Here is a 115,343-nt window from a genome sequence, read left to right as displayed (position 1 = left end):
CGTAACGGTCCAGGATGGGGTTGCCGTTACGGTCGCGTGCGAAATCATCACCCGTAGTCATGCTCAATAGCGTAATCGTTTGGGGGGATTGCTTGCGAGGTGAGGCCCGCTACTTCAGCTGCAACCTTGCGCATTGAGCCATGCGAAAGCGGCTGCTTCAGCATCTGTTGCGGTCTCATCTGGCTGGATGGAATCCTCGTGATATTCGGCTCCGGTGCGGTCGCGGTCTTTGGCTGTGGTGATCATCAGGCCGGCGCCATCGGGCAGGTTAATCATCATATTCGCGGAGGCGTATCCGGCGGTGGGGGCACCGAAGCTGCGCGAGTTATTCAGTCCCCGGAAGGCGAGCATTGTTGCTTCTGCGGAGGATGCGGTGTCGCCGTCGACAAGCACTGCGACGGGTACTGCGAGCTTGCCGCCTCTGGTGGTGAGCGCTGTGCCACCGCCTTTGACTGCGTTTCCGTTGACGGTAACCGCGGTGGTGGTCATCGGGGAGACGAACTCCAGTGCGGTGCCGTCGGGTAGTAGCGGGGACAGTCCGGCGAGCATCGGCCCCATGTCGCCGCCGTCGTTGCCACGCAGATCCACTATCGCGCCGCACTTAGCGTGCTGCAACAACCCGTCCGTGATCGTGTCGGCGTATTGCTGCCCGATGGGGCCCTGGGCAACGCTCGGCAGTTTCGCCAGTGCTACGCCGCCGCGCTTTTCGACGGCCGGCAGCTCGGAGTTTTCCGCCGTGCCCGGCACATTGTTTTCCGGTGAGACGAGGTTGGAGTGTTTTCCGCCGGCGACTTTAATGGCGCTGCGCAGCGCTTCATGAGTGTCGGCGTAGGATTCCGCATGCTTGACCTGCTGCAGGGCGTCCTGTTTGGCGTGCTGGAATTGTTCGGAGGAGCCATTAATGGCCAATCCTTCGATGATGCGCAAAGCGTCTTTAGCGTACTTCTGTGGAGACGGCTTCACGATGTAGACGGGCTTGCCGAGGAAAAGTGCAGTGGTGGCTGGGCCGTAGATATAGCCAGCTGCTGCAGTTCCAATTAGGAGGACAGCGAGGACTGGGAGGATGATTTTAGGAAACACTGAAAAGATCTCCTGGTTGGCAGTCGAGCGCTTCGCAGAGTCCGAGGAGGGTGGAAAACCGAACGGCTTTGGCGCGGTTGTTTTTGAGTACTGAGAGGTTGACGGCGGTGACGTCGACAAGCTTGGCGAGGTCCGCCAGCGTCATGTCCTTTTCTTCCAGGATGCGGTCGAGGTGGCAGCGCACTTCCATCTAGATCAAACCCTCCTGGTCTTCCTGCAGCTTGACGGCGCGGGACAGTGCGATCGTCATCATGGACAGCACCATCATGAGGATGTACATCGGAATGAAGCCAGGGTCATCCGCGCCATTGGGCAGTGCATTGTTGCTGATGCCCTCGGTGGTGGAGATCCAGTTATTGGCCATGCCTTCAAAGAACTGGCCGCCGATGTAGAAAAGGGCGCTCCAGCTGGCGATTTTGAACATCTTCACGTTTGTGGTGGTGAAGAAGTCATTGTGGAGGAAGTTGCGTATTGCCAGCAGGAGGGTGACGCAGATGGTGGTAGCACAGATCGCTTTGACGATGAACGAGACGAGCATGATGCTGATTTGGCCGCTATTTAGGGAATTCATCGGCACGTGGATGCTGTTGACTTCGCGCATGAGCAGGCCGATAGGGGAGGTGAATTCCTGATTTATGAGGAGTCGGCCGACGGTAATGGCCGTCAGTAAAAGGATGAAGCTGAATCCAAAGTATCCGGCGTAGATGTCGCGGCGGTAGTTCTTGGACATTGGTGGCCCCTTTCGGGCATATCGTTTCTCGATGTATCGACTTTCATTGTATCGAAAAACGATACACTGTCAAGAAGGGTGGCGATCTCTACTTGCTTTCCGGCGATACTCGCCTCTATCCGCATAGCGGAAAGCCCGCTAAAATCGTTGCGCACCAGGTCATAAGAACTAATATCGCCAAAATCGGTCGGGGCTTGCGTCAACTCCAACTCGGGTAGAAACACAGTTTGCGAGCAGATTGTTCTCCCATGTGGTGTGCGCGGCATCCATCAGCTCGAGGTTGAACCACACGTCATCAATGTCAACAAATTCGAAACCCAGCGCCATGTTTGCTGTTTGGCGGATGCCCCCCCCCGTGAGTGATTGCGAAGGTCGTGTCGAACTCGCGGCCCCAATCCGGTACAAAGCCTGTCGACGGCTGTAGCTGCACCTCTGGTACCTGCTAGAAACCTGTGAGTACCGCCCGCGCGCAAATCCTGTTCCCGGGCGCATAGCGGCCGTGCCCACTGGGTGCGACTGCAATAAACTCACGGTCCGCCAGTTGTAGTCGTAACTCCCGGAAACCGTGCTGGAATCGGGGGTTGGCCGTCCCGTTTTTAGATGAGGGAGAATCTGATGCGCTAGAACGGGCCGATGAACGTGTAGCCAACAAAAGCGATGGCATCGATGAGGAAGTGGCCGATTACTAGTGGCCAGACCTTAGCGAAGCGCTGGAAGTAGTAGCCGTACACCACTCCCATAATGATATTGCCGATCCCGCCGGATATGCCCTGGTAGAGGTGGTAACTGCCGCGCAATACCGCGGACAGGGCCAGAATCGCCCAGGCTGGCAGCCCAAAGCTTTTCAAGCGGGTCATGAACCAGCCGACCACTACCACCTCCTCGCCGAAGGCATTAGCAAAGGACCAAATCAGTACCACGGGAATGCCCCACAGCGAAGGAAAATCGGAGGGAATCACTTCTTTTGTGAGCCCGAGCTGCAGGGCTCCAAAATAGAAGGCCAAGCCAGGAACTCCGATGATGGCTGCGAGAGCCATGCCGTGCCAGATATCGGGGCGTCGAAAAGCGGGCAGCTTAATGCCATCACCCGCGAGCAAATAGAGAGCGAGCAAACCCCAGCTGATCAGCGCAGTGGCAGAGCACAACTGCAGGCCATAATCCAGCCAGAGTGAGGCAGACTGCGGGGAATAGAGAGTGACTTGTTGCTCGTTGAGGGCTTCGGGCTTGAGGAGGGCATCAATGAGCCGCAGGATCGACTTCATCCCGCTCAAGCCAAAGGTAACGGTCAGTACGATGCCGATTTCCCATTTCAGACGCTTAAGATCCATGGAGCTCCGTAGCAATTCCTAGTAACTCTGGCACGCTGGCGCGGATAGCGCCGAGGTGGATCGAACGGCCACCGAAAGGAATCGAAATGCCCGCCCAGCCCGTGATGTTAAACAGGGTGCACCACGGTGTCCAGCGGGTTTGCTCCTCAAAGTCTTCTTCCGGTGGGAGCGATGAGAAATGCCCGATGATGGGCGGATCGAAGGCCAGGGTGGGGGTGAGCAACACATCGAACGGCCAAGCAGCACGCACAACTGCGGGCAGGGAAGTACATGCGGCAGTAGCGGAGGCACGCTCCGCGTCGCTCAGCGATTGGCCGAAGTCGCGGAGAAAAGAAACGATTGGGCTGGCCTCGCCTTCGATAGTGCGGCACATTCCCGCTAGCTGATGCTTGAAAGCCTGAAAGAAGGAAGCGTCGTAGGCTGGGGCAACCTCAGTCACACGGTGGCCGGCATCGCTCAGCGCCACAGCTGCAGTGAGCGCCGCTGAACGCCATGCAGGCGAAACCGTACCCGAACCATGCAAGGGCTTTAGCAAGACACCGATGCGCAGTGGCCGGGAAACCCGCTCCACTTCGTGCATAAACGCCTGGTCAGTAACAGTGCGTGTGATGAAACCTTGGGCGGTGAGTTTGCCGCCTGTGGCATCGTGAGGCGGCTTGAAGCCGACCACCCCGCACGCGGCGGCAGGCACACGAATAGAACCGCCCCCGTCGGAGGCGTGCGCAACCTGCACCAAGCCGCGCGCCACGGTTGCGGCCGCGCCACCAGAAGAGCCCCCCGGTGTGTGGCCAGGAAGCAGCGGGTTGTCTACTGCAGGCATCCCCACTGGCTCGGTATACGCTGTCATGCCGAGTTCACTGGACTGCGTTTTGCCAGGGATGATGATGCCCTGGCGTAGCAGTGACGCTGCGAAAGGATCCGAGGCTTCGAAAACCCGCCGGTGAACTGAGCCATAAGCAGTGGGTAAGCCAGCGACGGGCATGAGATCCTTGATCGGAAGTAGCAGTCCGGCAAGACGTCCTGACAGGGAGCCCTGAGCTGTACCTACGTGTGCGAATCCGGATTCGGCGGCGTTAACCTGGCCCACCTCATACTCGAAGCGCGCCAACTCATCGCGCGGATCCAACCGGCCAGCACGGAGCTCCGCAACATAGGACTCAAGAGACATATGTCCAGACTAGGGTAGTAAGGCATGAGCACTGTCGTTGCCTACCTCGGACCACAAGGCACCTTTACGGAAGCCGCCCTCCTCGCTTTCCAACGCCAGGGTTGCTTCTCTGGTGACGTCGATGCGCTGCCGGTCAGCAGTCCTGCGGAGGCAATCAGCGCCTTGAGCGGCGCGGCCGATTTTGCGGTGGTTGCCATCGAGAATTCGGTAGACGGGCCAGTGACTCCAACCTTCGATGCCCTCGCCTCGGACGCCAATACGCAGATTTATCGGGAGACCGATCTGGAGGTTGCGTTCTCCATCATGCGTCGCAGCGATTCGGGTGCCGTGACTCTGGCAACCCACCCGGTGGCATGGCAGCAGGTTAAGGGTTGGGTGGCGGAGCAGCTGCCGGGGGTGCGGTTCGTCCCGGCGTCGTCAAACGCCGATGCTGCGCGGATGGTGTCCGAAGGACAAGCCGATTATGCCGCTGCCCCCGCCCGCGCTGCCGAACTCTATGGACTCGAGGAGGTTGCCACCGGCGTGGCCGATATGAAGGGGGCACGCACTCGATTTGTGCTCGTCGGGAAGCGTGGCCTGCCCACGAAACGTACCGGCAATGACCGCACCTCGGTAGCTTTTACCCTGCCGAACGTGCCAGGCTCGTTGGTGCGTGCACTCAACGAATTTGCTGTTCGGGGGGTGGATCTTTCGCGAATCGAATCGCGCCCCACCCGCACCGACTTCGGCACTTACCGCTTCTACGCTGACCTCGCTGGGCATATCGACGACATCCCCGTCGGCGAAGCCCTGCGTGCACTCTATCTCGGCGTCGAAGACATTCATTTCCTTGGCTCATGGCCTGCGTGCACAGATAAACCGGGCAATACTGGGAGCGACGACATGCTCGCCCGCATCCACGCCGCCGACATCTTCATCCAACAACTGCGAACAGGAGAACACTAAATGGGACGCTTGATCCTGCTGCGCCACGGGCAGACCTTCTCAAATCTGAACCGCATCCTTGACACGCGCCCACCGGGAGCCGAACTCACCGAGCTCGGCAAAGAACAGGCCAGCACCGTTGGTCTCGAACTCGCAGAATACTGCGGCGTGGGGCGCGGAAACTTCGGTCGCATCACCACGGTTGCGTCCTCCATCGCGATCCGCGCGCAGCAAACTGCGGTGCGTGTTGCTGCCTCCCTCGAGAAGACGGCAGGTGTCGCGCCGGGCACCCTGCCTATCGACGTCCGCATGGGCATCCACGAGATCTCTGCGGGCAGCTGCCAAGGAGCCCAAGGTGAAGAGGCCGCCGCAATCTACACCGATGCTTTCCGCGGCTGGCTCGAGGGAGATAACGATGCCTGCCTCCCGGAAGGTGAAACGTATCGCGACGTGCTGAATCGCTACCAGCCCGTGCTGGAGTCCTTTGCGGAAGCGCTCGGAGAGGACGAGGATGTCATCATCGTCTCTCACGGGGCCGCTATCCGTGTGGTATCCACTCACGCCTGTGGTGTTGATGCTGACTTCGCATTCGGTGCCTACCTACCCAACTGTCGCTTCGTTGTTCTCGAGCCACAAGGCAAGCCGTTCGGGCAATGGCGAGTAGAGCGCTGGGCGGATGCTGCGGTGCAGCTTTAGTCGCTCTAGCCCCAACCGAGTCGGTGCAACTCTTCGTCGTCAAGCCCGAAGTAGTGCCCGATCTCATGGATGACGGTGGTTTTCACCTGTTCGACGAGTTCTTCCTCGGTGCGGCAGTAGTCCTGGAGGGCCTGCCGATAGATCGTGATCGCGTCGGGGAGGAACCCGGAATACTCTGCAGTGCGCTCGGGCAGGGCAACACCTTCGTAGAGGCCAAGAATGTGTGGCCCCTCGGGGTGGTAGTCCTCGATCAAGATGACGGCATTTTCCAGGCGATTGAGGAGCTCGTGGGGGACTAGCTCGAGCCCCATGTCCACGAGCTCCTCAAAGCGTTCCTGGCTGACCGAAATCACGGTGCTGGAGCTGGCGTGCGCAGCGGGTTGCGCGTCGGCTGTGGTGGCGGTGCGGCGCCGTCGATGGTGAATTGCCCCTTGGCGCTACCTGCAAGCGCGGAGAAAGTCTTTTCCTGGTTGGGCTTGAAGAGGGCACAGTTCACAGTGTGGGAACCGCCGATCCAAGAGTTGGTGTTGATGGTGGTCCAGAATGGCTGCAGGGTCGAGTTGTACAGGGCGTCGTCGCCGCCGAGGTAGTCTTGCGCCGCGGTGACGCAGCGTTTGGCTAGGTACTTGTCTTGTTCCTCAGTGCTTGGCGTCTTGTCTGGGAAAGTGTCTTTCAGATTGACTTCAGCGGTGACTTCGAAGGAGTGCTCCTGACCGCAATCGACGGTGCGGGTAGAGCCAGCTTCGTCTACTGCTACACAGGCGCCAGTTTCGTTGACTCGTGCCTGGTCTTGTTCGGTCGCGCGACCGGTGGTTTTCTTGGGCACTCCGTTTTCTCCAGCAACCTGGACGCCACACAGCATCGTCCGGTCTCCCGCATCCCAGGCATCAGCCGGGGGGAGAATCGGGGCGATGGAATAGCGGCCGAGCGCATCGAATTGCCCGCTGAGGTATTCGATGGTGGGCCCCTTACAGAGCTCTTCGCGCAATTGTGCCTGGCGAGTCAGATCCGGGGCTGGGGCCTTGGGGCCAAACTCGGAGGCTGGGTAAGCGGCGAGGTTTTCGCGGGAGGCCACCTCGTAGCGGTGCTCACCAGCACAATCAGTCTGTCCAAAGTTTATGAAGCTTCCGTCAGGACCGACATCCCAGGTTAGGCAGCTTCCGGTATCTGCAGTGGTGAAAGGAGCTGCGGTTGCGCCAGACTTGGGCTGGTTTGCTTCGCTTGTCGACGCCCCAGAGTTTCCTCCAGCGGCCTGCTGGGCCACCTGGTAGTCGTAGCCAGCAATGCCAGTGGCAGCAACCAGGGCCGACACCAGTGCGATGCGCACGGCGGCGGTACTGCGCCAGGATGGTTTCTTAGTCATTGGGTTCAATTCTGCCTAAGAAAGCTCACAAAATCACAATTTAAGCCCGCGTAACGTGAGTTTTCAGAGTGTAGCGGTCAGTTTGGTAGAGCGAGCTGCACCATTCTACGGGAAGGCCATTGGACTGTGACTGTCGCACAATCTTCAGCAGTGCTGCACCCGGTTCGACGTCGAGAAGCTCCGCCTGCTCTGCGGTGGCGTTGACGGCGGTGGCGGTCTGAATGGCATCGGTAATAGGGACGTTGTATTCGGTGCCGAGGATGGCGTAGACGGAGTTGTATACGTCGTTTTCGAGCAAATCTGGGACGTAGGCCGAGTTGTACCAGGCATCGTCGATTGCATAGGGCACTCCGTTGCCTAGGCGGAGACGACAAAGATGAGTCTGTGCAGTGGTGGTTGTGGCTCCGAAAAACTCGGCGATCTCACTCGGGGCCGCCGCGCGGGCGGATAAGAGAATCTTGCTGGAGGAGCGCAACTGCTGGGCTTCCATCTCTTGGGAAAAGGATGCGAGATGCAGTCGGGAGACCAGCGGGCTGGGTGCCACGAAGGTGCCTTTTCCACGGGCGCGCTTGAGAACTCCGGAAGCAACGAGGTCTCCGATCGCACGTCGCACCGTGATTCTGGACACGCTATAAGTATCCTCGAGCACCCGCTCGCCCGGTAGCATGTCCCCGGGGGCGAGCCTGGTGGTACATAGTTCTTCGAGTAGCTCTCGAAGCTGGGCATGCTTGGGCTTCGAGGGGTCATTGAGTGCCTTGACAGGGAGTTCAATCGCGCCGGGTGAGCCAGTCATACTTCTCACCTTACGCGTTACTGGTTATTACCAGATTCTAAAGTGGAGAGTTGCTGGTCACATTCGAGGAAGTTTCGGCAGGCATCGACACGCTTCAGGTGCTGTGCAAGAGTGTCTCATGGCTGGCTACGGGCGCGCGGGAGTGGCGTGGGATGCGCTAGGGTTGACTTTGTGATTGATCTCAAACTTCTTCGTGAAAATCCTGATGTTGTGCGCGCTTCTCAGATCACCCGTGGGGAGGATCCGGAGCTCGTCGATAAGCTCATTGCGGCTGACGAGCGGCGCCGGCAGGCCATCCTCGCGGCCGATCAGCTGCGCGCCGAGCAGAAAGCGTTTGGCAAGCAAATCGGCCAAGCAAGCCCTGAGGAACGCCCAGCGCTGCTCGAGGGCTCCGAGCACCTCAAGGCGAAGGTCAAGGACGCCGAAGCGGAACAATCGGCTGCGGAAGCCGCAGTTAACGAGCTGCAGATGCAGCTATCGAATGTTGTCGTTGGCGCCCCTCCGGGAGGCGAAGATGATTTCATCGTGCTCGAGCATGTTGGCGAACCAACCGCCTTTGACTTTGAGCCCAAAGACCATCTGGAGCTCGGCGAATCCCTCGGCCTGATCGACATGGAACGTGGCGCAAAGATTTCGGGCGCGCGTTTCTACTTCCTCACCGGTTTTGGTGCCATGCTGCAGCTGGGAATGCTGAACCTGGCAGCGCAGAAGGCCATGTCCAACGGCTTCCAGCTCATGATCCCACCAGTGCTGGTGCGACCTGAGGTTATGCAGGGCACCGGCTTCCTCGGCCAGCATTCGGACGAGGTCTATTACTTGGAGAAGGACGAGATGTACCTCGTCGGTACCTCCGAGGTAGCGTTGGCTGGCTACCACCAGGGCGAGATCCTCGATCTATCCCAGGGACCCAAGCGCTATGCCGGTTGGTCCAGCTGCTTCCGCCGTGAAGCCGGATCGCATGGCAAGGACACCCGTGGCATCCTGCGCGTACACCAGTTTGACAAGCTTGAGATGTTCTCTTACTGCAAGCCGGAAGAAGCCGAAGCTGAGCACCAAAAGCTGCTGAATATGGAGCGAGAGATGCTCGCTGCTGTTGAGGTTCCTTACCGCATCATCGATGTTGCCGGCGGAGACCTAGGTTCTTCTGCTGCCCGCAAGTTTGACACGGAGGCGTGGGTGCCAACCCAGCACACGTTCCGTGAGCTTACTTCCACCTCCAACTGCACCACTTTCCAGGCTCGTCGCCTGCAGGTTCGCTACCGCGATGAGCAGGGTAAATCGCAGATCGCCGCTACCTTGAATGGCACCCTGGCCACCACTCGCTGGCTGGTAGCCATCCTGGAAAACCACCAGCAGGCCGATGGATCTGTTGTGATCCCAGAGGCGCTGCGACCTTACGTTGGCAAGGATGTCCTCGAGCCAGTTAAATAGCATCTATGAATAGCACTGTCTTCCATCGTCGCGGATCAATCCACGTACCTAAGGGCTTTGGTCCTGCCGCTAAGAACGCAGAAGCTCGTGAGCCGTTTTATAGCAACATCATCAAGCTAGTCTTGGTGGCGTTAAGAGCCCAGGGCATCAACATTTACGTCGAAGGAGCAGAGAAGATTCCGGAGACGGGTGGTGCTCTGCTCACGGTCAATCACACTGGATACTACGACTTCATCCTTTCCGGAGCCGTCGCCCACGTCAACGGTGGGCGTTTGGTGCGTTTCATGACCAAGCGCGAGATCTTTGACAAGCCTGTCATCGGCTGGTTGATGCGCAAGATGCAGCATATTCGCGTGGATCGCTCTGCTGGCGCAGCCTCCATGACGGATGCAGTTCAGGCGCTTAAGGATGGCAAACTCGTGGGAATTTTCCCGGAGGGGACGATTTCTCGTAGCTTCGAGGTGCAGGCCTTGAAGACCGGTGCGGTGCGGATCGCTCAGGAAGCTGGGACACAGATCATTCCGGTTACTGTGTGGGGCTCGCAGCGGATCTGGACGAAAGATCTGCCAAAGAACCTGGGACGTTCTCACACTCCGGTTTGGGTTCGCGTTGGAGATCCGCTCAAGCTCGTTGGGGACGTAGAAGCGGATACGCAGCGACTGCACGACATTATGCAGGCGCAGGTATCGCAGCTGCAGCGGGACTACGACGAGAAATTCGGTCCCTTTCCTGCCGGTGAGCCATGGATGACTCATGAAATGGGTGGCGGAGCTCCGACCTTGGAACGCGCAGATCTCCTCGCTTTGGAGGAGAAGGAGCGTCGGCAAGCGGCACGCGAGCGCAAGCGGGCAAGCAAGCTGCGCCGACTCGACCTGCGCGCCGACCGGAAGGCTGCTGACGTTTTGGCCTCCCGGGGACTTCTCTCCCGCACCAAGGCCCGCATTGCTGGGGCTATCGAAGCACGCCGTGAGCGCTGAGCAACCGCTGCTCATCTGCAGCGACGTTGATGGCACGCTTATCGACGACCGTGAGCGCATCCCCATGGACGTTCGGCATGCCATCCGAAGCGCCGTGAGCGCGGGAACAGTTTTCGCGCTGGCAACGGGACGTCCGCCCCGATGGATCCACCCCGTTTTAAAACAGCTGGAACTGGCTCCAGTGTGCGTGTGTGCGAACGGTGCGATCGTTTATGACGCCGCCAGTGACACCATGCTCGATGTGTGTAACCTCGACCCCGCAGCGCTGCGAGTCATCGCAGCCATTGCCAAGGATGTGTTGGCCCCCTTTGGCGGTGCCGGTTTCGCGGTGGAGCGTTCCGGTAGTTCAGCGTGGGCTCCAGAAAAGGAACTCTTCCTCGTATCACCCAACTATGTTCCGGCCTGGTTTTCCGAGGAAAATGGGATGGTTCCCGAGGCTGAACTCCTTGGGGAGCCTGCGATCAAGCTGCTCATCCGAAACGAACACCTCACCTCCGCGCGGATTTATGAACTGATCGCTCCACGCGTATCGCCGGACATCGCGCACCTGACCTTTTCTGTGCCTGACGGGCTGATTGAGGTAGCCGCCCCAGGCGTGACTAAGGCGCGCGGAACCAGTTATTTGGCTGCAGCGATCGGGGCGGAAGCCAAAGACGTAGTTGCCTTTGGAGACATGCCCAATGATATTGAGATGCTCCAATGGGCCGGGCTCGGAGTTGCGATGGGCAATGCCCGCCCCGAGGTAAAAGCTGTGGCGGACATGGTGACCGAATCAAATAATGAGGGCGGGATCGCCCGAGTATTGGGGCAGTGGTTTTAGGGTTGCGCTGCACAGGAAAGCACCCCCGGTCTGCGCTACAGGGTTAGCGCGTACCGAGGGTGCTTTTGTTAAATGGCGTTAGTTCGTGTGAACCTGCGTCTGGTTCGTGGCCGGATCATAAGTGATGTAGCCGTGCTGGAAGTCCATCCGAGTCAGGGTGCCTTCCGTGTACTCGTCGCTCGTCGGCAGGCCGAGTGGGCCAGCGTCTAGGCCTTGCTGCGCCCAGGCGTCGCCAATTGCGCCCCACACGCCGTGCGTACCCGTGGCAGGGGACTTGAAGATGGCGCCCTTGTCATAAGCCTCAAAGGTCACTGGATTCTCAGCGTCCGCCGCGTACTGGACCGGCCCCTTGGACTCGCCCAACACAGCGCCGTAGTTTTCCTTGACCAGGGTGGCTACCTTGGAGATATCTGGATCGGAAGACAGCGTCTGTGCCTGCTCGATCTTGCCAGGCAGATCTGCGATGCTGATGCCACCGATCTTTGGCACGCCGCCGTCCATGCTGATGCCTTCCGGCATCTTGCCCTGAGATACCAGGTAGCTGATAACTAGCGGTGCGATAACGCCTGCGAGATTCAAGGCTGCGCCTTGATCGCCCTTGGAAGCAGAGCTCAACAGGCCGAGCAAGTCCTTGACCTTCGGGGTGCTGGCCGGGGCAGGCGCTGGTGCTGCCGGTGCTGTCGGATCCAAGGTGACAGGAGCAGGCTGGTTCCCAGTGGTGTCTGGCTTGGTCGTGTCCGGTTTGGTGGTGTCTGGCTTGGTGGTGCCGCCGGTGTTGGCGTACTTCTGTGCGGCAATATCCCGGATAGTGCCCATCTGTGCATAGCCTGCGTCACCTGGGCAAGTAGTGGTGCCCACATCGCGGTGCGCAAAAATGTTAGGCAAAGTTACCTCGGCGCCATAGGCGTACTTAGAGTATTCGGTGCCCTCCGAAATGTGGGTGTCAGAACCCTTAGGGTTGAAGCCTGCAACCTTCGCGCGCCATCCAGCGAGCTCACCGACGGACTGGATCTGGGCTGCGGAAGGCTGCTGGCTGGAGTAGTCGCCCATCATGGAAATTGCCCAGGTGTTTTCATTGAATCCACCGGCATGGGCGCCCATGACTGGCTTGTTGATGCCACCGAAGCGACCTTCAAAAATGTTGCCGTACTTGTCAACCAGGGACTGGTATCCGACGTCGCACCAGCCGAGGTTCACACCGTGGTACTGGTAGATTCCGCGGACGATGCCTGCGGACTGTTCCTCGGTGTAATTGTTCGAACCGGCGGTGTGGTGGATGGTGATTGCGCTGACCTGATCGGAATAGTCCGGCGTCGGCTGGCAGCCCTGACGGATCGACTCGTCGGCTCCCCAACCGGAACGGGAAATGATCTTCGGCATGCCGTCGGAATCGGCGGCGAGATCGATGCCGGAGACTGGGGCACTGCTGCCGCCGTCGATGAACACGGCCTCTAGGCCAGCATCAGCAACATCGGCAACCGGCTTGATGTCTCCGTAGTTGGTAGGTAGCGGTGCGATGCCCTGTGCTGGACGTTCAGCAGGCTTTTCGACGGCTGCTGGTGTAGCTGGTGCTTCTTCGGCAGGTGCCTCCGGTGCGACTGCCGGGGCAGCTTCTGCTGGCGGAGCTGCTACAGGGGCAGCAGCGGCAGGATCGACGTTTTCCCCGGTTGGGGCTGCGGCGGCTTCAGCTGGCGCAGCGCCCGCGTTCGCTGTCATGTCGGTGCCGACCATCGAAACCTGAACGCGGTTTGTTGGTTCGATGTAGATGAGCTCGGTGCCGTTCTTGCCACCGGTTTGTACTTCACTTGCCGGATCGGCTTGGAACCACTCGGTCCAGGTGCCGTCAGCGCGCTGACCGCGGAAGTGTGCTGCTACGTCTTGTTTGCCGTTCCAGGTGAGCGCGAACATCGAAAACTGGTTGTCGCGGGTGAATTCCTTGACGGCGCGAGGGCCTTCAGATTCGCCTTGGCCGGTGACGGCAGGGTCGTCTACGACGATGGTTGCTCCGTCGCCGAATGCCGCAGTTTCCATCGATGCGGAAACGGGATCGATGCCTGCGGCTTGGGTCTTTAGAATGTCATTTTGGATGCCGATTGCTGCCGAGGCAACAAGAGCCGTAGACAGCAAAATAGCCCACACGGGGCGTGAGGTTGAAGTGGCAAGTTTTCGTCTTTGCAGCACTATGTTCTCCCTGATTGTGCACACTGGTGCAGCTGTGACAGTAGTTATCAATTGAATATGTTAGTGCATAACTGGGGTCAATGATAGTTCTGTTAATAACAGTTTCCTGAGTGTCGCGATAGGGAGGTGTGACGCTTGGGGTTGTGGTGGTGCGTTTTTGGCTCGGTCAAGTCTTCAAAGTCGGATCATGGAAGTCGGATTTCGGGCGGAAATCGCGCTGGTAGCGGATGTGCGACAGGGTTCTATTCCGAAATCCGACTTCCATGATCCGACTATCGCGCAGCTTCCAAGCCGTTAACACCCGAGGCAAGCTGCAGCGGTTAACGGCTCCTGCAATTCAATTTCACGAAACACCGGCTATGACATCTGCGTTAGCAAGCGTTGACCGCTACGCTCTTTAGGCATGACTTATGATCTCATTGTTGTGGGCTCCGGCCTGTTTGGACTGACCGTCGCTGAGCGTGCCGCTAGCCAATTGGGTAAGAAGGTGCTGATCGTCGAGAAGCGCGCGCACCTGGGCGGTAATGCCTATTCCGAAGCTGAGCCCGAGACTGGGATTGAAATCCATAAGTATGGTGCGCACTTGTTCCACACGTCCAACAAGCGCGTGTGGGACTATGTCAATCAGTTCACCAGCTTCACGGACTATCAGCACCGTGTCTTCGCGATGCATAACGGCACCGCGTACCAGTTCCCAATGGGGCTGGGCCTGATCAATCAGTTCTTTGGCAAGTACTACTCGCCGGAGGAAGCGAAGGCTCTTATTAAGGAACAGGCCGCCGAAATCAATTCCGAGGATGCCACGAACCTCGAGGAAAAGGCGATCTCCCTCATTGGTCGTCCGCTTTACGAGGCCTTCATCCGCGACTACACCGCTAAGCAGTGGCAGACGGATCCAAAGGAACTGCCCGCGGGCAACATCACCCGCCTTCCGGTGCGCTATACCTTTAATAACCGCTACTTCAATGACACCTACGAGGGTTTGCCTGTTGATGGGTACGCTGCGTGGCTCGAGAAGATGGCGGCGCATGAGCTTATCGACGTCCAGCTGAACACCGACTGGTTTGAGGTGCGGGACGCGGTACGTGCGGAATCTCCGGCGGCTCCGGTGGTTTACACCGGCCCGCTCGATCGCTACTTTGATTACTCCGAAGGCAAGCTGGGCTGGCGCACGCTTGATTTCGAAACCTCGGTTGAGGCGGTTGGGGACTTCCAGGGCACTCCAGTGATGAACTACAACGATGCGGAGTACCCATTTACCCGCATTCACGAGTTCCGCCACTTCCATCCAGAGCGTGCGGACAAGTATCCGAGCGATAAGACGGTCATCATGAAGGAGTTCTCTCGCTTTGCGGATGAGAATGATGAGCCGTACTACCCAATCAACACGCCTGATGATCGCGAGATGTTGCTTAAGTATCGCGAACGGGCCGAAGCGGAAACCGCGGATAACAAGGTCTACTTTGGCGGCCGGCTGGGTACCTACCAGTACCTAGACATGCATATGGCCATTGCTTCTGCGCTGAACATGTTTGATAACAAGCTCGCGGACGAGCTGAAGTAGTAGCCGAAGCGGGCCCTGCTAGTTGGTATCGCTTGTGGCTCGCTCCGTTTGATTGTGTAAACGGACACAACAGTTGGTTTTGACTCGACCGGCCCTTTTTTAAAGGGTAAAGTTAACTTCAGGTTAACAATAAGGTGTCTTTGAGTTAATTGTGTGGACACCTTCCGGAGAGGAAAATATGTCCAATCGCGATTTTGAAATCGTTCGCGAAGATCTGCACCGGCGCTATGACCACCTCGTCGCCGCTGAGCGCATTGATGAAGTAGTCAATGAGACCATCGTTGAGCAGAACGCGACCGCTAAACTGACAGCCTTTCTGCCAATTTTCGTCGAGCGCTCCGCTGCGGAAAAGCTGGAAATGCTTGCGGAAGGGCAAGAATTTTCCCCGCGTAAAGAAATCCTTTTTGCGTGTGAGCGCAACGCGGGCCGTTCGCAGCTGGCATCAGCTATCACTCGTCATCTTGTAGGGGACGCGGTGTTCGTCCGGTCGGTCGGCCTGAACTCTCGGGGCGGGATCAATCCGACAGTGCTGAAGGTGCTCGAGGAGCGGGGAATCAAGACCAACGACCTCTATCAGAAGGAAATCACGCCGCGAGTGGCGCATCGTGCAGATGTTGTCGTGCTGTTGGGAATCAACGAGATCCCCGGCGTTCCGGGTGATCGCTACATCCGCTGGGATATTTCAGATCCAGAGGGTGCAAGCATTGAGGACGTGCGCATCATTGCAGATCAGATTGAGGATCGAATCCGGGCTTTGCTGCCAAAGCTGGCCGTCGCGGTGCCTGCATAAATTAAAGTGCCGGGAGTAATGAACTTCTGCCACCAACCCTAGCTTCGTGAGAACAGCCAGGGGAGGGCACCGCTGAACCTCGCGCCACCATCGCTCTCGTTGGCCCGTCAGAGCAGCCGGCGAACTTTGAGCCCAAATGCGCCGGGCTTGCCGACGGCGGCAGCATCACCACCCCATAGACGGCCGGTTAACCGACAAACTTGACGTCACCTGGCATTTCAATATCGGATAACCTCCCATGCTTCGGCTGCGGCCTTGCATGGGCGTCTTTCCCTGCAATCGGCCGGGCGTGGAAATACCTGCGTTCGCTAGCCAACCAACTACGCTGGGAAACATCCGAAACTAAGAAAGGCTGGAGATGAGCGAGAGCAAAGCAGTGGAGCAGTTGCAGCGGGTATTGATGCCCAAGCGCGGCGAACCACACGATGTGCGCACCCTTTACCTGCTGGAAGCCGAGCAGAACAAGGAGCGTGCCACCTGGTCAGACCGGTTCTCACTGAACATTCCGGCTGGTGCTGAAATCTCCTTCCAAACCTATTTCAATGCCTTTGCCGCCAGCTACTGGCGCCGCTGGTCGCAGCTCGACTCCGTGGTGCTGCGAGTGGAGCTCGAAGGCGAGGCACGGGTTGATATCTATCGTTCCAAGATCGATGGCTCCCGCATTGCGGTCGAGGGAGACCTAGTTAGTGGCGTCGGCGAGTTCGAAGTTTCCTTGGCACCGTTTGAAGATGGTGGCTGGATCTGGTTTGATATCACCGCCGAAACTGACACGAAGATCAAACAGGCAGGTTGGTGGGCTCCGGTTGCTCCCGGACCGCAGACGCTGCCGAACGGTGACCAGGTTGGTCCGTTTGAAAAGCGCGTCACCGTGGGAATCCCCACTTTCAATCGCCCAGCCGATGCCGTAGCGGCGCTCGAGGCGCTCGCTAGTGACCCAGCCGTTGACGCAGTCATCGATACGGTGATCATGCCTGACCAGGGCAACAAGCACCCAGCGGACGAGCCGGGCTACCAGGCCGTCACCGAGCACTTCGGCGAGCGCTTCTTCGAGTTCCGTCAGGGAAACCTGGGTGGCTCCGGCGGTTACTCCCGCATTATGTTTGAGGCACTTGGCGGCGTGGACGGCACCAAACCAGCCGGTGCAAAACAGTCTCCCTACATCCTGTACATGGACGATGACATCGCGATTGAGCCAGACTCGGTGCTTCGTGCCCTGCAGGTGGCTCGCTACTCAAAGTCGCCTATTCTCGTTGGCGGACAGATGCTGAACCTGCAGGAACGCAGCCACCTGCACTCCATGGGTGAAGTTGTCGGACGTCACGACTTTATGTGGACTTCCGCGCCATATGTGCACTACGACCATGACTTCTCTAAGCACCCGCTCTCCGATCGCGGCCAATTCGGCGATAAGCCAGATGCCCCGAATTCTCGCGACCTGCACCGCCGCATTGATGTTGACTACAACGGTTGGTGGATGACGCTGATCCCACGCGTGGTAGCTGAGGAGATTGGTCAGCCACTGCCGCTCTTCATTAAGTGGGACGACGCCGAGTTTGGTTTGCGCGCCGGGGACCACGGATACCCTACGGCCACCTGGCCTGGCATTGCCATTTGGCATATGGCCTGGTCGGATAAGGATGATGCCATCGATTGGCAGGCGTACTTCCACCTGCGCAACCGTTTGATCGTCGCGGCCTTGCAGCACACCGGGCCTGTCGACGGCATCGTCAAGTCAATGCAGAAAGCCACCATCAAGCACCTGGTGTGCATGGAATACTCCACTGTCGCGATTCAAAACGAGGCGATGAAGGACTTCCTGGCGGGCCCAGAGCAGCTCTTTGACATCCTCGAAACCTCGCTTCCGCGCATCAATGCGATCCGTAAGACTTACCCAGATGCCGTTGTTCTGCCGACCGCGGCGGAACTCCCCAAGCCTTCTGGAGCTCCTGGAGTGCCGATCACGGACATCGGTGGCCGGCTGGCTCCAGTGAAGAAGTCGATCTGGGCGCTGAAGGGCCTGATGCACTCGCTGCAGAAAGAAGACCCGCAGCACCACGAGGTGCCACAGGCGAACCTCGCTCCGATCAATGCGCGCTGGTTCTCACTGTCCCGCCTAGACGGCGCGACCGTCACCACTGCAGATGGGCGCGGCGTGGTTTACCGTAAGCGCGATCGCGCAAAAGCAGAGGAACTGCTCAAGGAATCTCGTCGGCTGCAGCAGGAAGTAGCGGAGCGTTTCGAAGCGATGCAGGCCGAGTACCGTGCTGCGCACCAACGGTTGACTAGCCGCGAAGCTTGGGGAGAAATCTTTAATGACTAAAAAGGAATCGGACTTACTGGTTGCCATTCAGGAGTTCGCGTTGGCGCGACCCGGAGTGCTCCAGGTAGCCCGCGGCATGAGCTTGTTCGGAGAGCATGCCGCAGGTTGGCTGGCGTTGGGGACGGTTGGGATGGCCGTCGATAAGCAGCGGCGTCGCAAGTGGGCCGCGCTGACTGCTTCAGCGTTTACTAGCCATGCAGCTTCGGTGGTCATTAAGCGAATTGTGCGCCGGCCACGTCCGACAGATCCGCGCATTGAAATTGGCGTTGGCACGCCAAGCAAGCTCAGTTTTCCGTCTTCTCACGCCACGTCGACCACGGCGGCACTCACTTCCTTGGCATTGTTGACTCGGTCACCGTTGCCGCTTGTGGGTGTGCCAGCCATGATGGCATCGCGTATGGTTCTTGGGGTTCACTATCCCACTGATGTGGCCGCTGGAGCGCTGCTGGGCGCGACGACGGCACTGGCCACGGACGCAATTGAGAAGAGGAACGCATGAGCATAGAGCAGCGCTTCGGCGACTCGGAGCCGCATACCGAGGGCATCGATACGATGCGCAAGCGCCGGCCGCCGAAGAATCTCGCCGACGGCATGATCAAGGCGCTGCGCCCAAAACAATGGGTGAAGAACGTCCTCGTGTTGGCTGCCCCAGCTGCTGCCGGCACCGAAGCATTGTTGAACAAACAGACGCTTCTCGACGTCTTGTGTGCCTTCGTCGCATTCTGCATGGCGGCCTCCGCGATCTACCTCATCAACGACGCGCGAGACGTTGAAGCTGACCGCGCGCACCCCACCAAACGCTTCCGTCCCATCGCTGCCGGAGTGCTTCCAGTAGGTGTGGCATATGTCATGGCCGTTGTGCTCATGGCTGCCGCTATTGGGGTGTCTTTCCTGGCTACTGCAGGCCAGCCCCTCGCCATCGTTGTAGCTGTCTACCTGGTGCTTCAGCTCGGATACTGTTTCGGGTGGAAGCATCAGCCTGTGATTGATGTCGCATTGGTGTCTTCGGGATTCATGCTCCGCACCATGGCGGGTGGCGTGGCTGCAGGCATCGTCCTCTCACAGTGGTTCCTGCTGGTAGCGGCCTTTGGTTCGCTGTTCATGGCCTCTGGCAAGCGCTACGCGGAGATCTTGCTGGCGGAACGTACCGGCGCAAAGATTCGTAAGTCCCTGGAGGGATATACCCCAACCTATCTGCGGTTTGTGTGGACTCTTTCCGCCACCGCAGTGGTCATGTCCTATGCGTTGTGGGGCTTTGACATGGGTACGCACGGGGATTCCGCAGCGGCAGTGTGGTACCAGATCTCGATGGTACCTTTTACCATTGCTATCCTGCGTTTTGCTGCTGATGTAGACCGCGGCGACGGTGGCGCGCCAGATGAACTTGCGCTGTCGGACCGTACGCTACAAACCCTCGCTGTGCTGTGGATTCTCTGTATTGTAATGGCGGTCTATATTTCTCCGATGTATTAACTGCTTGCCTAGCGAAATATATCGTGTAGGTTAAGTAACGGTCACATTACGAACACCGAGGAGAAATATGTCTTTCGCAACGCGTCTGCGCAATGCAGGACGGAAAATAACGTCGGTTGCGCTTGCTGCCATTACCGCGACCGGCCTTGCCGTCGCAGGTTCTGGAGTAGCCCACGCTGATAACCGCGACTGGCTGCGCCCAGACGCCACTGGCACTTGCGATTGGGATCCGGCGATGTACTGGGTCCAGCGTTGCGACGTGTGGTCCCCAGCGATGGAACGCACCATCCCAGTTCTCATCCAGGCTTCACAGCGCGGCGGCGATGCAGGTTTCTACCTTCTCGACGGCATGCGTGCAGACGACAACCAGACCGGTTGGACGATGTACGCAAACGCCCCACAGGCATATGAAAACTCCAACCTCACCCTAGTCATGCCAGTCGGCGGTGCAGGTTCTTTCTACTCGGACTGGGATAGCCCAGCCCTCGTCTCCTCCGGTTCCTCGGGCCAGGCAGTGACCTACAAGTGGGAGACCTTCCTCACCAGTGAACTGCCAGGCTACCTGCAGCAGAACTTCGGTGTGAACCCTGGCCACAACTCCATCGCCGGCCTGTCCATGGGCGGTACTGCCGCATTGAACCTGGCTGCACGCCACCCAGGCCAGTTCCAGCAGGCAATGTCCTGGTCCGGATACCTGTACACCACCGCACCAGGCATGCAGACCTTGCTCCGTATGGCTCTGATCGATACCGGCGGATTCAACCTCAACGCAATGTACGGTTCCACCCTGAGCCCACGCCGTTTCGAGAACGATCCGTTCTTGAACATGGAGGGCCTGCGCGGCAAGGATGTTTACATCTCTGCTTCCACCGGTAACTGGACCGAAGCTGATATGGCACTGCCATTGAACGACCGTGTCATGGGTTGGGGCTTGGAGCAGCTCTCCAGCGTTTCCACCCATGCCTGGGAGCGTAAGGCTCGCGGCATCGGCCTGAACGTCACCGCTGACTACATGCCAGCAGGCGTACACAACTGGGGTATCTGGAATGAGCAGATGTGGAAGACCCGTGACCGCGTTCTCGACGTAATGGGTGCTTGGTAAAAAGCAGTACTCTCGGTTAGCTTGATGGCCGTCGCCCTTCGGGGCGGCGGCTTTTGCTGTTGGCTGGGTGGTTGGGTGTTGGCTTTGGGGTGGCTGGGCGTTGGTGGGGCGTTGGCGGGGTTTCTCCTCGATCCGAATTCCGACTTTCGTGAAAATCGATAACCAGTGACCAGGGGTTTTGTCGGCAAGCCTAGGTGAGAGTCGGAACATGAAAGTCGGATTTCGGGCCACTCAAGACGCGAATCGGAGCGTCGTTGCCCACTAGCAGCTCACAAGAATGAAACAACAGTCACACCAACAACAAAACTTTCCAGCAATCCCTGGTGTGTCACTGGCTAGAAAGTCTAAAGTTGAACTTAAACTTGACTTCAACCTATCGGCTAGCCGCAGTCTGCACCCACATGCACCTGAGGTAAAGCCACAGGCGGCGAATATCTAGGCGTCACAACTTTCCGGAGGCGGGGAACCTTCGGATGGCCGTGGCCCGCAGGCTAACCGTGCCTTTCAACTGGCGCGGTATGTTCCAGCTGAAACTTAACTACACAAAGGACTTTTCATGCGCGAAACTCGCTCTGCTCGGCGACGTTCTTTCCGTGTTGCCCTTGCTGCAGTACCAGTAGCCCTGGCACTCGGCTCCGGCGTCATCGCATCCCCAGCACTGGCCCAGGTGGGCTCTTCCGGCTCTACCGGCGGAGGTGGTGGCGGCGTCTCCGGCTACCTCGACCCAGGTGAAGTGCCACAGCGCACCCCGATCCGCACGGACCATCCAAAGATTGAAGGCTTGCCACAAGGCGTGTCCATCGACCGTGTCGAATGGATCACTGACCGGCGGGTTGCCGTATTCATCAAGTCGGCAGCTATGCCGGAGCACCCAATTCAGGTGCAGATCCTGTTGGCTAGGGATTGGCATTCCAACCCGACCGCAAAGTTCCCTGAAGTATGGGCCTTGGACGGCCTGCGAGCCGTTGATACTGAAAACGGCTGGACCATCCACACCAATATTGAACAGTTCTACGCTGACAAGAACGTCAACGTGATTCTCCCGGTCGGTGGGGAGTCTTCTTTCTACACTGACTGGGAAGGTCCTGCGAAGGGCAAGAACTACAAGTGGGAGTCTTTCCTGCTTAATGAGCTTCCCGCAGTCCTGCAAAACGGTTATCGTTCCAATGGGCAGCGTGCCATCACCGGCCTGTCGATGGGTGGTACGGCTGCGATGAATCTGGCGCAGCACCGCCCAGACATGTTCAACTTCGTTGGTTCTTTCTCGGGATACCTGGACACCACCTCCGTGGGAATGCCAGAAATGCTCAAGGGCGCGCTCGTAGAGGGCGGTGGCTATGACATCAACAACATGTGGGGCCCTGCTTATAGTCAACGGTGGGTCGACAATGATCCGAAGCTCGGAATTGAAGCTCTCAAGGGCAAGACCGTCTATGTGTCCGCTGGTAGCGGACGCGACGATTTCGGCGAGCCAGGATCTGTTGCTACCGGACCATCGAATGAGGCCGGTAAGGGGCTCGAGGTAGTCTCGCGAATGACCACCCAGACCTTCGTAGAGCGTGCCAAGCAGGCTAACGTGCCCGTGGTTGCGCAGTTCCGACCATCCGGAATCCATAACTGGCCATACTGGCAGTTTGAAATGGCGCAATCCTGGCCATACATCGCTGACTCGCTGGGTATGAAGAAAGAAGACCGTGGCGCAGATTGCACCACCAGTGGTGCTATTGGCGATGCGACGGCCAATAATGCCTTCGGCCCATGCGTGAATAACGAATATGATGTCGAAGGTGGTCGCGCGCAGGACTTCCGTTCCGGCCGAGCTTATTGGACTAACGAGACCGGTGCGCATGTATTGGCCGGACGCATCGGTGCGCGTTACACCGAGATGGGTGCTACTACCTCATGGCTCGGATTCCCAATCACCGGTGAAACGGCAACTCCAGATGGTGTTGGTCGCTTTGTCCACTTCCAGCACGGCTCCATCTACTGGACCCCAACCACTGATGCAGTAGAAGTTCCGCGCGATATGGTCGATGCTTGGGGTACTGAAGGATATGAAGGCGGTCTAATGGGTTACCCAGTAGACGTGCCAAAGCAGGTGGACTCTGCACTGGTGCAGCAGTTCCAGGGTGGATACGTGGTCCGCAACAAGGATAAGCATAGCTTCCCAGTTCGCGGTGAAATCGCTAAGAAGTATGGCCAGCTAAAGACGGCGTCCTCTAAGCTGGGTGCTCCAACTTCGAATGAGTTCCAGATTCCAGGTGGCGCATTGCAGAACTTTGAAAATGGCACCATGTACTGGTCGCCAAGCACTGGCGCGAATTTCGTCCTTAACGGTGAGATTCGTGACGCATGGGGCAAGGCTGGTTTCGAGAACGGCCCATTCGGCTGGCCGGTAGCGGACCAGGAGTCGATCGCCGCAGGTGGCGAGCAGATGAAGTTCCAGCACGGCACTATCAAGCAAGTGAATGGTCGAATTGTGGAGGAGCGTCACTAAAATGCGAAAGACCGTATGCGTCATTGCGCTAGCAACCGTAGCGATTTCCTTGGGGGCCTGTGGCGGTGGCGCGACGGTGGACAACCAGAACGGGCCGCAGGAGACTGTGCCGCCGCTAGCTAAGTCCTCGAAGTCGGTAAGTGCGGAAGCCACACCGACGTCGACAAGCACTGGCACCCCGTCCCCAAAGGCTGGTGGTGGAGCAGCAGCACCAGCCCCTAAGGATGAGGCCGCCCAGGAAGTGTCGGCGGTGCCGACAGCGGCTCCACGTCCGGATAATGAGAAGCGCTACCTGGAAGAGCTAGACAAACAGGGCGTGAAGGTAGCGGGTGTGGAGGACCAGATGGTGAGCATTGCCGACGGCATTTGCACCGGGAAGGGTGAAGAGCAATACACCCTTGGCGCAGTCTCCGGCCAGTTGGTTGAGCAGAAGCGCACTGAAAAGAAACCAGAGGAAGTTTCGCAACTCCTCGTGAAAACGGCAAAGGATGCGTACTGCTAAGCGATGCGTAAAATTCTCACAATCATTGCGACCCTAGTGGTGTTGGTCGTGATTGGCGCAGGTGTGGTCAATTGGATGAACGCCTCAAAGATTGAGCCACCTACAACCCCGGGAATACACTCAAGCACCCCGGAGCAGCCAGACTGGTGCCCGAAGGTTGAAGTCTTGGCGGCCCCAGGAACCTGGGAGTCCTCGCCGACGGATGATCCGATCAACCCGACCGCAAACCCGTACTCCTTCATGTTGACCGTGACCAAGCCGCTCCAAGAGCGCTACAGTGCGGACGAGGTCAAGGTGTGGACGTTGCCGTACACTGCGCAGTTCAAGAACGTAAACGCGATGCATGAGATGAGCTACGACGAGTCTCGTAATGAGGGCACCTCTAAGCTCGAGGCGGAGATGCGCATGATGCATAAGGATTGTCCGGCTACGGATTACGTCCTAGTTGGCTTCTCTCAAGGTGCAGTGATCGTGGGAGACATTGCGAACCAGATCGGTGCTGGCCATGGCGTAGTCCCGGCTGAGCGTGTGCGTGGTGTGTCCGTCGTTGCCGATGGGCGCCGTGAGCCTGGTGTGGGACAGGCGCAAGGTAACCCAGTGGGAGGCGTAGGGGCAGAAGTTTCTCTCGAACTGCTCAATCCACTAACGCAGGCGATCATGCCGGGTGCCACGATGCGAGGGCCGCGCGCAGGCGGATACGGCAGCCTCAATGATCGAGTCATGGACATCTGTGCGCCGGACGATCATATCTGTGATGCCCCGCTAGGAGTAGGTAATGCTGTGCAACGTGCGCAGGCGCTCATCGCCGCGAACGCCGTGCATGCACAGTATGCGACGAACCCCAACGTTTTCCCCGGTTCGACGACCACGCAGTGGCTCATCGATTGGGCAGTCGGGCTTATCGACGCCAAATAGTGATCCGGCCTATGCCTGATGTGAAACGCGACCCTGGACTTATCCGGGGTCGTTGTCATTTTTTGATGTAAAACGCGCTCATTTGTTTTGTAGAACTAACTAATGTCGGTACAGTATTTACAACACTTGTTAGGCTGGTCCGGATAGCTGCCGCACAGCCTGAATCACGAAACGAAGGAATCAAATGGATCTCAATGCCGCCATGGGTCGGTTCTTCAATGACAAGGGCGACATCGTGCTGCCCAACGAGTTCACTCTCGCCGCAATGTGCGAACTTATGTACCAAGCCGACGCGGCTGCTGGCGGCGGTGACCGAGAGGTGATCCGCTTCTGGGACTACTCCGAGTCTCGCGAAGGAAAAGTAGTTCGCTTCACACGCTCCCAGGTAAACACCCGCATCAAGGCTGTTGCTGCTCGCTTGCAGCAGACTGGCCCCATGGGGTCTCGAGTTGCCATCCTTGCGGGCAACTCTGCTGAGTACATTTTCGCCTTCCTTGGCGCCCTGTATGCAGGCATGATCCCAGTTCCGCTCTACGATCCAAACGAGCCGGGCCACACCGACCACCTCACTGCGGTATTGGCCGACGCCAAGCCGAACTTCGCACTTACCAACTCTGTGAGTGCAGGTGCCGTCCGACGTCAGTTCGCCGCACTGCCTGCCGCGGAACGTCCACGCATCCTTTCCGTGGATTCCCTGCCGGATTCCCTGGCCGAGTCCTTTGTAAATCCGATGACGAACCCAGAGGTGCTGGCCAAGCTCAAGGAATCTAAGACTGCCCCGGCCGATTCCATCGCTTTCCTCCAGTACACCTCCGGATCCACCCGCACCCCAGCGGGCGTGGTGCTGAGTAACCGCAACATCATGGTCAACGTGTTGCAGATCTTCCGGGCGGCTCAGCTGAAGCACCCAATGCGGCTTTCCTTGTGGATTCCACTGCACCACGACATGGGCATGATCCTCGCAGCGTTTGTCACGATCCTCGGTGTGGAACTGGATCTCATGCGCCCCAAGGATTTCCTGCAGCAGCCAACCCGCTGGCTCGAGCAGCTGAATCGACGGGAAAACGATCACAACGTCTACACTGTGGTGCCTAACTTCGCCTTGGACCTGGCATGTCGCTATGGCAAGCCAGAGGGCGCCGCGCTGGATCTTAGCGCAGTAGACGGCATCATCAATGGCTCTGAGCCGGTAACCCAAAAGAGCGTGGAGGCCTTCTTCGCGGAATTTGGTCAGCATGGACTCAAGCGCGAGGCGATGCGCCCGACCTATGGCCTTGCTGAAGCAACCTTGCTGGTGTCTACCCCAAGCACTCCCAACCGCCCACTATTCAAGAGCTTTGATCGTGAGGAGTTGGCGCAGGGGCGCGTCACCGTGGTTGAAGATGGTAGCGAGAACGCCTCAGTGTTCGCCTCGGTCGGTGAACCAATTGCGCCAATGTGCATGGCCCTTGTTGATCCTGAAACCCGCGAGGAGCTGCCCGAAGGCCAGATTGGTGAATTCTGGGTATACGGCGAGAACAATGCAATCGGATACCTGGATCGCGATGAGGAGACCGTCGCTACCTTCCGCAACACGTTGGTAGGCCGACTCGCAGAAAACTCCCGTGCTGAAGGTGTGCCGGCGGATGCTTACTGGATGGCTACGGGCGACTTGGGCACCTTCATTGACGGCCAGATCTATCTGACCAGCCGTTTGAAAGACCTCATCGTTATCGCTGGTCGCAACCACTATCCACAGGATATTGAGCACACCGTCCAGGTGGCGAGCGATCACATTCGTCCCGGTGCGGTTGCCGCGTTCGCGATCGAAGGTGAAGACGTCGAGAAGCTCGTTATTATTGCCGAGCGTGACCTCAACGCTGAGGAATCCGGGGACGCTGCTGCTATCGCAGCCATCAAGAACGCGGTCACAGAGAACCACGGCATCAACCCGCACGACGTTCGCATCGTGGCACCCGAAGACATCAAGCGCTCTTCCAGCGGTAAGATTGCTCGCAGGGTAGTGCGCAAGTTTTACCTTGAAGGAAACTGATCTGAGTTATCAGATGTAACAATCAGGTACTATAACGCGAATGTCTCTAAGAGAGAGCCCTTCCTAGCCTGGCTAACCCCCAGCTAAAGTGGAGGGCTCAATCTGTTGTTGTCCGTAAACGAACCAAGAGGGTGAGAAACCGGCATGGATTCCAGCCAGGCGTGCACCGCGATGACCATTTCTGAGCTTAAGGAGTGGCTGCGAAACTGGGTTGCCAACGCAACCGGACTGCCTGCGGAAGAGATCTCGGACGATAAACCTCTCACCGCATTCGGACTGACCTCTCGAGACGTGGTGTTGCTGTCCGGCGAGCTGGAAAACAAGCTTGGACTGGAGCTCGACGCCACCATCGCGTATGAGTATCCCACCATCGGTGCGCTAGCAAAGCGCATTATCGACGGCCCTAGTGACGCCACCCTAAAATCGGCGCGCCGATCCTACGGCGATCAGACTTCTGGCTCCCACGACATCGCAGTAGTGGGCATGGCGGCGCGGTTCCCAGGGGCGGACAACCTCGAAGAAATGTGGGAGATGCTGGTCTCCGGCACGGATGCCACTTCAGAATTGCCGCTTGGACGTTGGTCCGAGTACTCCGCCGACGAGGTAATGACGGAGAAGATCGCAGAGAACAACGTGCGAGGCGGCTACATCAAGGACATCGCCAACTTCGACGCCGAGTTTTTCGGAATCTCGCCGGTTGAGGCCGCAAACATGGATCCGCAACAGCGATTTGCCCTGGAGCTGACCTGGGAGGCGTTGGAGAACGCACATATCCCAGCGAGCGCCCTGCGCGGTGAACCGGTAGGTGTCTTCATCGGATCTTCCAACGTGGACTACGGGATGATCATTACCGCTGACCCCGCTGAGGCGCATCCTTATGCGCTGACCGGCACGGCTAGCTCCATCATCCCGAATCGCGTCTCCTACGCCTTTGACTTCCGTGGGCCCTCCGTAAGCGTGGACACCGCCTGTTCTTCCTCACTGGTCGCCGTGCATGACGCGGTGCGCGCCCTGCGCGCCGGCGACGCGGACCTAGCAATTGCGGGCGGCGTCAATATTCTGGCGTCTCCGTTTGTATCCACTGCTTTTGGTGAACTTGGCGTTATCAGCCCGACGGGAAAGATTCACGCGTTTTCGGATGACGCGGATGGTTTCGTGCGTGCCGATGGCATCGGCTTGGTGGTGCTCAAACGAGTGGAAGAGGCGGTCGCCGATGGTGACAACATCATCGCCGTGATCAAGGGCTCGGCCGTAAATTCGGACGGGCACTCCAACGGCCTGACGGCGCCTAATCCCGAAGCTCAGGTGGATGTGCTGGAGCGCGCTTACTCTGACGCGGGAGTTTCGCCCAACAAGGTCGATTACGTGGAAGCACATGGCACCGGAACCATCCTCGGCGATCCGATCGAAGCAGCAGCCTTGGGCGCGGTGCTTGGAGCTGGCCGCGACTTTGCGGAACCTACCCTGTTGGGCTCGGCGAAGACGAACATTGGCCATTCGGAATCTGCGTCTGGTTCCGCAGGACTGATCAAGGTGCTGCTCGGTATGCAGCGCGGCGTAATCCCGCCGAGCATCAATTTTGCCGGCCCAAATCGCTATATCGACTTTGACGCCGAGCACCTCGAGATCGTCGAGGACCCCCGGGAATGGCCGGAGTACTCCGGTAAGAAGGTTGCCGGTGTTTCTGGGTTCGGCTTCGGCGGCACGAACGCACACGTCGTGGTGCAAGAGTTCGACCCGGCAGATTATGAGCCACGAGATAGTGCCCCAGCAGAACTCGACGGAGTGATTCTGCCAGTGAGCGGGTTGTTGCCTTCTCGACGTCGACAAGCGGCGGCGGATCTGGCTGATTTTCTCGAGGGGCGCAGCGACGAAGACCTCATTAAGGTCGGACGCTCCCTAGCACGCCGCAATCATGGCCGCTCCCGCGCGACGGTTGATGTCGCCACCGTGGAAGACGCAGTGAAACGGCTGCGACAAGTCGCCGAGGGCAAGAAGAGCATTGGCATCAATGTCGCAGATGCGCCAGCAGCCAATGGTCCGGTGTTCGTATACTCGGGCTTCGGTTCCCAACATCGCAAGATGGCCAAGGACATGCTGGAGCTATCGCCATACTTTGCGCAGCGCTTGGCGGAACTCAATGAAATGATCGAGTTCGAGTCAGGATGGTCATTGCTGGAGATCATCGCTGATGACGAGCAAACCTACAACACAGAGACCGCCCAGGTTGCCATTACCGCAATCCAGATCGCACTCACCGATCTCTTGGCCACCTACGGGGCAAAGCCCGCCGCCGTCATGGGTATGTCCATGGGTGAAATCGCTGCGGCCTATGCCGCCGGCGGTCTGTGTGACAAGGACGCGATGCGCATCGCGTCTCACCGCTCCCGACTCATGGGCGAAGGCGAGCAGTCGCTACCGGAGGATCAACTCGGCGCCATGGCTTTGGTGGAGTTTTCTGCGGAGGACCTCGCAGCTTTCATCGCTGAGCACCCCGATTACGCTGGCATCGAGCCAGCCGTCTACGCGGGACCAGGCATGACTACAGTCGGCGGGCCTCGCGAGGCAGTGCTGAAGCTCGTGGAACGCCTCGAATCGGAGGGTAAGTTCGCGCGTGCACTCAACGTCAAGGGCGCAGGTCACACATCCGCGGTTGAACCACTGCTTGGTGAGTTGGCCGCCGAAACCGCCGACATTGTCGCCATGCCGACGAAACTCCCGCTGTTTAGCTCGGTGGATAAGGGCATGGTGTACCCGGCTGGATCTGTTATCCATGACTCCGACTACTGGATTCGCTGTACCCGCGGTTCTGTGTGGTTCCTCGAAGCTACCCAGCAAGCCTTGGCCGCTGGACACACCATGCTCATCGAGGTTTCGCCGAACCCAGTCGCGCTGATGGGCATGATGAACACCGCTTTCTCCGTCGGTGCCGGCGATACGCAGCTGCTGTACGTACTGAAGCGCAAGGTGGCGGCAGCCGATTCGATTCGAGATCTGTTGGCAAAGCTCTATGTTGCAGGCCAAGACATTGACTTTGGCGTGATGTACGGCGACGGTGAACGCATCGATGCGCCGTCTATCACCTGGAAACACCAGCGCTACTGGACCGCCGCCCGTCCGTCCTCCAGCGGTAATATCGGCATGCCTGGCCACAAGGTCAGCCTCCCGGATGGCACCGTTGCCTTCTCCTCCCTCGCGGAACTAGTCCCGAGTGCTGAAGCTCTCATGGATTCTGCAGTATCTGTGTTGGATTCTGGCGCCAGCTTGGTCATTAGCGAGGAACGTGCGCCGCTGCCGGCCACCGGTGAGGTCACCACGATCGCAACGCGGCATGTGGGAGGCCTCAACCTTGCGGTCTATCGCAAGCTTGGTGAGGAAATGAGCTTGGTCGCGGAAGGCTTCGCCACCTCCCAGGGATTCACGCCACCAACCCCAGATGAGGAACCACGTCGCGTCGTCGCCCCACGCATTGCCGACGAAGTTGTCATTGAGTCCATGCACTGGGATCCCAACTCAGGCGAAACAGTGGAACAACGTATGCGCACCATCGTCTCCGAAGCCATGGGCTATGACGTAGAAGACTTGCCACGCGAACTTCCACTCATTGATTTAGGCCTGGATTCTTTGATGGGTATGCGCATCAAGAACCGAATCGAGCACGATTTCCAGATCCCAGAGCTGCAGGTGCAAGCGCTCCGCGATGCTTCCGTCGCGGACGTCGTCCGGCTCGTTGAGGAGATGGTCGGAAGCAAAACCGAGCATCCTGAAGCAAACGGGGCCGCAGTCGCTGAGGAGCTAGCTGCGGACGTCGACAAGCCTGCTAAGTCAGCGCACGGTGTTGGTGTAGCACCTCGTGATGCCTCCGAGCGACTCGTCTTTGCTACCTGGGCCACCATCACCGGCGCTGCTGCCGCTGGCGTGACCTCCGCATTGCCGCAGCTTAAGGAGACTCAGGCTGCTGATATTGCCGCGCGCTTGAGCGAACGCTCGGGAACCACAGTCACGGTGGATGATGTGCTCGCTGCCGAGACACTCGAGCCGCTGGCAAACATCGTGCGTGAGGGGCTCGAAACCGAGGTAGAAGGCAACATTCGCGTGCTACGCGCACGTCCAGAAGGGTCGGCCAAGCCCGCTGTATTCATGTTCCACCCGGCAGGCGGATCCTCCGTGGTGTACCAACCGTTGATGCGTCGCCTGCCAGATGACGTGCCCGTGTATGGCGTTGAACGCCGCGAGGGGCCACTCGCGGAACGCGCAGCTGCCTACCTCGATGAGATCAAGCAATACTCCGACGGCCTCCCCGTTGTCTTGGGCGGATGGAGCTTTGGTGGCGCCCTGGCATATGAGGTGGCCTACCAGCTGCGCGATACCGAGGTAGAAGTGGCTACGGTCGCGTTGCTGGATACCGTCCAACCTGCAGAGACGGTTCCAGATAGTATCGAAGAAACGAAGGCTCGCTGGCAGCGTTATTCTTCCTTCGCCAAGAAGACCTACGGCCTCGACTTCCCGGTTCCTTTTGAGCTTTTGGAGACCGCAGGCGAGGACGCGCTGCTCGCCATGATGGCGGAGTTCCTTTCCACCACTGATGCGTCTGAACATGGCTTGTCCGCCGGAGTCCTCGAGCACCAGCGAGCATCCTTCGTGGACAATCGCATCCTGGATAAAATCAATTTCCAGGACTGGGCGGATGTCCAGGTTCCGGTGGTGCTGTTCCGCGCAGAGCGCATGCACGATGGTGCAATTGAATTAGAGCCACGCTATGCCACGATTAAGGAAGACGGTGGTTGGTCGGCTATCGTGGAAGATCTAGAGATTGTACATTTGCATGGCGACCACCTCGCGGTGGTGGATGAGCCCGAGATTGCGACCGTTGGGGCACACCTGACGCGCAGGATTGCAGAGCTCAGCCAGCAGTAGACTAAAGACGGAAACGAGTAGCAGGGTAGTGACTGGACTTACGACGGCAGACAAACTCGCCGATCTTCGTGCACGCCTGGAAAAAGCGAAAGACCCAGGCAGTGAACGTGCTCGCGCAAAGCGCGATGAGGCTGGGCTGACCACGCCTCGTCAGCGCATTGATCGACTGCTAGACGCCGGCTCCTTTGTGGAGGTCGGCGCCTTGGGCCGCACACCTGATGACCCCGAGGCCCCATACTCCGACGGCGTAGTCACCGGCTATGGACGCATTGAAGGTCGGCCCGTAGCTATCTATGCCCACGATAAGACCGTGTATGGCGGGTCGGTAGGCGAAACTTTCGGCCGGAAGGTTTGCGAGGTCATGGATATGGCCATCCGCATCGGCTGTCCGGTGATCGGTATTCAAGATTCCGGTGGTGCTCGAATCCAAGATGCCGTCACCTCGCTCGCAATGTACTCCGAGATTGCGCGCCGTCAGTTGCCGCTTTCTGGGCGTAGCCCGCAGATCTCCATCATGATGGGTAAGTCCGCCGGCGGCGCCGTGTATGCGCCAGTGACCACTGACTTTGTTATCGCCGTCGATGAGCGTGCAGAAATGTACGTCACTGGCCCAGCCGTGATCAAGGAAGTCACCGGCGAGTCCATTACTTCCGCAGAGCTTGGCGGTGCCCGCCAGCAGGAACTCAACGGCAATGTTTCTTATGTTGCTTCGGACGAAGCTGATGCTTTCAACTACGTCAAGGACCTGCTCGATCATTTGCCGTTGACCTGTTCAGAACCCGGTCCGGAGTTCTGGGCACCATCCGATGAGGCTGTCGCAGGGGCTGGCGAGCTGGATACGTTCATGCCGAACGATACAAATGCCGGCTATGACATGCACGACTTGCTCAAGCACCTGTTCGATTCCGACGACCTGTTGGAGATCCAGCCGAGCTTTGCCCCTAACCTCATCACCGCATTCGCGCGTGTCGACGGCAAGTCGGTCGGAGTCGTAGCCAACCAGCCACTTGAATTCGCTGGCTGTATCGACGCCGATGCCGCAGACAAGGGTGCTCGTTTTATTCGCATCTGCGATGCCTACAACATCCCTCTGATCTATATTGTGGATACACCGGGCTACCTGCCGGGTGTAGCACAGGAGAAGGCCGGGCTGATTCACCGCGGTGCAAAGTTTGCCTTCGCACTGGTAGAAGCCACGGTCCCGAAGATCTCCCTGATCGTCCGCAAGGCTTATGGCGGCGCGTACGCAGTGATGGGCTCCAAGAATCTCTCCGGTGACATCAACTTGGCGTGGCCGACCGCTCAAATCGCGGTGATGGGCTCTGCAGCAGCTGTCGTGATGATCCAAGGCAAGCAGCTGGCCAAGATTGAGGATGAGAATCAGCGGGCGTACATGAAGAAGGTCTTCATGGACTTTTATGACGAGAACATGACCTCGCCTTATGTTGCTGCCGAGCGCGGCTACATCGACGCCATGATTGAGCCGAATCAGACTCGCCTCGCGTTGCGGCAAGCACTCCGTCAGCTGGAAACCAAGACTGCTTCTGACCTGCCTAAAAAGCACACGATCATGCCCATGTAACGCTCTCGTTATAATTCACGACATGTGAATTAGAGTTTTGAACCACCAATTGAAAGGGCATTACCAACATGCTGAGCACCGTAGTAGACCTTGCCGGAGATGTGGTCGGCCTCCTCTTCATGGCATTTGATCAGATCCAGCGTTTCTTCGCTGGTGCCACCGGACGCTAATTAGCGCTTCGCTGGATAAAAAAGCTCCCTTTTCACCCTGCCTACCGGCCGAGTGAAAAGGGAGCTTTTTGTTTCTTGTTGGTTAGCGGCGGATCCGCCCGGCGAGAAGGCGCCAGCCCAACAGCAGCAGTCCCGACATGACCGTCGCAACGATGATGAATGAGATGTGCGGTACATGGCCATTACGAATGCCCCAGATGGACAACCCGCCTACAGCCGATAAAACCCACACGAAACTGCCGGCCAGCAGTGACGTGGCACGAAGTTTGAGAGCTGCAATAATCGTCCATGCGAGCGTGACTCCGACCAAGAACGGCCACCAGGTGTCCAGGATATTGGCCACGGTGAACGGCTCGGACTTGTGCGCCAATCGGGCGAAGATCGCAAACGCCAGGATGGCAATGACATCGTAGAAAAAGTACTTCACGGTTTCTCCTTAAGTCCAACTAAATACACTACCCAGCCGATTGCCGTGGCGAGGATGAATGACACCATGCGGTAAACCAGCACCGCGGCCAGTGCGGTTGCCGCCTGCATCCCCACTGCGATGAGAGTAGCGGTCAGCGCTGCCTCTAGCGGGCCGAGTCCGCCCGGGGTCACCCCCGTGGCCCCAATGATCTTGGCAGTGAGGAACGCGAGCGTAATCCCGGCGATATTCGTTCCATTGGGCACTAAAGCCATTGCCGGGATAACGCCAGTGACTGCGACGACCGCAGCCCAGAGGGTGAGAAGATCAAAGACTCGGTTCAGCAGCGAGAGTAGGGTAACCGAAACTAGCTTGCTGAGGGGCAATGTGACTGACTGCAGCTGCCTGATCTGCGCCACCACACCTTCCATTCCTACCTCCGGCGCACGACGAAGCATCCGGTTCACCAGCGGCAGGGTAGCGGTGGCTACACGCTCCAGAAACCACGGGTTGTTTGCAACCCAATACACTCCAAAGGCGAGGGCCGTCATTCCGATTCCTACTGCCACTAGCGAGGCCACGGAAAAGGAAGCCCCGAAAAGGACTACGGCGCCTAACCCGAGAATGACTAACCACAGCGTGGAGAGCGCCCCTGAGAGCACGATGAACCAGCCGATGACCATGACACTGGCACCCCAGGCGCGCTGAACCTTGTATTGCAGCACAGTGGAAAGCGCTGGGCCGCCTGGCAGGCTGCTGGAAACAGCGTTGGCTGCCAACACCAACGCTAGGGCTTGTCCGCGCCCTACTTTGACGCCACCGGCCGCCATAAGGACGGCCATGACTTCGCCCATCGCTAGGAATGATAATGCGCATACCAGCACGGAAATCCCAACCCAGAGCGGCGAAGCGGTGCGTACCGCACCCACGCCTTGGGAAATGAATCCGAGCTGCTCGCGAAAGAAAAAGACCGCCCCGCCAAGTAGCGCTGCGGTCACTGCGACGCGGGCCCAGCGAGCGGAGGTCAGCTTGCTGAGCTCCGCCATTACTTCTTGTCCTGATTCAGACGCTTCATCAGTTCTGAGAATGGGACCAGATTGTCGTCGCTGGCTATGCTTCGGCCGCCGCGGATCGGCATATCGGTTGGGATCGCGTCCTGGATGGCGGTGTCCTCGTGATCAGATGCGGTCGGAATTGCATCCGCGGCAGGCTCGGGACGCCGTGGTCGATATGGTCGCAGCTCTGGTGTAGGTAGCGCCGAAGACTCGGCCGTAGCGCGGTGCCAATCGACGTCGTTAAGCGGTGCAGCAGCAGCCGGTGCGGGGGCAGGGGTGGCGGGAACCATCGAGCCATGGCCCATCCGCTCGGAGGCCTTCTTGATGAAGGCCGGAGCCCACCAGTTGTCCTCGCGCAGCAGGTGCATAACCGCGGGGACGAGCATCATACGGATGATCGTGGCATCCAAAATGAGAGCGGCGATCATGCCGAAAGCGATGTACTTCATCATCACGATTTCGGAGAAGCCAAAAGCGCCACACACTACGATCATGATGAGCGCGGCAGCAGTAATAATAAAGCCGGTGTGCGCGGTGCCGTACTTGATGGCTTGATCGGTGGACTCGCCGCGATTACGGGCCTCCACCATGCGTGAGACGAGGAATACCTCGTAGTCCGTCGATAGGCCGTAAACGATGGCGACGATCAGCACCAAGACCGGAGACATGAGGGGTCCGGCGGTGAAATCGAAGATGTTTGCGCCGATACCGTCGACGAACATCGCAGTCAGGACACCCAAGGTCGCGCCCAGGCCCAATACCGTCATGATGATGGCTTTGGCTGGCAAAATGAGCGATCCGAAGACCAGCGCCATCAAGATGAAGGTGGCGATGACGATGTACGTTGCCATCCACGGCAGCTTCTCGAACAACGCCTCAATTGACTCGACCTCCAGGGCCGGAGTGCCACCGACGTGGAGTTCCACGCCTTCCGGAACTTCGATGGCGCGTAGCTGCTCGACGACGGCCTCGTTATTCTTGCGGTCAACGATGCCTGCGGCCAACACCGTAGTGCCGTCCTTTGTCGCGTGCGAAGGAGAGAACCGGCCAGTCAGCCCCTCGATCGCGTTCGCCTGTTGGTAGACCTCCACTAGCTGGGCGTTGTCCGCGCCAGTAACGACGAGCTTGATCGGCTCGGTGCGGAACTCAGGGAACTGCTCGTCGAACTTAGCTTGTGTGACGCGGGTTTCATTGGACGGTGGTAGGTAAGTTTCGTTGATGCCGCCGAATTTCACACCCACCAGTGGGAAAGTCATTGCTAACAGCAGTCCGACCAATCCGACGGTGACCAATTTCGCATGCTTCATTGACCAAGCCGGGATGCGAGCCCACAAGGTGGATTCCCATTTGGACTCGTCCCGCGTTGTCGAGCGGATGGCAAACTTATCGATGTTCTTGCCCAACATGCCAAACAAGGCTGGTAACACGGTGATGGACAAGAAGGCCGCTAGCCCGACGGCGGAGATCGCTCCATAAGCAATAGACTTCAGGAAAGCCTGTGGGAAGACGAACAACCCAGAAAGCGCCACCACCACCATGAGCGCGGAAAATACCACTGTCTGGCCGGCGGTAGCAGTAGTGTTGGCCACCGCAGTCTTGGTGTCCCGGCCGAGGGCCATTTCCTCCCGGAAACGGGAGACCATGAACAAGCCATAGTCGATGGCCAATCCGAGGCCGAGCAGGGTGACTACTGACTGCGCAAAAACGTTCACCTGGGCTTGGGACGCCAGAATTGACAGCACTCCCAGCGAACCAGCGATGGAGAGTAACCCGACGATCAATGGCATCGACGCAGAGACTACGGAGCCGAAGACCAGGAGCAACAACAAAGCTACCAGCGGCAATGCGAAGATCTCTGCGCGCTTGATATCTCCAGCCATGCCGGAATCCAGGGCATCAGCCACTGCAGTGGCGCCAGCAACCTCGGTAGTAACCCCAGCCGGAAGCTGTTGCGGAGTGAGCTTATCTTCCACGGCTCGGAAAGACTTGAGCGTCTGTTCACCGTCTCCCTTGAGACCGATGGCGGCAAAGGCGGTGCGGTGATCAGCGGTAATAAGCTTTGCATTCTTCTTGTCGAAGTAGCTGGTCACATGCGCAACTTGATCTGGGTTTTGATCTTTAAGCTGCGTTAGATGCGTCTGGATGGCTTGAAAGGCAGCTGGATCGTCGAGAGTAGCGCCCTCGGGTGCTTCGAACATCAAGATGACGTCGCCGGAGTTGTCGCGACCAAAGGTCTCCAGCTCAATTTGTGCCGCTTGAGTGGAAGAGGAATGTGGATCATCCCAGCCCTCTTGGCTCATGCGGTCACCGAGTTGGGTTCCCTGAAAGAAGAACAGCCCAAGGATGGCAGCAATGATCAGTATCGGAACGGTGATGCGAAAGCGGTAGGCAATTTCGCCCCAACGATAGAACACGAATTGTTTCCCTTCGGTGTGAGCGGATTATCGGCTGGAAAGCAGCGCGGAAAGCGGGCGGAATGGCTGCAGCCAAGCACCCTCGGCAGGCAGAGCATCAAGACTAATACGCGGCAGCGGCTCACGGAATACGCCGGGGATTTCCTCTAGGTCCACAAAGTTGATCGTGTCGTGGCCTACCGCCCATGAGGCATGCTCATGGAAGCCAATGACGGTGGCGGGAATGCCTTGCTGAGCTAGTTTTTCAAGGAGCTCGCGGAAGTTCTGGCCGTCTGCCGAGGCGACAATCACACCCTTGAGCACGCCTTCGTTGAAGCGTCGCTTGATGTGATCCAGCATGTCCGGATCGACATCGGAGTCCTCACCGATCTTTGGCTTGGCAAAAACCGCGAAGCCGACATTGCGCAACGCTTCCACCCAAGGGCGCATGACATCTGCTCCGCCGCTTGGGATGTTGGTGAACACGGTGGCCTCTGGCTCAACATGCTCGCCAAGAGTTTCGCTTAGCTCCGAGCCCCGGTTAAGTAGCCAGCGGCCGATGGCGTCGAAACGCGGGCGGTAGGCAGCTGTAGGGCGGCTTCCCAAAATGGCGCCCAGCCCCATATCGATGTTGGGGGCATCCCAAACCAACAACAGGGACTGTGGGGGCTGAAAGTCCTGCGGGCGATCGGTGTAGTTATGCATGAATTCGTGCATGGACATTTATACGACCTCGCTCGGCTTATTGTTACGCTGCCACAGGAATTCTGTGATGATGTGATCTTTTTCTAGGCCCTTGCCCTCAAACTTGGTTATTACCTGGCGGTCGGTGAGCTGTGGGCATTCCGGCCATGGCCAGCTCTTGTAGTCCAGTAGTGGTTCGACATCCACGAGCTCCTTGATCCACTCCGCGTAGTCCGCGTGATCGGTAGCCACATGAAGTACGCCGCCGGGCTTCAGCCGAGTTGCAATGAGGTGCAGCACGCCGGATTGAATGATGCGTCGCTTGTGGTGCCGCGCTTTCGGCCACGGATCTGGGAAGAAGATGCGTACGCCGTCGAGTGAGGCAGGCTCAAACATCCGGTTGAGAACTTCCACACCGTCGCCGCGAATCATACGAATATTAGTGAGGCCCTCACGGACGGCAGCGCCCATGAGTTTGGCGAGACCCGGCTTGTAGATCTCGCAAGCAATAATGTTCGTGTCTGCTTCGAGGGGAGCCATTGCTGCGGTGGAGGTGCCGGTTCCGGAGCCGATCTCCAAGATGGTTTTTGCATCCGAGCGGCCGAACCACTCTGCTAAGTCAATGCGCTCATCAGAGAGAATCTTGCCTAGCCGCGGCCAATTCTCATTCCACATCTTGGTTTGATTTGCGGTGAGAGTGCCACGACGAAAGCTCATAGAACCAAGTCGCGGATAGTCGCGACCGTCGTCAAATTCGGATTGCGGCGGGCGCCCAAATGGGACGTTGCCGACGGAAGTATTGACCGAATCAGGATTATTGGGGGAATCAGTATTATGCATCCTATCCATTTTGCCTGTTGGCGTTCCCATACTCAACATGGCTCCCAAGTTGCGTGCGACTCGCCGATGGGGTGCAATTGGGGGAAGTGATCTAGATCAGTGGGGGCTGACGGATATGGGGAGCAATGATCTACAGGAGTTGCGCGACTTTTGCCGCCAATTTTCTGCTGATCCAGCAGTAGCTGCGTTGTTGGCGCGCAGTGAGGCGCTGCCGCGAGTCGGTGCCTGCACCCTCGAATATCCGGTGCGCATTAAGCTTCCCGACGCCCACAGCGTGCACCTCGCGTGGCCTGCGATTGGCGCGGATGTGGATGTTGTTTTCCTCGTGCACCCTGCTGCACTGCCAGCTCGTGTGCGGGATCGAATCTCGGCTGGTCCTGCAGAGTTCGTGGTTGTTTCCACTGCGACTGATATCCCGGCTGCGTGGTCGGAACTGGATCCTGCGCGGGTAGAAGCAGCCCGATTGCGGAGTTTGCATGCCGGACTCAGCTCCCTCGGATTGGAAGTGCCGGAGATTGCGAGTCCAGTGGAGGCCTCGGGGTCAGTGGTTGTTGGCGTGGTAGGGCCGGAAGAATCGGACCGGCAGCGGGTGCGCGAACAGGTGGCGGCCGCTGGGTTTGCGTTGGGGCAGGGGGTTCACGTGGATGTGGTTGTTGCGGTTGCTCCCGCCGGGGGTTGGCGGAAAGCCGATTACCCCAATTTGGATAAGGCGTTTGTTCAGGTGGGTCGCTTGATTATTACGGCACCGATTCCCAGCGGGGTGTGTCCGGAGGCGGTGCTGACCGCGGAGCAGGAAATTCCCCACGTAATAGACACTGTGGTGAAGACTCCTCCGTTGGCGCCACTGCCAGCTGTCAATCCACTGAGTTGGGAAAGGTCGGTGGCTCGGTTGGAACAATTGCAGCGTGCGCAGCAGCTTCAGCGAGTGGAAAACGGTGGCCCAGATGATCTGTCCATTCCTTGGGGAGTGCTGGCCCTGGTTTTAGCTGACGCACTGGTTATAACGATACTGAGTTACGTGGGGCTATCTCGTGTAGTTGCGAGTGGATTTGCACTCGCAGTTGCGGTGTTGGTGGGGCTCGTGCGTGGCTGGGTGCAATTGCGGGATCGGCTGCAGGCATGGCGCCGAACTCGGGCGCGCCTGGTCAGCGCTACTGCGTTTGGGCCAGGCGCTTGGGTGCGTCGAAAATTGGCAACGCAGGTCTAGGGGGTACATGGTGGACATGAACTGGCTAAATGTTGTTGAACAGGTCCTATCTCAGTCTGGTATTTCCGAGGGTGTTCCCCTGCTGGCGGAAGCCGGGCAATCTCACGTTGAATATGACGATACGGGGCTGACGGTTTTTGCTGATGTGGATGGCGATGGAGTGATTGATCAGGTTTCTCGAATGGATTACTCGGGGGAGTATTGCACCCTGGTCGTTGGCGAAAACATGTCACTCGCTTCGGAGGCGAGCTGGGAGTTATGGGAGGAATCGACCCCCGAAAGTGGGCAACATGGCAATGCAGATTTCAAACAAGTTACTGGTTGGACATGCGCTGATTGGGGGTAGCTGACAGGTAATGACAAATTGTGGTGGTTGTCTCAAGCAACGGGCACAATTCGGTGCTCGTTGTGACTAGTCTTTAAAGGGAGAACGGAAAACGAGCCGGTTCGTCGGTAGCCCAGCTCAAAAGTTGGGGGCCGGTGACCGAAAAGTCAGGAGAAGCGATGACCGCTGCTGCAATTAAGGGCCTTGTGGGTAATGCCCCAACCAATAACGAAGAGCTACTGAGCTGGATTGCGGATGCGGTCGAGTTGTTCACCCCGGAGAAAGTCGTCTTTGCAGATGGCTCCGAAGATGAGTGGGCTCGCCTCGGTCAGAAATTGGTAGATGCTGGCACCTTCATCAAGCTGAATGAAGAGAAGCGACCTAATTCTTTCCTTGCTCGCTCCAATCCATCCGATGTGGCGCGTGTAGAGTCCCGAACCTTTATCTGTACTGAAACTGAAGAAGGTGCTGGCCCGACTAATAACTGGGCCCCGCCGGCAGCTATGAAAGAAGAAATGCTGGCTCACTACAAGGGTGCGATGAAGGGGCGCACCATGTACGTGGTGCCATTCTGCATGGGTCCTATCAGCGACCCAGAACCGAAGCTTGGCGTGCAGCTCACCGACTCTGCTTACGTTGTTATGTCCATGCGCATCATGACCCGTATGGGAAAGGATGCCCTAGACAAGATCGGTGACAATGGCGATTTCGTGCGCGCCTTCCACTCCGTGGGTGCTCCGCTGGAGCCCGGCCAGGAAGATGTGGCTTGGCCATGCAACGACACTAAGTACATCACCCAGTTCCCGGAGACCCGCGAAATCTGGTCCTACGGCTCCGGCTACGGTGGAAACGCCATCCTGGCCAAGAAGTGCTACGCCTTGCGAATCGCTTCCGCAATGGCCCACGACGAAGGCTGGATGGCAGAGCACATGCTCATCCTGAAGCTGAACTCTCCTGAGGGCAAGAGCTACCACGTGGCAGCCGCTTTCCCGTCTGCTTGTGGCAAGACCAACCTGGCCATGCTGCAGCCAACCATCGAAGGCTGGACTGCTGAGGTTATTGGCGATGACATTGCGTGGATGCATATTCGCGAAGACGGTCGCCTGTACGCCGTGAACCCAGAAAATGGCTTCTTCGGCGTTGCTCCAGGCACCAACTACGGTTCCAACCCGAACGCAATGCGCACCATGGAGCCAGGCAACGCGATCTTCACCAACGTTGCACTGACCGACGATGGCGACGTCTGGTGGGAAGGCCTCGAGGGCGAGCCACAGCACCTCATTGACTGGAAGGGTAACGACTGGACCCCAGAGTCCGGTGAGCTCTCCTCCCACCCGAATTCGCGCTACTGTGTGCCAATCTCTCAGTGCCCAGTTGCAGCGCCAGAGTACGACGATTGGAAGGGCGTTCCGCTCGACGCAATCCTCTTCGGCGGACGTCGTCCAGACACCGTGCCGCTGGTGACCCAGGCATTCGACTGGGAGCACGGCACCATGATCGGCGCCCTGCTGGCTTCTGGCCAGACCGCTGCTGCAGCTGAAGCCAAGGTTGGCTCGCTGCGCCACGACCCAATGGCGATGCTGCCATTCATTGGTTACAACGCTGGTGACTACTTGCAGCACTGGATCGACATGGGGCGTAAGGGTGGCGACAAGATGCCAGCTATCTTCCTCGTGAACTGGTTCCGTCGCGGCGAAGACGGTCGCTTCCTGTGGCCAGGATTCGGCGACAACTCCCGTGTCCTTAAGTGGATCGTGGATCGCGTCGAAGGCCGTGTCGAAGCTGACGCTACCGTTGCTGGCCTCACCGCACGCGTGGAAGATCTAGACCTGACCGGTCTGGATACCCCAATCGAAGATGTCAAGGAAGCGCTGACTGCTCCGGCAGAGCAGTGGGCAACTGACATGCCGGACAATGAAGAGTGGCTGACATTCCTGGGCCCGAAGGTCCCTGCAGAGGTTCACTCGCAATTTGAGGCACTGAAGAAGCGCATCGCAGACGCTTCCTAAAACACAAGGATCCTCTCCGAATTGAGGCGTCCGCTCCAGCTCTTGGGGTGGGCGCCTCAGTTTTTGGTTTCCAGCAGTGCTGTGTCGCTTAGGGCAGTGCCTGTTCAGGATCAGTCTTGCGCAACACAATCACTAGGTTGCTGACCAAGAATTCTCGCAGCCCGGGGATGCGCACAAGCCACCATGCCCAGGCTGGGTGATAACGCGGGATAAGTGCCATCACCTCGGCATCCTTTAGACTCTGCGCCCACCGAATCCCTTCGGCGCAGGAAAGATCGAATAGCGATTCCCCGAAGACGTTTTTCGGTGCGTGCCCATGCTTAAGGGCGTAGCGATCGCGCGCCCAAGCCCCGCCGATGTAGTGCTGCCATAATCCGGTCTCGTGTCCACCGAAGGGGCCGAGCCACACCGTGTAACTCAGCACCACCAGTCCTCCGGGTTTAGCTACCCGCAGCATTTCTTCGCCCATCGTCCATGGCTGTGGCACATGCTCCGCGACGTTAGAAGAATAGACGAGGTCGAAGACACAATTGGCAAACGGAAGGCTCAGGCCGTCGCCACGCACGCTTTGCTTCGCTGGTAGCCCCGTGGCGTGCAACTCCGTCGCCGAAGGTTCGACAGAGAGATAGTGGGAGCCCTGTGCTGTGAAAGTGCTGGCGAAGTAGCCGGGGCCGCCGCCGACGTCCAACACCCGGCTACCGCGCAGACCGGTGCCAGAAATGTCCCGATGCAGAGAGTCGAGCAGATTAAATGTGTCCGTCGCGAGCCCAGAATAGAAGGCCTGAGGGCGAGTTTGCTCCATGGGGAAGGAACGCAAGAGTCGCCAAGAGCGGCGTAGCGTCGCTAAGGCGCGGGTGCGGTGGAGTTGGTTCACAAGAGCATTGTAGGCTGTCCAAATATATGAAGATTCTTCTGCTGTGTTGGCGCGATACCGACCACCCACAGGGTGGCGGCAGTGAACGCTACCTAGAGCGGGTCGCCGATTTTGCGGTGGCGCATGGCCACCAGGTGATTTATCGAACGGCCTCATACCCCGGCGCGCCCCACCGGAGCATTCGCGACGGCGTGACTTTCCTGCGCTTTGGCGGGAGATACTCCGTATATGTCACGGCGGCGATCGAGATGTTGCTTGGGCGATTTCGCGACGTAGACATCGTGGTAGATACCCAAAACGGCATCCCCTTCTTTGCCAAATGGTGGATCCGCAAACCAACGATCGTACTCACGCATCACTGCCATCGGGAACAATGGCCGGTAGCCGGACCGGTGCTGGCACGCGTGGGGTGGTTCTTAGAGAGCCGCCTGGCACCGATTGCTTATCGACGCTCCCAGTACGTCACCGTGTCCGAGCCTTCGGCGCTCGAGTTGGCGGGCCTCGGCGTGGAGCGCAGCCGCATTGCCATCATTCGTAACGGTGTGGACCCGGTGCCAGAATTTGCTCGGCTGCATACCGACGGCCGCATCCACTTGGTTACCTTGTCGCGTCTAGTGCCGCACAAGCAGATTGAGCATGCCATCGACGTAGTGGCAGCTTTGGCTACTCAACATGATGTGGTCTTGGACGTGATTGGCTCCGGCTGGTGGGAGCAGGAGCTGTGGGATTACGCTACTTCCGTTGGAGTGGGGGACCGCGTGATCTTTCATGGGCATCTAGACGAGACAGAAAAGCATGCGGTGCTTGACCGCGCCCAGCTCCATCTGATGCCGAGCCGCAAAGAAGGTTGGGGACTGGCCGTGATCGAGGCCGGCCAGCACGCAGTTCCTACGATTGGGTATCGCAACTCTGCGGGATTGCGCGATTCCGTCATCGATGGTGAAACCGGAGTGTTGGTAGCAGACAAGGCGGCGCTGATCCGGGAAGTCTTTGACCTGCTGCGTTCGCCCGAACGGGCAGCGGAGATGGGGGAAGCTGCGAGGCGTCGCTCGGAGTCATTTTCTTGGCAACAAACAGGCGCGGACTTCCTAGCATTGCTGGTTAAGGTGGCACAGAAACAGGTGCCATCAACGAGCGGAAGCGCGCCGGGATATACTGCCACGGCCTAGCGCCCAACCGGCAAGGGCCAGCCATTCGATGAGAAGGGCCAGGCCCAGCCACCACTGCCAGCCTCGCTGTGGCCCGATGCCGGGGACCTCGATAAGATCCGCAGCGGTGGATGGGTACACTACCCCGATGCCAAGCTGCGCCAACTCCGGCACCGAGCCAGCTGCCCACAGTCGACTGGCCTCCTGAAACCTCGGTGAAGGGGAATCAACTTCAATGCCGTCGACAAGCAGGGCGCCATTTTCGACGAGTGGCACCGCTTTGGCCAGCGGGTTTACCGTGGGGGTGCCGTCGATAAGCACGAGCGTTGGTAGGCCGGGGACGAAGACATCTCGCCCTTGGGCAGCCTGCTGGATTTCAGTGATGGTTGTGGGCTCGGGGACGGGGCGAAGGCGCGCGACGGACCAAGGGGCATCCCACACTTGGAGTAGCGTCAGCGCGATCGCCAAGGTGGTGAGGAAGCGAGTACGCAGACTTGAGACGAGGGCGACGAATAGCGGCAGCGTAAGGAGAAGAAGCTTGTGGGAATCCCGCAGCAGCCCTCCGCCCGGCACCTCCGTACTGAGGAAGGTGGCGAGTGGGGGAACAAAAGCCAGCAACATGGCCGCACCCAGCCCCGTGCCACCGAGGACACTCAGCCGCAGCGGTACGCGCTGCACCCCAGCGAGCAGCAGCACAAAAAGAAATACCCCAGCGAGCGCAAACCCGGCTGACCTTGAGGGCGGGACCGCTGCAGAGTTCCAGATCCCGCCGAGCCCTAACAGCGCGCCTACCGTACCGACCATCCCCTCGGCGCGGGAAGCAAAGAGTTCGGCCCCTGCCCCGGAACTGGTGGGTGGGGAAAGCACGCTGGGTACCAGCCACGGCAGGCAGAGTAGGAAACCAAAGAGGGCAGTCCGCCAACGTGGCGCCATGACGAGCGCGACTGTCAGCCCGAATATTGCACCGGTTGGGGTGAGTGAACACAGCCATAACGCACAGAGGAGGGGTTGCCAGCGGCCCGAGCCACTCCAAGCCGCGACCCCCGGTAGTAGCCAGGCCGCGATCACGAGGCTCCACTGTCCTTGCAGGAGTCGCTCAATGACGAAGGGGTTGAAGATCGTCAAGGTGATCGCGGCTAGCTCTCCGAGGCGCGTCGATCCCACGAAGCGGGCTAGACTCAGCGCCCCGTAGGCCCCGAACAGTCCCGATCCCAGCAACAAGAGCCGGACGAACCAAGAAGCCGGGAGTACAAAACCAACCAGCGCCAACAACCCATCCTGCGGGGCGTTGCGCGCGGCTAAGTCGCCGAATCCTAAGGCAGCAGCAGAAAGCACTGGGCTGTTGATGACCGCCATATCGCGATGCAACAGCACTCCTGGGAAGAGTAGCGGCCACATTAGGCAACCGAGCAAAAGCACTGCCCAGCCACAGTACAGGCCCGGCCAAAGTGGAATGTGCTGCCGCAACATCAGCAAGCCTTAGACTCGTCGGCGCAGATAGAACAGGCCGAGCGCTCCGAAAACTGCGGCACCTGTCGTAACTAGGACAACGCCAACCTGGACCGACTTGAGCACACGCAGCCCAGATTTCGCCCGAGCCCATGCATCACTTTGGGATGATTGATTCCAACGTAGGGTTGCGGTGTACAGCGTGCGCGGTGATTTTGGTGTCGTCTGCTCTGCTTCCGCAGTGTCGCCGGCGAGGAAAACATGCGGAATCTCAACACTATCCACGATCGTGCCCGTCTTCGGCTCGACCCACAATGTGCGGGTGATGGAGTAGTAGCGGTTCAAAGCCACAACGCTACTGCCAGAGATTCCCTCCGCTTCCAGTTCCTGCTCGGTGTAAAACTGCCGGGCCAGGCCTGTGATCTGGGAGCCATCGAGCTGCGTTGGTTCGATGGCCTGGTGGAAACGATAGACGGTCTCGCCGCGCAGCTTCTCGCGATCATGAAAGTCGATCGGGGACGTTGTCGCCGAAAACTTATCAAAGTAGTCATAAGAGCGAAACTCGGTGGCAAACGGGAAGACATATTGCAGCCCGGTGCGGACTTGATCGTGAGTTTCATGGCTCAGCCCCTGGATGGGCGAGCTTGTTCGCAGTGACGCAATGGGCTCGTCCACGGGGAAAGAGGAGTGCCGTACAAAGCGTGCTTCGTCCTGCGAGGTGAACAGGACATTGTTGCTGTCCGCAGTGATGTCCTCGGAGACATGGAACTTGATGTCTTTCCGAGTCTCGCCAGGTTGCGAGGTGATCGTGCGGCTAGCGGTGACAAGGGGGCGCTCGATGAAACACACAAGCGCGGGAGCGTGTTCGCATTCCGGTGATTTATCTACCGGAGTGCCAGCTTCCCAGGCTGCTGCATTGAACAACGTTGCTTCAGCTGATTCGGTAGTAGTCTGCATCGAAGCACCTACTTGCAGCAGCCGCACCTGCGAAGTGGCCAGGGCGGGCCCCACCATACGCAGCGCGAGCAAGATGAAGGTCAGCACGAACGCCGTCGTAGCCTTAGCCTTCGGTGTCACAGGCGCGCCTTTCCACTAGTATCCAGGTACAGCCACGTCGATAAAATCAGGAGGCCGCAGGGGTGTCAACAGCTCAAGTTTACGCACAGCGGCCCGGTTTTCTCCCACAGCTCGAAGGTCTGCGCGCGGTAGCGGCGTTTGGCATCATGCTCACCCATGTCGCGTTTCAGTCAGGCATGCGTCCGAATTCTGTCCTCGCGCGCTTTGACTTCTTTGTTCCAGTGTTCTTCGCGCTTTCCGCCTTTGTGCTGTGGCGACGCTACGAAAGTACAAGCAGTTGGAGGACCTATTTCCAGCACCGAGCTGTGCGCATTCTCCCAGCCTATTGGGTAGCCGTAGTGGGAGTGTTCTTGCTGCTTCCCGACGCCTTTGGCACGAGTATCTCTACCATCTGCGCCAACCTAGTGCTGGCTCAGATTTACGTTCCCGATGCACTAGCACCAGGCTTAACGCATCTGTGGTCCCTGTGCGTTGAAGTGACGTTTTATCTGGTGCTACCAGTGATCGCATGGGGATTGAGACGCTTTCGTTCCCGCACCCGCATCCGCGTCATCCTCGCAAGTTGTGCTCTAAGTCTGCTGTGGCCATTTTTGCCCTTCGTTGCAGATTCTCCAGCTCCCGGCCTAGCAAACCTGCAGATTTTTCCTATCTCCTATGTGTGTTGGTTTGCTGTCGGCCTGATCGCTGCTGAGCTAGAGGGAAGAGTTCGGGTGCCCGGGCCGTGGTGGGCATATTGGGCGCTTGGTCTCGCGGTCGCCTGGGGCGCGGCACAGTCATGGTTTGGTCCACTCGGTCTTGAACACCCCTCGCCGGCGGCGTTCGTGCGACGCGTGTTGGCGGGGGCTCTGTTTGGAGCGCTATTCCTCCTGCCGGTGGCGTTAGCACCTGGGCCACGGGTGCTCGCTTCCCCGATGGCGCAACTGCTGGGGAAGTGGTCCTATGCGGTTTTCCTATGGCATGTTCCGATGCTGTCGTGGGCATTCCCGTTGCTGGGAGTGCCACCATTTAGCGGGCATTTTGTTTTGGTGTTAGTTATGACGGTGGCGTTGACAGTTCCGGTAGCGGCAGCTAGTTACTACTTCGTGGAAGAACCGGTACTGCGTTGGTCCAAGTACCGTGCTGGCAAGACCAAGGCCGCGAGTGAAATACAACAGGCGAGGGTAGCGAACCATTGATCTCCCGCGTAGGTCCCAGATGGCCATGGGGCGTGCGCTAGCCACAGCCCGGCGATGCACACCCCGGCAGCTGCAAGGTGAGCACGGGTAATCAATGTGAACTTCAGGATCCCCGCAGCCATCACTAATGCCACTATTCCCGCCCAGCCGCCGACCACGCTGATACTGCAGATTCCGAGCGTTACCGGCCATGCCGTCAGTTGTGTCGGCACGGTCGTTAGCGAACGGCGACGCAGCAAAAACACGCAGCCGAGGGCAGTGAGGATCAACAGGGCAGTTCCGCCGAAGAGGCTGTACCGGTACGGGGTGTCACCGATAAAGGTCAGCCGTACCTCACCGTGGCTACCGGCGGGGATACGGAAAGCTTGGGTGTCGGCATCGACCCGCTCGGTTACGACTGGAACGCCACCGACCGTGGCCCGCAATCCAGGATTGAAAGCACGGCCGGTTACCAACAGCTGTTCTTGGGTCGATTCCGGGACGGTCGCGCCGATGGGTGTCGGCGGCGGAGCTGGTTGAAACTCCGGAGTAGTCAGGCTGATCCACCGGGCGGTGGTGGATAACTCATGTTGGCCGGGTTGCAGGGTTATCGTCTCGCCGCATGCGACCGGGGCAGCGTCGAGCAGGAAGTCATCACTGACTCCGGATTCATTTGCCGTTTTGGGTGATTCAGAACAAGAGGAGGCATTTACCCGCACCGTCATTTCTCGAGGCGCAGTAAATAGCCGATGGATGCGATCGGTGTTGACAAAGACGCGTTGGAATAGGAATTGCTGCACGTCCGGAGAAGTGTCGGGAACCTCGAGGATCCGGCGTACATCGTGGCCTTCCACCTTGACTTCAGCCAAACCGACTGGTTCACGGGATGCACCCAAGGTAATCGTGATCTTCTCGGCGTCGGTTACCGGTAGCTCCACTGTCAGTGGCGTACCGGGACGTGCGACTTTGTTGACGGTGGTTGTGTCTGCCGCGATGCTGAGAACGACCGGAGCCCCCTCGGTGGTGATGTGCACGACCGGCCGGTGGAAAGCGCCGGTCATGCTGAACTTCTCGCCCTTTTGTTTCCCGGGCGCTGGGTACCAGGCGGTATCCGGTGATCCATCAACTGCGGCTGTTATCGAGCGAGCTGCATCGGCGCCGCCGAAGGCGGTTGCTTGTGCGGCAGCAGAGGAAGCCGCAACCTGAATGTCCCCGGTTGCGATGCGGCTTAATGGCCCGCCGGAGGGGTAATCCTTGACGGTGTTGCGGACATCTTCTCCCTCAGCAGTGGTGGCCAGTGGCGCGGACTGAGCGTTCCACACGCTGCCGTAGTTCCTGGTGAGCAGCTGCGGCGTATCGGTGACGATCTGCGCATCGTTGTCGGTGATGCGGTAGGTGCTAGGGCCGTTCAGGTCGTCGAGTAGCGCGAGCGACTCACCGCCACCAGCTACTCGCACCGGTTCCGCGGTGGTGACATGCATGTTGTGATCCAGGTTGAACTCGACGATGTCCACCTTTCCGAACTCGTGGACTTTCAGCCCCGCCTTCCGGAACTGGGTGCTCAGCGCCTTGGAGTTAGTAGCTCCAGCGAGGTCGTGTCGAATCACTGCTGCGCCCACACCGAGCCTGGCAAAACCCTCTGGGGTAGGGTGCGCCATCAGGCCGTCTAGGCCGCGGATCGTCTCGGGTGGTACCAGCGGAACTGCGTCGCGAACCACCCAGGGGACATCGAGGAGTGGCTGTAATGGTTCGTCCCTGGTCCAACCCCAAGTCTGGCGCGCGAAGGATGCCTGGGGCAGGATAACGGTGCGTGTGTTGCGGGCGTTGGTATTCAACCAATCGGCGGCCTCCTGCCAGTACCCCGGCACCTGTTCGTAGCCACCGCGAGGGGCAAGACGTGCACTCCACACCGGGGCGAGGCTGCCGAGCGCGACGGCGCAAATCAGCGCTATCGCCGCGTATCGACGCCCCTGGTGTCTAAAGCGAATGCTTGAAGCACAATGCACAAACCCAACCACGATGGGCAGATGCACTAGGGCATCGAATTTGTGCACATTGCGTAGCGGAGCGCCGGGGCCGTCGAGAAAGCTAAGGACCTCGGGGCCGAGGGGGCCGTGTGCTCCCGCCATAATCATTGCGCCGACGAGCAGCAGGGAAATCCACAGCCGGCGCTGGGGCGCTGATGCCAACCCGGCTAGCCCCAGCGCGGCTACTGCCACGCTGAGCAGGACGAAGTAGGGAGACGTTGCCAGAATCGTACCGGCCATGCGTTCCGAATCGGCGAACGGCGCCCAGGACGTTGTTCCCCGCAGCATCTCCACCAGGTTCAACCACCGTGTGGTGACGTAGGAGCTTTCGATGAAATCCGTGAATGGTGGGGCATAGCGACCGAGAATCACTAGTGGCCCCAGCCACCACACGGAGACGGCGGCACAGCCGAGAACCCAGCCAAGCAGTGGGCGCCATGCCCGTGCCAGCAGCAGCGCAAGAAATGCCGGGACGCAGGCCGCAGCAGTGGCGGTGGCGTTGACAGCGCCCATACCCGCGACAGCGAGGAGGGAAGCGGCGACTTGGCTCGACCGGGGGCGCGCTCCTACCAGTGGGAACAGTACCCAGGGGGCCAGCATGAAGGGCCAAGCCTCGGAGCTGATCGCGCCGAGGGTGGTGATGACGCGCGGCGAAAACGCATACAAAAAAGCGCCGAGGATCCGCCACCCCGGAGTGCCGATGGCTAAGCGGTTGAGTAACAGGAGAAAACCCGAAAAGCCGACCCCAGCAACGAGGGTCCACCACAGTCGCTGCGCAACCCAATCCGGCAGTGGTTCGCTGAGGACGAAGAACAACCCTTGTGGGAAGAGATAGCCGTAGGCCTGATTCTGCAACTGTCCGAGCGGGAAGATATCGGTCCAGGCGTGCAGTGCATTCTTGAGGAAACCGATCGGGTCGGCAGCGAGATCGTGTTTGGTATCGGCAACCGTCAAGCCTGGGGACTGCGCAAAACTCAACAATAAGATGAGGAGCCAGCCCAGCAGGTGCGGGTGGTCCTTAGCTTTACTCGCGAGTGCCATACTCCGGGCCGCCTAGGAGTGCGGAATCCGCGTCGGCAGCGTGCCCAGCTGGAAGGGAATCCTGGTTGGATACGGTAGCGATGCCGATAACGGCCGCTACGCCCACAGCTACACCGACCACCGCGCTAGCAAGCGCAGGGCCGATCGAGCGGCGCACTAGGGTGTCGGATTCCAAAGCCATAGGGCGAACTATACCAATTCTTCTTCTACCGGAGGAACGATTAACACGGGTAACCCAGCGTTGCTCACGAGGTTCTCAGCGGTGGAGGAGGTAAATAGGGAGCGAATCCCCTTCAGCGCGCGGGTGCCGGTGACGATGACATCGGGGCGAAGCTCCTGCGCAGCATCGACGAGAGCACTCCAAATTGCGGTAGAAGATTCCACCAGGTGTGCGTGGGCCTCGAGGCCGTAGGACTCCGCAAGCGCAATTCCCTCCTGACAGGTCTCCAGTGCGTGAGTGTAGGCCGGGTCGTCGCCCTCAGCTGCTTCAATCGCGGAGGAAAAATCAGTCTGCATCATCCCAGCTCCGCCGGCTGCCCGGGCCGCTTGCCGGTGTAGTGGCTCCCACGCGGTGAGGATCTGCACATGACTCGGGCGTAGTAGCTCTGCACCGTATGCCAATGCGCGTTTGGATTCTTCGGAACCATCGAAGGCCACCAACATGACCTGCTCGTTCGGGGTTTTCACTGTACTTAACTCCTTGGGTACGCCTGTGGGTCCTTCTGTGCAGCCTAATCAACTTAGCGATATCGTGTCTGGGACACTACATGTGACGAGACGAACTATGGAGGTGACCCGCATGCGCAAAGTGCTGGCAGTTTTGGCAGCTTTGACGCTGGCTGGGTGTACTTCTGAAAGTGAGTCTATGCAGTTTGGCCCCCACCCGACGCTGGTGCAGAACTTGGCGGATCAGGCGAAGCAGGAAACGGAAGCCGTAGCAAAGGCTGCGGAGGAAGAGCAAGCTAATCGTCTTGGGGTGACTGTGGATCGGTTGCGCGAAGCGAAGTCGCAGCTACCAACCCAGCAGCGCGCTAAAGTAGCAACGCTGATGATGGTCGGGGTTCGAGACTACGACGATGCGAAATTTGCACTCGAGCAGGGAGCCGGCGGGATCTTCATCGGTTCGTGGACTTCGCCCGCACTGTTGACAGAGCCTGGGCGCGATCTGAAGGCCCTGCGCGCAGAAATTGGGCGTCCGTTTTCCGTATCTATTGATGCCGAAGGCGGTCGTGTCCAGCGGCAGCCAGCACTGTTCGGTGCGGTGCCTGCACCGCGTAGTATCGCGGAATCCAAAACGCCAGCGCAGGCCCGCGCGATTGGATTCGAACTAGGTCGGGGACTGCGCACGGCAGGCGTGACGGTGGACTTTGCGCCCGTGTTGGACGTGGACGGCGGCAAAGCTGGCGGCGCCATTGGGGATCGCAGCTTCTCCAGCGATCCGGACACGGCTGCCCGGTACGGTGCGGCGTTCGCCCAAGGGCTGCGCGATGCCGGGATTCAACCTGTGTATAAACACTTCCCTGGTCATGGGCGGGTCTCGGGAGATTCTCACTTTGAAGATGTCACCTCACCATCGTTGGAATCTGTCAAGAGTGTGGACCTCGCACCGTACGGTCCGGCGCTGCGAGAGGCTCCAGGAGCTGTGATGGTGGGGCACGTACGGGTTCCGGGCCTAGGAGATGCCAGCCCTTCCACTATTAATCCGGCTGCTTATGCGCTGTTGCGTAGCGGTGATTATCCGGGCGGCGCCCCACACCGTGGGGTGGTGTATACCGATGACCTGTCTGGAATGAAGGCGATTAGCAATCGTTTGTCTACCCCGCAGGCGGCAACTGCGGCACTCGTGGCGGGGGCCGACTGTGCGTTGTGGATTTCTACGGGGGCGTTGTCTGAGGCGATCGATTCCACTGACAATGCAGTTTCCGCGGGTACATATCCCCAAGCTCAACTGGAAGATTCTGCATTACGTGTGAAACTGCAACAACTTGATCAACAGGGGTTTCGACCCGCAGGCTAGGAATTTAGTGGCTATTGTCACTAGGGTTGGGGGAGTTAATAGTCACTTTGTGCATGGAGTTGTATGTCCTCAGATCATTCCTCGAAGCCTAAGCGGAAGCGTGGCGCGATAGTCGCTGGCGTTCTTGCTGGCTTATTCGGCCTGTGTGGCCTTGCATACGGTGCTGATTACTTCCTCACCCAGGATCAAGTACCTCGAGGGACCACGATCGCTGGCGTGCCTGTAGGTGGAATGTCGCCGGAAGCGGCCGCCGCGAAACTCGCGGAGGAATTGTCTGCGCGGACAACTGAACCAGTGGACGTGGCTGCGGGACAACGGCAGGCACACGTTGATCCAACTACTGCGGGGCTCACTGTCGATTGGCAGGCCACTGTCGATGCCGCTGGTGCGCAGCCGCTCAACCCAATTGACCGGGTGTCTTCTTTCTTCTCCGAGCGGGAAGTTGGGATAGTCAGCGCAGTTGATGAAGCTCGCTTTGCCCCTGAGCTCACGCGAGTGCAACAGGAACTGACCTTCGCGCCGTCGAATGCAGCGGTAGCTCTGGCAGATGGCAAGGTGGCACCGACGCAGCCTATCGACGGCCAAAACGTCGATACGGCAGCGCTGCGCTCTGCGCTAGTTAGTGATTGGCTCGATCCGGCCGGAGTTGCCGTGCAACCGGAGGTGACCAAGCCTGAGATTGGTGCAGCAGCGCTTCAGAAAGCCGTGGAAGGCGATGCGAAGGTGGCTGTTTCTGGCCCGATCGTAGTTTCAGGCCGTGACGGCGTTTCCGGTGAAATCCCAGTGGAGCGCATGGGGGAAGTGGTGACCTTCGTTCCGGAGGGGGCTGGCTTCAAAACCGATGTCAATGTGGAGGCCGCGCGCGGGATTCTCGCGGAGAACTTATCCAAGACGGAAGTGAAGAAGAAGAACGCTGATATCTCCTTTGCTGGTAGTGGCCGGGCGGTGACTCCGTCCGTTGACGGCGTGAAGATCGATTGGGAAAAGGTCTTGGCTGATTTCCCGGCGCGGGTTATTGGGGCAGCGCCGCGCACTTTCGAAGCCACTTACATTGATGAAAAGGCTACTTTCACTACCGAAATGGCGGAGACTGCCACTTTCGATGACACGATCGGATCCTTTACCACCGGTGGTTTCTCGGGGGCCTCGGGTACGAATATCGCTAAGACTGCTGCGCTGGTGGATGGGGCAATCGTGGCGCCGGGGGATACCTTTTCCCTCAACGGCTGGACCGGCCCACGTGGTCGCGCCCAGGGCTTTGTGGAATCTGGGATCATCATGAACGGTCACGCGGACAAGGCGGTTGGCGGCGGTATTTCGCAGTTCGCCACCACGCTTTATAACGCCTACTATTTTGCGGGCATGGAGGACGTCGCGCACACGCCACATAGCTACTACATCTCCCGCTACCCAGCAGGACGTGAGGCGACCGTTTTTGACGGCGCAATTGACTTGGTGTTCAAGAACACATCCAAGTATCCGGTGATGATCAGCGCCGGGGTGTCAGGTGATTCGGTGACGGTGGCGCTGAAGGGGGTCAAGACCGTGGAAGTCGAGTCCGTTTCTGGCGGGCGTTGGGCTCCTACCCAGCCGCGTGAGATGAAGGTGCCGGGAGATTCCTGCCAGCCGTCCAGTGGCGCGCCGGGCTTCACGACGTCCGATACCCGCATCATCCGATCCCTGTCGGGCGCCGAGATTTCTCGAGACACGTTCACCACCGTGTATGACCCGCAGCCGATCGTTAGGTGCGGTTAAGCTCCACCGTCCATTGCTTGCCACGCTGCCATACGTGCAGGGTGCGACCATCGATCAGGTGCGCTACAAGATCTGGCGTGGCCGCCACTGGTCGCGTGCGGAACTCAGCTACTGGCAGCGTACACATCGGTTCTTCAGTTGCTGGATCAAGGTACTCGATCCGGTCTTCGCTCTCGTAGCCGGCGATCGTGCCGAGCGGAACCGGCACGCCACGACCGTCATTGATCTCCTTGACCACTGCGAGCTCAGCATCGAGCAGATATCCGCTGCCCCAACCGAGTGACACCGCATAGCCGTCGCCCCAGCGCATCGCGTTGTCAATCAGCCGCTCGAGGACACGCAAGGGACTTACCTCGATGCGTCCATTTGCATCCACCTTGCCCACGGAGGCGATCATGTCAGACGCATTCCACAACCCGACCAGGCCATCGCGGAACTCGTTCATGATCGACCAATCCTGGGGCGCCTGTGGCATCGGCTGCGATTCCGGCATTGATTGCTTGGAGGCGAACTTATCGCCAAGTGAAAAGGCGGTGTTGCCGTCGCTAAGCTGGCCGGCAGCAAACCGCAGCCGCGTGCCGACGGGCACCGGAATCGTCGTACGTTTCGTCTGCGCGCCGGTGCGGATATCAAAGCCGTGCGCGATGGGGAGGTCGGCGTCGAGGAGCCACAACTGGCCGTCGATAATGGCCGCGTCCGACGTAGCTAGGTCGCGGGCCGGGGCGGGGCGGTCTGGGCCGCGCGTATCGACGTCCAACACAATGCACTCCACTGATGCATTGGGAGCTTGTGGCCGATATCCGGTCGTCGTGTCCACCTCGCGCCACGTGATGAAGTCACTGCCGAAGCTGCGTTCTTGGACGAAGAGTCGTTTGATGTAGAGCAGGCTGGCGGTAGGTCCGGGGCGATCTCGGTCGATTGCCACATAGCCGCGGATTTCGGTGTCGCCTGCCAGTGGCTCGGTGCTGCTCAGTTCAGCGGTCCAGCCTTCGCCTGCGGCGTAACCCAGCCAACGGTTGTGGGAGTAGCGGGCTGGAAGTGCGGTCACCCGGTGGGTGGCAAGCTTTTCAGGTTCGGTGTATCGATTTTCGGGGATGAGCTCTAGGCTCTGGCGGGTCCAGTCCCCGACGGTGAAGGGGAAAATTGCGCTTTCGAGGATATCGGAGGTCAGCCATACTCGAAGGTCATCGCGCAGCGGTGGCAGTTCTTGTGGGGTTTCCGTGACTTCGGGTGAAGCCGGTGGTGCGAAGTCGATGGCCTCTCCAGTCCAGGAGGTGTCCGGAATTGCGGTGAGCACCTCGAAACTGCTTGCTTCCACCTCGAACTCATTGTTGGTGATGGCAAGCAGCACGCCGGTTTCTTGGTCGATTCGCAACGTGGCCTCCGGCATGCTGAAGTGCGCATCCCAGGTGTTTCTGCCAAGCAAGGAGCCTTGCGTGACTTCCATGAAGGTGGTTGGGAAATTAAGGGAATCTCCGCTGCTCAGGAAGGGGGCACCCCCACCGAAGGCGGCGAAGGAACTCTCGCGGTAATAGGTGGGCAGCTCGTCGGGGCGAAACACCCAGCAGCCTTTCTCGGAGCGGCGGAACACGTCTGCTTCGCCGCGGTAGGCGCGGACGGCTGTGCCGTGGCGCTCAATGCACAACCCATCCGGGTTGGCGGCCACGATCACGGGGGTCATGACCCAGCCAAAGTCCGCGCCTTCTGATTGCCTTATCGCGCGGAGCGTGATCCGGTGGGGGACGGCGTCGCTTGACTGGAGTAGCGAGATGAACTCGGGGAGACTCTGCATGGGTTTTAGCTTAGATTCTCTGTTGCGCTGGGGAGTTTTGTTGCGCTTCAAAAGACTGCTCCTATTGCAGCGGTGCTGCGATTTCTAACAATTCCCCCAAAACAGTGGCGCAGATCACGCTATGGCGGTACGGTTGGAAACAAATTCGTACCGTGAAAGAAGGTGTCTTGTGACCAGTGAAGTTGTCATCGTAGGTGCAGCCCGCACGCCGTTCGGAAAGCTGCTCGGCGGCTTGTCTGGCCTGAAAGCCACGGAACTTGGCTCCCACGCCATTAAGGGTGCCTTGGGCGATATTGATCCGAATGTGGTTGAGGCCGTGGTTATGGGGCAGGTTTTGCAGGCCGGTGCTGGCCAGAACCCGGCCAAGCAAGCGGCATTGGGGGCAGGCATTTCACCGAACGCGCACACCAATACCGTGAACAAGGTGTGCCTGTCCGGCCTCACCGCGGTGATTGACTCTGCGCGACTCATCCGGGCCGGTGAGGCAGAAGTCGTGGTGGCTGGTGGCATGGAATCCATGTCCAACGCTCCGCACCTGCTGCCGAAGTCTCGTACCGGCACCAAATACGGTGAGATCACGATGGTCGACCACATGGCGTGGGATGGTCTGACCGATGCCGGCAAAGCCATCTCCATGGGTGAGCTGACCGAAGAGTTTGCGGACATCTATCCTGTGGCTCGCGAGGAACAGGACGCCCTGGCTGCAGAATCGCATAATCGAGCGGAACATCATCGCAGCATCTTGGCGCGTGAGATAGTCCCGGTGACTATCAAGCAGCGCAAGGCGGATGTCACTGTTGCTGAAGACGAGGGGGTTCGCGCCGGCGCAACTGCTGAGTCCATGGCTGGCCTGCGCCCTGCCTTCACCAAGGAGGGAACCATCACCGCGGGTAGTTCTTCCCCAATCTCGGACGGTGCCGCCGCTGTAGTGCTGACCACCCGTGAGCGAGCTGAAGAGGAGGGCTGGGCGGTCATGGCAGTGCTGCGATCCCCGGGGCAGGTCGCAGGCCCTGATGCCTCGCTACAGGCGCAGCCGGCACATGCTCTGGAAAAGGCGCTGGAGCGCGAAGGGTGGAGTGCCGCAGATCTGGACATCATCGAAATCAATGAGGCCTTTGCTGCTGTTGGCGTCTACTCCGCGAAGCAACTTGGCGTGAGCCTGGACAAGGTCAACCCTTGTGGTGGCGCTATTGCGTTGGGCCACCCGATCGGGGCATCTGGAGCTCGACTTGTGGCACACTTGGCACATCGCTTGGCTAATGGCGAGGCGAAGAAAGTCGGCGCCTCCCTGTGCGGTGGCGGTGGCCAAGGTGAAGCAATCCTGATGGAGGCGAACTGAAGAATGATCCGAACTGAGATCCGCGGCCACGCGGGTATCATCACCCTCGACCGTCCGAAAGCCCTGAACGCGCTCAGTCACGAAATGGCCAACAGCATCACCCTCGCGCTGGAAGATTGGAGCGATGATGACACCGTGCAGTTAGTTATCGTGCGCGGTGCAGGTGAGCGCGGCCTGTGCGCCGGCGGCGACGTCGCAGCCCTACGCGAGGACGCGCTTAACGACGGCCATGCGGGCGCAGACTTTTGGGCGGATGAATACCGGCTGAACCTGATGATTTCCCAGTTCCCGAAGCCGTACGTTGCCATCATGAACGGCATTGTCCTCGGTGGGGGCGTCGGTATCTCAGCTCACGGATCGCACCGGATCGTCACCGATTCCACCAGGCTGGGAATGCCAGAAACCGGGATTGGATTCGCCCCAGATGTTGGTGGATCATGGATTCTGGGACACGCGCCGGATAACCTCGGTGTGCATTATGGACTGACAGGAATCCATGAGGGGGGCGCGCAGGCCATCGAAGCGGGGCTCGCTGACTATCTCATTTCGGATCAAGACATCGAGGCTCTAGTCGGCGAGCTGTGCCAGACGGGGCAGGTAGGGGTCATTGAGAAGTATGCGGTGCAGGCTCCAGTCGGATTCGGACCGCGACGTGCCGAAATCAACCGCATTTACAGCGCTGATTCTGTCGAGGAAATCCTTTCCCAGCTCGATGCGCATGAGGAAGAGTGGGCAGCTGATGCTGCCAAACGGATCCGTCGTAACAGCCCCCTAGCGCTGAAGGTGACCTTGGAATCCATCCGCCGAGCACGCAGCCTGACGCTGGCCGATGCCCTCCGTGCAGAATACCGAGTGTCCTGCCATCTCCAGCAGCAACCCGACTTTGCTGAAGGTGTGCGCGCCCAGATCATTGACAAAGACCGCAACCCACAGTGGCAACCAGCTACCCTCGAGGATGTCACTACAGAGCACATCGACGCCATTTTCGCGCCGCTAGAAAAGGAACTGGAAATCTAATATGTCGTTTGAAAACATCCTGGTTGAACGTAAAGGTCGCGTTGGCATCATCACGCTGAACCGCCCGAAGGCGCTCAACGCCCTCAATGATCAAACCATGCGGGAAGTCGCCGCAGCGGCGCAAGAACTCGACCACGAGGACATCGGTTGCATCATCCTCACCGGTTCTGAAAAGGCGTTTGCTGCTGGAGCCGACATCAAAGAGATGTCCACCAAATCGGGAACTGAAATGTTCAACTTGGACTGGTTCGCCGGTTGGGATGCATTCACCGCTGTGCGCACTCCAGTGATCGCCGCCGTAAACGGCTACGCCCTCGGTGGTGGCTGTGAAGTTGCGATGATGTGTGACTTCATCATCGCCGGTGACAAGGCGAAATTCGGTCAACCGGAAATCAACCTTGGTGTCACCCCGGGTATGGGTGGTTCGCAGCGCCTTACCCGCGCGGTAGGCAAGGCAAAAGCAATGGAAATGTGCCTCACCGGGCGCATGATGCCAGCGGAAGAAGCCGAACAGTCTGGTCTGGTTGCCCGCGTTGTGCCAGCAGAATCCCTGCTTGACGAGGCTCTGAAGACTGCGGAAATTATCGCAGCTAAGTCGCTCGTTGCGTCCCGCATGGTTAAGGAACAGATCAATGCCGCCTATGAGATGACTCTGGCTCAGGGCATCCAGTACGAGCGTCGTACCTTCCACTCCCTCTTTTCTTCTGAAGATCAAAAGGAAGGCATGGCTGCCTTCGTGGAGAAGCGCGAACCAGAATTCAAGCACCGCTAGCCCACGTCGGTAGGCGGCCTCGCCCCGAGCTCCCCAGCGCGTCATTGTTGTATAACGCACGTGGCTGGGGATGCTTGGGGTTTTAATTTTGAGGAGCGGATGGCCGTGATTTTTGCTATCACTTATAAAACGGGGATCGATATTCAATTTTCGCTTTAGAAATAGGTGTTGCAGGAGTCGTGAAGGTTCTCAAAGAATACGCACTTGTCATTGTCATGACGATTGCGCTCATCGCCGTCGTTCATGTCCTTGTCGGGCGGATGTATGTAGTTCCTTCGGGATCGATGGAACCCACGCTTCATGGATGCCCCGGGTGCCAGGGTGATCGCATCGTTGCGGAAAAGATTTCCTACTACTTTTCCGAGCCGCAACCGGGTGACGTGGTGGTGTTTGATGCCCCGGAGTCTTGGCACAATGAGCCCGCCCCGTGGAGCGTCGTCAAAGCCTTGGGATCGATAGGGCTGGGACCGGGCGGAGATCACATAATGGTTAAGCGAGTTATCGCGGTGGCGGGGCAGACGGTGTCCTGCAAACCCGGTGATCCGGCGATCATGGTCGATGGAAAAGCAACGAACCAAGAGTTCATCCTGCAGCCTGCAGCCCAGCCAGTGGCCGCTGCGAGCGGATCGGAGAACTGTGGCGGCGCCTACTTCGGCCCGATCGTGGTTCCCGAAGACCGGCTATGGGTCATGGGAGATAATCGCACGATGTCTGCGGACTCACGGTTTCACATGGGGATTGAAAACGGTACCGTGCCGACTCAGAATGTGGCCGGTAAAGTCACGGCTAAGATCTGGCCATTGCAGCGGATCGAATTCGGGTTGACAGAGAAAATTGACTAGGAGCTCACAACGATGAAAACCCCAGCCAGCCGAATTGTCAAGCCGAGCAATTTTATCGAGAAACTGCTTGCCTGGCAGCCACTGCAGATCTTCACTGGCATTTACGGAAAAATTGCTATCGGTGGGCACTTGATTGTTAGCGATGATGCGGTGGTGTTTGAGCCACATGCAGTCAATCTCTCTAACGAGGTCGTGCGGATTCCGCGCGAGAACATTGCGAAGATACACAAAAAGCAGGCCTTAGCCGCCGCCATTTTGGTGGTGGAGCTTGTTGATGGCACAGTTGAGCAGTTCATTTCCTGGAAACGGAACGAGATTATCGCCGCCGTGGGGAAATAGCGCTCAAGCGTCACCCAATGTGCGTCGAAACGCCGTCAGCTCTGCTAACAAATTCGGCTGAACGTTGAGGGATTCAAAGAATTCGTTGAGCGCGGGGGTTGCCGAGGATACTAACGCGATGCCTTGGTCCGTGATGCTAACGAGGATCCCGCGCCCGTCTTTTGGGTCTCGGGATCGCGAAACTAGCCCGTCCTTTTCCAATGCCGTGACCATGTGCGTCACGGAGGCTGGCGGAATGTTAAGCCGTGAGCTGGCCTTCTTCATGGGCAGTGCGCCGGAGCGGGAGAACATGAGCAGGGTCAGCAATTCGTAACGGGAAAAAGAGATCCCGAAGGGGCGCAGTATCGCGTCCGCTTGGACAGAGAGCAGCGCCCCGATGCGCACCAGCGAAGTAACCGTCGCCATCCCTTGGGAAGCTGACTCCCACCCCCGCTGCTGCCAATTGCGTTGCGCTTCAAGTACAGGATCAAAAGGGGTGGGCATGAGGAAATACTAACCCTTCAGTGAAGGAAAATCCGCGTCGGAGAACTCAGTGGATACCGAGGTAGCCCCGCCGTCGCCAGCGTGGATCTCACTTTCCCGCTTGCGCAGGTCAACGCGGCGAATCTTGCCAGAGACGGTCTTTGGAAGCTCATAAAACTCGATCCGGCGGATGCGCTTGTAGGGTGCCAAGGTCTCACGACAGTGTTTCAGGATCGACTCGGCCGTGTCTGCAGAAGGAGAAAACCCACTGGCCAATGCGATATAAGCCTTTGGTACGGCGAGGCGGATCGGGTCTGGAGAAGGAACCACTGCCACTTCCGCCACCGCCTCGTGCTCGATGACTGCGGACTCGAGTTCGAAGGGGGAAAGGCGGTAATCGGAGGCTTTGAACACGTCATCGTCACGGCCGACGTAGGTGATGTAGCCGTCGTCGTCACGCTCAGCGATGTCGCCGGTGTGGTAGTAGCCGTCACGGAAAACCTCGGCGTTTTTCTCGTCGGCATTGTAGTAGCCCGGGGTCAGTCCGACGGGGCGGGGATCAATGGACAGGCAGATTTCGCCGTGATTGGTCTCCTCGCCGGTGATGGGGTCGATCAGGCGCACGTCCATGCCTGGCAGTGGACGCCCCATGGAACCTGGTTTTACGGGCTGTCCTGGGGTGTTGGCGATCTGCAGCGAAGACTCGGTCTGGCCGAAGCCATCGCGGATTGTGGTGCCCCAAGCACGTTCGACGGTGGCGATCATCTCTGGGTTGAGTGGCTCGCCGGCGGCAACCAGCTTGGTCGGTGGGGTTTTCAGGCGGGAAAGGTCCGCTTGGGCGAGCATCCGCCAAACGGTCGGTGGGGCGCAGAAACTGGTTACGCCTTCGCGGCCCATCGTATCCATCAGCGCTGCGGCGTCGAAACGAGAGTAGTTGTATACAAAAATGGTGGCGCCGGCAATCCACGGGGCGAAGAAGTTGGACCAGGCGTGCTTTGCCCAGCCGGGTGCTGCCACATTGAGATGCACGTCCTGTGGGGTCAGCCCAATCCAGTAGACGGTGGTGAGGTGGCCGACTGGGTAAGAGGTGTGGGTGTGCTGCACCAGCTTCGCCTTCGACGTGGTGCCGGAGGTGAAGTAGAGGAATAGTAGTTCGTCGGCCTGTGTTGCGACGCCAGCAGTGAACTCGGTGGCTGCCTGAAAAGACTCGGTGTACTGGATCGTAGGGTGCGTGTCCTGTACTGGGGCTTCGTCGCCGACCTGGATGATGGTGAATTCACCGGTGACTGGGCCGAACTTCTCGGCATCCTCAGGGTTGACTACCACCCAGGACACCTCGGCGCGTTCGGTGCGATCCTGGAGGTCTGCGGTGCCGAGCATCGCGGTGGCAGGGTTCATGACAAAGCCACCCTTGATGCAGGCCAGCATGCATTCCCAGAGTTCGACTTGGTTGTTGAGCATCAGCATGATGCGCTCGCCGCGCTTAACGCCGATGTCGGTGAGCCAGTTGGCAACTTGGTCCGAGCGCTCCTTCAACTCGGCGAAGGTGCGGCGTGTCTCGGAGCCATCGATCTCGATGATGACGAGGGCCTCTTGGTCTTTGCTTTCTCCTGTGGCCAGGGCATCGAACCAGTCCAATGCGAAGTTGAAGTTTTCAAAGCGAGGCCATTCAAAGGCTTCGCGGGCCGCGGTGTAGTCCTGTTGATGCTTGATGAGGGTGTCGCGCGCCGCGCGGAACTGTTCGGTGATGGTGGACATGGTGGCTCCTTACAGTGAAGTTCAACTTCAATGACGGAGGTGAGAGTGAGCCAGCTCCGCCACAATGACAGTTGTGATCTAGGTCGCAATCCGAGCCTAGTTGCAAGTTGAACTAAATGCGAGGGCTTTCGAGAAAAAGTTAGTGCGGGGCGGAAATTCCATGCAGGACGAGCTGTCCTAGCTCGCGGTAGGCATCTCCGAAGGGGATGGTGGCGGCGAAGTCTCCCTGCTGAATCTGCTCCATTGCGTGCTGGATAAGGAGGGTGACAAAGCTGGGGGAGGTGGCTGAAAACTCGCCGGATTTCACGCCGCGCTCAATAATGTCGGAGATTTTCCTGTTTGCGGCCATGGTGTTGAGTTCGTAGATTGGGCGGGCTACTTCTTCGGTTGCTAGGTCTCGCATAAACTCCGGCGATGCTGGGGAAAGTGCCGTGGTCATGGCGGAAAAATAGGTTTCCAAGATTGTCTTTTGAGAGCGGATCCCCGTCAGTTGGGCATCCACTTGGCGGGTGATCTCTTTAAAGAAGGTAACCAAAATCCGCCGGACGATCTCATCGCGAGAGGTTCCAAGCGCGTACATCGTCGACTTGGAGCAGTGGAACCTGGCAACTGCGCCGTCGATAGTGAATGAGTGAAATCCTTCGCTAAGGAAGGAAGTGTATAGGGCGTCGAAAAGCTCGCGTTGACGTGCAGTGAGCATAAAAACCCTTCAAAGTAGTGACGTGGCGCACATTAATCTGTACGCTTGGCAGTGAAATCGTACTAATTATCCTAGTTCACTAGAGGAGAAGGGCATGCCGCCACTACTTGGGAATCAACCTCACCTGGCGAATATCGAATTTCCTAACGCCGATATTCTCGCAGTTGCAGACATGCTTTCCCCCCAAGAACAGGAACAACTCCAAGTGATCCATGAGTTCCTGCAAACCGAGATACGGCCCAACGTGGGCGAGTACTGGGATCGCGAGGAATTGCCATTTGAGATGCTTCCCAAGCTCGCAGCCCACGGCCTTGGCGAACTGGACTTCATCTCCGACTCCCGCCTGTTCAAGGGATTAGTTTATGCGGAAGTGACCCGCGCTGACGTCTCCCTCTCTGCGTTAGTGGGTATCCATAATGAGCTGATCGTGGACTTCATCAACGCCATGGGCACCCAGGAGCAGCAGGACACCTGGCTGCCGGGGTTACGCCAGTTTGAGAAGGTTGGCTGCTTCGCACTCACCGAACCGGACCACGGCTCCGATATTGCCGGCGGATTGGCCACCACCGCGGAACGAACTCAGGATGGCTGGCTGATCAACGGCGCCAAACGCTGGATTGGTGCGGGTACTTTTGCGGACTTCGCCCTCGTCTTTGCGCGCGACGTTGCTGACAATGAGATCAAGGGCTTCCTCGTGGAGCTCGACCGCGAGGGGGTATCTACCAGCAAGATCTCCCGCAAGCTGGGCCTGCGCATCATGCAGAACGCTAACATGGAGTTCAAGAACGTCCACATCCCGGCCGAGAACCAGCTCCCGGGCGCGGCCTCCTTCGCCGCCACCAACGTGCTGCTGCGCAACTCCCGCGCCTGGGTTGGCTGGCAGGGGGCAGGCATCCAGCTGGCCATGTTCGACGCAGCCCGGCGCTACGCAATCGAGCGCGAGCAGTTCGGCCGACCGCTGGCCAAGTTCCAGCTCATCCAGGAGCCGCTGGTGCGCATCCTGGGCAACGCAACGGCGTCGCTGTCGATGATGGCGCAGGTCGCTCGCATCCAGCAGGACGACGAAATGGACATGCCGCACGCGGCCCTGGCGAAGGCCACCACCACGCGCCTGGCCCGCGAGTCCGCCGCTGCCTGTCGCGGGATCTTCGGCGGCAATGGCATGTGCACGGACTTCGAGGCCTCCAAGCTCATGGCCGATGCCGAGATCATCTTCACCTACGAAGGCACCTACGAAATCAACTCACTCATCGTCGGGCGCGCAGTCACTGGCCGCTCCGCATTCGTGTAAGGAAACTGCAATGGACATCAAGAACAAAGTAGCTATCATCACTGGCGGCGCATCCGGTCTCGGTGCCGCAACGGCCCAAGCGCTTGTCGACGCCGGCGTGAAAGTATTCTCCTTCGACCTACAGGCAGGCGACATCGAGGGCGTCACCTACCTGACCGTGGATGTCACTTCCCCGGAGGCAGTCACCGCGGCCGTTGCCGAGGCTGCCGCCGCTGGCGAGCTGCGCCTGCTCGTGGCCTGCGCCGGTATTTGCCCATCCCAGCGCATCATGGGGCGCAAGGGGCCGCATGACCTGGGCCTGTACGCCAAGACCATTCAGGTGAACCTCATTGGCACTTTCAACGTCCTGACCGCGTTCTCCGAGGTTGTCGCAGGCCTCGAGCCGGTAGATGAGGACGGTCAGCGTGGCGTGGCCATCATGACCGCCTCCGTCGCGGCCTTCGAAGGTCAGGTCGGCCAGGCCGCCTACGCGTCCTCTAAGGGTGGCATCTACGCCTTGACCATCACCGCCGCCCGTGACCTCGCATCGCTGGGCATCCGGGTGTGCTCCATTGCGCCGGGCGTGGTGAACACCCCGATGATGGCCTCGGTGTCCGACGAGTTCCGCGAGGAACTGGAGTCCCGCGTCCAGTTCCCTGGCCGCATGGCGCACCCGGCAGAGTACGCGCAGCTGGTCCAGCAGATCGTGGCAAACAACTACCTCAACGGCGAGACGATCCGCCTGGACGGTGGTTTACGCATGCCACCGCGCTAACCTGCGAGTTTGAGATCATCGCGACTGTTTAATCAGCCGGCTGGCAGGCGGAAAAGGATGCTGAAACGGGGCGCCTGTCGCAGACCCTAGCGGCTTGTGATCTTATCCACCTGGGCTTGCGCGAATCTGAGCAAGGTTTCATCGGGGACGTCTTGTGATGTAGTGACCTGGAAATAGGCACCATCGACCAGGCCGCCGATAACCTTGTGTGCCTTGCCGGCCTCGCCCATCGCTGCGATCTCACTGCCAGTCATGGTGACGCGCGCTGCCCGCAGATCTTCGGCGTTGTCGACTGAAATGTCAAGCTTTTCGGCAGTGTAGGTAGTTTTCTTGTTGCTCCTGGCGAAACTCTCACAGGAGCCGATATCGGACGGAAGCATCTGATCAGCTGGTATGTCGCCACTGTTGACGCTGACCGTGATCGCGCCGTCGGCGTCGGAATCGAACTCGGAAATGGCAATACCGGTTGGATTTGCGATAACCTTTGCGATTGCGCTCATAGCAGTTGGTGCCAGCTGCGCGCACTCGGCTGGGTTTGTTTCCAAGTCAACTGCCATAGCAGTCATACGATCGCTGGAGCCGGGGCTTGCGAGCTCATTCTCTTCGATGAGTTTGGCGATGTCCGTGGCCTCGTATCCCGCTACTTCACGCAGTAGTACGTCTGGGGCGTTAAGGGGTGTGGTGTTTTTCTCACGGGCGGGGGCAGCGCCATCGGAAGTGCTTGAGGAGCAGCCAGAAAGGGTGCCGAGGGTACAGGCGCTTAGCGCGACGAATGTCGCTATGGACTTGATACGCATGTGCTTGATGCTACATCGGGTGTTTGACACTGTTTGATTCTGGAGGATCTCACAGATAAGGCTGCAGTCCCCAATATGGGAACACTGCCTTTGAAGTCGCTTTCATTGTCGGGCTAGCTGAGTGCATGATTTGGTCGAGGGAGAGATCCCGCATCGGCCCGGCAGCCCCGGGATCTCCCCAAGTTACCGAGCAGGGCGCGCCGACGCGTCGGGACCAGTTGTGGGGCATCGGGGCCGCTGCCTCGAACGGCACCCCAGCGACGGCAGCCAACAGCGCCACCCAGATGCGCGCAACGCTGTCACGCTGATAGCCACCACCGCCCAGCGCAACCCAGCGCCCAGACGCGTAGCGGTCGGCCCACCTGCCGATCGAAGAATACGCCCGGTATAGCGCATCCACTGAGAGGGAAAGATCGGCGAGCGGGTCGGAAAAGTGCGGGTCCGCGCCGTGCTGGGAGATGATGATTTCCGGCCGGAACACCTTCAGCAGTTGCGGGATGATCGAGTGGGAGGCGCGCAGCCATTCCGCGTCGCCGGTATCGCGATCCAGGGCGATATTGACCGCGGTTCCTAGCGCCGAGGGGCCGCCGATGTCGTGGGCGAATCCCGTGCCGGGAAACAGATAGAGTCCGGATTCGTGAATGGAGATGGTGAGTACCCGCGGGTCGTCCCAAAATTCTTGCTCCACGCCATCCCCGTGATGTGCGTCGACGTCGATGTACGCCACCCGCATTGCACCATGGTCGAGCAGGCGTCGAATAGCGATCCCTGCGTCGTTGTACATGCAAAACCCGTGCATCTTGTTGGCGTGCGCGTGGTGGAGCCCACCGGCTATGTTGATTGCTCTCTTCCGTTCCCCGTTCCATACGGCATCAGCAGCGGCCACGGTAGCCGACACAATGTGCGCCCCAATCGAGGTCATAACGGGGTTCACCACCGGATTGTCTGCCACACCGATGCCATGCTCGAGCGAGGGCTCGCCAGTCAGCAGCGCTTCTATATAGCCAGGGGTGTGAACGAGTTCCAGCAGTGATCGCGTCGGCTCTGGTGGCACCTCCACATCAAATTCCGAGAGGATGTCAAAGTAGTCCGCGAGTTCCACGGCCAGCCGAACGCGGTCCGCTCCCATCGGGTGGGTGTCGCCCAGGTTGTATCCATACAGGGCGTCGTCGAGAAGCAGCAGCGGTTTCATAGTGAGCGCGCTAACGGGTCGCGTTCAATGGCTAGTGGGGCGAGACGGATGCGGGCGCCTACGACGGTGGTGCCGTCGGAACTGGCGATGGCTGGGGTAAGTTCCACGTCGACGATCGCAGCGATGTCATCTTTCAGGCGCGCTACCTGCATAATAAGGTGCTCAATCTCGCTGAGCGGCGTAGGACGGGAGCCGCGGTAGCCCATGAGGAGTGGGGCGGCGCGCAGTTGCTTGATCATGGCGCGAGCGTCGGTGCGACGCAGTGGCGGCACGCGCCAGGCGGTATCGCCGAGCAGTTCCGACGGCGGGCCAGCGACACCGAGGGAGACCATCGGTCCGAGCACCGGATCTTCAATCGCGCGGATGGTGAGCGTGGTACCCGGTTTTACGGTCGGCTGCACGACCATGTCGGCGCCAATACCCAGGTCAGTAGCCATGGTCTCTAGGGTGTGCCAGGCATCTTCCAATGCAGACGGCGTGGTGATGTGCCGCATCACCGCGGACAGCTCAGGTCGCCCGCGTACGGCCGAGTGAATGTTCTTGAGTACCACGTTCCAGCCATAACTCTCCGCGGCCGTAATCGCCTCGTCGAGCGTGGTGACCGGTGTCCACGGGACCAGGTCGATGCCGTAGGTGCGCAGCAGCTCGGCAGATTCTTCGTCGCTGGCCCAACGACCCTCAGACGACTCTGCCAGGATGCGCTGCACGAGCTGCGTGGCGGCGGCCTTGTCGCCCTGCCCAAATTCGTCTGTCGGAGTCGGCCGAGCTGCGGCGCGCTGCTCTTCGGAAGTCAAGATGAGCGACACCGCTTCGATAGCATCAGCGTAGGTGCTAAACACCGGCAATTGCCCGCGCTTTTCGACGCCTCTTCGATCCTCTTCCAGTGCCCGGAAACCGACGAATGTACTGATCAGCGGGGTGGTTTCGGTGGTTGCTGCGAGTTCCTTCAGGCCCTCGTACGCTGCTTCAAAGAGTTGCTCGCCGATCTCCACGATGCCGCTAAGAACCACGTCAGATTCGGCCAGGGCCTTTTGGGTGGCTTCGAGAATGCCGGAGACCGGGGCCTCCAACACAGTGATTGCTGTAGCTTCGAGACTGAAGCGCTGGGCTGACTGGGCCATTTGTGCGGTGAGCCCCGCGGAGTTGGAGATCACAGTGATCCGCTTGCCGCGCGGTACCGGCTGCCGGGCGAGGAGCTGGGCGATGTCGAACATCGTCTCCCTGCGGGTGACTACCATTGCGCCAGTGTTGCGAATGACCTCATCCAGCGCGGTAGTCGAGGCGGTCTCCAAGTTGGAGTGGTCGTAGTGCCGTGCCGATTTCAAGGCACGGGAAGGGATGAAAACCACCACGCGCTTTTCCATGGCCAAGCGGCTGAGCACGCGGAAGAACTTGCGCGGGTTACCGATCGTGTCGAGGGAGAGCAAACAAATGTTTGTGGCGTCATCATCTGCCCAGTATTGGATGACATCGTTGCCGGTGACATCGCCAAAGGAGCCTGCGCCGATGAACGAGCTGAGCCCGCAGCCGCGCTTCAACGCGTAGGACAGCGTGAGCGTCGCTATGCCCGCGGACTGTGTGAACAGCCCGACCGTGCCTGCGCGTGGCATCGGCGCAGGTGAGGCGTTGAGCTGCGTGTGTGTGTTGATGAGGCCGACTGCCGCTGGGCCCAACGCACGCAGACCATAGTCGCGCGCCTTATCGACGAACGTTCGTGCATCTTCGAGGGCAACTCCAGGATTCTTGGACCCGGCCAGCGCCACCACTCCGAAAGCATTCTTTTCGGCGGCGTTTTTGAGTGCGGCTTCAAAGGTGTCAGGGTCGTGCTCGACGATGACGAGGTCTGTATTTTCTGGAATTTTCTCGTAGTCGGTGGTGCCGGTAAGGATGCGCAGTTCACCCTGGAAACGGGCCTGGGTGAGGTTTGGGACGACGGATTGCATGCGATCTACATCGCCGATCACAGCTACCGATGTTGGTTGGAGCAAGCGGCGGATCGAGTTCGCCTCGGCGCGCAGTTCGCGACGAGCCATGACCTCACGGGAGGTTTCCGTCGGGTCGATGGGGAAGTTGACGGTAATGAAGCCGTCTTCCAGCTCCGGATTGACCTGATAGCCGGCCTTGATAAAGGTCTGCACCATGGTGCGGTTTTGGGTGAGCATTTCCGCGAAGAAGGTTTCGATGCTGCATTCCCGGCCGATCTGGGCCAGGTGCTCGAGCAAAATATTGGCCACACCCTTGTGGTGGTGGTCATCCTGGACCAGGAAGGAGACATCGGCGGTCCTGGTCTCGCCGGGGATGAGAGCGTACTTCGCGGTGGCGACGATGTCTTCGCGGTCCACCATCACTAGGGTGACCCGGTCGTGGTGGTCCACGTCCATCCAGTTCTTGAGATCTTCCTCCGTGAGTACCGGGTGTGCGGCGAAAAACCGCAGGTACTTGGACTTATCGGAGACCCTTGCGTAAAAGTTCTGGAGCTCTTCGCGGTCCTCGGGGCGCACGGGGCGCAGCGTGACGATATCGCCGTCATTGAGGACGACGTCGGCTTCCCAATGCTGCGGAGTGTTCATGTGGCCTAGCCTACAAAGATTCGATGAAGATCTAGGGCTAATGACAAAAAGAGAGCGGTTTTGTAACCGAGGTTCCGATTTTACTGAACTAGCCAATGAAGTCTTCGAAATTGCAGTAGACCGGATTGTGAAAGAACTCTGTTTGAGAGACCGCGACGAGGCGTAGAAATGATCAAAGAATGGGCCCCTGATAAGACGACCACGGTCTGGATGAACGTGGTCGGTCTTGGAACCACGATTGCTGGGCTTGTCGGGTTCGCAACCTTGTATGCGGCAGTCAATTCTGGGACGGTGGCTTTTGCCATTTCCGCTCGTGAGCTGGTGCTCATACTGGCCATTGTGGTGCATGAGCTGCTGCATGGCTTCGCTCTGCGAACATTGGGCGCCAAGCCGAAATATGGCGCCACGATGGTAGGCGGGGCGATGCCGGCGTTTTATTGCACGTCGCCGGGTGTGCTGCTCTCGAAGAAGGCGTTCACCTATGTGGCATTGTTGCCGGGGATTGTGCTGGCTGTGATGCCTGCACTGTGGATCATTTTTCACGGCCCGTTTGCAGGATGGCTAGTGGTGCCAGCTGCGATGTTGCTGGGTGGCACGGTAGGGGATTGGTTCATGACAGTTGTCGCACTTCGCGCGCCGCGCGGGGCGCTGATTGAAGACAACAAAGAGGGGCTGCGGATTCATCTGCCTGCCGAGTAAGACTGCAGTGATTTGCTAGCTCCAGGCAGTGGGGAGCGGAACATCCAGATCAAAAGCAAAGATCATTGCTTGAGCCAAAAGGGTTTCCTGCTGATAGGTGAGAAATCCGACTGTCTTGCCGAGTTTGTTGCTGGGAATAGTGATGGTGTTGTCCACTGTGCAGGCGCACCTATGGTCTAGGCCGTTGCGCTGATCCAGGACAACTTCGCTGGACAAACCTCGGATTGTTGTGGTGACAGGAGCAACCGTTACCCGCATCATTGCTGGTCTGGCTAGCTCTCGGGTAAGTACAACCACAGGGCGCGTCTTGTCCAAGTTAGCTAAGCAGATCTCACGCATAGTGTTGTCCGGCCCAATCGATGAGGAGATCCAGATCATCGGATTCGCTGGAGTTGGCCAAGATGTGGGCATCCCGAATCGCCATGCGACGACGAATCTCGCGCTCGACCGCGCTCGTGATGACCTCAGTTCGGCTACTGGCTTCGCCTGACTTAACTAATCCGTCCAAGAACACAACCTGCTCATCAGGTAACCGGATTGCAATTTGAGTGGACATAATTGAAGCGTATCCCATTTTGGGATACGCTTCAACGGTTGACTATCAGATATATAAGACATCGAGGTGGTGGGAATGGCGAAGAACCTGAGGCTCAAGGCGGCGCGCGTGGCTATGGGCCTGACGCAGCAGCAGCTTGCCGACGACGTAGGAGTTACTCGCCAAAACGGTTAATCCCGTATTCTAGGAAAAGTAGACATCCTGCTGTGTCTGGTTGATCGCCGGTGCCATGTCCTGTCCGCGCAGCTCAGATAGCGTCTCCAAAGTGCCCCGCAGGGACGTGACTACGTCCCCGGCGTTCACCACCGCGCTTGTCGACGCCGGTAAATCAGTCTCCAGCAGCAAGCGATCTTCGGGCACTTGCTTCACATATGCCCGGCCTTTCTTGCCCTCCAGCACGCTGGGATGCACGGAAATGTAGCCACCGATCTGTATTAACCGAGTGAGCTCATCGCTCGTTCCCGAGAAACGGTGGAAGACGGGGATTACGTTGTCGGGCAGCATATCCAGGACTTCAGTCGCCGCCCGCACCGCATGAATGGAGAGCACGTAGGGGCGGTTCTTCAAGAGGGCAAAGATTCGGCGCAGTGCCTCAAGCTGCAGTGGAGCTGATTCAACCCGGCGCGGGCTGAAATCCAGGCCTATCTCGCCGATACAACGAGTCTGGGGGAGGTTGTTGGCGAAAGTTTCCAGTTCTTCCTCGAAAGTCGGCCCGACCCACCATGGATGAAATCCCAGCGAAGGGAGAGTGCCGGGCTGAACCTGGAATTCGGAAGGAAGCACAGTCTGTGCCACCACCTGCACGTCGGATTCGGCAAGCTCTGCTAGCAACGTGGTGCGTTGGGATGCAGGCACAAAGTCCAGGTGAAAGTGGGTGTCTAGGAGCACGGTGTCGCCTCGTCCACGGCCGCCAGAGCTTCCTCGCGGGTCCGGAACAATCGTGGTGGTCGAGCCATGGGTTCCAGCCCCGCCAATCGCTGGATCACCTTGCCGGCAATCATTAACCCCATGATCGGTGGCATGTAGCTCATTGAGCCAAGACTCTCACCTTTGGTTCGCCCCGCATTCAACTTCACTGGTACCTCGGTGGAAAACAACACCTCAACGCCCTTGATTCTGCGCTTTTGGCACTCCAGCCGCATCACTTTCGACATTTGGCACTGGGTGGTTTTGCGCAGGTTGGCGAACTTCAGCAGGGAAGGATCCATCCGGTTCGCCGCGCCCATCGAGGAAAGTAGCGGCAATCCCTCTGAAGCGCACCAATGCGCGATGGCGAGTTTCTGGGAGATGGTGTCGATGCAGTCCACAACATAGTCTGGCCGGGGGAGCTCGCCCAAGACGGAAGCAACATTGTCTGGGGCGAGAAAGATGTGCTGTGCGACTACCTCGCAAGAGGGGTTGATATCCTGCACCATCTCAGTCATCACCTCGGTTTTGGCGCGACCGATGGTGGAAGTAAAAGCGATTGCTTGGCGGTTGATGTTGCTCGGTTCCACTACATCGCGATCAAGGAGAATTAGCTTGCCAACGCCACCACGTGCAAGCGCCTCTGCGCACGCCGAGCCGACACCGCCCAAGCCTAGGACCATCACCGTTGCGCTGTTGAGATTCGCGAGGCCGTTATCGCCTAGCAATAGGTGGAGGCGGGCGTGGCGTTCGTCGTGTGCTGGCATGGTGCTCCTGGTAGGTCAGTACAAAGACACGTCATTATAACGCGCTGAATGGTGGCAAACCCCTTGATTGTCGGGTATATCCGACATATCATCGAGTTGTGGGCAAGAACTTTCGATTGACGGCGGCGCGTAAAGCGCGGGGGCTGACACAGCAGCAGCTTGCCGACGCCGTAGGTGTCACGCGCCAAACAATAAACACTATCGAGCAGGGCAAATACAATCCCACGATCGCGCTCTGTATCGCGATTTGTCGCTGCACCGGAACGACGCTCGACCAACTTTTTTGGGAGATTCAATGACCGAAGGAAGACTCGACGAACGCCAATTGCAGGTCCGCGGGCGCATCGCGCATATGTCCTTAGCATTCGCGCTCATCTTTTTGTTAGTACTTTCCTTGATTGCTGAGTTTGTTGGTGAGTGGATAACTCCGACTTCGCTCGCAATAACCGTGCTGTATGCAAGCCTTGGATTTCACACGATTGCTTGCATTGTGAGCGATGCCTACTTGCCGCCCGGCACGAACATGTCGCGCATGAAGTTTCTGGTGGGTTTCCTTATCCTGCTACTCCTTCTCAATTCAATCATTGTTGTTCGCGCGGTCTCTAGGGGCCGTTTCTTGGAGGATGGGCAACTGGACAATGTCTGGACTCAATTAGTCCTCACGATTGTCCTAGCGGCTGTGTTGGCCACGTCAGGCTGGAAACGCTGGAAAAGGGCTGAGGCCTCTCCTGGAAACTGATGTTGCCCGGCGTGAGGTATGGGATCCCAGCTCCCATTTCAGCTCCCATTTCAGCACCACTTTAGTATTGCCATAAAAATGGGAAGGCCCCATGGTCAGGTGTAATGCCTGGTCAGGGGGCCTTTTTCTTTTGAGCCGATGACGGGAATCGAACCCGCGTATGCAGCTTGGGAAGCTGCCATTCTACCATTGAATTACATCGGCATATTGCTCTGCAATAGCGACTATCCTAGCACTGCAGGAAGCTACTTAATAAATCACCGCACGGTCGGTCGTGTGTGCTTCCGCCACAAAGTTTGAGTGGGATCTAGCGTCGCTGGTCGCTGGCGTCGATAAGCTGGTGGCAAATATTACCGCGGTGGAGCCTGGCCGACAGATAGGAGCTGGAGACCATGGTGGGCGCGATCTTCCAGACGGCGGACAAAGATCAGGCGGAGCAGATGCCGCAGCGATTGGCGGCCCGGGATTGGGTAGTTTCCCGTGTCCGAAGTGCAGGAACTAGACTTGTGGGCATGCTGCTTTCAGATCGTGATATCCGCGCTGCAATTGATACCAAAGAACTGGGAATTGAACCGTTCGCTCCGGAGATGATTCAGCCGTCGTCCATCGACGTGCGTATGGATCGATTCTTCCGCGTCTTCAACAACTCCAAGTACACGCACATCGACCCGAAGCAGCAGCAGGACGAGCTGACCAGCGAGATCGAGGTCAAGGACAACGAACCATTCATTCTGCATCCGGGTGAGTTTGTGCTGGCCGCGACATTTGAGAAGTTCACCCTGCCTCCGCACCTCGCGGGTCGGTTGGAGGGTAAGTCCTCACTGGGGCGCCTCGGCTTGCTTACGCACTCCACCGCTGGCTTTATCGACCCGGGATTTTCCGGTCACATCACTCTGGAGCTGTCCAACGTGGCCAACCTTCCGATCGCGCTGTGGCCGGGGATGAAGGTGGGCCAGCTTGCGCTGTTCAAGATGAGTTCCCCGGCAGAGACTCCTTATGGCAGTGGCAAACTCGGCAGTAAGTATCAGGGGCAGCGTGGCCCTACCCCGTCGAAGGCATATCTGAACTTTAGGTAACGTACGCAGCGCCCGCGCCCAAATACCGGTAAGAATGACTCTTATGCGTATGACAGTCATCGGAACCGGATATTTAGGCGCCACCCACGCCGCCTGCATGGCCGAACTGGGCCATGAAGTCCTCGGAGTGGACGTAGACGAGCAGAAGATCGAGGCGTTGCGAAACAGTACCGTTCCGTTTTACGAACCGGGGCTTCCTGAGGTTTTGGAACGCAACATTGCTGCAGGTCGGCTGGCTTTTACTACTTCCTATGATGAGGCGGCCGAGTTTGGCAATGTCCACTTCCTGGGCGTTGGTACTCCGCAGCAGCGCGGCTCCTATGCTGCAGACCTCAAATACGTCTACGCCGTGATAGAGGATCTCGTGCCAAAGCTGAAAGGCAAGCACGTCATCTTTGGCAAGTCCACCGTGCCAGTGGGGACTGCCACTGAGTTGCAGAAGATGGCTGACGAGCTGGCCCCAGCAGGTACTGAAGTAGAGATCGCCTGGAACCCCGAGTTCTTGCGCGAAGGCTTCGCAGTCAAGGACACGATCACCCCAGACCGCATTGTTCTAGGAACGCGCGCCGAGAACTCCACCGCGGAAGAGATTGCCCGCGAAGTGTATGCCACCCCGCTGGCGGAGGCCACCCCGTTCATTGTTACGGATCTGCAGACCGCTGAGCTGGTTAAAGTATCTGCGAACGCCTTTTTGGCGACCAAAATCTCCTTCATCAACGCGGTCTCCGAGGTGTGCGAATTGGTGGGCGCGGACGTCGTTAAGCTTGCCGACGCCATTGGTCACGACGACCGCATCGGCCGCAAATTCTTGGGTGCCGGCCTTGGTTTCGGCGGTGGCTGCCTGCCTAAAGACATCCGGGCATTCATGGCCCGCGCTGGCGAACTGGGCGCTGACCAGGCTCTGACTTTCCTACGCGAAGTGGACGCGATCAATATGCGTCGCCGCGATCGCATGGTGCTGCTCGCCCGTGAAGCATGCGGTGGCAACCTACTGGGCCACAACGTGACAGTCCTCGGTGCTGCCTTTAAACCGAACTCGGACGATGTTCGAGATTCACCGGCGCTGTCTATTGCAGGTTCGTTGTCGCTGGCTGGAGCCCAAGTCACCGTGTATGACCCGCAGGGCATGGATAATGCCCGCAAGGTTTTCCCAACGCTGAATTATGCTTCCTCCACTGACGACGCGCTGCGCGGTGCTGACGTAGTGGTGCTTGCCACCGAGTGGCAGGAATTCCGCGACCTTGATCCGGTCCACGCCGCTACGCTGGTACGCGAGAAGAAGATTCTCGACGGCCGCAACGTGCTGCCGGTCGAGGAGTGGAAAGCTGCCGGATGGAATATTCAAGCATTAGGACGATCCTTGTAATCCTCTTTGTCCTCTGGAGTCCGGCCTCGCTATGGATGCTTTATGATCGCGGCGAGGTCTACTGCGGGATCGGTGTCGCAATGTCGGCGCTGGTCCTCATCGCCTATTGCGTCCGGCCCCGCGGTGTGGTGGGGAGCATCGGCGCGATGATCGCCGGCATCGGATGGGCAAACGATACGTATATTGCGATGACTTCCGGTCCCAATGATCCGGTAATCAATGTCTTCGGATTGGTGCTGTATGTCGGCGTGGCCTTGGTGGTGCTGCAGTTGATCGCCGACAGGAATGACCGCCGTGCCCGATCAGGAAAGGCGAACGGCCCCGCCTGAGCTGGGCGAGGCCGTTATCTGTACTGCTTGTAGTGCTTGTAGTGCTTCAGGAACTCAGCAAAGTGGTGACACTGCAAAAGCTGGCTGGGGCGAAACAACTTCGAGGTGGAGTTCTGCGAGCCAAAGTCTTGAACCGACCTATTGCTTGTAATGCTTCAAGAAGTTGCCGAGTCGGCCAATTGCTTCCGTCAGTTCCGCAGCGTGTGGCAATGTGACCACGCGGAAGTGGTCCGGCTTATCCCAGTTAAATCCGGTGCCGTGAACGAGCAGGATTTTCTCCTGCCTAAGTAGATCCAGCATCATGCGGGAGTCGTCCTGGATCGGGTACATCTCCAGGTCGATCTTCGGGAAGGCGTACAGTGCGCCCATCGGCTTCACACAGGACACTCCCGGGATCTCGTTGAGGGCTTCATAGGCGGCGTTGCGCTGCCGCAGCAAGCGCCCGTTTTTCCCTGTCAGGCCATAGATGGACTGCCGGCCACCGAGCGCGACTTGAATGCCATGCTGTGCGGGAACGTTGGGGCACAAGCGGGTACCGGCAAGTAGGTCCAAACCTTCGATGAAGCCTTCCGCATGATGCTTCGGGCCGGTCAGTACCATCCAACCGGCACGATAGCCTGCCACACGGTATGCCTTGGACAGGCCATTAAAGGTAATGCACAGCAGGTCGGGACATAGGGTGGCTATGGAGATGTGCTCAGCATCGTCGTAGAGGATGCGGTCGTAGATTTCATCAGCGAGAACGAGTAGCTCATGCTCGCGGGCGATGTCTACAATTCGCTGCAGCACCTCGCGCGAGTACACGGCGCCAGTTGGGTTATTTGGGTTAATCACCACGATGGCTTTGGTGCGGTCCGTGATCTTCGCCTTGATGTCCTCGATGGACGGGTTCCAGTCGTCTTCCTCGTCACAGAGGTAGTGCACGGCCTTGCCTCCGGCAAGGGAAGTGGCGGCGGTCCATAGCGGATAATCTGGGGCTGGGATTAGCACTTCATCGCCGTCGTTAAGCAGCGCTTGGGTCACCATGGAAATAAGCTCGGAGACCCCGTTGCCGAGGTAGACATCGTCGATATCGAACTCAGGGAAGCCGTCGATCAGCTCATAACGGGTCACGATGGCGCGACGTGCAGGGACGATGCCCTTGGAGGTGGAGTAGCCTTGCGACGTTGGCAGCGCAGCAATCATGTCTCGCATGATCACATCCGGAGCATCGAAACCGAAGACGGCGGGATTGCCTGTGTTGAGCTTGAGGATTCGAGACCCTTCCGCTTCGAGGCGCTCGGCTTCGGCGGCTACGGGTCCACGGATCTCATATAAGACGCCCTTCAATTTGTCGGACTGGTCAAAGATGCGTGGTGGCTTTTGAGTATTCACCTGTCCCATCATGCCACCGTAGACAGGGGGGAATAAAGCCCCTGCCATCAGGAGCCTGGCTCAGGTTAGGAATTCGGTGGATTCGCTGGGCGAAGATGCCGTGAGGGGCGTGGTCTTTTGTGGGGGAGACTTGCCAAAGCAAAGCCGCATCACAGCTCAAGTGTGATGCGGCGCGAGGTGCTCGGGATTTACTGCTCAGCTTCGGGATCGCCCTTTGGATCAACCTTCGGCGCTCCCACTTTGGTAGCCAAACCTGCTGGCGCTTCCGCAGGTGGTCGTCTGCGGCCTAACTTGGAGAACTTGTCCCGGATTGCTTCGAATGCATCCTCTGCAGTGGCGGTATTGCCAGCAGCGCGGGACGTTTCGATCTGGATTTCATCTACAGTGAGCTCGCCAGAGCGCAGGGAAACCAGGTCGCCGTGGTAGCGCAGCCATACCGCGATGCTCGCAGCCACCGGCACGGCCAGGAAAGCGCCGATGATTCCGAATAGGCTGGAACCCACCGTCACAGAGAGCAACACGATTGCCGGGTGTAGATTCATCGCCTTGGACTGCAGGATCGGGGAAAGCACATTCCCCTCGAGCTGCTGCACGGCAATAATAAGGATGAGCACGAAAATTGCCGTCGTAGTGCCGTTGGAGACCAGTGCCACCAGCACCGCCAATGCACCTGCGGTGACGGCACCAACGATTGGAATGAAGCCGGCAAAGAACGTCAGTACGCCCAGGACGAAAGCGAGCGGAACGCCAAGAATGACGAGGCCAGTACCGATGATGATGGCGTCGATGAGGGAGACGATCGCCTGTGCCCGGATGTAGCCCGCCAAGGTGTTCCATGTGCGGGTAAGGGCTTCAGTTAGGTGCCAACCAGCATTGGCTCCGGTAGTGCGACGGATCCACGGCAGGAAGCGATCGCCGTCTTTAAGGAAGAAGAACGTCAGCACGAGCATGACGCCGAGGGTGACAAGGACGGAGGAAGCGGTGGATACGCCTTGCGCCACCCCGGAAGCAATATTGCTTGCCTGCTCCTGTGCCTTCGCCATGATGTCGTTGAGAAACCCGGTGATTTGATCGATGTTGAGATTGAAAGGCGGGCCCTGCAGCCAAGTCTCAAGTTTGTCCAAGCCTTCGGAAGCCTTGTCAACGAGTTCCTTGGATTGCTTCCCGATGCTCGGAGCCATAGCGGTAAAAATGCCGACGATGGTTCCGATCGACACTAAAAGCACCGTGGTAACGGCAAGTGCGGGCGGCCACTTCTTGCTGCGCAACCATTTGACTGGTGGCCATAAAACGGTGGAAACCAAGATCGCCAAGAGGATCGGCAGTAGCCCGGTCCACACCTTGCCCAGGCCTTTCCAGGCAATGAATCCAGCAATCGCAAGGATGACAAAACGCAGCGCCCAGCCGGCCACCCACCGGCCGTCTTGGCCGAGGATTGCGGCGCGGTCGATCCTCTCCGAGTGGAGTGGTTCAGCGCCAAGCTGCTCGGGCAAGTCAATCAATTTGTCGAGGTTATCTTTGTTGTGTATGTCCATCAGATCACCAATTGTGCCAGAGCAACCCCCATTTGTCCTTGGCTCACAGGGGATACCGCGCAGCAATACTGATGTTGTGATCCATATCTCATGCGAAAGTTGAGTCCGCTGGGAACAAGTTTGCTCGCAGTGCCGTTGTGCTAAGTGAACAGGTTGAGTGACGCCCGCTCAAGGCATTTGCTAGGATTGCAGAAGTTGAGCCAATGGGTATCAATCTGTAGCAAATGTAGTCCAACAAAATAGGAGGAAACACATGGGACGTGCAGTAGGTATTGACCTCGGAACCACCAACTCGGTTGTATCCGTACTGGAAGGTGGCGAGCCAGTAGTAATCGCCAACTCTGAGGGTGCTCGCACCACGCCATCGGTTGTTGCATTCGCAAAGAATGGTGAAGTGCTCGTTGGTCAGTCTGCCAAGAATCAGGCGGTCACCAACGTTGACCGCACGATCCGCTCCGTCAAGCGCTACGTTGGTACCGACTGGAACGTAGATATCGACGGCAAGAAGTACACTCCGCAGGAGATTTCCGCTCGTACGCTCATGAAGCTCAAGCGCGACGCTGAATCTTACCTCGGTGAAGAAGTTACCGATGCCGTGATTACCGTTCCTGCCTACTTTGAGGACGCACAGCGCCAGGCGACCAAGGAAGCCGGCCAGATCGCTGGCCTCAACGTGCTCCGTATCGTGAACGAGCCAACTGCTGCTGCTCTGGCATACGGCCTGGAAAAGGGTGATAGCGAACAGACCATCTTGGTATTCGACCTCGGCGGCGGCACCTTCGACGTCTCCCTGCTTGAAATTGGCGACGGTGTCGTTGAGGTTCGCGCAACCTCTGGTGACAACGAGCTGGGCGGTGACGACTGGGATCAGCGCATCGTCGATTGGCTCGTGGAGAAGTTCAAGAACGCCAATGGCATTGACCTGACCAAGGACAAGATGGCACTGCAGCGCCTGCGTGAGGCTGCAGAGAAGGCCAAGATTGAGCTGTCCTCCTCGCAGTCTGCCAACATCAACCTGCCTTACATCACGGTTGACGCAGACAAGAACCCTCTCTTCCTGGACGAGAACCTCTCCCGCACTGAATTCCAGAAGATCACTCAGGATCTGCTGGACCGCACCAAGGCACCATTCAACCAGGTGATTAAGGATGCCGAGCTCTCCGTCAACGACATTGACCATGTGGTTCTAGTTGGTGGCTCTACCCGTATGCCAGCCGTCACCGAATTGGTGAAGGAACTGACCGGCGGCCGCGAGCCAAACAAGGGTGTTAACCCGGACGAGGTCGTTGCAGTCGGTGCTGCGCTGCAGGCCGGCGTGCTGCGCGGTGAAGTGAAGGACGTGCTGCTTCTCGACGTCACCCCGCTCTCCCTCGGCATCGAAACCAAGGGTGGCGTGATGACCAAGCTCATCGAGCGCAACACCACCATCCCAACCAAGCGTTCGGAGACCTTCACTACAGCGGAGGATAACCAGCCTTCCGTACAGATCCAGGTCTTCCAGGGCGAGCGCGAGATGGCTTCCGCCAACAAGTTGCTCGGTTCCTTCGAACTGGGTGGCATTGCGCCTGCCCCACGCGGCGTGCCACAGATCGAGGTCACCTTCGATATTGACGCCAACGGTATCGTCCACGTCACCGCTAAGGACAAGGGCACCGGCAAGGAAAACACTATCAAGATCCAGGACGGTTCCGGCCTCTCCAAGGAAGAGATCGACCGCATGGTGAAGGACGCCGAGGCGCACGCAGAAGAGGATAAGAAGCGCCGCGAGGAGCAGGAAATCCGCAACTCTGCCGAGTCCCTGGCCTACCAGACCCGCAAGTTCATGGAGGACAACTCCGACAAGGTTTCTGAGGACATCAAGAACAAGGTTGAAGAGGCTGCCAAGGGCGTCGATGAAGCTCTCAAGGGTGAAGACATCGAAGCCATCAAGACCGCAGTAGAGACCCTGAACAAGGAATCTCAGGAGCTTGGTAAGGCAATCTACGAGGCACAGGCTGCGGAAGCAGGCGCTGAAGGTGCCGCGACAGATGCTGCCACTGACGACGGCGTTGTTGACGCAGAAGTCATCGACGAGGAAGAAGAGAAGAAGTAATGACTGAGCCGAATCGCGACATGTCGCAAAACCCGGGAGATCCCGACATCACGGATCAGGAGGCTACCTCTCCGGAGGCCGCTGAAGCTGAGGCGGCTGCCGCTGAGGAGGCTCAAGCAGAAGCTGATCTGGAAGCCCAGGTCAACGAAGCCCTCGCAGATGTCGACCTCGATGAAGACGGCGAAGTTAACGATGTAGAAGCGCAACTCGCCGAACGCACCGAGGACCTGCTGCGGATGACCGCTGAGTACGCGAACTACCGTAAGCGGACCGAGCGGGATCGAGTAGGAGCCATTGCGGCCGCCAAGGCAAGCATGATCGAAAAGTTCCTGCCCATCTTGGATGACCTCGATCTTGCGGAAAAGCATGGTGATCTTGCGGAAGGGCCGCTGAAGGCTTTCGCAGACAAGTTCACCAACATCGTGACTGTGCAGGGCCTCGAAGCTTTTGGGGCGGAGGGTGATCCCTTCGACCCAGAGCGGCACGAAGCAGTGCAGGATCTATCCAACGGTGAAGAAAAAGTCATTGGAACAGTGCTGCGTAAGGGGTACCTCGTGGGCGAGCGACTCGTGCGCACCGCGATGGTGATCATCGCCGACCCAGCCGAAGCTGCTGGCGAAGCACCGGCGTCGGAATAACTTCGGACGTCGAAAAGCAAGGTAAATGCAGAAAGGAGGAGATGCCCGATGACGCAACGCGAATGGGCGGATAAAAATTACTATGCGGACTTGGGGGTCTCCTCGTCTGCTGATCATGCCGAGATTAAGAAGGCTTATCGCAAGCTAGCGCGCGATAACCACCCGGACAAAAACCCTGGCGATAAGCTTGCAGAAGAGCGTTTCAAGAAGGCCGCCGAGGCATATGACGTGCTCGGCGACGAAAAGAAACGCAAAGAATACGATGACCTGAAAGCCATGCTGGCATCCGGAGGTTTCGGCGGATTCAGCGGACGAGGAGGTCCGGGCTTCCCCGGTGGGTTTCAAGGTAGCCAAGGATTCGAGGACATTCTCCGAGACGGCGGATTTGCTAGCGAAGGTGGCATTGGGGATATCTTCGGTGGCCTTTTCAACCGCGGTGGCCATAGCCGCACAGCAGCTGCGCCAACGCGGGGGGCCGACGTCGAAACGTCCATCACCCTGGAATTCCGCGAAGCGGCCAAAGGGACCACGATCCCCATTCAACTGAGTGGGGAAGCGCCCTGCACTGATTGCCACGGATCTGGATCCAAATCCGGAAACCCATCCGTATGTGGGGATTGCAGTGGCACGGGATATACCTCGGAAAATCGAGGGGCCTTCGGGTTCTCTGCACCGTGCACCAAGTGTGGTGGTTCTGGACGCGTGATCACCGATCCGTGCGCAACCTGCACTGGAACTGGGACTGTGCGTCGTACTCGGTCCATCACGGTGCGTATCCCAGCCGGTGTTGAGGATGGTCAGAAGGTCCGGCTCGCCGGGCAAGGCGAAGCGGGACCCAACGGCAAGCCGGCGGGCGACCTATTCGTCACGGTGTCCGTCAAACCTGACAAGGTATTCACCCGAAAGGGCGATGACCTGCAGGTGACGGTTCCAGTAAGCTTCGGCGAGCTCGCACTTGGCGGGACAATCGCTGTTCCGACTTTGGATGCCCCTGTGCGGGTGAAAATACCGGCAGGAACCCCTTCTGGGCGCGTGCTGCGAGTTCGGAATCGGGGAGTACATCGTGCTTCTGGAGCGCAAGGTGACCTGTTGGTGAAGGTAGAAGTCCACATTCCTCAAAACATGGGTGCAGCAGAAACTTCTGCATTGCGCAGCTATGTCCAGGCCGAAAAGGACGCGGGGCATGATCCTCGTGCCGATTGGGTCGGGGCGGAATAAGGAGGAATCTGATGAGTAGCCGAGGGGCGGATAACGAGGTCTTCGTTATTTCTGTCGCTGCGGAACTCGCGGGAATGCATGCCCAAACGCTGCGGACCTACGACAGGATAGGCCTGGTTATTCCGCAGCGGACAAGGGGAGGCGGCCGGCGATACTCGCGTCGGGACGTAGATTTGCTGCGCGAGATCCAGCGACTTTCCCAAGAAGAAGGTGTGAATCTTGCGGGAATTAAGTCCATCATCGAGTTGACCCAAGAAAACGAAAAGCTCAAGGCGGAAAACGAACAATTGAAACGTGAACTCGCAGACAACCAACGTCCGCGCAGTCATGGTGAATTGGTTCACGTGCCACGCTCCACCGCTGTGGTGATGTGGGAACCGCGTCGAAAACGGCGCAAGCCTTAGCTAGTCCGCCCGTCAGTGTTTCGCTGGCGGGCTTTCGCATTTCCGAAATTTGCCTAATTAACAAAACCTTTCCTAGCTGCGACCTTTCAAAGAAGGGACTGCAAATATAGTAAATGTGATTGCGGACACATTTCCCCCTGGTTAGGCTGAGCGAAATTCAACCATTTCCCACGCTCAGCACTTGAAAGGACGTCCCCAATGGCGGTATACGCAAACCCTGGCACCGAGGGCTCGATCGTAGAATTCAAGCAGCGCTACGAGAACTTCATCGGTGGAGAGTGGGTGGCTCCAGTTAATGGCAACTACATGGATAACCTCTCCCCAGTCAACGGTGAAGTCTTTTGCCAGGTCCCCCGCTCTGATTCCGATGACATCGAGAAAGCGCTCGACGCGGCGTATGCCGCAAAGGATGCATGGGGCAAGACCAGCCCGGCGGAACGTGCAGCATTGCTGCTCGCCATAGCCGAGCGCATGGAAGAGAACCTCGAAAAGATTGCGGTCGCGGAGACCTGGGACAACGGTAAAGCTGTGCGCGAAACTCTTGCTGCCGATATCCCCCTGGCAATCGATCACTTCCGCTACTTTGCGTCGGTGGTGCGCACCCAGGAGGGGCGCATGTCGCAAATCGACGACAATACCGTTGCCTACCATTTCCTCGAGCCAATCGGAGTGGTGGGGCAGATCATCCCCTGGAACTTCCCGCTGCTCATGGCTGCGTGGAAAATCGCGCCTGCCCTCGCCGGCGGTAACTGCATCGTCCTCAAGCCCGCTGAGCAAACGCCGGCATCAATCCTCTACGTCATCGAACTCATTGCAGACCTATTGCCAAAGGGCGTGCTGAATGTGGTGAACGGCCTCGGTGCTGAGGCAGGTGCCGCCCTGACGGCTAGCTCGCGGATTAGCAAAATCGCGTTTACGGGCTCTACCGAGGTCGGCAAGATCATTCACTCCGCAGTTTCGGACAAGATCATTCCGGTCACTCTGGAACTCGGTGGCAAGTCGCCGTCGATCTTCTTCCCGGACATCATGGATAAGGATGATGACTTCCTAGACAAGTGCGTGGAGGGCCTTGCCATGTTCGCACTCAACCAGGGCGAAGTGTGTACCTGTCCATCTCGGGCGCTCATCCATGAAGACATCGCGGAGGAGTTCCTCAAGCGTGCGGTGAAGAAGGTGGAATCCCTTAAATTTGGCAACCCGCTTGATACCGAAGTGCAAATGGGCGCGCAGGCTTCTCAGGAGCAGATGGACAAGATCACCGGCTATCTCAAATCCGGCCCTGCTGAGGGTGCAGAGACGCTCACTGGCGGTGGCATCAACAAGATCGACGGTTTGGAAGGCGGCTACTACATCGAGCCGACCATCTTCAAGGGTTCCAATGACATGGCGTGCTTCCGAGAGGAAATCTTCGGCCCTGTTCTCGCAGTGACGACCTTCAAAACCTTCGAAGAAGCCATGGAGATTGCTAACGATACGATCTACGGCCTCGGTGCTGGGGTGTGGAGCCGAAACGGCAACACCGCCTACCGGGCTGGCCGCACGATTCAGGCGGGCCGAGTGTGGGTGAACAACTACCACTCCTACCCGGCGCATGCGGCCTTCGGCGGCTACAAGCAATCGGGCATCGGCCGGGAAAACCATGCCATGATGATGAGCCACTATCAGCAAGTCAAGTGCATGCTGGTGTCCTATGACGAGAAGCCGACCGGCTTGTTCTAATCCTCAAGGATTCCTATCCTGCAGCGTGCGCAACCGGCGGTGAAACTCCGGATCAGTCCAGTATGCCGAGTGCCCGCCGGCTGCCGGCCATACCTCCGCCCCAAATTCCGGGTCGGCGGGATCAGGACCGTGGACACCGCTGCGGGCGGTCACCGAGAGCCCGATCGGATCTGCAGTGGAGGTCGTGGCGATCACCCGTGGACGCTCAGACTTGAGGTTGAGCTGATCGGCACGGTGTACTCCGACACCGGGACTACCCGCGAACACCACTGCATCAGCGGTTAGACCACGGCCCTGCGCAGCATGGCCGGTGACAACTGACCCGTAGGAATGACCAACCACCGTGAGATGAGGTTCATTGCCCACTCGCGCGGCCCGCCGCTTGAGCTCCGCCTGAAAGTCTCGCAGCCGCGTAGCACCGATACTCGCGGGGCCAGTAGCGGTAGCCGCGAGTAGGTTGTTCGGCGCGCGATAGTCGATCCAGAGCACTGCGGCGCCACCCGTGGTGCGCGAGATTCCTTGTGCCCGGGTGGCGTACCCTGCCCAGTCTGCAGGATCTGCTGACCCCACTCCTGGCACGAGGGTAGTGACGGCGGGTGCGGTGTCTATCTCACCAAAGGCCAAGATAACGCCGTCGCTGGCCGGCATGAAACGAGCTGTGGGGAATCGCTCGGCTAGGGCGCGGATTTCTGGACCGGCGGTACTGACCACAAACTCGTGGATTTCTTGCTGGCTGGCATCAGAAAAGTCACTGAGCGTGGTGTTCGTTGGTTGTTGCTCAGTGCAAATGGCAGTGATTTCCTGCGCGCAAGCCCGATCCACCGCCTTTCCTAACTCAGCAATCTCCGCTAGGAGGAGATCTACTGAACGGGAGCGCTGCCCGATGCGATCCAGGGAAGCAGTGAGCTTATCGACGTCAATCTCCAGCGCAGCGGCAACCTCCGCAGCCCGGGAGAGCACCCCAGCGACAGCACTCATCTGACTGATTACTTGCGCCTGTTGTTTCGCAGTCGCGGAATCGGAACGCCGGGCAGCCTGGAGAAAGTCGGCATCGCTACCGGCTGCAAAGAGGGTTTCCCACCGCTGGTCATTGGCGTGGAGAGCTTGAGACTGCCGGGTGGCGAGCTGGGAAAGCTGGCGGGCGGCGTCGTAAAGCTCAGGTGCCCTAACCGGCAGCACGCAGCGTCCTTGTGATCATGTCGTCCTGCGTCCGTAGCTGCGCGATGGTCCTGAGTACTTGCCGGTGGCTCGCCTGCAGGGATTGGGAGCACCGGTTGGATTCTTCTCGCCACTTCGCGCTCGCGGTGGACAACGCTGCCGCGGTGAGCGAACTACCTGGCAGATCAGGGAAATGTGTGGGGAACTCAAGTGGTTGTGTGGGTGTGGTGGTGATGTTCATGCCCTGCATGGTGCGGACTGGATGCAATGTGAGCAAGGCCCGGTTTCGCAGATCTGTGGATAGTTTGTGGCTATCCACATAAGCTTGGGGGCCATGAAGATCGCATTGGCACAGATCCTTTCCTCTGGAGATAAGCTAGACAACCTGGCTCGTATTCAAGACACAGCGCGGGAAGCTGCGCAACGTGGAGCTGAGCTGATCGTCTTTCCAGAAGCGGCGATGAAAGCTTTTCAATCGGGGCGGCTGGATGAAGCCGCAGAACCCATCGATGGTCCCTTCGGTACGGCCATTAAGGAACTCGCCGCCGAGGTCAAGGCCATGATCGTGGTCGGAATGTTCACCCCGGCGGATACCCAGGGCAAGTTCAACCGGGTGCACAACACACTGTTGATCACAGACGGTCAGGCTGTTAAACGCTACGACAAAGTGCATACCTATGATGCCTTCGGATACACCGAATCGGATACGGTCGCGCCCGGGGCGGAGCTGGTGACCTGGGGAAAGTTGGGTTTTGCTACCTGCTATGACATTCGCTTCCCAGAGCAATTCAAGGCACTAGCTAGTAGCGGCGCCAAAATCATCGTCTTGCCGGCATCATGGGCTAATGGAGAAGACAAACTGCGGCAATGGCAGCTGCTGGGGAGCGCTCGTGCATTGGATTCCACCAGCTTCGTGGTTGCGGTGGGCCAGGCACAGCCGCCGGAGGCTACACCCGGCGATCCCACGGGAATCGGTCATTCTGCACTTATCAGCCCGACCGGGAAACGCATCGTTGAAGCTGGCTACGGTGAAGAGTTGCTGGTAGCCGAGATTGAACTCAGTGACGTAGATAAGGCGCGTGCTACACTGCCCGTCCTACAGGGCTAGCACCTGGATGTTGTCTGCTGGGGTGCCAGCTTCGATCAACTGCGCACGTGTTTGCTGCGCCCACTCGGGAGCGCCGGAAATGAGTACCTCGCGATCTGCCCAGGTTCCCCACGAACTCACCGAAGCAGCAAGTGTCCCCACCTGCTGCAAGTGCAATCCGCGCGGAGCCTGAGAGTGTTCGGTCGCACCAACCCACCACTCGTCCGCGGGCTTCTCGACGACCGGTGTCACCGACAACCACGGCGTGTTTGCTGCAATGTGCCACAATCCCTGCAAATCATAGAGCTCCCCGGGGAACTCCGCGCCGAAGAACAGGTGTATCCGGTTCGTGGTGCCACGCATAATTTGGTCTAGCAGGATTGCCCGGAGTGCCGCGAGGCCGGTGCCCCGCGCGATCAAAAGCGCATCGTTTTCGCCGCTCAGATGCAGGTTGCCATGCCCGGGCCCGAAGTACCACTCGTCACCTGGCTGGGATACCGCGAGTCGCGAAAGTTCCGGGGTCTCGGAGAGGTGAAACTCGATGAAACCGGCGTCGCTAGATGGCAATGCAGGAGCGAGGTGTGGCCAATAGCCACGGGCGAGCGAAGAAGAGACGGCGAGGTATTGGCCCGGCAGGTACTGGATCGGATTGGGGCATTCGAGGCGAATCACCGTGATCCGGCGTGAGCGACGCTGCACTTCTACAACCTTGCCCCATCCGGGTGGGGGAATCTCTGAAAGCGTGGACACCAACAGTTTTGACAGTTTGCTGAGTTTTTGGTCGGCGACGTGAACCTCCGAATAGGGGAGGTCAGTGCAGAACTCCCGGATGCATTTTCGGATGATGTCGAGGCCTGTTTGGGCGATCTCCGGTGTGAGTCCGAAGGCGCGGTGGTCCCGGGCAAAGGTGACTACCAGATCTTCGTTTAGCTCGTTATCCAGTATAAATGAGAGTGCAAACACCAATTCTTGGTGCGCATCTTCTTGTTTTGCGGGAAACAACAGGCGGGTTTCTGGGCGCGTGAGAAAGAGCTCGCTCAGTACGCGTTCGCGGAACGCCTTCTGCTCAGCGAGCAATACATTCGTAATTGGCCCTGGCACACGTCCATTGTGCCGTTAGGATCTTCACATGGACAACTCCGCCTCCATGTGTGCACAAAGTCGCACGCAGCGTTTGGAAGAACTACCAGTCACCCGCAAACACGCCCGTTTGCTCAGTGTTTCCGGGATTGGGTGGGCGCTCGATGCCATGGACGTTGGACTGATTTCTTTCATCATGGCAGCCCTAGCGGTGCAGTGGAACCTCAGCAAACAGGAGGTGTCTTGGCTAGGTTCTGTCGGTTTCGTCGGGATGGCCATCGGTGCATCATTGGGCGGCTTGCTCGCCGACAAAATCGGGCGTCGACAGGTTTTCGCCGCAACGCTGCTGATCTATGGAATCGCTACTGGGGCATCGGCCCTCGCAGGGTCGCTCGCAGTGCTAATGATCCTGCGATTTTTTGTGGGGCTTGGGCTGGGAGCGGAGCTTCCTGTGGCTTCCACATTGATTGCCGAGTTCTCCCCGCGGGCAGTGCGGGGACGGATGGTAGTGCTGTTGGAAGCATTCTGGGCGGTGGGTTGGATTCTCGCTGCGGTCGTCGGCACGTTTGTTGTTGCCAACGGCCATGACGGTTGGCGGTGGGCGCTTGCGCTAGGGTGCATCCCGGCGCTGTACTCGATCATTGTGCGCGTCGGTATGCCGGAGTCGGTGCGTTTCCTTGAATCGCGTGGGCGCCACGAGGAAGCCGAGACGGTAGTGCAGTCTTTTGAGCAATCGCGGATCCTGTTTGAGGTGACGCCAGCGCGGGCGATGGAAACTGCGGTTGTTGCTGATTCGATTTGGGATAGAGCTGTGCGTTCTCGGACTGCGGCGCTGTGGGTGATTTGGTTCTGCGTCAATTTCTCCTACTACGGCGCGTTCATCTGGATTCCTTCGCTGCTGCACGCGCAGGGCTTCACCCTGGTGAAGTCTTTCACCTTCACGTTGATCATCACGGTGGCACAGCTCCCGGGATATGCCGTTGCGGCCTATCTCATCGAGAAATGGGGGCGCCGATCCACCCTGGCAGCTTTTCTTGTCAGCTCTGCTGTTGCCGCGGGCATGTATGGCTTTGCGACGGCCGAATGGCAGATCATCCTTGCTGGATGCCTGCTGTCCTTCTTCAACCTGGGGGCCTGGGGTGCGCTGTACGCCATTGGCCCCGAGCTGTATCCAACCAATATTCGTGGTCAGGGGACTGGCGCGGCAGCAGGCTTCGGCCGGATTGCTTCCATCATTGCGCCGTTGTTTGTCCCGCCAGTGTTGGCCACATTGGGGACGATGGGCTTGTTTGCCTTGTTTGCTCTCGCTTTCGCGATTGCGGCGATGGCGGCGTTCGCACTTCCGGAGCTCAAAGGCCACACCATCTAGCCGCCGCGCTATCTAAGCAGTTTTGACGCAGCGGAGGCGGCCCTGCGACCAGCGCGGGTCGCTCCAATGGTGGAAGCAGTCGAGCCGTAGCCAGCGAGCAGTACTCGCGGGTTTCTGGCGGTAGTGACCTCATCCGTCATGTGGATTCCCCCTCGTGGTGAGCGCAGATGCAGCGGGGCCAGGTGCTGTAGTGAAGGGCGGAAGCCAGTATTCCAAAAGATGATGTCCGCATCCACGAACGTGCCCGCTGGTAGTGGGTCCCAACCATAGGCTGGGCTGGGTGGTGTGCCTGCGAAGACCACTCCTTCGGGTGTTATCTGGTCAAACATGCCACGGGAAACTAGCAGACCACTGTTAACGCCGGCGTGATAGTCAGTGCGCGCCGGGATGCCGGTGTTGGATACCACTGAGCCGGGGCCCTCCCCGCGCAGGGTGCGTGCGCGCACCCGCTTCTCGACGTCTAATCCCCATGACGCTGATGTGGCGTTGCCCAGGAATTCTGGTGGCTGTCGTGTGGCCCAGACCGTCGGGGTCTCGGCGCCCAGTTCGAGTAGGAATTGGATCGCGGAGAGTCCGCCGCCGACGACCACGGTGCGACGATCCGCAAAATCAGCTGCGCGGACAAAGTCCTTAGTATGGAGTTGCTTTCCCTGGAAAGTTTCGATGCCGGGGATATGGGGGATGAACGGGGAATCCCAGGTGCCGGTGGCGGAGATGATGATGTGGGCGCAGATGCTCTCCCCGGAGGAGAGCTCAAGTTGAAATGGCACGTGTGGGCTGTCCTGGGAGACGCGTAGCACTCGGATAGGGCGTCGAACCGCCAGGTTAAACAGCTCTTCGTAGGATCCGTAGTATTCGGAGACTAAACGTGACGCGGGAACGGTGTCGTCGCCACGTGGTGCCGCTAGGCCGGGCAGGTCGGCGATGCCGTGGGTCTTGCCGAGAGTTAAGGAGTCCCAGCGGTGCCTCCAAGCGCCGCCGGGGCCGTCGTTGGCGTCGAGGATGAGGAAGTCGCTGCCGGGGCGAAGACCGCGGTTGGTGAGTTGCTGCGCGGAAGCGAGTCCTGCCTGGCCTGCCCCGATTACCACTACCTTAAATGGGGTCACGTCAACATGGTAAGCATGTGTGAGGCTCGGAGCAAGCTCTTGAGTCAAGGGTTGTCAACTTTAATTGTGTTGCATATCACAGTGTTTCCGTGAGTTGAGTGGAACACGCTCAATCTGTTGAGTGTTAGAACTAGTAGAAAGAGAGGAAAAATATGAATTCATTTAACCCAACCACTAAGACTTCGGAAGCGCTGCAGTCAGCATTGCAACTCGCTTCCGCTAACGGAAACCCAGATATTCGACCCGCACATCTGCTTGTCGCAATTTTGGAGCAGGCTGATGGCATTGCCGCTCCTGTCCTACAGGCCGCAGGCACGGACCCTAAAACGGTGTTGGGCGAGGCGAAATCGAAGGTTGATAGCTACCCTAAAGCCTCGGGGACGAACCTGGCCAACCCGAATTTCAATCGCGACGCCCTCAATGTGCTCACTGCAGCTCAGGAGTTGGCCGGCGAGCTAGGAGATGAATTTGTCTCCACTGAGGTGCTCTTGGCGGCAATTGCCCGCGGCGATTCCGATGCTGCTGACATCCTGAAGTCTCGTGGCGCCACCTATGACGTTATTAAAAGCGCTTTCACTGCGGTGCGTGGCTCTCAGAAGGTCACCTCCCAAGACCCGGAGGGACAGTTCCAAGCGCTGGAGAAGTACTCCACCGATCTGACCAAGCTGGCCCGTGAAGGCAAGATTGATCCGGTTATCGGACGTGATGAAGAGATTCGTCGCGTAGTCCAGGTGCTGAGCCGTCGCACCAAGAATAACCCAGTGCTGATTGGCGAGCCTGGCGTTGGAAAGACGGCGATCGTCGAGGGGCTAGCGCGTCGAATCGTGGCGGGTGACGTACCTGAATCTCTACAAGGGAAAGCCTTAATTAGCCTAGATCTCGGCTCGATGGTTGCCGGGGCGAAGTATCGCGGTGAGTTCGAAGAGCGTCTTAAGGCTGTGCTTGACGAGATTAAGGCCGCCGAAGGGCAGGTCATTACCTTCATTGACGAGCTGCACACGATTGTGGGTGCCGGTGCCTCCGGTGAGTCTGCAATGGATGCCGGGAACATGATCAAGCCGCTTCTTGCCCGCGGTGAACTGCGACTCGTCGGCGCCACCACTTTGGAGGAGTATCGCAAATACATCGAGAAGGATGCCGCGCTGGAGCGTCGCTTCCAGCAGGTCTATGTCGGTGAGCCCTCAGTCGAGGATGCCATCGGCATCCTGCGTGGCCTGAAGGAGCGCTACGAGGTGCACCACGGCGTACGCATTCAAGACTCGGCGCTAGTGGCTGCTGCGACGCTGTCCGATCGCTACATCACCTCGCGCTTCCTGCCAGATAAGGCAATCGACCTTGTTGATGAAGCGGCCTCGCGCTTGCGCATGGAGATCGATTCTTCCCCGCAGGAAGTCGATGCACTTGAACGCGTGGTTCGTCGCCTCGAAGTGGAAGAGATGGCGCTGGAGAAAGAAACTGATGCGGCATCCAAGATCCGCCTCGACAAGCTGCGCCAGGAGCTTGCCGATGAAAAGGAGAAGCTCGGCGAACTAAAAACCCGCTGGGCTAATGAGAAGTCCTCCATCGATCGGGTGCGCACCGCGAAAGAGGAATTGGAGCGTCTGCGCGGCGAGTCTGAGCGGGCGGAACGTGAGGGCGACTTAGGTAAGGTTGCCGAGCTGCGTTACGGCCGGATTCCCGAGCTGGAAAAGGAAGTTGCGGAAGCTGAGTCCAAGATCCAGGCATCCATGGTCACGGAGGAAGTCACGCCGGATACCATCGCCGATGTGGTCTCCGCCTGGACTGGGATCCCAGCCGGAAAAATGATGCAAGGGGAAACGGAAAAGCTGCTGAACATGGAGGCTGAACTGGGTAAACGTGTGGTCGGACAGGACGCCGCAGTGGTAGCGGTCTCTGATGCCGTGCGCCGTTCCCGCGCCGGCGTTGCCGACCCAAATCGCCCAACCGGTTCCTTCCTCTTCCTGGGCCCTACCGGTGTGGGTAAAACGGAGCTGGCGAAGGCTCTCGCGGAATTCCTCTTTGATGATGAACGCGCCATGGTTCGCATCGACATGTCCGAGTACGGTGAGAAGCACTCTGTTGCCCGCCTCGTCGGAGCCCCTCCGGGATACGTTGGATACGACCAAGGTGGCCAGTTAACCGAGGCTGTGCGCCGCCGCCCCTACACCGTCGTGCTTTTCGACGAAGTGGAGAAGGCTCACCCAGACGTCTTCGATATTTTGCTGCAGGTCCTCGACGAAGGTCGCTTGACCGACGGCCAAGGCCGTACCGTGGACTTCCGCAACACACTGCTGATCCTCACCTCTAACCTGGGGGCTGGTGGCACTAAGGAACAGATGATGGATGCCGTAAAGCATGCCTTCAAGCCAGAGTTTGTCAACCGCCTCGACGACGTGGTCATCTTCGACGTTCTTTCTCAGGAGCAGCTGACCAGCATCGTAGATATTCAGGTGGGGCAGTTGGCAGCTCGCTTGGCTGCCCGCCAGCTGCAGCTGCAGGTGTCCGATGCAGCCCGCCTGTGGCTCGGGGAGCGCGGCTACGACCCAGCGTATGGCGCGCGTCCACTGCGTCGCCTCATCCAACAGGCTATTGGCGACCAGTTGGCCAAGAAGCTGCTAGCCGGCGACGTCGTGGACGGAGACACCGTACACGTGGATGTTGCTGATGGCGGCGAGTCGCTGGAGCTCTCGGCCTAGATCCAGCCTGATTCTGCCCCGTGGAAATGAGTTGCCCGCCCGACAAGGCTGAGGTGGAACAGCTTTCCATGGGGCAGTTTTCCCTCCGTACCCCCAGTGCGAATGGGGACGCCCACACAAAACTACAATGACCGGTTATGACCCAGCGTGCGCCAATCCACACCGCCATCTCCAAAGCCGGCGTGGTGTGGTTTGGCATTATGGTGCTGGGTATCGGTTTCGGAGTATTGGCCGTGGACAACGGCTTTCCGTGGTGGGCAGCGCCCCTGATCTCCCTCACGGTTCTCGCCGGTTCCATGGAGTTCATTCTCATCGGTTTGATCGCTGCGGGCGCACCATTGCTGAGTATCGCTGTGGCCACCTTGCTCATCAATTTTCGCCACCTCTTTTATGGGCTTACCTACCCCCTTGAGGCTTTCAAGAAGCCATGGCAACGGCTCTACATAGTTTTCTGCATGGTTGATGAGGCTTTTGCGGTAGTGATGGGGCTGCCACGAGAAGAACGCGACCCAAAAGTAATGTGGTGGATCCACGTTGGGCTGCACATGTCCTGGGCGGGTGGCTCGCTGATAGGCGCAGTGTTTGGTGCGCGCCTGCTTGGTGGTTTGGCGGGATTGGACTTTGTCCTCATCGCCCTGTTTGTGGTGCTGGCCATGGATTCCTGGCACGTTAACAAAGATGCGGTTGGTCTGTTGCTGGCTGTTGGTGCTGCTGGGGTGGGCGCGATGTTCGGACACCAACAAATGATGCTCATCGCAATGACCTTGTTTGCGGTAGCACTAGTGATTCGTCACAAGGTGGTGGGACGCCATGAGTAGCTACTTCTTCTTCGCCGTCGCCACCTGCGTCGCCGTGACCTTCGCTTTGCGCACAGTGCCCTTCCTGGTCAAAACCCGGTTGTACGGTTCGGCGCTGCTAGAGAACTTCGGCCGGTGGATGCCCATGGGGGCAATGTTTATTCTTGCCCTCTACTGTTTGACGGGAGTGAACTGGGGCAGCACCAACATCAATGTGGGATACGGGCTCGGGTTGGCTGCGACCGTAGTAGTGCACGCTTGGCGTCGTAACGCGGTGCTGTCGATCGTGGCCGGTACCGCTGTGTGCGTCTGCTTCTCGACGTTCCTAGCCTGATGCTGCACCTACCCGCAGTCCCGCCTAGACTTGGTGCCATGATCACCATCACCCCGGCTGACCTTGTACAACGCGTACGGGATTCCCGCAAAACCACGATCGTCGCATCCGTGTGGGAGCCCGGTATGGGCGCGAGTCTGACCCGCTTTCTCACCGAACACATCCCAAACGCGCAGTTTTGCGACACCTCGCTAGCGCTAGCAGGAATTCCTTCGAGTCAAGAAGGGCGCAACCCGTTGCCGGACCCGCTGCAGCTGCAGCGGTGGTTCGTCAAAATGGGTGTCAACGCCGAAAGCCCGGTTGTAATCTATGACTACGGCAAAGGCTTTCTTGCCGCCCGTGCCTGGTGGATCCTGAAGTGGGCGGGTGTTCCGGACGTCCGGATCCTTGATGGTGGCATTGACGGCTGGAGGCGCGCCGGGCTGCCCGTCGTTGGTGGACCCGGTAACTTCCCGGCAACCAGCACACTACGGCCGCACATTGGCCAACTACCGACCGCAACATTAGAGGACGTGAAGGCACATCAGGGGATTCTCGTCGACTGCCGTGAGCGTTCCCGCTATTCCGGACAGAAGGAATCCCTCGATCTCAAAGCAGGTCACATCCCGGGTGCCGTGAACTTGCCCAGCTTGGATCTTTTGCATGAGGACTACACCTTCAAGTCCCCGGAGGAGATTCGGGAAAAGTTTGCGGAAATTGGGGTGACCTCTGGTGAAAACGTCATCGTTTACTCCGGTTCCGGGTTGCATTCGGCACAAATGATCGCGACGATGCACCACGCTGGGCTGCCTGGTGCCGCGCTGTTTGTGGGTGGTTGGTCGCAGTGGTCCGCCGATCGTAGTAATCCGGTGCAGCGGGTCGACTAAGCTTTATCCCCGTGTGGTTTATTCTTGCAGCTCTCCTACTCATTGCCATCGCAGTATTTCTGCTGTGGTTTTCGCGTCGTCAACAGCAGCAGCCGGCTCAGGGCGCGTCAGAAGTTGATTCAACCCCGGCTGAACTAGGCGGTGGGGGCACTCAGGGGACTGAGGTGTTGGCAAACGCTGGCCCAGCAATTGGTTGGGATGAGTTGTCCGAACCACTGACACCGGGTGTTGCCCGCAAGATTGAGGTAGTGGAAGACCTTGAACCTGATCTAGGGGAAGAACCAGAACCGGAGCCGATTGCGGAACCGGAGCCAGAACCGGACTCGATCGCTGAGGTAATTGCGGACATCGAGGCGGCGGAACCGGCGGCTCCATCAGAACCCGTGGCAAAACATGCCGAAGACGCAGTGACCGAGTCAGATCCTCGGGAACACCGCGAGCACCGCCTTGGACTCAAACTGCCGGGTGGTGCGCGTCGCGAGCGCAAACACTGGGCGAGCGACCGTGGCTTCGACTACGCCAAGGCTGATGATTATCTAACTGACGAGTGGTCGCGTGGCGCCGCAGCCACTGGTGCAGCGCCACGCGAAGTGGTCTCCGGAGTGGTGGAGAGCTTCGGCTTGGAATATGAAATGTACCTGGTCGATCTGGAAAACGTGCCAGTGATGGCGATTCGGCGCACCGCCGCCAGCGATGTCGTGCTCGATGCCCGCCGCGTTGGCGAGCTGCTTGACGACGACTCCGACGATCTCCTCCCCGTAACCCAAGTTTCAGGTTTCGCGATCCTATCCAACGATTTCGGTGCCGCCGAGCGTGCCATCGACGAGCGCATTATCGCAGCGCTAGCAGCCATGCCTGCAGCCGTGACAGCGGTGTGGGCAGAGTCGGATTGGGTCCTAGCCCAAACCCAGAAGAGTTCTACTTCCGAGGATTGGGATCGGATGATAGAGCCGCTTGCGCTGATTGCCGATGCTTCGCGGATACTGCCACCACGTGCCGTTCGGAACCTAGAGGTTCCGGTGAGAACTCGCCCGGTGGGCGATCCAGTGCTCGTCGAAAAGCAGCAAGAACCGGAACTACTCAGGGTGCCGCGTTCGGAGGACCCTGTCGAAATGCCGAGCAGGGCGCAGCGCGCTTCCCACGGTGTTGTGGAAGCACGTCCGGTGGGAGTAGATGAAGTCGGCGCGATTGCCGAGGGGCCTGCTGAGCTGCCAGAAAGTGACGGCACAAGAGTGGTGCGTCGCGATACCAAACCCACAATCTTCTAAAAACCGCCTAAGGAGCACACATGGTAAACCAAACGAAGAAGCAGCAGCTTGCCGAGCTGGTGAAGGAATTGGCCATCGTGCATGGCAAGGTGACGCTATCCTCCGGGAAGGAAGCGGATTACTACGTTGACCTGCGCCGTGCCACGCTGCACGCTCAGGCCTCACGGCTTATCGGTGAACTGCTGCGTGAGCTCACCTCCGATTGGGATTACGTCGCGGTCGGTGGACTTACCTTGGGCGCGGACCCAGTAGCAACCTCAGTGATGCACGCCGCGGGGCGCGAGATCCATGCCTTTGTGGTGCGTAAGGAAGCTAAGAAGCACGGCATGCAGCGGCGCATTGAGGGCTGTGATGTGGTTGGTCAGAAAGTACTCGTGGTGGAAGACACCACCACTACCGGCAACTCCCCGTTGACCGCGGTATCTGCCTTGCGAGAGGCCGGTGCGGAGGTCGTGGGCGTGGCCACCGTCGTGGATCGCAACACCGGCGCGGGCGATGTTATCGCAGCCGAGGGCCTGGAATACCGCTACCTTTTGGGTTTGGCTGACCTTGGACTCTGAACAAGTTAAAGGGCCCACCGAATGGTTTGAATCTCGCGTTGGTGTTGGGCCCTGGGAGGGTGAATGGCCAAGCGATTCCAAGTTTGATCCTGAGCTGCTTGCGCAGGGCGATAAGCGGAATGTTGTGGACCAGTATCGCTATTGGACGCGCGAGGCAATCGTCGCTGACATCGATACACGGCGACACCCGCTCCACATCGCCATTGAGAATTTCGAGCACGATGCCAATATCGGCACTGTGGTGCGCACGGCAAATGCCTTTGCGGTGGATACCGTGCACATCGTGGGAAAGAAGCGGTGGAATCGGCGTGGAGCGATGGTCACGGACCGCTATCAGCACCTAATGCACCACGCAACAGTGGACGAGCTCATTAGTTGGGCGCGCGCGCAGGAGCTGACCATCGTGGCGATCGATAACACCCCGGGGTCAATCCCGCTAGAAACAGCGAGCCTGCCGCACAAATGCCTGTTACTGTTTGGTCAGGAAGGGCCGGGGGTCACGCAAGCGGCGCGCGAAGGAGCGCTCATGACGTGCTCCATCGCGCAATTCGGTTCCACCCGATCTATTAACGCAGGTGTTGCTGCCGGGATCGCCATGCACGCATGGATCCGGCAACATGCATCTCTTGAGAACGCTTGGTGAGGAGTCAGCCAATGGAAGAAAAATGGTCCCATAGGGCGGATCTCGCCGAGTCGGCGATCACCGACCGGCACGCGCGGAAACTGTGGGGGATCCCGAAAACAAATCTCGCTGTCATTAGCTGGCCAGCAACTACCAAAGACGAGTTGTTCCTGCGCTGGCACTACTGGTGGCAGGCTCACTACCTGGACTGCCAGATTGATGCCGCCCTGCGGCGCCCGACGAAGAAGCGTAAGAAGCGCATCCGGGAAACGATGCGGGGAATCCGCTTGCGCAATATTCGCAACCTGACTGTCAATCGCTACTATGACGACAAGTCGTGGCTCGCCCTTGCCGCGGGCCGTTGGCAGCGGGCGTCGAAAAGCAAGAACCTGCGTTCCCTCGAGAACAATATCGCGGCAGGCATTGACACCTTGACCGGAGTGCTGCCGTGGCGGACTAATGAGACTTTCTACAACGTGCCCACTAATGGCCCCGCGGCCATTATGTTCGCGCGGATCGGGAAAATTGCCAAGGCGCGCGTACTTACCGACTGGGTTTTTGACAACCTCATCGACGAAAAAGGCTTGGTCATGGACGGTATCCGTATGCGGATGCACGGTCCAGAGGTAGTCCGCTATATCCACCCGTACTGCCAGGGTGTCATGATGGGTGCCTGCCTGGAGATCGCCGAGGGGATCCTCGCACACGAGGGAATCAAGGATCTTGCGACGCTTGATGACGCCGAACGTGCCCACGACGCCTACGCCTACATTGCCCGTGTCCGCGAACTTGTTTCCGCGGTAGAAACCCATCTGGCCACCCCAGAAGGCGTGATCAATTGCGAAACTTTCGGCGGCGACGGTGGACTGTTCAAGGGAATCTTGGCGCGCTACCTTGCCGACGTAGCAGTACGCCTTCCCGGGGACTCCCAGGCCACCCGGGAGACAAAGCGGAAAGCCGCACGACTGGTGAGCGCCTCTGCGCTTTCGGTATGGAACCACCGGCTGGAAATCGATGGCCTTCCGGTATTCCCATCAGACTGGACGCGGGATGCCCAGGTTCCGAAGAGCAGCGCCTACTCAGGTTCCGTCAGCGGCGCTGTGCTGGGTTCTGCGGTGCCGGAACGAGACCTTTCTGTACAGCTTTCGGGATGGATGCTGCTAGAAGCAGCCGCTAAGGTGACCGCTGTAGAAAAATAGGTGTGGGAGCGATACCTCCAAATGCGTGGACCACAGCACGGCGCCGGTTTTACGGGCATAATCGGAAAGTAGGTAATTTTTCCAACCAACCTGGAGGTCCCAGACTATGCCTATTGCAACTCCCGAGGTCTACAACGAGATGCTCGATCGCGCTAAAAAGGGTGGCTTTGCCTACCCAGCGATCAACTGCACGTCTTCTGAAACCATCAATGCAGCCCTGAAGGGTTTTGCGGAGGCAGAGTCTGACGGCATCATCCAGTTCTCTACCGGTGGCGCAGAGTTCGGCTCCGGTCTTGCCGTAAAGAACAAAGTCGCCGGTGCTGTTGCACTCGCAGCTTTCGCACACGAGGCTGCGAAGAACTACGGCATCAACGTTGCGCTGCACACCGACCACTGCCAGAAGGAAGTCCTCGACGAGTACGTCCGCCCACTGATGGCGATCTCCCAGGAGCGCGTCGACCGTGGCGAGCTGCCACTGTTCCAGTCCCACATGTGGGACGGTTCTGCCGTGCCAATCGACGAGAACCTAGAGATCGCCCAGGAGCTGCTGGCAAAGGCTAAGGCCGCCAACATCATCCTTGAGGTTGAGATCGGCGTTGTCGGTGGCGAAGAAGACGGCGTTGAAGCTAAGGCTGGCGCTAACCTGTACACCTCCGCTGAAGACTTTGAGAAGACCATCGATGCCATCGGCACCGGCGAAAAGGGACGCTACCTGCTGGCCGCTACCTTCGGCAACGTCCACGGCGTGTACAAGCCAGGCAACGTCAAGCTCCGCCCAGAGGTGCTGCTGGAAGGCCAGCAGGTCGCCCGCAAGAAGCTGGGCCTCGGCGACGACGCGCTGCCTTTCGACTTCGTATTCCACGGTGGCTCCGGCTCCGAGAAGGAAAAGATCGAAGAGGCACTGCGCTATGGTGTCATCAAGATGAACGTCGATACTGATACCCAGTACGCTTTCACCCGCCCAATCGCTGCGCACATGTTCTCCAACTTTGACGGTGTGCTCAAGATCGACGGCGAAGTTGGCAACAAGAAGGCCTACGACCCACGCTCCTACCTGAAGAAGGCTGAGCAGAGCATGGCTGAGCGCATTATCGAGGCTTGCCAGGACCTGCACTCCGTAGGAACCTCGGTTTCCAAGTAAGCTAAGCTGCAACAAAAGTGTGCCCCGGGATTTTTCCCGGGGCACACTTCTTTAGGCAGTGCCGGTCCAGCGACTGCACGCTGGTGTGGCCAGTTAAGGGCGCACCACCTGTAGGTCGCGGAGATGGCGGTAAAACGTCGCACGCTCGACAGGGCGTTTGCGGGATTCGCCGTCGATAAGCACGCGCAGGTTGCGTCCGCCCGCCTGCAGCGCACGACCTGTTGCCAGGCTGCGGAGGTCGTATTCGCTGCGAATCCGAGCACGCTGCCGCACCTTCTTCACAGCCGCTATGCCGGGTGCATCGGTGGTGGGGACGAGCCGGACCCCGAAGTTGTCGCTCTGCTGTTGCGTGTGCAGCAGAACATGGTCATCAACGATGACCTCCCCGGTAACCTCGCCGCCATCCCAGTCGACGATGGCCGCGGATCCTGCCACCGCAATGCCGGCATCATCGCGGATGAGCGGAGCGGGCTGGACTTCGCCCTCAAGCGCAAAGTCCAAACCCGGGAGCTTCCAATTCTCGGCGGCAATGGACGGCCCAGTCGGGGCGAAAGCGACCTCAATCCACATGTCGTCTTGGCGCATCAGGCGAGTGAGCACTGCGGACAGTGCGGCGTCGTTGCCGCGCACCACCAAGCGCACGCTTGTCGACGGCCGCTGCGGCGCCAACTGCGGAGCGCCCAAGGGCTTCACATCGGGTTGTTGCTGAATCTCCGCGAGTGAGGGCGTCGGATCGCTCTCCAGTGCGCTCCGAGCGATTGGTTCAAGGAAGCGCAGATCTCGCTGAGAAGGAATGGTGGGCAACTCGATAGTGTCCACGCGTGTCCGGTGCGGCGGTGCCTGGCCACACTGCAGGATGATTCGTCGCATAGCCAACAATTTTACTTTGTGGCTCGCAAAGTACGCAGCTGAGGGCATAAAAGTGCGGTCAACGGGGGAACAACAGCGGGCGGTGGGACAAGGCGTATAAGCTGGGCAAGCGTGAGAAGCAAGCAGAAAGCCGCAACGGCGTTAACGATCGGCCGCCTTCGTGAAGGTTTTGAGCGAGTGCGCACCTCGTGGCTGTACATAGTGCAGCTGGGGCTCGCGGCTGGCCTTTCCTACTGGATCGGCGTGCACCTCATTGGACACCCACAACCGTTCTTCGCCCCGATGGCTACGATCATTGTGCTGTCCGCTACCGGCGGTGACCGCATGCGGCGAGCCTTTGAGCTCGTTTTAGGCGTCGGTATTGGCGTGGGGTTGGGGGACTTGTTGATCAACTATTTTGGTGCCGGGGTGTGGCAAATTGCGGTCGGGGTAGTGATCTCAGTGACTGCGGTGATGTTCGTTGATAAAGGCGTGTTGGCCGCGAATCAGGCCGCTTTCGCTTCGGTCCTCATCGCAACCATTCTTCCTCCTGGAACTTCGGGTGGCATGGACCGCATGGTCGATGCGTTTATCGGCGGGGTAGTGGGCATCGTGGTCATGGCCTTGCTTCCCCAATCGCCACTGAAGGGCGGTAGGCGCGAGATCGCCCGCATTTTGGGCTTGACGTCTGCGGTCCTGGCGGACGTCGCCGATGCGATGGATCATGGTGATTCGAAGCAGCTCGCCGCGGCGCTGCAAAAGGCGCGCGGCACCCAAGGCGCGATCAACAACATGATCAACACCGCCAACTCCAGTAGGGAAGTAGTGAATGCCTCACCGCTGATGTGGAAACGTCGCCGCGAGCTGCGTTCCATCCTCCGGGTGCTCAACCCGGTGGATAACGCGATGCGCAATACCCGGGTGTTGGCTCGGCGTGCGGTGGTGCTTCTCGACGACCAAGAACCCCTCTCGCAGGGGCAGATGGAACTGATTCATGAGCTTGCCGAAATTTCCCACGACCTGTCAGAGGTGTTTTGGTACCGGACTGATGCGTCCATGGCTCCGGAGCTGCCACAGTTAGCGAACAGGCTGCGCAAGTTGGCGGCACAGGCCGCACCAGATTTGGCTGACCCGGACGCGTTCTCCACCCTGATGATTCTGGGGCAAACGCGTTCCTTGATCGTGGATTTGCTGCAGGTATGTGGGCTGTCTCGTCGCTCTGCAGTGGCGGCACTCGTGCCTACTTCATCACATCCAGGCTTCCCTCCCGAGGTCATCGAGGACCTGTAACTCGGTGTCCTGAGCTGCTATGAAGTAGCCCAGGAGTTGGAAAACAGTTTTCACCCACTGGTGTCGGCGCAACTCAGGTCATGGCCCGCATGAATTTGGAGATCCTTCACAGCATGTAGAATTAGTTAACGTCTTATGCGCCCCTAGATGTGGGACGCTACTCGAGTTGATCGGAAGTGACGTTAACTATGGCTGCAATCGTGATTGTCGGCGCCCAATGGGGCGATGAAGGCAAGGGCAAAGCCACGGATATCCTTGGCGGCCTCGTCGATTATGTTGTGAAGCCAAACGGTGGTAACAACGCAGGTCACACCGTTGTTGTCGGCGGTGAAAAGTATGAGCTCAAGCTCCTGCCAGCTGGTGTGTTGAGTGAAAATGCTACCCCAGTACTGGGCAATGGCGTCGTGATCAACCTGGAAGCGCTTTTTGAAGAAATGGATGGCCTCATCGCACGTGGCTGCGATGCTGGCCGGTTGCGTATTTCCGCAAACGCACACGTGGTAGCGCCATACCACCAGGTCCTCGACCGAGTCCAAGAACGCTTCCTGGGCAAACGCGCAATCGGCACAACAGGCCGTGGCATCGGTCCAACCTACGCAGACAAAGTGGCTCGCGTGGGCATCCGCATCCAGGACATCTTTGATGAGTCCATTCTGCGGCAAAAGGTGGAATCTGCACTGGACGTTAAGAACCAGATGCTGGTGAAGATGTACAACCGCAAGTCCATCGTCGCAGAGGAAATCGTGCAGTACTTCCTCAGCTACCAAGAGCGCCTACGTCCGATGATCATTGAGGCGGAGCTTGAACTCAACAAGGCCCTTGACGCTGGCAAGAATGTCCTCATGGAGGGCGGCCAAGCCACAATGCTGGACGTTGACCACGGGACTTACCCATTCGTGACGTCTTCCAACCCGACGGCAGGTGGCGCCTGTGTCGGTTCCGGCATCGGGCCAACTCGCATCACGCACTCGCTGGGCATCATCAAGGCCTACACCACCCGCGTTGGTGCCGGTCCGTTCCCGACCGAACTCTTTGACAAGTGGGGCGAATACCTGCAGACCACAGGCGGTGAGATCGGCGTTAACACCGGCCGAAAGCGTCGTTGTGGCTGGTACGACTCCGTCATCGCCCGCTACTCCTCTCGCGTCAACGGGTTCACGGACCTGTTCCTGACCAAACTGGACGTGCTCACCGGTATCGGCGAGATCCCTATCTGCGTCGCTTATGACGTCGACGGCAAGCGATTCGACGAGATGCCGGTGACGCAATCCGACTTCCACCATGCACAACCGATCTTTGAGACGATGCCAGCATGGGACGAAGACATCACCGACTGCAAGACTTTCGCAGATTTGCCGCAGAAGGCGCAGGATTATGTCCTGCGCTTGGAGGAGCTCTCCGGCTGCCGCATCTCCTACATCGGTGTCGGCCCAGGTCGCGACCAGACAATCGTGCGGCATGACGTGATGGCCGACTAGTTCCCCAGATGATTGCACTACAGCACGTTTAGAAGGCAGCTCCCGCGATATGAATCGTGGGAGCTGCCTTCTAGTTTCAATGCCGTCGCGAATAGGTCATTACGCAGGCCACTGAGTTGGCACGGCATGGTGACCAGATAGGATTGATTTAGCACTTAGGTGGAGCTGATTTTAGGTGTGCTGGACATCTTCGAGATAAGTCGACAATAGTCCCTGACCAGCAAACACTGAGAGATCACCGTGTTTTCCACGATCAATCGGGCGAATGCTACTGCCGGTTGGTTGCCAGATCGATGCTGGCTGGGCCCAAACGGCCTGCGGGTGTCACGCAGCCAGCAACCTCAAGGGAGCTATGTACAAATTCAAACGGTGGCGCGTGCTTCTTGACGCGATGGTGCTTTTACTAGTGGTATTCAACTGGGTAGTAGTCTTGGCTTTCCCTCCCAAGGAAAACATTCATACTTTTAATGGCGAGCCAATTCAGATCGTGGTGATCTGCACAAACCTCTTCATTCTTGTCGCTGCGCTCTTCGCAAGCACCAAGCAGCTGTCCTGGCGAAACATTGGCCTACTGGCAGCATTCATTCTGCTGGACGTGGGGATGGGTAAAACCTTCTGGCACACCGGCATTCCGCTGTACCTCGACACCATCGGTTGCATCGCGGCAGCTTTGCTCTTGGGTACTCGCTTCGGGGTCGCGTGCTCGGCATCCTACTATTTGATTTTGGCACTATGGGATCCTGGCATGCTGCTCTTCGCCCCGCTCAATATGGTGGTTGCCATTATTGCGGGCAAATCTCACGAGTTGGGTGGCATGGCTAACCTCGTTCCGGTACTTATCAACGGCCTGTTCACGGGACTGCTCACTTCGCTACTCGCAGCACCGCTCAACATCACCCTCTTAGGGCCGATTATTAGGCAGGGGCAGCCGAGCACTGCGCAGTTACTAAATGAGATCCGCTACACCACCATCGGCTTTCAGGACGGCTTTGGTTTCAGCGACCCACTGGATAAGACCCTCACGTTCCTCATTGCCTATATTCTTGTCGTGTGGTTGCCACAGACGTGGCTTAAGCACCATAGGAACGCTGGTGTGGACTTAACCTGAAGTTCAAAACCCGCGGTTCGCAACTGGCCCGTCCGCGCCTTTGGGGGCTTATACTTTTCCCATGTACACTCCGGAAAAAATCGGCACCCCACTGTCCCCAAACGCCACCCGAGTCATGCTGCTTGGCTCCGGCGAACTCGGCAAAGAAGTAACCATCGCGCTACAGCGACTAGGCGTTGAAGTTCATGCCGTGGACCGCTACGCCAATGCTCCTGCGCACCAGGTGGCGCATTCTTCATACGTGATCGATATGACTTCTGTTCAAGCCGTGGAGGAGCTGATCGAACAGGTCAAGCCTGACTTTGTGGTTCCGGAGATCGAAGCCATTGCCACCGAGGCCCTCGCCGCTGTGGAAGAAGCTGGCACTGCCACAGTGATCCCCACTGCGCGGGCTACCCAGCTGACCATGAACCGAGAAGGCATTCGCTGCCTGGCAGCCGAGGAACTTGGCTTGCCAACGTCCAAGTACGAATTTGCGTCTACTTTCGAGGAGTTCTCAGCAGCTGTTGAGCGCATCGGCTATCCCTGCGTAATCAAGCCAGTGATGAGTTCTTCCGGAAAAGGACAGTCGGTGGTGCATTCCGCCGAAGATATTCAAGGCTCTTGGGAATATGCGATGTCCGGTGGCCGAGTGGACTCGGGTCGCGTCATCATCGAGTCCTTTGTGAAGTTCGATTATGAGATCACTCTGCTTACCGTTCGGTCAATTGACCCGGCTACTGGCAAGGATGCCACCTGGTTCTGTGAGCCCATCGGCCACCGGCAGGTGGACGGCGACTACGTGGAGTCGTGGCAGCCGATGCCGATGTCTGAGGTAGCCCTAGAGAACGCTCGTTCAGTAGCGGCTCGGATCACCGGTGCCCTGGGCGGCCGCGGCGTGTTCGGGGTGGAGCTCTTCATCGATGGTGATGATGTCTATTTCTCCGAGGTTTCACCTCGACCACACGATACTGGCCTGGTAACGCTGGCCTCGCAGCGCTTCTCCGAGTTTGAACTGCATGCACGCGCTATCCTCGGCTTGCCTGTTGATGTCACTCTCACCTCGCCGGGCGCATCCGCCGTCATTTATGGTTCCTCTGAGGGGCCGGTGCAGTACTCGGGCGTGGCCGAGGCCCTAGCCGTGCCGGAAGCTGACCTGAGGCTCTTCGGTAAGCCACTCGCGGGCAGCAAACGCCGAATGGGTGTGGCAGTTGCTACTGGAGAATCCGTCGAGGCTGCGCGGGATCGCGCCACCACGGCCGCTCAAGCGGTTACCGTGGCAGAGCACTAGCCTCGAAACTGGCCCGTAGCATCGACGTTGCGGGCCTGTTGTACCACCAGATCTACGCCGTAGCTCTGGACTCGCTCGCGAAGCTGCGGCACATGGCGCTCGATCGTGGAACCTCGCCACACGGTGGTGCGTACTTGGAGATCCACCCCGGCAGCTTGCAGCCGTGACAGTGTTTCCCAACACCCCTCCGCCGCACGTGGCGCTATGCCTAGTTCTTCCTGGCAGTCCTCCGGCAACCCCTTGACATCGAGCCCGACCCAATCCGGGGTGGTGGCCGAAGACTCGAGCAACGCCTTCATCGCCGAGGGGCGGTACCCGCAAGTATGTAACCCAACGGGAAAACCAGCGGCGTGGACTGCAGAAATTGCCTCTCCTAGCCCCGCGTGCATGGTGGGCTCCCCGCCGGAAATGACCAGGGCGTCGATAAGCCCGCGTCGCTTTTCCAGCAGCGGCAGCACCGATTCGAAGGGCTGCCCGCCGCCGACGGTTTGAAGCGCAGGGTTGTGGCAATAAGGGCATGCCAGCGGGCAGCCCTGAGTGAATGCCGTGACCGTGAGATGGCCGGGCCAGTCCGTGGCGGAGAAGGGGATAACTCCAGCCAGGGGCAGGCTAATGGAAGTAGACCCGCTCACGGAATTCGCCCTTCTTGCCGGTGTTGAAGCTGGCCACCGGCCGGAAATAACCCATTACGCGCGTCCAGACCTCGGTCTCGCGACCGCAGTGGCATTCCGGTACCTCACCGGCGAGATAGCCGTGGGAAGGACAGATGGAATAGGTCGGAGTGATCGTGATGTACGGCAGACGGAAGCGAGACAAGGCACGCCGAACCAGCAATGCGGCTTCGTCACCGGTTGTGAGCGCTGCGCCCATGTAGAGGTGCAGCACTGTACCGCCGGTGTACTGGGTCTGCAGTTCCTCCTGTAGCTCGAGTGCCTCAAAGGGGTCAGGCGTGTGTGCGACAGGCAGCTGCGTTGAGTTGGTGTAATAAGGCTGGTCCGGGGTGCCGGCCTGGATAATGTCAGGATAAAGCTGCTGGTCAACGCGAGCAAAACGGTAAGTAGTGCCCTCCGCAGGCGTGGCCTCTAGGTTATACAGATGTCCGGTGGCCTCCTGCGCCGCGACGAGCAGATCATTAATGTGCTGCAGAAGTCGAAGTGCCAGTTCCGGATCGGACGCGACGGTTTCGCCATTGAAGTTTCGGATCATCTCGTTGACACCATTGACGCCAATGGTGGAGAAGTGATTATCCAAGGTCGGCAGCCAGCGGGCGGTGTAGGGGTATAGGCCCGCATCCAGCAGGTTCGCCACCGTAGCGCGTCGGCGCTCCAGCGTATCGACGCCGATAGCCACCAGACGGGAGACCTCGCTCAGCAGCTCTTCTTCGCTTTCGCAGCGGTAGCCCAGTCGCGCGCAATTCAGCGTGACTACTCCGATGGAGCCGGTGTGCTCAGCGCTGCCAAACAGCCCATTGCCGCGCTTGAGGAGCTCACGCAGGTCTAGCTGCAGGCGACAGCACATCGAGCGGATCATGCCAGGATCCAACTCAGAGTTGACGAAGTTCTGGAAGTAAGGCAGGCCGTACTTAGCGGTCATTTCGAAGAGCGCTGCTGCGTTCTCCGAATCCCAGTCGAAGTCCTTAGTGATGTTGTACGTAGGGATCGGGAAGGTGAATGGACGACCATCGGCATCACCTTCGGAGAGAACCTCGATGAAGGCGCGGTTGATCAGGTCCATCTCGGCATGGAGGTCCCCGTAGGTGAAGTCGCACACGGTATCGCCGATCAACGGGTGCTCGGTGCGCAGATCCTCTGGGCAGGTCCAGTCGAGGGTGACATTGGTGAACGGGGTCTGGGTTCCCCAGCGTGAAGGCACATTGAGGTTATAGACAAACTCCTGGAAACACTGCTTGATCTGGTCATAGTTGAGGTTGTCTACCCGTACATAGGGCGCCAGATACGTGTCTACGGAGGAGAATGCCTGGGCACCGGCCCATTCATTTTGGAGCGTGCCCAGGAAGTTCACCATTTGGCCCAGGGCGCTCGATAGGTGCTCTGGTGGGCGGGAGGAAATCGCGCCGGGAACACCGCCGAAGCCCTCGGTAAGTAGTTGTCGGAGAGACCAGCCGGCACAGTATCCGCCGAGCATGTCCAGGTCATGAATGTGGATGTCGCCCTCGCGATGCGCGATGGCTGCTTCCTCGCTGAAGATGTTATCGAGCCAGTAGTTGGCGATCATCTTGCCGGAAGCGTTGAGGATGAGCCCACCGAGCGAGTAGTCCTGGTTGGCGTTCGCATTGACGCGCCAGTCTTCGCGCGACAGGTATTCATTGATGGTATGGGTGGGGTCGATTAGAGTCACGCTCACTACCATAAGGCCGAATTACAACGGTGTAAGCGTGAGATTTATCCCGGGAACTTTTTGTCTCACCTGAGCGACGGCGGTAGTTTCCGCAGCTAGACGCGCTCGCTACCTTCGCGAAGCCGCATCGGAGTATGAGGAATCCCATCCCAATCGAATTCGGGACCAGAGGGCTGGAATCCGAAAGCCGCATAATAATCCACGAGTGGGGACTGTGCGGTGAGCACGGCCGGCCCCTCACACAGCGCGAGACATGTCTGCATAATCTGTGTGGCCAATCCTGAGCCCCGGTAGGGCGGTGCTACGCAAAGCCGACCGATGTGCCAGGTGTGTCCTTCCGCGTCAGGAAAAACACGTGCAGCGCCGGCCAGCGATGGGCCGTCGAAAGCTAGGACATGCCGAGTTGAAGCCAGTGCGTCGACCTCATCAATTTCTTCGTAGGCGCATTGTTGCTCTACGACGAAAATGTCAACGCGCAGCTTAAAAAGCTGAAAGCACTGATAGGGAGTTAATTCAGCGAGGGGGGACGTCAGCACACTAGTGCAACTTCATCATTGGGGTCAGAGTGATGTCTGCGAAGGGGTATTCCTCGGCGATCTTGCGGAAGCCGAACTTTTCGTACCAGCGCACCAGGGGAGTACGTGCGTCGAGGACCAAGTTCTTTTCTGGGAAGGTTTCGTCGGCGTAGTTAATGGTGTACTCCATCAGATTCTTAGCCAGACCCGTACCGCGTTCTGATTCTGCGACGCAGACACGTCCTAAGCGCATGACATCTTGGCCTTCTACAGCATCTTCATACACCCGAATGTTGCCGAGGAGCTCCTCTTTATTCTGAGATGACCACACCAGGATGTGCTTAGTGGAGGGCAGGACATCAATTTCATCGACCTCTTTGTAAGCCGTGTTTTGCTCGTGTACAAAAATGCCCACGCGCAGCTTATAGATTTCATGAACCTCAAGCGCGCTGAGGTCTTTGAGCTGCGAAACTTGCATGTGGTAATCCATGCGCGCGAGTCTAATTGTGAAAAACCGTGCCTCGCCACGAAAATTACAAAAAGCCGGCGAAAACCACAGGGCCGAAGCTGAAAATGTGGTTATCGCCGGCAAAATAGCAGATCGACGGGGCTATTGATTCCCGCGCGCGTGCTTTAACATTTCGTCCCATTCGACGATCTTTTTGCGCTCGCGTCCTTCGGATTCGCCTAGTGCCTTCTCGGCGGCATCTAGTTGGTACCAACCGTCCCAGGTGGTGTACGCGACTCCGCGCTTATCCAGGAACTCCGTGACTGCGTCCAGAGATGGCGAGGAAGGTGCGGTCAGAGTGCCGGCAGCGTAGTCAGCCAGGAGCATGTCGGTGGTTTCCTTGGCATCGGATTTGGTGTTGCCGATGAGACCAACTGGGCCACGTTTGATCCAGCCGGTGGCGTACAGGCCAGGAACGATCTCCCCGGCGTGGGTAATGACATGGCCACCGTCGTTACGGATGACGTTGCGGCTGGCGTCGAAAGGCACTTCCGGCATCTCGTCGGACTTGTAGCCCACGGCGCGGTACACGGATTGGACCGGCCACTCGGTGAAGGTACCGGTTCCGGTGACCCCGCCGTTGCCGTCGAGCTGCATGCGCTCAGTCTTGAGTCCGGTGACCTTGCCGTCCGCGCCGATGATCTCCACTGGGGACTCGAAGAAGTGAATGTACAGCTTGTGCGGCGCGCCCTTTGGTTCGCGCATCGCATAACCTTCAAGCGTCTGGCACACCAGGTCTACGGACTTCGAATCGCGACGGGCCTGCTCTGAGGCGGCATCGTAGTCAATGTCTTCTGGGTCGACGATTACCTCGATGTTCGGGGAGTGATCCAGTTCCTTCAGTTCCAGCGGGGTGAACTTGGCCTGCGCTGGGCCGCGGCGTCCGAAGACGTGCACTTCCGTGGCCTGGTTGGACTTCAAGGTCTCATAGACGTTGTCGGGGATCTCCGTGACGTGGAGTTCATCGGCAGTCTTTGCCAGGATGCGTGCGACATCCAAACCAACATTGCCTACGCCAATCACGGCGGTGGATGTAGCCGAGAGGTCCCAGGTGCGTTTGAAGTTGGGGTTGCCGTCGTAGAAACCGACGAAGTCAGCAGCGCCGTAGGAGCCCTCGAGGTCGATGCCCGGGATTTGGAGGTCACGGTCGAGCGTAGCGCCAGTGGAGAAGACGATCGCGTCATAGAACTCGCGGAGTTCTTCAACGGTGATGTCTTTGCCGATTTCAATGTTGCCCAGCAGGCGAAGTTCATCACGGTCGAGAACGCGGTGGAGGGAATTCACGATGCCCTTGATGCGAGGATGATCGGGTGCGACACCGTAGCGGATCAAGCCGAAAGGTGCCGGCATGCGCTCATACAGATCGATCAATACCTCTTGGCCCGACTTCATCAAGATGTCGGAAGCGTAGATGCCGGCAGGGCCGGCGCCGATTACAGCAACGCGAAGCGGTCGAGACATAGGTGGATAGCGTCCTTAAAAATAGAGTTCAGTTAGTGCATTTAGTCTACGGCAGCAGCTGCGGGGACCCAATCTCCCGCGCGAAAATTCCATCAATAAAAGGCGCGAATGTGTCGAAACGCAACACCTGAAGTAGAATCGCGTTGAGAATCACACCTATTACCTAAATGTGCCATTTAACAAAGTTTGCAGAAAGGACTCACGTGACTAAATCGGTCCTCCTAACGTCCGTCGGTAGGACGCTTGACGGCTTCGATATCGATGCCCTCGCTCACGCCTACAACCTGAAGGTTCGCCCGCTTATCGACGGCGTCGCCGAGCTTTCCGAAGTGCTGGCGTCCCGCCCCTTGACTGAAGGACCCGTCCTTCTTCTCGGTACCGGCTCCATTGACTACGATGCTAAGGCTGCCGCCGCATTGGGAGTCGGAATGATCATCCTCGCCGACGAGCGCACCCCGCGCGCCGACCTCTCCGTGACACACGCCGAGGACCTTGGCGCCACCGTTCTTGGTGTCTTCAGCGAAGGCCAAGAACTACCGGCAATTGACCAAGATGTAGAACCAGTCATGAGCGCCGAGGTATTCGAGGCGTGGCTGCTGGAACGCGCCAAGAACGCCAACTCTCATGTCGTGCTCCCAGAGGGCGACGATGACCGCATCCTCCAAGCAGCTCACGCCCTGCTGGTCGATGACACCGTGCGCCTGACCATCCTCGGCGATCCAGCTGCCATCAACAGCCGCGCCGCCGAACTCGGCTTGGACCTGTCCAAGGCTTCGTTGGTCGATCACCTCACCACGCCACTAGCCGAGGAATTCGCCGCTGACTTCCACGAGCTGCGCAAGCACAAGGGCGTCACGGAAGAACAAGCTCGCGAAACGATGCGGGACATTTCCTACTTCGCCACGATGATGGTGCAAAAGGGCCTTGCTGACGGCATGGTCTCCGGTGCTAACCACACCACTGCACACACGATCAAGCCTTCCTTCCAGATCATCAAGACTGTGCCAGAGGCCTCTGTGGTCTCTTCCATCTTCCTTATGGTCATGCGCGGACGCCTGTGGGCTTTCGGCGACTGTGCCGTGAACCCGAACCCAACTGCGGATCAGCTCGGCGAAATCGCCGTTGTTTCCGCGCGCACCGCGGCGCAGTTCGGCATTGAGCCACGCGTGGCCATGCTGTCCTACTCCACCGGTACCTCCGGCTCTGGCCCTGACGTAGACCGCGCCACTGCGGCCGTCGCAAAGGCTCATGAGTTGGATCCAGAACTCACTGTCGACGGTCCGCTGCAGTTCGACTCCGCTGTCGACCCATCCGTCGCCGCTAAGAAGATGCCGGATTCCGCTGTCGCTGGCAAGGCAAATGTGTTCATCTTCCCAGACCTTGAGGCCGGCAACATTGGCTACAAGACTGCGCAGCGCACCGGGCACGCACTTGCAGTGGGCCCGATTCTGCAGGGACTGAACAAGCCTGTGAACGACCTTTCCCGCGGGGCGACCGTCGCGGACATCATCAATACCGTTGCTATCACCGCCATTCAGGCTGGAGGAAAATAAGTTGACCCTCGCTCTCGTTCTCAACTCAGGTTCCTCTTCCCTGAAGTTCCAGATCCTGGACCCATCTGCAGACGCTACTGCTGAGCCCTTCGCATCTGGCTTGGTGGAACAGGTCGGCGAGCCCGTAGGCCGCATCACCGTCAAGCATGGCGGGGAAAAGTGGGTTGAGGAACTTCCGATTCCTGATCATGGCGTTGGCCTAAACCGAGTTTTTGAGCTCCTTGACCAGCACGGAATCGGTCCAGCTAACGTGGAGATTTCCGCAGTTGGCCACCGTGTTGTACACGGCGGATTGCTGTTCTCGCAGCCTGCAGTCATCACTGATGAGATCCTCGGCATGGTTCGTGATCTCGTTCCGCTCGCGCCGCTACACAACCCCGCCAACATTGTTGGTATCGAGGTTGCTCGCAAACTGCTGCCAAACATTCCGCACATCGCGGTGTTTGACACTGGCTTCTTCCACTCATTGCCACCAGCTGCAGCGCTCTACGCCATCAACGCAGACGTTGCTGGCAAGCAGGGTATTCGTCGCTATGGCTTCCACGGGACCAGTCACGAGTACGTCTCTCAGCAGGTGCCAGCTCTGATCGGTCGCGATCCAGAGCACACCCATCAGATCGTTTGCCACCTCGGTAACGGTGCGTCGATTTCCGCAGTACACAACGGTCGCGCAGTTGATACCTCGATGGGTATGACGCCGCTCGCCGGCATCGTGATGGGTACCCGCTCTGGCGACATCGACCCCGGCATCGTATTCCACCTCCTGCGTAACGGAATGTCCGTGGATGAGGTCGATGAGCTGCTGAATAAGAAGTCCGGTGTTAAGGGCATTTCCGGTGTGAACGATTTCCGTGAACTGCGCCAGATGATCGACGATGAAGATCCTGACGCCTGGCTTGCTTACAACGTCTACATCCACAACCTGCGGAAGTACATCGGCTCCTACATGATCGCCCTCGGGCGTGTCGACGCCATCACCTTCACCGCTGGTGTTGGCGAAAACGACAACTTCGTGCGCGCAGATGCTCTCGCAGACTTGGAGATGTACGGCATCGAAATTGACCCAGAGCTCAACAAGGTCCGTTCCTCCGAACCACGCATCATCTCTAAGCCAGAATCCAAGGTCAAGGTGTGCGTCGTACCGACGAACGAAGAGCTTGCGATTGCTCAGTACGCGGTAGCGCTGGCAGGCGCAAACTAACTCTTAATCTGAGACAGGCCGACGATTACGACGGCCTTCAGGCAAGAACCTAAGGACGGCCCAGGCACAATCGCCTGGGCCGTCCTTAGGTTTATAGCGTGTCGGAAGTGCGCTAGAACCAGGTTGTCGGTCGCACCGCGTTTGCCATATCGACGAGAGTGTAGCGGTGTCGCGCAAAGGGGGCAGAACGCGCCAGCAAACGAAGGGTTTCCTCTAGTCCAGTGCGCAGGCCCGTTTGGGTGAACGGGTAATCAAAGAGGTCGTTGTGGCTCGCGGCCTCCGTCAAGTTATTCGTGCGCAGCCACGATAAACCTGCATTGAGGACCGCGACCCGGATCTGGAGCAGGCGTGGCTCATTGGTCGGGATCTCCTCGAGCCTGCGGGCGGCGCGGCGGATGCGGGACTCGGATAGCTCTATTGAGATGAGCAGCAAAATTGTGGTCAGTCGCGCCATGCGGTGGTGGCGAGAGTTCTGGGGCACTCGGTCCAGGGCCGTGATCGCGAGCTCAGGCTGTTTTTCCGCCATGAGCTGGCGGGCCATGCCGAAAGCAGAAGAGACGGTGGTGGGGTTGGTAGCCCAGACGAGCCGATAGAGCCGCAGCGAATGGAA

The 115,343-nt window shown here is 58.7% G+C and carries 105 protein-coding genes and 1 tRNA gene (2 of these 106 cut by a window edge); 60 read left to right on the top strand and 46 right to left on the bottom strand.

The features are described 5' to 3' along the window. From WG915_RS04190 to WG915_RS04165, 6 genes are all read right to left on the bottom strand, one after another. Positions 1-61: the 5' portion of an LCP family protein gene (locus WG915_RS04190; RefSeq protein WP_339564120.1), read on the bottom strand. 1,163 nt of this gene lie to the left of the window's left edge; only the first 61 of its 1,224 coding nucleotides appear in the window; it begins with the start codon at positions 59-61; its stop codon lies off the left edge, out of view. Positions 62-114: 53 nt separating this feature from the next. Further along, on the bottom strand, positions 115-1,080 hold the full coding sequence (locus WG915_RS04185) for a S41 family peptidase (protein WP_339564119.1): 966 nt from the start codon (positions 1,078-1,080) through the stop codon (positions 115-117). Continuing rightward, entirely contained in the window at positions 1,070-1,270 is a 201-nt protein-coding gene (locus WG915_RS04180) for a helix-turn-helix domain-containing protein (RefSeq protein ID WP_339564118.1), read from the bottom strand. Before WG915_RS04180 ends, WG915_RS04185 begins: the two co-directional genes overlap by 11 nt. Then, positions 1,271-1,810 (bottom strand): hypothetical protein, encoded by a 540-nt coding sequence (locus tag WG915_RS04175; RefSeq protein ID WP_339564117.1) that lies wholly within the window; start codon positions 1,808-1,810, stop codon positions 1,271-1,273. Positions 1,811-2,430: 620 nt separating this feature from the next. Further along, positions 2,431-3,138: a CPBP family intramembrane glutamic endopeptidase gene (locus tag WG915_RS04170; RefSeq protein WP_339564116.1), complete on the bottom strand. Its 708-nt coding sequence runs from the start codon at positions 3,136-3,138 to the stop codon at positions 2,431-2,433. Further along, a complete protein-coding gene (locus WG915_RS04165) occupies positions 3,128-4,306 on the bottom strand; it encodes an amidase (protein WP_339564115.1) in 1,179 nt (392 codons plus the stop codon). Before WG915_RS04165 ends, WG915_RS04170 begins: the two co-directional genes overlap by 11 nt. 24 nt (positions 4,307-4,330) lie before the next feature. Between WG915_RS04165 and pheA the strand changes: the two genes are divergently transcribed. Continuing rightward, entirely contained in the window at positions 4,331-5,251 is a 921-nt protein-coding gene (pheA, locus tag WG915_RS04160; RefSeq protein WP_339564114.1) for a prephenate dehydratase, read from the top strand. After that, entirely contained in the window at positions 5,252-5,926 is a 675-nt protein-coding gene (locus WG915_RS04155) for a histidine phosphatase family protein (protein WP_339564113.1), read from the top strand. 5 nt (positions 5,927-5,931) lie between these two features. Here WG915_RS04155 and WG915_RS04150 read toward each other — a convergent pair whose 3' ends face one another. From WG915_RS04150 to WG915_RS04140, 3 genes are read right to left on the bottom strand one after another with little or no spacing between them, the layout of a single operon-like run. Continuing rightward, positions 5,932-6,279, bottom strand: a complete 348-nt coding sequence (locus tag WG915_RS04150; protein ID WP_339564112.1) for a metallopeptidase family protein — start codon at positions 6,277-6,279, stop codon at positions 5,932-5,934. Beyond that, complete coding sequence (locus tag WG915_RS04145; protein ID WP_339564111.1) at positions 6,276-7,289, bottom strand: septum formation family protein; 1,014 nt, start codon at positions 7,287-7,289, stop codon at positions 6,276-6,278. The genes WG915_RS04150 and WG915_RS04145 overlap by 4 nt, the downstream gene beginning before the upstream one ends. Before the next feature lie 40 nt (positions 7,290-7,329). After that, positions 7,330-8,082: a GntR family transcriptional regulator gene (locus WG915_RS04140; RefSeq protein WP_339564110.1), complete on the bottom strand. Its 753-nt coding sequence runs from the start codon at positions 8,080-8,082 to the stop codon at positions 7,330-7,332. A 171-nt stretch (positions 8,083-8,253) separates the two neighbouring features. Between WG915_RS04140 and serS the strand changes: the two genes are divergently transcribed. Genes serS through WG915_RS04125 form a run of 3 tightly spaced genes read left to right on the top strand, consistent with a single transcriptional unit; the run spans position 8,254 to position 11,310 of the window. Then, positions 8,254-9,513 carry a serine--tRNA ligase gene (gene serS / locus WG915_RS04135; RefSeq protein ID WP_339564109.1) on the top strand — a complete coding sequence of 420 codons (1,260 nt, stop codon included), beginning with the start codon at positions 8,254-8,256 and terminating at the stop codon, positions 9,511-9,513. Between the two features lie 5 nt (positions 9,514-9,518). Next, the gene (locus tag WG915_RS04130; protein ID WP_339564108.1) at positions 9,519-10,490 is read left to right on the top strand and encodes a lysophospholipid acyltransferase family protein; all 972 of its coding nucleotides are present in this window, start codon (positions 9,519-9,521) and stop codon (positions 10,488-10,490) included. Further along, complete coding sequence (locus WG915_RS04125) at positions 10,480-11,310, top strand: HAD family hydrolase (protein WP_339564107.1); 831 nt, start codon at positions 10,480-10,482, stop codon at positions 11,308-11,310. Before WG915_RS04130 ends, WG915_RS04125 begins: the two co-directional genes overlap by 11 nt. Positions 11,311-11,388: 78 nt before the next feature. Here WG915_RS04125 and WG915_RS04120 read toward each other — a convergent pair whose 3' ends face one another. Then, complete coding sequence (locus tag WG915_RS04120; protein WP_445227780.1) at positions 11,389-13,449, bottom strand: N-acetylmuramoyl-L-alanine amidase; 2,061 nt, start codon at positions 13,447-13,449, stop codon at positions 11,389-11,391. Between the two features lie 445 nt (positions 13,450-13,894). Here WG915_RS04120 and glf point away from each other — a divergent pair, with 445 nt between their 5' ends. From glf to WG915_RS04060, 12 genes are all read left to right on the top strand, one after another. Then, entirely contained in the window at positions 13,895-15,055 is a 1,161-nt protein-coding gene (glf, locus tag WG915_RS04115) for a UDP-galactopyranose mutase (RefSeq protein ID WP_339564105.1), read from the top strand. Positions 15,056-15,233: 178 nt separating this feature from the next. After that, positions 15,234-15,845 (top strand): arsenate-mycothiol transferase ArsC, encoded by a 612-nt coding sequence (locus tag WG915_RS04110; RefSeq protein WP_339564104.1) that lies wholly within the window; start codon positions 15,234-15,236, stop codon positions 15,843-15,845. 358 nt (positions 15,846-16,203) lie between these two features. After that, positions 16,204-18,165, top strand: coding sequence for a glycosyltransferase (locus tag WG915_RS04105; RefSeq protein WP_339564103.1), 1,962 nt, complete (start codon positions 16,204-16,206; stop codon positions 18,163-18,165). After that, positions 18,158-18,664 (top strand): phosphatase PAP2 family protein, encoded by a 507-nt coding sequence (locus WG915_RS04100; RefSeq protein WP_339564102.1) that lies wholly within the window; start codon positions 18,158-18,160, stop codon positions 18,662-18,664. The genes WG915_RS04105 and WG915_RS04100 overlap by 8 nt, the downstream gene beginning before the upstream one ends. Beyond that, complete coding sequence (locus WG915_RS04095) at positions 18,661-19,638, top strand: decaprenyl-phosphate phosphoribosyltransferase (RefSeq protein ID WP_339564101.1); 978 nt, start codon at positions 18,661-18,663, stop codon at positions 19,636-19,638. Before WG915_RS04100 ends, WG915_RS04095 begins: the two co-directional genes overlap by 4 nt. 67 nt (positions 19,639-19,705) lie before the next feature. Then, on the top strand, positions 19,706-20,740 hold the full coding sequence (locus WG915_RS04090) for an alpha/beta hydrolase (protein WP_339564100.1): 1,035 nt from the start codon (positions 19,706-19,708) through the stop codon (positions 20,738-20,740). A 556-nt stretch (positions 20,741-21,296) separates the two neighbouring features. After that, on the top strand, positions 21,297-23,237 hold the full coding sequence (locus tag WG915_RS04085; RefSeq protein WP_339564099.1) for an alpha/beta hydrolase-fold protein: 1,941 nt from the start codon (positions 21,297-21,299) through the stop codon (positions 23,235-23,237). A 1-nt stretch (position 23,238) separates the two neighbouring features. Continuing rightward, entirely contained in the window at positions 23,239-23,739 is a 501-nt protein-coding gene (locus WG915_RS04080) for a hypothetical protein (protein WP_339564098.1), read from the top strand. Positions 23,740-23,742: 3 nt separating this feature from the next. Further along, positions 23,743-24,654, top strand: a complete 912-nt coding sequence (locus WG915_RS04075; RefSeq protein WP_339564097.1) for a cutinase family protein — start codon at positions 23,743-23,745, stop codon at positions 24,652-24,654. A gap of 184 nt (positions 24,655-24,838) precedes the next feature. After that, positions 24,839-26,686 (top strand): FadD32-like long-chain-fatty-acid--AMP ligase, encoded by a 1,848-nt coding sequence (locus WG915_RS04070; protein WP_339564096.1) that lies wholly within the window; start codon positions 24,839-24,841, stop codon positions 26,684-26,686. 144 nt (positions 26,687-26,830) lie between these two features. Then, a complete protein-coding gene (pks13, locus tag WG915_RS04065) occupies positions 26,831-31,603 on the top strand; it encodes a polyketide synthase Pks13 (protein ID WP_339564095.1) in 4,773 nt (1,590 codons plus the stop codon). A 28-nt stretch (positions 31,604-31,631) separates the two neighbouring features. Further along, positions 31,632-33,185: an acyl-CoA carboxylase subunit beta gene (locus WG915_RS04060; RefSeq protein ID WP_339564094.1), complete on the top strand. Its 1,554-nt coding sequence runs from the start codon at positions 31,632-31,634 to the stop codon at positions 33,183-33,185. 252 nt (positions 33,186-33,437) lie between these two features. Here the strand turns inward: WG915_RS04060 and WG915_RS04055 are convergent, their stop codons facing one another. The 5 genes from WG915_RS04055 to trmB are packed head-to-tail and all read right to left on the bottom strand — an operon-like array spanning position 33,438 to position 38,733. After that, positions 33,438-33,782: a DUF3054 domain-containing protein gene (locus WG915_RS04055; protein ID WP_339564093.1), complete on the bottom strand. Its 345-nt coding sequence runs from the start codon at positions 33,780-33,782 to the stop codon at positions 33,438-33,440. Then, positions 33,779-34,807 (bottom strand): lysylphosphatidylglycerol synthase transmembrane domain-containing protein, encoded by a 1,029-nt coding sequence (locus tag WG915_RS04050; RefSeq protein WP_339564092.1) that lies wholly within the window; start codon positions 34,805-34,807, stop codon positions 33,779-33,781. Before WG915_RS04050 ends, WG915_RS04055 begins: the two co-directional genes overlap by 4 nt. After that, a complete protein-coding gene (locus WG915_RS04045; protein WP_339564091.1) occupies positions 34,807-37,230 on the bottom strand; it encodes an MMPL family transporter in 2,424 nt (807 codons plus the stop codon). Before WG915_RS04045 ends, WG915_RS04050 begins: the two co-directional genes overlap by 1 nt. Positions 37,231-37,257: 27 nt before the next feature. Beyond that, positions 37,258-37,932, bottom strand: coding sequence for an NYN domain-containing protein (locus WG915_RS04040; RefSeq protein ID WP_339564090.1), 675 nt, complete (start codon positions 37,930-37,932; stop codon positions 37,258-37,260). Beyond that, positions 37,933-38,733, bottom strand: coding sequence for a tRNA (guanosine(46)-N7)-methyltransferase TrmB (gene trmB / locus WG915_RS04035; RefSeq protein ID WP_339564089.1), 801 nt, complete (start codon positions 38,731-38,733; stop codon positions 37,933-37,935). It lies immediately after the preceding gene. A gap of 37 nt (positions 38,734-38,770) precedes the next feature. On the opposite strand from trmB, the gene WG915_RS04030 reads away from it, so the two are divergent. The 3 genes from WG915_RS04030 (at position 38,771) to WG915_RS04020 (ending at position 42,274) form a co-directional block, all read left to right on the top strand. Then, on the top strand, positions 38,771-39,940 hold the full coding sequence (locus WG915_RS04030; protein ID WP_339564088.1) for a hypothetical protein: 1,170 nt from the start codon (positions 38,771-38,773) through the stop codon (positions 39,938-39,940). Between the two features lie 7 nt (positions 39,941-39,947). Then, positions 39,948-40,286, top strand: a complete 339-nt coding sequence (locus WG915_RS04025; protein WP_339564087.1) for a hypothetical protein — start codon at positions 39,948-39,950, stop codon at positions 40,284-40,286. A gap of 158 nt (positions 40,287-40,444) precedes the next feature. Continuing rightward, positions 40,445-42,274 carry a phosphoenolpyruvate carboxykinase (GTP) gene (locus tag WG915_RS04020; protein WP_339564216.1) on the top strand — a complete coding sequence of 610 codons (1,830 nt, stop codon included), beginning with the start codon at positions 40,445-40,447 and terminating at the stop codon, positions 42,272-42,274. A gap of 88 nt (positions 42,275-42,362) precedes the next feature. On the opposite strand, the gene WG915_RS04015 is transcribed toward WG915_RS04020, so the two are convergent. After that, entirely contained in the window at positions 42,363-43,148 is a 786-nt protein-coding gene (locus WG915_RS04015) for a class I SAM-dependent methyltransferase (protein ID WP_339564086.1), read from the bottom strand. 26 nt (positions 43,149-43,174) lie between these two features. Between WG915_RS04015 and WG915_RS04010 the strand changes: the two genes are divergently transcribed. Continuing rightward, positions 43,175-44,317: a glycosyltransferase family 4 protein gene (locus WG915_RS04010; protein ID WP_339564085.1), complete on the top strand. Its 1,143-nt coding sequence runs from the start codon at positions 43,175-43,177 to the stop codon at positions 44,315-44,317. Here WG915_RS04010 and WG915_RS04005 read toward each other — a convergent pair. Together WG915_RS04005 and WG915_RS04000 are read right to left on the bottom strand one after the other, a co-directional pair. Continuing rightward, on the bottom strand, positions 44,276-45,652 hold the full coding sequence (locus WG915_RS04005; RefSeq protein ID WP_339564084.1) for a hypothetical protein: 1,377 nt from the start codon (positions 45,650-45,652) through the stop codon (positions 44,276-44,278). The genes WG915_RS04010 and WG915_RS04005 overlap by 42 nt on opposite strands. A 123-nt stretch (positions 45,653-45,775) precedes the next feature. Further along, positions 45,776-46,822, bottom strand: coding sequence for a DUF3068 domain-containing protein (locus WG915_RS04000; RefSeq protein WP_339564083.1), 1,047 nt, complete (start codon positions 46,820-46,822; stop codon positions 45,776-45,778). Between the two features lie 62 nt (positions 46,823-46,884). On the opposite strand from WG915_RS04000, the gene WG915_RS03995 reads away from it, so the two are divergent. Then, positions 46,885-47,997 carry an acyltransferase family protein gene (locus WG915_RS03995; RefSeq protein WP_339564082.1) on the top strand — a complete coding sequence of 371 codons (1,113 nt, stop codon included), beginning with the start codon at positions 46,885-46,887 and terminating at the stop codon, positions 47,995-47,997. Here the strand turns inward: WG915_RS03995 and WG915_RS03990 are convergent. From WG915_RS03990 to WG915_RS03980, 3 genes are read right to left on the bottom strand one after another with little or no spacing between them, the layout of a single operon-like run. Next, positions 47,898-51,044 carry an alpha-(1->3)-arabinofuranosyltransferase domain-containing protein gene (locus WG915_RS03990; protein ID WP_339564081.1) on the bottom strand — a complete coding sequence of 1,049 codons (3,147 nt, stop codon included), beginning with the start codon at positions 51,042-51,044 and terminating at the stop codon, positions 47,898-47,900. The genes WG915_RS03995 and WG915_RS03990 overlap by 100 nt on opposite strands. Beyond that, entirely contained in the window at positions 51,028-51,225 is a 198-nt protein-coding gene (locus WG915_RS03985; RefSeq protein WP_339564080.1) for a DUF2613 domain-containing protein, read from the bottom strand. Before WG915_RS03985 ends, WG915_RS03990 begins: the two co-directional genes overlap by 17 nt. Before the next feature lie 8 nt (positions 51,226-51,233). Then, positions 51,234-51,707, bottom strand: coding sequence for a universal stress protein (locus tag WG915_RS03980; RefSeq protein ID WP_339564215.1), 474 nt, complete (start codon positions 51,705-51,707; stop codon positions 51,234-51,236). 136 nt (positions 51,708-51,843) lie between these two features. Here WG915_RS03980 and WG915_RS03975 point away from each other — a divergent pair, with 136 nt between their 5' ends. Both WG915_RS03975 and WG915_RS03970 read left to right on the top strand, forming a co-directional pair. Then, positions 51,844-53,061 (top strand): glycoside hydrolase family 3 N-terminal domain-containing protein, encoded by a 1,218-nt coding sequence (locus WG915_RS03975; RefSeq protein ID WP_339564079.1) that lies wholly within the window; start codon positions 51,844-51,846, stop codon positions 53,059-53,061. 63 nt (positions 53,062-53,124) lie between these two features. Beyond that, positions 53,125-54,816 (top strand): VanW family protein, encoded by a 1,692-nt coding sequence (locus tag WG915_RS03970; RefSeq protein WP_339564078.1) that lies wholly within the window; start codon positions 53,125-53,127, stop codon positions 54,814-54,816. On the opposite strand, the gene WG915_RS03965 is transcribed toward WG915_RS03970, so the two are convergent. Then, positions 54,803-56,608, bottom strand: a complete 1,806-nt coding sequence (locus WG915_RS03965; protein ID WP_339564077.1) for a hypothetical protein — start codon at positions 56,606-56,608, stop codon at positions 54,803-54,805. The two genes, WG915_RS03970 and WG915_RS03965, sit on opposite strands and share 14 nt — an antisense overlap. A gap of 121 nt (positions 56,609-56,729) precedes the next feature. Between WG915_RS03965 and WG915_RS03960 the strand changes: the two genes are divergently transcribed. From WG915_RS03960 to WG915_RS03940, 5 genes are all read left to right on the top strand, one after another. Beyond that, the gene (locus WG915_RS03960) at positions 56,730-57,947 is read left to right on the top strand and encodes an acetyl-CoA C-acyltransferase (protein ID WP_339564076.1); all 1,218 of its coding nucleotides are present in this window, start codon (positions 56,730-56,732) and stop codon (positions 57,945-57,947) included. Between the two features lie 3 nt (positions 57,948-57,950). Continuing rightward, on the top strand, positions 57,951-58,964 hold the full coding sequence (locus WG915_RS03955) for an enoyl-CoA hydratase/isomerase family protein (protein ID WP_339564075.1): 1,014 nt from the start codon (positions 57,951-57,953) through the stop codon (positions 58,962-58,964). A gap of 1 nt (position 58,965) precedes the next feature. Continuing rightward, positions 58,966-59,736, top strand: a complete 771-nt coding sequence (locus WG915_RS03950) for an enoyl-CoA hydratase (RefSeq protein WP_339564074.1) — start codon at positions 58,966-58,968, stop codon at positions 59,734-59,736. A gap of 179 nt (positions 59,737-59,915) precedes the next feature. Then, positions 59,916-60,578, top strand: coding sequence for a signal peptidase I (lepB, locus tag WG915_RS03945; protein WP_339564073.1), 663 nt, complete (start codon positions 59,916-59,918; stop codon positions 60,576-60,578). Between the two features lie 12 nt (positions 60,579-60,590). After that, on the top strand, positions 60,591-60,917 hold the full coding sequence (locus tag WG915_RS03940; protein WP_339564072.1) for a hypothetical protein: 327 nt from the start codon (positions 60,591-60,593) through the stop codon (positions 60,915-60,917). 3 nt (positions 60,918-60,920) lie between these two features. Here WG915_RS03940 and WG915_RS03935 read toward each other — a convergent pair whose 3' ends face one another. The 3 genes from WG915_RS03935 to WG915_RS03925 all read right to left on the bottom strand — a co-directional run bounded on the left by WG915_RS03935 (position 60,921) and on the right by WG915_RS03925 (position 63,837). Further along, the gene (locus tag WG915_RS03935; RefSeq protein ID WP_339564071.1) at positions 60,921-61,400 is read right to left on the bottom strand and encodes a MarR family transcriptional regulator; all 480 of its coding nucleotides are present in this window, start codon (positions 61,398-61,400) and stop codon (positions 60,921-60,923) included. Positions 61,401-61,409: 9 nt separating this feature from the next. Continuing rightward, positions 61,410-63,137 (bottom strand): AMP-binding protein, encoded by a 1,728-nt coding sequence (locus tag WG915_RS03930; protein WP_339564070.1) that lies wholly within the window; start codon positions 63,135-63,137, stop codon positions 61,410-61,412. A 139-nt stretch (positions 63,138-63,276) separates the two neighbouring features. Continuing rightward, complete coding sequence (locus WG915_RS03925; protein WP_339564069.1) at positions 63,277-63,837, bottom strand: TetR/AcrR family transcriptional regulator; 561 nt, start codon at positions 63,835-63,837, stop codon at positions 63,277-63,279. Positions 63,838-63,931: 94 nt separating this feature from the next. On the opposite strand from WG915_RS03925, the gene WG915_RS03920 reads away from it, so the two are divergent. Together WG915_RS03920 and WG915_RS03915 are read left to right on the top strand one after the other, a co-directional pair. Further along, on the top strand, positions 63,932-65,128 hold the full coding sequence (locus WG915_RS03920; protein ID WP_339564068.1) for an acyl-CoA dehydrogenase family protein: 1,197 nt from the start codon (positions 63,932-63,934) through the stop codon (positions 65,126-65,128). A 10-nt stretch (positions 65,129-65,138) separates the two neighbouring features. Further along, entirely contained in the window at positions 65,139-65,882 is a 744-nt protein-coding gene (locus WG915_RS03915; RefSeq protein WP_339564067.1) for an SDR family NAD(P)-dependent oxidoreductase, read from the top strand. A gap of 86 nt (positions 65,883-65,968) precedes the next feature. On the opposite strand, the gene WG915_RS03910 is transcribed toward WG915_RS03915, so the two are convergent. Genes WG915_RS03910 through WG915_RS03900 form a run of 3 tightly spaced genes read right to left on the bottom strand, consistent with a single transcriptional unit; the run spans position 65,969 to position 70,441 of the window. Next, complete coding sequence (locus WG915_RS03910; RefSeq protein WP_339564066.1) at positions 65,969-66,679, bottom strand: hypothetical protein; 711 nt, start codon at positions 66,677-66,679, stop codon at positions 65,969-65,971. 49 nt (positions 66,680-66,728) lie between these two features. Beyond that, positions 66,729-67,871: an acetoin utilization protein AcuC gene (locus WG915_RS03905; RefSeq protein ID WP_339564065.1), complete on the bottom strand. Its 1,143-nt coding sequence runs from the start codon at positions 67,869-67,871 to the stop codon at positions 66,729-66,731. Beyond that, positions 67,868-70,441 (bottom strand): GNAT family N-acetyltransferase, encoded by a 2,574-nt coding sequence (locus tag WG915_RS03900; RefSeq protein ID WP_339564064.1) that lies wholly within the window; start codon positions 70,439-70,441, stop codon positions 67,868-67,870. Before WG915_RS03900 ends, WG915_RS03905 begins: the two co-directional genes overlap by 4 nt. 168 nt (positions 70,442-70,609) lie before the next feature. On the opposite strand from WG915_RS03900, the gene WG915_RS03895 reads away from it, so the two are divergent. Further along, positions 70,610-71,140 carry a DUF3267 domain-containing protein gene (locus WG915_RS03895; RefSeq protein WP_339564063.1) on the top strand — a complete coding sequence of 177 codons (531 nt, stop codon included), beginning with the start codon at positions 70,610-70,612 and terminating at the stop codon, positions 71,138-71,140. A 15-nt stretch (positions 71,141-71,155) separates the two neighbouring features. Here WG915_RS03895 and WG915_RS03890 read toward each other — a convergent pair whose 3' ends face one another. Together WG915_RS03890 and WG915_RS03885 are read right to left on the bottom strand one after the other, a co-directional pair. Next, positions 71,156-71,479: a type II toxin-antitoxin system PemK/MazF family toxin gene (locus WG915_RS03890; protein ID WP_339564062.1), complete on the bottom strand. Its 324-nt coding sequence runs from the start codon at positions 71,477-71,479 to the stop codon at positions 71,156-71,158. Further along, the gene (locus WG915_RS03885) at positions 71,472-71,696 is read right to left on the bottom strand and encodes a ribbon-helix-helix domain-containing protein (protein WP_339564061.1); all 225 of its coding nucleotides are present in this window, start codon (positions 71,694-71,696) and stop codon (positions 71,472-71,474) included. Before WG915_RS03885 ends, WG915_RS03890 begins: the two co-directional genes overlap by 8 nt. 75 nt (positions 71,697-71,771) lie before the next feature. On the opposite strand from WG915_RS03885, the gene WG915_RS03880 reads away from it, so the two are divergent. Next, a complete protein-coding gene (locus WG915_RS03880) occupies positions 71,772-71,870 on the top strand; it encodes a helix-turn-helix transcriptional regulator (protein ID WP_339564060.1) in 99 nt (32 codons plus the stop codon). A 9-nt stretch (positions 71,871-71,879) separates the two neighbouring features. Here WG915_RS03880 and WG915_RS03875 read toward each other — a convergent pair whose 3' ends face one another. Beyond that, complete coding sequence (locus WG915_RS03875; RefSeq protein WP_339564059.1) at positions 71,880-72,584, bottom strand: TatD family hydrolase; 705 nt, start codon at positions 72,582-72,584, stop codon at positions 71,880-71,882. Continuing rightward, positions 72,575-73,369, bottom strand: coding sequence for a tRNA threonylcarbamoyladenosine dehydratase (locus tag WG915_RS03870; RefSeq protein ID WP_339564058.1), 795 nt, complete (start codon positions 73,367-73,369; stop codon positions 72,575-72,577). Before WG915_RS03870 ends, WG915_RS03875 begins: the two co-directional genes overlap by 10 nt. 98 nt (positions 73,370-73,467) lie before the next feature. Between WG915_RS03870 and WG915_RS03865 the strand changes: the two genes are divergently transcribed. After that, entirely contained in the window at positions 73,468-73,668 is a 201-nt protein-coding gene (locus WG915_RS03865) for a helix-turn-helix transcriptional regulator (RefSeq protein ID WP_339564057.1), read from the top strand. Further along, positions 73,665-74,108, top strand: coding sequence for a hypothetical protein (locus WG915_RS03860; RefSeq protein ID WP_339564056.1), 444 nt, complete (start codon positions 73,665-73,667; stop codon positions 74,106-74,108). The genes WG915_RS03865 and WG915_RS03860 overlap by 4 nt, the downstream gene beginning before the upstream one ends. Before the next feature lie 133 nt (positions 74,109-74,241). Here the strand turns inward: WG915_RS03860 and WG915_RS03855 are convergent. After that, positions 74,242-74,312, bottom strand: a tRNA-Gly gene (locus WG915_RS03855). 308 nt (positions 74,313-74,620) lie between these two features. Between WG915_RS03855 and dcd the strand changes: the two genes are divergently transcribed. From dcd to WG915_RS03840, 3 genes are read left to right on the top strand one after another with little or no spacing between them, the layout of a single operon-like run. Further along, entirely contained in the window at positions 74,621-75,184 is a 564-nt protein-coding gene (dcd, locus tag WG915_RS03850) for a dCTP deaminase (protein ID WP_339564214.1), read from the top strand. A gap of 43 nt (positions 75,185-75,227) precedes the next feature. After that, entirely contained in the window at positions 75,228-76,550 is a 1,323-nt protein-coding gene (locus WG915_RS03845; RefSeq protein ID WP_339564055.1) for a UDP-glucose dehydrogenase family protein, read from the top strand. Continuing rightward, a complete protein-coding gene (locus tag WG915_RS03840; protein WP_339564054.1) occupies positions 76,517-76,879 on the top strand; it encodes a hypothetical protein in 363 nt (120 codons plus the stop codon). The genes WG915_RS03845 and WG915_RS03840 overlap by 34 nt, the downstream gene beginning before the upstream one ends. 138 nt (positions 76,880-77,017) lie before the next feature. Here WG915_RS03840 and WG915_RS03835 read toward each other — a convergent pair whose 3' ends face one another. Continuing rightward, positions 77,018-78,253, bottom strand: a complete 1,236-nt coding sequence (locus WG915_RS03835) for a pyridoxal phosphate-dependent aminotransferase (RefSeq protein ID WP_339564053.1) — start codon at positions 78,251-78,253, stop codon at positions 77,018-77,020. Positions 78,254-78,441: 188 nt separating this feature from the next. Next, a complete protein-coding gene (locus WG915_RS03830; RefSeq protein WP_445227779.1) occupies positions 78,442-79,788 on the bottom strand; it encodes an AI-2E family transporter in 1,347 nt (448 codons plus the stop codon). 253 nt (positions 79,789-80,041) lie between these two features. Here WG915_RS03830 and dnaK point away from each other — a divergent pair, with 253 nt between their 5' ends. The 5 genes from dnaK to exaC all read left to right on the top strand — a co-directional run bounded on the left by dnaK (position 80,042) and on the right by exaC (position 85,859). Continuing rightward, a complete protein-coding gene (gene dnaK, locus WG915_RS03825) occupies positions 80,042-81,880 on the top strand; it encodes a molecular chaperone DnaK (protein WP_339564052.1) in 1,839 nt (612 codons plus the stop codon). Beyond that, positions 81,880-82,518, top strand: a complete 639-nt coding sequence (gene grpE, locus WG915_RS03820) for a nucleotide exchange factor GrpE (RefSeq protein WP_339564051.1) — start codon at positions 81,880-81,882, stop codon at positions 82,516-82,518. The genes dnaK and grpE overlap by 1 nt, the downstream gene beginning before the upstream one ends. Positions 82,519-82,566: 48 nt before the next feature. Continuing rightward, positions 82,567-83,736, top strand: a complete 1,170-nt coding sequence (gene dnaJ, locus WG915_RS03815) for a molecular chaperone DnaJ (protein WP_339564050.1) — start codon at positions 82,567-82,569, stop codon at positions 83,734-83,736. An 11-nt stretch (positions 83,737-83,747) separates the two neighbouring features. After that, positions 83,748-84,140, top strand: a complete 393-nt coding sequence (locus WG915_RS03810; RefSeq protein ID WP_339564049.1) for a heat shock protein transcriptional repressor HspR — start codon at positions 83,748-83,750, stop codon at positions 84,138-84,140. A 198-nt stretch (positions 84,141-84,338) separates the two neighbouring features. Continuing rightward, positions 84,339-85,859 carry an acetaldehyde dehydrogenase ExaC gene (gene exaC, locus WG915_RS03805; RefSeq protein ID WP_339564048.1) on the top strand — a complete coding sequence of 507 codons (1,521 nt, stop codon included), beginning with the start codon at positions 84,339-84,341 and terminating at the stop codon, positions 85,857-85,859. A 3-nt stretch (positions 85,860-85,862) separates the two neighbouring features. Here exaC and WG915_RS03800 read toward each other — a convergent pair whose 3' ends face one another. Further along, the gene (locus tag WG915_RS03800; RefSeq protein ID WP_339564047.1) at positions 85,863-87,038 is read right to left on the bottom strand and encodes an alpha/beta hydrolase; all 1,176 of its coding nucleotides are present in this window, start codon (positions 87,036-87,038) and stop codon (positions 85,863-85,865) included. Then, a complete protein-coding gene (locus WG915_RS03795; protein ID WP_339564046.1) occupies positions 87,025-87,258 on the bottom strand; it encodes a hypothetical protein in 234 nt (77 codons plus the stop codon). Before WG915_RS03795 ends, WG915_RS03800 begins: the two co-directional genes overlap by 14 nt. A gap of 93 nt (positions 87,259-87,351) precedes the next feature. Between WG915_RS03795 and WG915_RS03790 the strand changes: the two genes are divergently transcribed. After that, positions 87,352-88,125 carry a carbon-nitrogen hydrolase family protein gene (locus tag WG915_RS03790; RefSeq protein WP_339564045.1) on the top strand — a complete coding sequence of 258 codons (774 nt, stop codon included), beginning with the start codon at positions 87,352-87,354 and terminating at the stop codon, positions 88,123-88,125. Here the strand turns inward: WG915_RS03790 and WG915_RS03785 are convergent. Continuing rightward, the gene (locus WG915_RS03785) at positions 88,114-89,205 is read right to left on the bottom strand and encodes a hypothetical protein (RefSeq protein WP_339564044.1); all 1,092 of its coding nucleotides are present in this window, start codon (positions 89,203-89,205) and stop codon (positions 88,114-88,116) included. The two genes, WG915_RS03790 and WG915_RS03785, sit on opposite strands and share 12 nt — an antisense overlap. 28 nt (positions 89,206-89,233) lie before the next feature. Here WG915_RS03785 and WG915_RS03780 point away from each other — a divergent pair, with 28 nt between their 5' ends. Beyond that, on the top strand, positions 89,234-90,553 hold the full coding sequence (locus WG915_RS03780; RefSeq protein WP_339564043.1) for an MFS transporter: 1,320 nt from the start codon (positions 89,234-89,236) through the stop codon (positions 90,551-90,553). 8 nt (positions 90,554-90,561) lie between these two features. On the opposite strand, the gene WG915_RS03775 is transcribed toward WG915_RS03780, so the two are convergent. Beyond that, positions 90,562-91,659, bottom strand: coding sequence for an NAD(P)-binding domain-containing protein (locus WG915_RS03775; protein ID WP_339564042.1), 1,098 nt, complete (start codon positions 91,657-91,659; stop codon positions 90,562-90,564). A 152-nt stretch (positions 91,660-91,811) separates the two neighbouring features. Between WG915_RS03775 and clpB the strand changes: the two genes are divergently transcribed. From clpB to fbaA, 9 genes are all read left to right on the top strand, one after another. After that, positions 91,812-94,355, top strand: a complete 2,544-nt coding sequence (gene clpB, locus WG915_RS03770) for an ATP-dependent chaperone ClpB (RefSeq protein WP_339564041.1) — start codon at positions 91,812-91,814, stop codon at positions 94,353-94,355. Between the two features lie 137 nt (positions 94,356-94,492). Next, a complete protein-coding gene (locus WG915_RS03765) occupies positions 94,493-95,173 on the top strand; it encodes an AzlC family ABC transporter permease (protein WP_339564040.1) in 681 nt (226 codons plus the stop codon). After that, positions 95,166-95,486 (top strand): branched-chain amino acid transporter permease, encoded by a 321-nt coding sequence (locus WG915_RS03760; RefSeq protein ID WP_339564039.1) that lies wholly within the window; start codon positions 95,166-95,168, stop codon positions 95,484-95,486. Before WG915_RS03765 ends, WG915_RS03760 begins: the two co-directional genes overlap by 8 nt. Positions 95,487-95,524: 38 nt before the next feature. After that, positions 95,525-96,352, top strand: a complete 828-nt coding sequence (locus WG915_RS03755) for a sulfurtransferase (protein ID WP_339564038.1) — start codon at positions 95,525-95,527, stop codon at positions 96,350-96,352. A gap of 11 nt (positions 96,353-96,363) precedes the next feature. After that, positions 96,364-97,620 (top strand): hypothetical protein, encoded by a 1,257-nt coding sequence (locus WG915_RS03750; protein WP_339564037.1) that lies wholly within the window; start codon positions 96,364-96,366, stop codon positions 97,618-97,620. A gap of 20 nt (positions 97,621-97,640) precedes the next feature. Then, entirely contained in the window at positions 97,641-98,180 is a 540-nt protein-coding gene (gene pyrE, locus WG915_RS03745) for an orotate phosphoribosyltransferase (RefSeq protein WP_339564036.1), read from the top strand. Beyond that, positions 98,116-98,823 carry a TrmH family RNA methyltransferase gene (locus WG915_RS03740; RefSeq protein ID WP_339564035.1) on the top strand — a complete coding sequence of 236 codons (708 nt, stop codon included), beginning with the start codon at positions 98,116-98,118 and terminating at the stop codon, positions 98,821-98,823. The genes pyrE and WG915_RS03740 overlap by 65 nt, the downstream gene beginning before the upstream one ends. A gap of 11 nt (positions 98,824-98,834) precedes the next feature. Then, the gene (locus tag WG915_RS03735) at positions 98,835-100,001 is read left to right on the top strand and encodes a glycoside hydrolase family 76 protein (RefSeq protein WP_339564034.1); all 1,167 of its coding nucleotides are present in this window, start codon (positions 98,835-98,837) and stop codon (positions 99,999-100,001) included. Between the two features lie 106 nt (positions 100,002-100,107). Next, positions 100,108-101,142, top strand: coding sequence for a class II fructose-bisphosphate aldolase (gene fbaA, locus WG915_RS03730; RefSeq protein ID WP_339564033.1), 1,035 nt, complete (start codon positions 100,108-100,110; stop codon positions 101,140-101,142). A 93-nt stretch (positions 101,143-101,235) separates the two neighbouring features. Here the strand turns inward: fbaA and WG915_RS03725 are convergent, their stop codons facing one another. Continuing rightward, positions 101,236-102,012, bottom strand: coding sequence for a hypothetical protein (locus WG915_RS03725; protein WP_339564032.1), 777 nt, complete (start codon positions 102,010-102,012; stop codon positions 101,236-101,238). 147 nt (positions 102,013-102,159) lie between these two features. Between WG915_RS03725 and WG915_RS03720 the strand changes: the two genes are divergently transcribed. The 4 genes from WG915_RS03720 (at position 102,160) to purT (ending at position 107,137) form a co-directional block, all read left to right on the top strand. Further along, entirely contained in the window at positions 102,160-103,281 is a 1,122-nt protein-coding gene (locus tag WG915_RS03720) for an FUSC family protein (protein WP_339564212.1), read from the top strand. A 188-nt stretch (positions 103,282-103,469) separates the two neighbouring features. Beyond that, positions 103,470-104,759, top strand: coding sequence for an adenylosuccinate synthase (locus WG915_RS03715; RefSeq protein ID WP_339564031.1), 1,290 nt, complete (start codon positions 103,470-103,472; stop codon positions 104,757-104,759). 352 nt (positions 104,760-105,111) lie between these two features. After that, a complete protein-coding gene (locus WG915_RS03710) occupies positions 105,112-105,867 on the top strand; it encodes a hypothetical protein (RefSeq protein WP_339564030.1) in 756 nt (251 codons plus the stop codon). Positions 105,868-105,928: 61 nt separating this feature from the next. Then, a complete protein-coding gene (gene purT, locus WG915_RS03705; protein WP_339564029.1) occupies positions 105,929-107,137 on the top strand; it encodes a formate-dependent phosphoribosylglycinamide formyltransferase in 1,209 nt (402 codons plus the stop codon). Here the strand turns inward: purT and WG915_RS03700 are convergent. The 5 genes from WG915_RS03700 to WG915_RS03680 all read right to left on the bottom strand — a co-directional run bounded on the left by WG915_RS03700 (position 107,134) and on the right by WG915_RS03680 (position 111,979). Next, positions 107,134-107,769 (bottom strand): anaerobic ribonucleoside-triphosphate reductase activating protein, encoded by a 636-nt coding sequence (locus tag WG915_RS03700; RefSeq protein WP_339564028.1) that lies wholly within the window; start codon positions 107,767-107,769, stop codon positions 107,134-107,136. The genes purT and WG915_RS03700 overlap by 4 nt on opposite strands. Further along, entirely contained in the window at positions 107,747-109,495 is a 1,749-nt protein-coding gene (locus WG915_RS03695; RefSeq protein WP_445227778.1) for a ribonucleoside triphosphate reductase, read from the bottom strand. Before WG915_RS03695 ends, WG915_RS03700 begins: the two co-directional genes overlap by 23 nt. 95 nt (positions 109,496-109,590) lie before the next feature. Continuing rightward, positions 109,591-110,031 carry a GNAT family N-acetyltransferase gene (locus WG915_RS03690; protein WP_339564026.1) on the bottom strand — a complete coding sequence of 147 codons (441 nt, stop codon included), beginning with the start codon at positions 110,029-110,031 and terminating at the stop codon, positions 109,591-109,593. Position 110,032: 1 nt separating this feature from the next. Next, the gene (locus WG915_RS03685) at positions 110,033-110,500 is read right to left on the bottom strand and encodes a GNAT family N-acetyltransferase (RefSeq protein ID WP_339564025.1); all 468 of its coding nucleotides are present in this window, start codon (positions 110,498-110,500) and stop codon (positions 110,033-110,035) included. Positions 110,501-110,620: 120 nt separating this feature from the next. After that, positions 110,621-111,979: an FAD-dependent oxidoreductase gene (locus WG915_RS03680; RefSeq protein ID WP_339564024.1), complete on the bottom strand. Its 1,359-nt coding sequence runs from the start codon at positions 111,977-111,979 to the stop codon at positions 110,621-110,623. A 203-nt stretch (positions 111,980-112,182) separates the two neighbouring features. On the opposite strand from WG915_RS03680, the gene pta reads away from it, so the two are divergent. Continuing rightward, a complete protein-coding gene (pta, locus tag WG915_RS03675) occupies positions 112,183-113,532 on the top strand; it encodes a phosphate acetyltransferase (protein ID WP_445227777.1) in 1,350 nt (449 codons plus the stop codon). Position 113,533: 1 nt separating this feature from the next. Continuing rightward, entirely contained in the window at positions 113,534-114,733 is a 1,200-nt protein-coding gene (locus WG915_RS03670) for an acetate kinase (RefSeq protein ID WP_339564022.1), read from the top strand. Positions 114,734-114,845: 112 nt separating this feature from the next. On the opposite strand, the gene WG915_RS03665 is transcribed toward WG915_RS03670, so the two are convergent. Next, a protein-coding gene (locus WG915_RS03665; RefSeq protein ID WP_339564021.1) for a serine/threonine protein kinase crosses the window boundary here: on the bottom strand, positions 114,846-115,343 show its 3' portion. Its footprint extends 1,920 nt past the window's final position; only the last 498 of its 2,418 coding nucleotides appear in the window; its start codon lies off the right edge, out of view — the gene reads right to left on this strand; it ends in the stop codon at positions 114,846-114,848.

The organism is Corynebacterium sp. H128 (assembly GCF_037482625.1).
Lineage (GTDB): Bacteria > Actinomycetota > Actinomycetes > Mycobacteriales > Mycobacteriaceae > Corynebacterium.
This window is presented reverse-complemented; position numbering and strand designations above follow the sequence as displayed.

Coding starts and splice junctions, on each gene's coding strand:
- WG915_RS03810 (WP_339564049.1), top strand. CDS start 83,748: ATGAGTAGCCGAGGGGCGGATAACGAGGTCTTCGTTATTTCTGTCGCT.
- WG915_RS04140 (WP_339564110.1), bottom strand. CDS start 8,082: ATGACTGGCTCACCCGGCGCGATTGAACTCCCTGTCAAGGCACTCAAT.
- WG915_RS03900 (WP_339564064.1), bottom strand. CDS start 70,441: ATGAACACTCCGCAGCATTGGGAAGCCGACGTCGTCCTCAATGACGGC.
- WG915_RS03930 (WP_339564070.1), bottom strand. CDS start 63,137: ATGTCCACCATCACCGAACAGTTCCGCGCGGCGCGCGACACCCTCATC.
- WG915_RS03880 (WP_339564060.1), top strand. CDS start 71,772: ATGGCGAAGAACCTGAGGCTCAAGGCGGCGCGCGTGGCTATGGGCCTG.
- WG915_RS04085 (WP_339564099.1), top strand. CDS start 21,297: ATGCGCGAAACTCGCTCTGCTCGGCGACGTTCTTTCCGTGTTGCCCTT.
- WG915_RS04170 (WP_339564116.1), bottom strand. CDS start 3,138: ATGGATCTTAAGCGTCTGAAATGGGAAATCGGCATCGTACTGACCGTT.
- WG915_RS03760 (WP_339564039.1), top strand. CDS start 95,166: ATGAGTAGCTACTTCTTCTTCGCCGTCGCCACCTGCGTCGCCGTGACC.
- WG915_RS04075 (WP_339564097.1), top strand. CDS start 23,743: ATGCGTAAAATTCTCACAATCATTGCGACCCTAGTGGTGTTGGTCGTG.
- grpE (WP_339564051.1), top strand. CDS start 81,880: ATGACTGAGCCGAATCGCGACATGTCGCAAAACCCGGGAGATCCCGAC.
- dcd (WP_339564214.1), top strand. CDS start 74,621: ATGCTGCTTTCAGATCGTGATATCCGCGCTGCAATTGATACCAAAGAA.
- WG915_RS03765 (WP_339564040.1), top strand. CDS start 94,493: ATGACCCAGCGTGCGCCAATCCACACCGCCATCTCCAAAGCCGGCGTG.
- WG915_RS04175 (WP_339564117.1), bottom strand. CDS start 1,810: ATGTCCAAGAACTACCGCCGCGACATCTACGCCGGATACTTTGGATTC.
- WG915_RS04005 (WP_339564084.1), bottom strand. CDS start 45,652: ATGGCGGTCATCAACAGCCCAGTGCTTTCTGCTGCTGCCTTAGGATTC.
- WG915_RS03905 (WP_339564065.1), bottom strand. CDS start 67,871: ATGAAACCGCTGCTGCTTCTCGACGACGCCCTGTATGGATACAACCTG.
- WG915_RS03830 (WP_445227779.1), bottom strand. CDS start 79,788: ATGGACATACACAACAAAGATAACCTCGACAAATTGATTGACTTGCCC.
- WG915_RS03970 (WP_339564078.1), top strand. CDS start 53,125: ATGTCCTCAGATCATTCCTCGAAGCCTAAGCGGAAGCGTGGCGCGATA.
- WG915_RS03710 (WP_339564030.1), top strand. CDS start 105,112: ATGTACAAATTCAAACGGTGGCGCGTGCTTCTTGACGCGATGGTGCTT.
- trmB (WP_339564089.1), bottom strand. CDS start 38,733: ATGCATAATACTGATTCCCCCAATAATCCTGATTCGGTCAATACTTCC.
- WG915_RS04155 (WP_339564113.1), top strand. CDS start 5,252: ATGGGACGCTTGATCCTGCTGCGCCACGGGCAGACCTTCTCAAATCTG.
- WG915_RS04095 (WP_339564101.1), top strand. CDS start 18,661: ATGAGCATAGAGCAGCGCTTCGGCGACTCGGAGCCGCATACCGAGGGC.
- WG915_RS04050 (WP_339564092.1), bottom strand. CDS start 34,807: ATGGCGGAGCTCAGCAAGCTGACCTCCGCTCGCTGGGCCCGCGTCGCA.
- WG915_RS03685 (WP_339564025.1), bottom strand. CDS start 110,500: ATGGATTACCACATGCAAGTTTCGCAGCTCAAAGACCTCAGCGCGCTT.
- WG915_RS03715 (WP_339564031.1), top strand. CDS start 103,470: ATGGCTGCAATCGTGATTGTCGGCGCCCAATGGGGCGATGAAGGCAAG.
- purT (WP_339564029.1), top strand. CDS start 105,929: ATGTACACTCCGGAAAAAATCGGCACCCCACTGTCCCCAAACGCCACC.
- WG915_RS04040 (WP_339564090.1), bottom strand. CDS start 37,932: ATGTCCATGCACGAATTCATGCATAACTACACCGATCGCCCGCAGGAC.
- WG915_RS04180 (WP_339564118.1), bottom strand. CDS start 1,270: ATGGAAGTGCGCTGCCACCTCGACCGCATCCTGGAAGAAAAGGACATG.
- WG915_RS03780 (WP_339564043.1), top strand. CDS start 89,234: ATGGACAACTCCGCCTCCATGTGTGCACAAAGTCGCACGCAGCGTTTG.
- WG915_RS03910 (WP_339564066.1), bottom strand. CDS start 66,679: ATGCGTATCAAGTCCATAGCGACATTCGTCGCGCTAAGCGCCTGTACC.
- WG915_RS03975 (WP_339564079.1), top strand. CDS start 51,844: ATGCGCAAAGTGCTGGCAGTTTTGGCAGCTTTGACGCTGGCTGGGTGT.
- WG915_RS03990 (WP_339564081.1), bottom strand. CDS start 51,044: ATGGCACTCGCGAGTAAAGCTAAGGACCACCCGCACCTGCTGGGCTGG.
- WG915_RS03735 (WP_339564034.1), top strand. CDS start 98,835: ATGGAAGAAAAATGGTCCCATAGGGCGGATCTCGCCGAGTCGGCGATC.
- WG915_RS03840 (WP_339564054.1), top strand. CDS start 76,517: ATGGAATATTCAAGCATTAGGACGATCCTTGTAATCCTCTTTGTCCTC.
- WG915_RS03935 (WP_339564071.1), bottom strand. CDS start 61,400: ATGCCCACCCCTTTTGATCCTGTACTTGAAGCGCAACGCAATTGGCAG.
- WG915_RS04020 (WP_339564216.1), top strand. CDS start 40,445: ATGACCGCTGCTGCAATTAAGGGCCTTGTGGGTAATGCCCCAACCAAT.
- WG915_RS03920 (WP_339564068.1), top strand. CDS start 63,932: ATGCCGCCACTACTTGGGAATCAACCTCACCTGGCGAATATCGAATTT.
- pyrE (WP_339564036.1), top strand. CDS start 97,641: ATGGTAAACCAAACGAAGAAGCAGCAGCTTGCCGAGCTGGTGAAGGAA.
- WG915_RS03960 (WP_339564076.1), top strand. CDS start 56,730: ATGGCGGTACGGTTGGAAACAAATTCGTACCGTGAAAGAAGGTGTCTT.
- WG915_RS03915 (WP_339564067.1), top strand. CDS start 65,139: ATGGACATCAAGAACAAAGTAGCTATCATCACTGGCGGCGCATCCGGT.
- WG915_RS03790 (WP_339564045.1), top strand. CDS start 87,352: ATGAAGATCGCATTGGCACAGATCCTTTCCTCTGGAGATAAGCTAGAC.
- clpB (WP_339564041.1), top strand. CDS start 91,812: ATGAATTCATTTAACCCAACCACTAAGACTTCGGAAGCGCTGCAGTCA.
- WG915_RS03795 (WP_339564046.1), bottom strand. CDS start 87,258: ATGAACATCACCACCACACCCACACAACCACTTGAGTTCCCCACACAT.
- WG915_RS04030 (WP_339564088.1), top strand. CDS start 38,771: ATGGCTCCCAAGTTGCGTGCGACTCGCCGATGGGGTGCAATTGGGGGA.
- WG915_RS04105 (WP_339564103.1), top strand. CDS start 16,204: ATGAGCGAGAGCAAAGCAGTGGAGCAGTTGCAGCGGGTATTGATGCCC.
- dnaJ (WP_339564050.1), top strand. CDS start 82,567: ATGACGCAACGCGAATGGGCGGATAAAAATTACTATGCGGACTTGGGG.
- WG915_RS04110 (WP_339564104.1), top strand. CDS start 15,234: ATGTCCAATCGCGATTTTGAAATCGTTCGCGAAGATCTGCACCGGCGC.
- pks13 (WP_339564095.1), top strand. CDS start 26,831: ATGGATTCCAGCCAGGCGTGCACCGCGATGACCATTTCTGAGCTTAAG.
- WG915_RS03845 (WP_339564055.1), top strand. CDS start 75,228: ATGCGTATGACAGTCATCGGAACCGGATATTTAGGCGCCACCCACGCC.
- exaC (WP_339564048.1), top strand. CDS start 84,339: ATGGCGGTATACGCAAACCCTGGCACCGAGGGCTCGATCGTAGAATTC.
- glf (WP_339564105.1), top strand. CDS start 13,895: ATGACTTATGATCTCATTGTTGTGGGCTCCGGCCTGTTTGGACTGACC.
- WG915_RS03740 (WP_339564035.1), top strand. CDS start 98,116: ATGTTATCGCAGCCGAGGGCCTGGAATACCGCTACCTTTTGGGTTTGG.
- WG915_RS04100 (WP_339564102.1), top strand. CDS start 18,158: ATGACTAAAAAGGAATCGGACTTACTGGTTGCCATTCAGGAGTTCGCG.
- WG915_RS04090 (WP_339564100.1), top strand. CDS start 19,706: ATGTCTTTCGCAACGCGTCTGCGCAATGCAGGACGGAAAATAACGTCG.
- WG915_RS03985 (WP_339564080.1), bottom strand. CDS start 51,225: ATGGCTTTGGAATCCGACACCCTAGTGCGCCGCTCGATCGGCCCTGCG.
- WG915_RS04025 (WP_339564087.1), top strand. CDS start 39,948: ATGGTGGACATGAACTGGCTAAATGTTGTTGAACAGGTCCTATCTCAG.
- WG915_RS03885 (WP_339564061.1), bottom strand. CDS start 71,696: ATGTCCACTCAAATTGCAATCCGGTTACCTGATGAGCAGGTTGTGTTC.
- WG915_RS03755 (WP_339564038.1), top strand. CDS start 95,525: ATGATCACCATCACCCCGGCTGACCTTGTACAACGCGTACGGGATTCC.
- WG915_RS04010 (WP_339564085.1), top strand. CDS start 43,175: ATGAAGATTCTTCTGCTGTGTTGGCGCGATACCGACCACCCACAGGGT.
- WG915_RS04070 (WP_339564096.1), top strand. CDS start 24,839: ATGGATCTCAATGCCGCCATGGGTCGGTTCTTCAATGACAAGGGCGAC.
- WG915_RS03870 (WP_339564058.1), bottom strand. CDS start 73,369: ATGCCAGCACACGACGAACGCCACGCCCGCCTCCACCTATTGCTAGGC.
- WG915_RS03950 (WP_339564074.1), top strand. CDS start 58,966: ATGTCGTTTGAAAACATCCTGGTTGAACGTAAAGGTCGCGTTGGCATC.
- WG915_RS04165 (WP_339564115.1), bottom strand. CDS start 4,306: ATGTCTCTTGAGTCCTATGTTGCGGAGCTCCGTGCTGGCCGGTTGGAT.
- WG915_RS03895 (WP_339564063.1), top strand. CDS start 70,610: ATGATCAAAGAATGGGCCCCTGATAAGACGACCACGGTCTGGATGAAC.
- WG915_RS03860 (WP_339564056.1), top strand. CDS start 73,665: ATGACCGAAGGAAGACTCGACGAACGCCAATTGCAGGTCCGCGGGCGC.
- WG915_RS04080 (WP_339564098.1), top strand. CDS start 23,239: ATGCGAAAGACCGTATGCGTCATTGCGCTAGCAACCGTAGCGATTTCC.
- WG915_RS03965 (WP_339564077.1), bottom strand. CDS start 56,608: ATGCAGAGTCTCCCCGAGTTCATCTCGCTACTCCAGTCAAGCGACGCC.
- WG915_RS03890 (WP_339564062.1), bottom strand. CDS start 71,479: ATGCGTGAGATCTGCTTAGCTAACTTGGACAAGACGCGCCCTGTGGTT.
- WG915_RS03680 (WP_339564024.1), bottom strand. CDS start 111,979: ATGTCTCGACCGCTTCGCGTTGCTGTAATCGGCGCCGGCCCTGCCGGC.
- dnaK (WP_339564052.1), top strand. CDS start 80,042: ATGGGACGTGCAGTAGGTATTGACCTCGGAACCACCAACTCGGTTGTA.
- fbaA (WP_339564033.1), top strand. CDS start 100,108: ATGCCTATTGCAACTCCCGAGGTCTACAACGAGATGCTCGATCGCGCT.
- WG915_RS03925 (WP_339564069.1), bottom strand. CDS start 63,837: ATGCTCACTGCACGTCAACGCGAGCTTTTCGACGCCCTATACACTTCC.
- WG915_RS03940 (WP_339564072.1), top strand. CDS start 60,591: ATGAAAACCCCAGCCAGCCGAATTGTCAAGCCGAGCAATTTTATCGAG.
- WG915_RS03980 (WP_339564215.1), bottom strand. CDS start 51,707: ATGTTGGTGGCCTTCGATGGTTCCGAAGAATCCAAACGCGCATTGGCA.
- WG915_RS03955 (WP_339564075.1), top strand. CDS start 57,951: ATGATCCGAACTGAGATCCGCGGCCACGCGGGTATCATCACCCTCGAC.
- WG915_RS04130 (WP_339564108.1), top strand. CDS start 9,519: ATGAATAGCACTGTCTTCCATCGTCGCGGATCAATCCACGTACCTAAG.
- pheA (WP_339564114.1), top strand. CDS start 4,331: ATGAGCACTGTCGTTGCCTACCTCGGACCACAAGGCACCTTTACGGAA.
- WG915_RS03725 (WP_339564032.1), bottom strand. CDS start 102,012: ATGCGACGAATCATCCTGCAGTGTGGCCAGGCACCGCCGCACCGGACA.
- WG915_RS04145 (WP_339564111.1), bottom strand. CDS start 7,289: ATGACTAAGAAACCATCCTGGCGCAGTACCGCCGCCGTGCGCATCGCA.